The sequence below is a fragment of the Billgrantia sp. C5P2 genome (assembly GCF_051062895.2).
In genome coordinates, this window is the sequence record NZ_CM128542.1 from 2,839,601 (window position 1) to 2,953,629 (window position 114,029).

Genomic DNA, 114,029 nt, shown 5'->3' on the forward strand with positions numbered 1-114,029 from the left:
AGGAAAACGGAATGCGCGTCACGGCCGGCTCCGGCTGGCGGCGACCGCCACCTGCTCCACACCAGCCTCGCGGATGCGATCCATCACTTCGATCAGCAGGCCGGTGGTGGATTCGCGATCGGCCTGGATCACTACCGAGCCGTCATCGCTCACCAGCCCAGCCACCTCATTGCCGACGCGGTGCAGGTCCACCGCGCGACCGTCGACCCAGACCGCCCCTTCGGGCGTGATGGCGACCATCACCTGGGCATCGGGCCGCGGCGAGGCAGCGCTCGACTCGGGGCGCTCGATCTCCACCCCGCTCTCCTTGATGAAGCTGGTGGTGACGATGAAGAAAATCAGCATGATGAAGACGACATCCAGCATCGGTGTCAGATTGACTTCGCTGGCTTCGCCGTCGTCGGCGCCAAGGCGGCGTCTACGCATCGTTGTCCTCCACGGCGCGGGCCAGGCGGTCGTGCAACCGCTGGTCCTCGCGCCGAATGATGTGCTCCAGCCGGCTGGTGAACAGCAGCCCCACCACTGCCACCGCCATGCCGGTCAGCGTGGGCAAGGTGGCCCGTGCCACGCCATCGGCCATGGCGCGGGCCTGGCTGGTATCGGTCATGGCCAGGCTGTCGAAGACGGCGATCATGCCGGTCACGGTACCCAGCAGGCCCAGCAACGGACATAGCCCCACCAGCAGCCTGAGCCACGGCAGCGGACGACGCAGTCGTCCGATCAGCTCCCGCGCCCAGCTTTCGCGCAGCGTGAGTGCACTCCAGCTCAGATGATCCTGGCGCGCCGCCCAGCGTTCGATCAGGGCTCGCCTCGCCCGGCGATAGGTGATACGGAAGTACCACACTCGCTCCAGCGCCAGGCTGAACAACAGCATCGCCACCAGGGCGATCACTACCAGAACCGAGCCGCCCGCCTCGATCAGGCGCTCGAGCGGTTCAAGCCAGAGCGGGATCACGGCGCGCGCTCCCGGTAACGCTGTCGGGCCCATGCGGACGCCGCTCGAGCTGCTCGGCCAGTGCTGCGCTCGCCTGCCCTTCCATCAGGCCCGCCAGGTGCCGGCTGCGGCCCGTCAGTGCGGTATGGGCGAACAGCAGCGGCACGGCAGTGATCAGCCCCAGCACGGTGGTCACCAGCGCCTGACTGATACCGCCCGCCATCAGCTGCGGGTCGCCGGTACCGAAGACGGTGATGGCCTGGAAGGTCACGATCATCCCCGTCACGGTACCCAACAGCCCCAGCAGCGGCGCCACGGCAGCCAGCAGCTTGACGATCGGCTGGCCGCGTTCGAGGCGCGGCAGCTCGGCCAGCACCGCCTCGTCGAGGCGAGCTTCCAGCGCTTCCGGCACGGGGTCATCCTGCAGTGCTCGAAAGCGCAGCAGCACGCGGCCGAGCGGGTTGTCTTCACGCAATGTGCCGAGATCGCGCAGTTGTCGGCGCATGGCCAGGCTCACTTTCAGCAGGTAGGCATATTGCAGCAGCGCCACCAGCAGACCGATGGCACCGAGCCCAACCACGACGTAGCCCACGGCCCCACCCTGATGGAAGCGTTCGATCAGGCTGGGGCGCTGCGCCAGGGCCGACATCACCTCGCCCCGGGTCGGGTCCAGCGAAAGTTCGCGCGACTCACCGGCATGGAATGCCGCCAGGCTGCCAGCCACTTCGGGCGGCGTGCGCTCGACCACCGACAGGGCATCACCACCGGCGTCACGCCGCAGCAGGTGACTATCGGTGAAGGCGGCGAAGTCGCCCAGCCGCACGACCTCGCGAGGCGCGATTTCGCCACTGGCATCCGCTACCGGAGTCTGGAGGCGGACCACACGACCGGTATCGACGGTCAGCGCGATCAGGCTATCGGCAAACGCCTCGAGCCGTTCGAGTTCGAGCACTTCGGCGTCGTCGAGGCGCGGCGGCAACTCGGCGCCGCCCACGACCAGCCAGCTATCGGCCAGGCTGTCGCGCAGCTCGCCGCTGTGCCGTTTCAGCGACGCCAGGATCGCTTCGAGATCGTCGCCCTGTTCATTCTGCCGCGCATCGAGCGCTTCGCCTCGCTCGGCCAGCTCGCGTGCCTGCTCCTGCAGTTCTTCATGGCGCGCTTCGGTCTCCGCGTGGACGGCGCGCGCCTCCTCTAGAGCAGCTTCCAGGGCATCGCGATCCTCGATCAGCTCGGCCAGGCGCGCGCGGTCGCGGCTTTCGGCGGCCTGGCGCTCGGTACGCAGGCTTTCGAGCGGGTCCGACTGGGCCTGTGCCTCAGCCAGGCCAATGCCCAGCAGGAGCGTTGCCAGCAGACTCGCGGCGAAACGTGTCGCTTTCATGTATCGTCCTCCACCGACTCGAGCGGCTGCGATAGCGGCACGCTGAGCAGTTCAGGTGCGCGGCGGTCGCGCGCGATGCGTAGCCCGTTGCGGATTTCGCGGCGCTGCGCGTCGTCCAGCGCGGCCCAGCTACCCGCATCGGCCTGCCACACACGTCCGGCACGGCCGTCCGGAGTGAGGTAGTAGAGACCCACGCGCCCCAGGCGCAGGTAATCCACCTCGCGGCGCGACTCGCCATCGCCGAGGTAGCCGCGCCAGGCATCGACTTCGCGCCCATATTCCAGCTCTGCACGCCAAGCCTCGACGATCCGCTCCCAACGCTCGGCGGCGGTCAATTCGCCGGCCAGGGAGCGCAGGCTCGCAACCCGAGCCCGGCGCTCCTGCCGCAGGAAGGGCATGTCGTTCTCGACCCATCTCTCAAGCCGCTCGACCATTCGCTCCTGGAGCTCCGGCAAGGCGTCGCGCGTTTCCTCCAGCGTATCCAGCGCCACCTCGCGGCGGCTCAGCGACTCGGCCTGACGCTCGATTCGCGGAGCAAGCTCGGCGTTCTCGCGCGCCAGGCGTCGTTCGGCGCGCTCGAGTTCACGCAACTCCTCAAGCATGGCACGCATTTCGTCGTCGGCGGCCTCGATGCGCGACTGCAGCTCGGCCTGGCTGTACTGGGCCTGTCTGGCCTCCTCATGGATAGCCGGGTCGGCGGTGGCCGCGGTAGCAAGACCCAGCCAGAGCAGACTCATGAAGCAGGGGTGGCGAAACGATCTCACGTGCGAACTCCCGGCAAAAAAGACTTCAATGGAAATGCGGTCTCGCCCATTCAGGCAGAGCGCAAGACGATGCCATAAATGATAACCGTTATCAACGATCAGATGGGGCGTTCCGACTTGATAATTCTTATCATTTAGATTCAAATGACAAGCCAAGCGACATCCGTCGAACCTTCCGTCAGAGCAAAGATATCGTCATGCCGCTGATCGCTGCAGCCTCTTGCCAGCATACCTCCCGCGACCTCCTGGCCTACGGCGAGCGCTACGGCATCCACTACCGCTTCCCTACCCTGCCTACGAATGCCGCTGAGCAAGCTGTGCTTCGTGGACGCATCTTCGAACTCACTCCGGCAACCGGCATGCAACTAGTCGCCTCGGATATCGAAGTGCTGCAGCGTTACGATTCCCGCTCCCGTCGTGCCGCCCCACTTTCGATCATCGCCATGCTCGAAGGTCGTGCCGACGTTGCCCTGGGCCAGCAGCGGCTTGACTTCACCGCCGGCATGGCGCTGAGCGTAAGGCTGCATGAGCGCGAAGGACTGCGGGCCGTACAACCTCCCCACCAGCGCATACGTGCCCTGACCTTGGCCTTGGACACACCGCGCCTGACCGAGGCGCTGGGCGGAAAATTGCCTTCGACTGATTCGAACCTGCATGCCTGGTCGCTGCCATCCGGCTTGCAGCAACTGCTGGAGCAAGCCTTGAGCTCCCCTCTCGCCGGCGTGGCATCGCGGCTGCAGTGGGAGGGCCTGTCACTTCAACTTCTGGCCCATGGCCTACCGCCGGGGCTCGACGCACCAGCCGTCCGGTTCTCTCCGGGCGAATGGCAACGTCTGGAGCGGGTTCGTGAACAGTTGCAGGCTTGCCCTGACCAGCCGCATAGCCTGGCAGCACTGGCCGAGCTGGCCTCGATGAGTAGCGCCACCCTGCGTCGTAAGTTTCAGGCGGCATATGGCTGCTCAGTCTTTGATTACCTGCGCGAGCGGCGTCTCGAACTCGCACGCGAAATGCTGCTGCAGGGTCATGCGGTCGAGCGTGCGGCGCAGTCCGCCGGCTATCTCCATGCCAGCAATTTCACTACTGCCTTTCGCCAACGCTACGGCTACCCGCCGAGTTCCCTTCATCGTCCTGCTTGAGCCTCACTCAGAGAAAATTGAGCAATGCCCATAGGACAAGCCTCTCCGGATAAGGAATAATTCTCATTACCTAATGAGACATCTTCCGCTGAGGGAATTTCATGCCGACGCCCCACCCACTGGCACTGGCCATCTCGCTCGTGTCCGCCCTTGTCGTGGCCAACGCCCAAGCCCAGCAGCCTCAGGCCGGGCGCACCAATGCGCTGGAAACTCTGACCGTTACCGGTCAAGCCGCCACCAAGACCGAAACGCCGTTCAACGAAACGCCCCAGGCCACTTCCACCATCGAGCACGAAGAGTGGGAAGCGCGCGGCGCCAGCACCGTACAGCGGGCCTTGGACTATAGCCCCGGCGTGTTCACGAACCAGGTTGGCGCCTCCAACCGCTTCGACTACCTGGTACTGCGCGGCTTCTCCGACGGCAGCCTGAGCAATACCTTCCTCGACGGCCTCAAGCTGATGGGCGACACCAACTCGCACAGCTCGATGACCATCGATCCCTGGTTTCTCGACAGCATCGAGGTGGTACGCGGGCCGGCATCGGTACTCTATGGCCAGGCTTCGCCGGGTGGAGTCGTTGCCCTCACCAGCAAGCGCCCGCAGTTCCAGCACGGCGGCGAGCTACGCCTTTCTGCCGGCAACAACGCTCAGCGCAGTGCCGCCTTCGACGTGACGGGTCCGCTGGGCGAGCAGCAGCGCGTCGCCTACCGCATCGTAGGTCTGGCGAGAGCCGCCGATACCCAGTTCGGCCCCATCGAGGAGGAGCGCTACGCCATTGCACCATCGCTGACCTGGGACATGAGCGACACCACCAGCCTGACACTGAAGGCCTACCTGCAGCAGGATCCTGAAGGCGGCTATCACGCAGGCCTGCCCTATGAAGGCACGGTGGTGGATCGCAATGGGCGGCGCATCGCCAATGGCTTCTTCGAGGGCGAGGATGAGCACGACCGCTACCAGCGCACCCAACGCATGCTGGGCTACGAGCTGGAACATCGCTTCAGCGAAGCCTGGACCGGTCGGCAGCGCCTGAACTATCTCAATTCCGACGTGGTGCTCAATCAGGTCTACGCATACGGCTGGGCGCCCGGCAGCGACAGCGAGCTGATCCGCTACTACTCCGGTGCCGACGAGTCGCTGGAAGCCTGGACGCTGGACAACCAGCTCGAGGCCAATCTTTCCACCGGTTTCCTCGACCATACCGTACTGGTCGGGGCCGACTACCAGCGCCGCGACAACCAGGTAAGCTGGCCATCGGGCGCTTTCCCCAGTATCGATGCCTTCGACCCGCAGTACGGCGCCGAACCGATCGCCATGTATGCCCCTCTGCGGGAAAACCACGAACTCCGGCAGACCGGCCTCTACTTGCAGGATCAGCTGGCCTTCGGCAACTGGCGGCTGACCCTGGGTGGTCGCTATGACTGGGTCGACATTGCCAACACCAACCGGGATAGCGGTGACACCAGCACCCTCGACGATACCCAGTTCAGCGGTCGTGCCGGCTTGCTCTATCTGTTCGACAACGGCATCGCCCCCTACGTCAGCTACTCCACCGCCTTCACCCCGACCAGCTTCGTCGATACGGAAAACGACCTGCTCCCGCCAATGGAGGGCAGGCAACTCGAGACCGGCCTGAAGTATCAGCCGGCGGGCACACAGGATCGCTACAGCGTGGCGCTGTTTCGGATCAACCAGGAGAACGTGGCAACCAAGGAGCAGCCTACCGACCCCTACCGCGCCGTGGGCGAGATCGAATCCGAGGGCCTGGAACTGGAGGCCTACACCCACCTGACCGACAATCTGCGCCTGCAGGCGAGCTACAGCTATACCGACATCACCTACAAGCGCAGCGACGATGGCAACCAGGGCAACCGCGCCATCTACGCGCCGCGCCACCTAGCCAGCCTGTGGGGGCATTACACATTTCAGAGCGGTGCGTTGGCCGGGCTCGATGCGGGACTGGGGATACGCCACTACGCCGACATCCAGGCCGACCGGGCCAATACCGCCGAAGTGCCGGAATACACGCTGGTGGACGCCACCCTGGGCTACGACCTCGGCCGTGTCGGACTCGACGGTATGAGTGCACGCCTCAATGTCACCAACCTCACCGACGAAGAGTACGTCGCCTCCTGTAACTCACTCGAATTCTGCTACTTCGGTGCAGAGCGAGGAGTGCTTGGAACGCTGAGCTACGCCTTTTGATCCCCTCCACCTCCTGATAGCTGAAGCGACACTGCCGGCAGTAGGCCGGCAATGTCGCAGCCCCGCCAACGTCTGACCGAACCTCACCACGCTTCGTTGACTCATTCGAGCGAAGCTTCTAATATCGCGAACGATAAATATTATTATTAAGTTTAAAATTAACATCACAAGGGATACTAATGTCCATCTCACCCATTTTCTGGCGACGCTGCGGTTCGGCAGCCCTCGTATCGCTGGCCGGAACCAGCTTCGTCGCACTCGCTCAAACCGGCGCAAACGACGTCGTCGAGCTCGAGACCGTCGAAGTCGTCTCGGATGCCATCGTCGCTCCCGACTACCTCGAACTGGAGCGCGAACCCAACGTCGGCAAGATGGACGTTTCCGTGCAGGAACAGCCCTACTCGATCTCCGTCATCGACGAAGGTTTTATTCGCGATTCCGGCGCCAAGTCGATCCAGGACGCTCTGCTCTACACCTCAGGCGTTCATGCAGGCAACTTTGGCTTCGATACTCGCATCGATAGTGCAAAAGTTCGCGGCGTGGATGCAGGCCGCTACCTGGATGGACTGCGCCAGAATTATGGTTGGTACAACAGCGTGCGCACCAACGTGTACGCATTGGAGAGCATCGAGGTACTGAAGGGGCCTTCCTCCATGCTCTATGGTCAGGGCGATCTCGGCGGCATCATCAATGCCGTCTCCAAGCTGCCCCAGGAAGCACCCGGTGGCGAAATCTGGGCTCAATATGGCACCTTCAACCGCAAGCAGCTGGCCCTGGACCTCACGGGGCCCGTGGATGAACAAGGCGAGTTTCTCTACCGCCTCGTCGCCCTGGGGCGCGACAGCGATACCCAGGTGGACCACGTACAGGACGACGGCTACTTGCTGGCACCTTCCTTTACCTGGCGGCCTAGCGAAGATACGGACATTACGCTGCTCTTGAATCGTCAGGAAAACAAGGGCCAGGTTTCTGCCCAGTTTCTACCGCAAGCAGGCACGCTGGATCGGGGCTCTCGGGGCTATATCGGTTCCGAGAGATTCGTCGGCGAACCCGGCTGGGATCGATATGATCGCGAAAAGACAGAGGCAACCCTGTTCCTCGATCACCGCTTCACTGATGACTGGACGCTCTCGGCTACGGCTCGCTACACCCGCTCCAGCGCAGACACCCGCGAGCATTGGGCCACCATACCCAGCGTACCGGATGCCAACGGAGAAGTACCGAGAACCATCTACACAGTCGACAGGAGCACTCGCATCCTAAACCTCGACGCCCGCCTGAAGGGTGAAGTCGATCTGGGCGCCACCCGTCACCATCTACTGCTGGGTATTGATCGGCAAGACGCACGCTGGGAAGAAGACAACTATTTCTACGGCTATGGCCTGGGTGGAAACATCAACGTCTATGATCCGCAGTATGGCAATCTCAATGCGGACGTCATCACGCCTTCAGACAGGCCCGATAACGAAATAGAGCAGATCGGCGTTTATCTGGCCGACCACATCGAGATAGGACCCGTCGTGATTTCCGCCGGCCTGCGCCATGATTGGGCGGAAAATCGCACCCTGGCGGTTACCGGACCCGATACCGCAAGCCAAGATGAGGCCACGACAGGCAGGCTCGGCGTAATGTATCGCTTCGAGAACGGCTTCTCCCCCTACGTCAGCTACGCAGAATCCTTCAGCATGAACCTGGGCACCGATGGAACGGCAGCGGCGAATTCGCTCGAGCCGACGACCGGTGACCAACAGGAGGTCGGGTTCAAATACCTTTCACCCGATAGATCGCTGGGAATCACTGCCGCCTACTTCGATATCACCCAGCAAAACCGGATCAGCGACGGGCAAACTCCCGGTGGAGCGGAGCAAACCGGGGCAGTTATCGATGGCTGGGAGCTCCAGCTCAACAAGCGCTGGGACAGCTTTGAAACCCAGGTGGCCTATACCGACCTGAATGCACGCGACGACGCCACCGGCGACCGCCTGTCCAGCGTAGCGGAACGACAGGCCTCCTGGTGGAATCGGCTCTACATCGGCAATAACTGGCGTATCGGTGCGGGTGTCCGCTACGTCGGCGACAGCGTAGGCTCGGCGGGCGCCCCTCTGATTCCTTCCGTGACGCTCTATGACGCCATGGTGGGCTACACCTTGGGCAACTGGGACTTCTCGGTGGATGCCAAGAACCTTGCCGACGAGGAGTACGTTTCCTGGTGCCGCTCCGATGGCGCCGATTGCGGCTATGGCGATCGACGAAGCGTGACCGCGAACGTGAGATATCAGTTCTAAAAGCACCATTCTCAAAAGTGCAACACCCGGCCATAAGGCCGGGTGTTGCATTACCGCGCAGAATGACTTACCAGCGGTAGCTGAGGCTGCCGATCACGCTGCGCGACTCGCCGTAGTAGCACCAGAAGTTGGCTTCACAAGAGGCGACATAGGCTTCGTCGGTCAGGTTGTTGACGTTGAGTTGTGCCCGCCAATGGTCATCGAAGTCATAGGCGACCATCGCATCGAACAGGGTGTGGCCAGAAACGTCGAGATCACCTCCTACGCTGGAGCCCACGTGCCGAACACCGCCCCCCAGTTGCAGACCGCTGAGCGCACCCTGAGCGATAGCGTAATCCAGCCAAGTGGCGACCTGATGGCGTGCAACGAGATCCTTGCGGCGATCCTCTTCGGTTCGTGCATCGGTGTAGGTATAGGCTGCAGTAATACGTAGTTCGTCGCTCAGCTGGACCTGGCCTTCAAGCTCGAGACCTTGCGAACGCTGCTCCCCTTCCTGTACTTGGAAACCACCCGGCGAAGTCACCAGGCCATTGCTTTCCTTGAGATCGAAGAGTGCAGCCGTAATATAGCCGTCCCACTCCGGCGGCGAGATCTTCACGCCCAGTTCCCACTGCTCTCCTTCACGGGGCTCGTAGAGTTCGCCGGCATCATCCAGGCGCGCCAAGGGATCGAAAGACTCGGTATAACTCAGATAGGGATTGATCCCATGCTCCCCCAGATACATCAAACCACCGCTCCAGGAGACATGATTATCATCGGAGCGCTCTGTCAGTCCGGAAGTGCGGTTGGCATTCTCGGTTTCCGCCTGGTCATAGCGCACTCCGCCCAGTAGCACCCAGCGATCAGCCAGGCGCAGCTGGTTCTGAAGATAAACGCCGGTCTGCTGCTTATCGATATCACGCTCGATTCGCTGGCTGACATCGATCGGCGTGAAGTTGCCGTACACGGGATCGAATACATCGATGATCCCGAAGGCAAAGTCGTCGGCTTCACGCCCCTTCAGCTTGAGATCCTGGTAGTCGATGCCGAGCAACAGCGTATTCTCGAAGCCATCGCCGAACCAATTGCCGAGCATGCGGTTGTCGACGGTCCAGCTCTCGATGTTGCCATCACGATGTGTATGGCCCTGCCCCGCTTCACGCGGATTCATCATGCCCAGCGCGTAGCTGCTACGCAGCAGCAGGTCCAGTTCGCTGTAACGCAGGTTCTGCTCGAAGCGCCAAGTTTCGTTGAACCTGTGCTCCAATTCGTAGCCCAGCGCCCACTGAGTGCGCTCGTTGGTGTCGTAACCGGGCTGGCTGAGATTGGTGTGTCGATCGATCTTGCCGAAGGGCGTGTCCTGAACGGTACCATAGGGTGGCTTGAACGGATTGACGGGTGCCGCATCGTCCTTCTGCACGCTGGCAAGCACCGTCAACGTGGTGTCCTCACTGAAGTCCACCGCCAGGCTCGGGGCGAAGTAATAGCGCTCGTTACTGGTATGATCGAGGTCCCCATCACGCTCCTTCCAGGTACCGACCAGCCGATATCTCACATCACCCGACTCGGTGACCGGCCCGGAGCTGTCGACGCCGACCTGGCGATGGTCGCGGTTACCGAGCTGCAGATCGACGCGCCCCTGGGGCTCAGCGGTCGGCCGCTTGCTGACGGCGTTGATCAAGCCTCCTGAAGGCGCCTCGCCATAGAGAATCGACGAGGGTCCTTTGAAGACCTCTACCCTCTCCAAACCGTACGGCTCAGGCAACCACTGGTAGAAGCCCTCGCGATACAGGCGTAGCCCATCCTGATACGTCGAGTGATTGAAGCCACGCACCTGAAGCCAGTCGGTATCGTTGTCCGATCCGTAATGCCCGGAAAGCACGCCAGCTCGGTAGCGGAAGGCCTCGTCGAGCTGTTGCACATTGCGCGTCTCGAGCTCCTCCCGATCAACCAGGGAGACGGGGCGCGGCGTCTCGACCAGTGGCGAGGCCACCTTCAAGGCGGCGCCAACAACAACCAGAGTATCCGTTTCCAGGGTGTCCTCTTGGGCAAGCGCCTGCGGCGCCATGCCGATCAGGACGCCCCCTATCGTGAGGCCGAGTGCGAGTCGCCCCGCCTCAGCCAGTGCGGTCGGCTGGGAGCAAGGAAGAAGGTTGGACATGCGAGAGTGTCCTCTGAGTGCTTGTGGGAGGAAGACAGCGGAACAGCATCGCTTCACGCCGATGACAATCGATGACAAATAGCATCACAAATCATACATCCTGATTTGTTATTTGAAAAATTAAATGCAAACCATTATTGTTTCCGCGCCTGGACATAGCTCTGCGTGGTCGTCAAGGCGACGACTGGACAACCCAACAGCAAGCAAGGGAACGACATCCAATGACCCACAAGACGCATATCGCCTGGCTGGCGCCGGTGATGCTTGGCTCCACCCTGCCGGGATTGGCCTTTGCCCAGACCAGTAGCGACGAGCCCGGCGCCTCACGCGATCTCAACCCGCTGGTGATCACCGCCACCCGCAATCGTAGCCAAGCCGGCGAAACGCCTCAGAAGGTCACCGTCATCACCCGCGAGCAGATCGAACAGCAGCTTGCCGTTACCCGCGACCGCGGACAGATCCTGGGTAATCTCATTCCCGGTTATTCTCCCAGCCGGCAGAAGATGACCAATTCTGGCGAAACCTTCCGCGGCCGTGCCCCGCTCTACATGATCGATGGCGTGCCGCAATCCACGCCCATTCGAGACAGCGCCCGTGAGGGCTATACCATCGACCTCGACATGGTCGAGCGCATCGAGGTGATTCACGGTGCCAGCGCCGAGCACGGCCTGGGCGCCACCGGCGGCATAATCAACTTCGTCACCAAGCGCGCCGAAGGCGGCGGCATCGATCATCACGTCTCGAGCCAGATCACGTTTGACGACGAGCTCGACTCCGAGGGGCTTGGCCATCGGCTGGGCTATCGCCTCAGCGCCCAGCGTGGCGACTGGGATTTCCTCGGCGGAATTACTCGCCAGGAACAGGGTATCTTCAGAGATGGCAGCGGACGCAACGTCGGCATCGACCCGATTCAGGGTGAGATCCAGGATTCGACCAGCTATGACCTGTTCGCCAAGCTCGGCTACTGGATCGATGACGACCAGAGCCTGGAGTTTTCTCTCAACCGCTTTGAGCTGGAGGGAGACAACGACTATGAGCCCGTGGTGGGGAATCGAGCGGATGGCCTCCCGACCAGCGCCGAGCGCGGCACGCCGGATGGCGAAGCGTCTTACAATGAATCCACTACCGCCCAGCTCACCTACCGTCACGGCGACTGGTTCGGCAACGAACTGGATGCCAAGGTCTATCACCAGCGTTTCCGCGCCCAGTTCGGCCCACATCCCACGGCCTTTCCCTATCAGGATGCCCAGGGCAACACCCGGCTCGATCAGACTCGGAACGAGTCCGATAAGCTGGGCGCCAAGTTCACGCTGAGCCGCGACGGCCTGTTCAACGACCGCGTGTCGCTGGCGACCGGCGTCGACCTGCTACAGGATGATACCCAGCAGAGGCTGGTACAGACCGATCGCAGCTACGTACCCGAGACCCAGTTCAACAATGCCGCTGCCTTCCTGCAGGGTTCGCTGCAAGTATTCGAGCCGCTGACGCTGCACGCCGGCGTTCGCTACGAGCATGCCCAGCTCGATGTCGATACCTACCAGACCGTCGACAGAAACGATGTCCAACAGGACGCAGTCACCGTTGAAGGCGGCAAGCCGAGCTTCGACGAGACGCTGTTCAATTTCGGGTTGGTCTATCAGGTCACTGATTCGGCACAACTGTTCGCCAACTATTCCGAAGGCTTCGGCATGCCAGACGTCGGCCGGGTGCTCCGCGGCATCTCCAGCGAAGGACAGTCGGTCGATACTCTGCTGGAGTTGAGCCCCATCGTCACCGACAACCGAGAGGTCGGTACCCGCTTCGATTGGGGGCGTGCACGTCTGGAGCTGAGTTACTACGAGTCGGACTCCGACCTGGGTGAACGCCTCCTGCAGGACGACAGCGGCGTATTCGTCGGCAATCGGGAGAAGACCGAGATCCGTGGCGTGGAGCTTGCCGGTGAATTCGACGTGACCGATACCCATGGCCTGCGCCTTACCTATGCTCGTAATCGGGGCAAGTCGGACACCACCGGTGATGGTCGGGTCGATACCGAGCTTACCGGTCTCAATATCGCCCCGGAACGCCTCACCTTCGGTTGGAGTGCCGGTTGGAGCGATGACCTCTCGACCCACCTCCAGGCAAGTCACTTCTTCAATCGAGACTTCAACGACCAGGAAAATCCCGACCTGCGTCGCTTCAACGGCTACACCCTGCTGGATGCCTCGCTCGGCTATCGCCTGCCCGTGGGTCGGCTCTCCCTGGGTGTCGAAAACCTCACCGACAAGGAATACATCACCTACTATTCTCAAACCGCCCGCCCCGGTGACGATCAGTACTTCGCCGGCCGCGGCCGCACTTTCACACTCGGCTACCAGCTCGACTTCTGATTCCTCGTCCTGAAGCGGACCTGGCTTACTGTTTGGCGGCGCCTTGGCGCCGCCTTTTTCGTTGTTGACCTTACTTAGTCTCAGCGCCACCACTCGGGATGGGCAGCCATGACTTCCCGCCGACGCTCAGCTTCCCGCGCCTGCTTGTCGAGTACGGGCGCCAGCAGCGCCTCGGCGCGTGCCGGGGTGAGTGCGAAGAGGCCATCGTCGTCGCCGACGATCAGGTCGCCCGGCGCAATCGCCACGCCATCGATGGCCACCGGCACGTTGACTTCGCCCTCGAGCTCCACGGCGCGAGTGGTCAGCGGGCTTGATCCACGCGAATAAATGGGCAGCCCCAGCCGCACGAGTTCGGCCGTATCGGTCACTCGTCCCGAGGTCACCACGCCGGCCAGTCCCTTGCGCAGGGCCGCATAGGTACGCAGCTCGCCCCAGCAGGCGCGCCGCTCATCGCCGGCAACATCGATCACCAGCACGTCCCCGGGTTCGGCCATTTCCAGTGCCTGGCGGATCACGCTGCCATCGAGATGCGGGATGCGCACCGTCAGGGCACTGCCCAGCAGCCGTGTGGGATGGTGCAGAGGCATGAGGTCGGTGATGGCACCCAAGTCGGTAAAGTGACCCAGTGTGGAAGTCGCAACCTCGCGATAGCGGGCCAGCAACTCGGACGAAGCGCCCGACACCCGAGGGCGAATATCGAACATGCTCGAGACTCCTTGTCTCCGTCTGGCACCTAGCTTCGCCAGCGGTATAGCAGATAGATGAAGAACGGTGCGCCGATACCGGCGACGAAGATGCCCGCCGGCAGGTCCCGGGGCAGGAAGGCAATCCGACCGAGCAAGTCGGCATGCAGCACGATCATCGCACCGCTAAGGGCTGACACCGGCACCAGGCCGGTATGGCCACGCACCGACAATCGCCGCGCGATATGCGGGGCAAGTAGACCAACGAAGCTCAGCCCGCCGGCAAAGGCCACCGCTGCGCCGGCCAACGCCACGGATAGCAACAGCAGGGCCAGGCGACTACCCTGCAGCGTCGTGCCGAGACCGACGGCCAGATCGTCGCCCAGCGCCAGGACATCCAGGCGACGCGCCAGTACCAGCGCCAGGGGCAAGCCCACCAGCGCCCAGGGGGCCAGCCCTGTCACCTCCCGCCACTGAGCGGCATAGAGGCTTCCGGTCAGCCATACGTAAGCCTGCATCGCCGTGGTATCGGCGGCGAGCACCAGCACCAGCGTGGTGCCCGCACCGAGTGCAGCGGCCATGCCGATGCCGATCAATACCAGGCGTGCCGGGGTCACCCCACGCCCGGTCAGGGCGACGATGGCCAGCGCCACCAGCAGTGCGCCGCACAGTGCCGCCAGAGGCAGCCAGGCTTCCCCAAGTGCCGTGCCGCCCAGCGCCAGGAAGCCGACCGCCGCCAGCGAGGCGCCACCGGTGATGCCGATCACATCTGGCGAGGCCAAGGGGTTGCGCACCAGCCCCTGCAGCAGCAGCCCGGCCACCCCCAGGCAGGCACCGACGAGGATCGCCAGCACCACCCGGGGCAGGCGGATCTCATGGACGATCAGAGCGATGTCGCTGCGCTCGGGGACCAGCAGCGCTTCCAGCACCGCCCCAGGCGATGTCGCCTGACTCCCCAGGCTCAGCGAGGCCAGGGCACTAGCCGCGAGAATCAGGGTCAGCAGCAGCGTCACCACCAGGGTGCGGCGCTCCAGACGCAGGGAAATTCGCCCTCCGGCTGTGCGTGCGACAACGGGAGGACTCATGGCACCAGGCTCCGGCGGCGTGCGAGATAAAGAAAGAACGGCGTCCCGAGCAGCGCCGTCATCACCCCCACCGGTACCTCCTGGGGTGGCATGAGGAAGCGCGCCAGGGTGTCGGCACCCAACAGCAGGCCGGCACCGAGCAGGGCACAGCCGGGCAGCACCCAGCGATGGTCGCGGCCGAACAGGGCGCGCACCATGTGCGGAACGATCAGCCCGACGAAGCCGATCATGCCGGCCAGCGCCACCGAACTTCCCGCCAGCACGATGACCACGGCTCCCGCCAGAAGCCTGACCCGGCCGGTCCGCTGGCCCAATCCCTTGACCACCTCGTCATCCAGCACCAGCAGGTTGAGCTGGCGCACCAGCAGCAGGCAGACGCCGGCGGCGGCCAGGAAGAACGGCAGCAGCGGCAGCAACATGTCCAGGCTGCGCCCCGCCACCGAGCCCGCCAGCCACAGCAGCAGACTCTCGAAGCCCTCCTGGTCAACGATCAGGAGCCCCTGGGCCAGCGAGACGAACAGGGCCGTGACCGCCACGCCGCCCAGCACCACCCGCACCGGCGAGAAGCCACCATCGCGCCCACGTCCCAGCAGTGCGACAAGTAGCGCCGCTACCAGAGCGCCGAGAAAGGCCACCCAGGCCAGCGCCAAGGGTGAGCGCAAAGCGAAGGCGCTGCTCGCCACCACCACGAAACACATGGCGCCGGCATTGATGCCGAGAATGCTCGGCGCCGCCAGGGCGTTGCGCGTCAGCGTCTGCATCAGGGCGCCGGCTACCGCCAGGCTGGCACCCACCACGGCGGCGATCAGCGCGCGGGGCAGGCGCTCGGTACGCAGGATCAGGTGTTGCACCGATCCTGGGTCGGGCGCGAGGAAGGCTTCCATGAGGGTGCCCGGCACAATCGTAGTAGCGCCCAAGGCCAAGCTGGCCAGACCGGCAACAAGTGCCAACAGCACCCCTGCCATCAACCCGAGCAGCCTGGCCGAAGGGGTGGTCAGCATGTCCCGCTCTCTCCTTGGCGCGCGGCGTCGTGCAGTTCGTAGTGGTCGTAGAGTTCGTCAAGCAGCCGATGTGCGGCCAGGATGCCGGCACCCATGCTCCAGATCACCGGATCGACGTAGTAGACCTGCTCCCGCTCGACCGCATCGAGACTCTGCCACAATGGATGCGCCGTCCACTCGCGATGCAGCTCGGCCACCGCCGCATCGTCGCGCATGAAGACGAAGATCGCATCGGCATCCAAAGCCGGCAGGGTTTCACGGCTGACCAGCTTGATGCCCCAGCCGCTGCCCTGCTGCCCAGTCGGGCGCAGGAATCCCAACTCATCGAGGACGCTTCGGGCAAAGCCGTCGTAATAGAGGCGTACATGATCGCCGCGAAAACTGACCACCGAGACCCGCTGAGGCCAGGCGTCGCCCAGCCGGGCTTCGGCACGACATCGGAAGTCGGCGACGCGTTCCCGCCAGTCGGCAAGTAGCGCCTGGGCCTCGGCTTCGCGACCGGTTGCCTCGCCCATCAGCTCGAGCATGGCCTCGAAGTCATGGGCGCTGTCGGCAATCACCGTCGGTGCGATACGCGACAGCAGCGGATAGACCCCGGCATGGCGATAGCGAGCCCCCACGATCAGCTCGGGCGCAAGCCCCGCCACCGCTTCCAGGTCCGGCTGGGTCTCCAGCCCCAGGTAGCGCACGTCCGCAGGTAGCTCGTCGCGCAGGTAGCGATACATGGGGCGCTCGAGCCACGACTCGACCACCCCTATCGGCTCGATCCCCAGCGCCAGCGCGGTATCGGTGGCGCCCTGGTAGAGCGTTACGATACGTTGCGGTTGACCCGTGATGCGAGCCTCGCCCAGGGCGTGTTCGACGCTGCGTGCTGCCTCGGCGTGTGCCGCCAGGGTCAGGCAGTTCGACAACAGCATCAAGACGGTGAAGCGACGGCAGATGCGCAAGAAGAGCATGAGAATCATTCGTTACCGGAGTCGGCGACCTTTATACAGGTTCGGCATCGACAACGCACGTGACGTCCCGCTCCTGCCTGTGCAATTCCAAGATGTGGAACGGGTTGGGCAGGCTCGACTTGCCCGATGGCATGCTGCCTGGCACCCCCTGCTGTTCGAACAGCGGTCGCAGCACACACTTCAACGGCCAGCGCGGCGCTTCGAACAATACGGCGTGCAGGGTACGCCGCTGCTCGTCGTCGAACGGCAGCGCCGCTATCCGCGCTTCCAGGCGAGCGCGCATCTCCTGCCATAGCCGCGCCTCTGCCAAGCCAAGGTGTGCATGGTGCCGTGTCAGGCTCTCGACGATGGCCATCAGGTTGACCTGCACGCCCAGGGTCTGGAGATAGAACAGCAGGTCCTCCGACGTCTCGTTGTAGAGGCTGTTCGAGTAGCCCGGGCGAATGTGATATCGAGGGTCATCAATGCCATGGCGGTCGAGCCACGGACGATGCAGGCGCACCGAGTCGTGATCGCGCAGCAACAGCCCGTCGAAGCGACCATCGCGGCATACCAACACAGCGTTCTGGCCATGGATCTCGGGCATCAACCCCAGGCGATAGAGGCGCAGTGCGATATCGAAGAAGGTGTCGCACACATCGCCGAACAGTGCTATCGCTGCCGCCTCGGTGTCGCTCCAGCCACGCAGTTGCCGCAAGGGGTCGAAGGGGTGCTCGCCGGCACTCGCCATCTGGACGCTCGATACGCCCAGCGCCGCCATCGGCACCAGGCGCACCGAGGGGTCATCCAGTAGAGCCGCCGGATACTCCCGTGCCAGTGCCCCCAAGTGGCGGGGTGGGTCGTCGAACAGCCCGCTACCCTGCGGCAGGTAGGACCACCAACGGCGCTCGTCGCACAGGTACAGCCGTGCCTGGAGCTCCGGATCCCGTGCCTTGGCCTGCTCGAGCAGCGTCTGGCCTCGCTCGCCGTTGATCAGCTTGACCGCCGGCAGGTAGCGAGCGGCCCCCAGCGAGAAAACCGCCATCGGCAGCTTGAGGTGGAAGCGGCTCTCGTCCAGCGGCGACAGCGAGCGCAGCGAGGAAGTTGCCGTGTAGTCGCCGACGGCCGTCGTCAGTGCCACTCCCTCCCCTGCCTCCAGCATGGCAGCGAGATGACGTGGCAAGCCGTGCTCGAATTGCCAGGGATGCACCGGCAGCGCCATGTAACGGTGAGGGTCCAGGCCGCGCCTTTCCATCTCCTCTTCCAGCTTGCTGCGCTCAGCGACATTCAGCAGCATATCCGTCGGTTCCAGGGCCCCGGGCGCCGCCCCGCTTCCGGCTGTCAGGCAGTCTCGCCGCATGGCCAGCCAGCGCATGCGGATGGTCTGTGCAAACTCCGCCGCATAGTGGCGATGCCCTTCCTCATCCAGCCCCTCCTTGGCCTTGGCCAGCGGATGGAAGGGTCGATCGCGTAGAGCGGCACGACGCTCGAGGGTGCGCAGGCTCGCTGCCGCGGTGTGCCTCTGCGGCATGTCCAGCGGCGCCGCCTCGGCGATGGACTGGCGGGTCTGCCACAGGGTGGTGAGCAACAGCCGGCGAACGTTGGCCACCCCCGGCTGTTGGCGCTGAGCGTCGTTCAGGCAGTGCTTCACCACGAGCTCGAGCAGCTCGGCCGGCGCCAGGCGCCACCAGGTGGCGAGGGTGCCATCGTCACGGTAGCTCGCCGCGAACACACCGGCTGTCGCGACATGCCGGTGCGGCGGCAGTATCGCGCCACGCAGCGGAATCAGCACCGCCTCCCCCGTCTCGCGCGCCGTCCACCAGCGCAGACACTGTACCCCTCGCGGCCAGGCCAGGGCGTCAGGCAGCGTATCGGACGCCGGCCAATCGACGTCCTGGTCGTCAAGAAAGCCTTCGGCCAGCAGCGTGTCGACGAGATCGCCCAGCAGGCGCGCCTCGGCAAGGCGCCCTGCCTCGGCCAAATCCGCATCGGTCGGTGAAGAAAACGCAGTCATCGGACAAGCTCCTTGTCGTCGTGGCAATCGTCGAGGTAGAGATGCCGGGGATGGGGGTGGCCCAGGAAATCGTGATGGGAGATGGTCCAGCCGTAGGCGCCGGCACGGTGGAAGAGCACCAGATCGGCGACCCTCAGCCGTGGCACAGTCACTTCCCGGGCCAGCACGTCCTTCGGCGTGCACAGTTCGCCGGCCAGGGTCACGCGCTGGGCATTGAGCTCAGGACGTGGGAAGGGATAGGGCCACAGCTGGCGTGGCAGCACCTCGAAGGGATGGTCGTGCTGCCAGGAAGCGGGCAAGCGGAAGTGATGAGTGCCGCCACGCAGGATGGCGAAGTGGCGCCCATGGCTCTGCTTGAGATCGATGACTTCGGCAACGTAGTAGCCGCAGAAGGCAGCGATGTAGCGCCCCGGCTCGAACAGCAGTTCCGCCCCGGGCAGCGGGTCGGCGGCGAACAGTGGGCGCAGTGCGTCGACGAAGGCCGCCCAGTCGAAGTCCGGGCGCTCGTCGTAGGAGACGCCAAAGCCGCCGCCGGCATCGACGCAGCGTATCTTCAGGTCGAAGCGTTCGGCCCAGGCGCGCACTCGCGCCAGGTAGGTGGCTACCAGCCGCGCATGCAGGCGAGCATCGAGATTGTTGGAGATCGAATGCATATGGAAGCCGTCGAGCCGCAGCCCCGGGCTGCGCCGGGCCGCCTCGATCGCCTCCTCCACCTGCGGCTCATCGATGCCGAACTGGGTGGCCCGCCCGGCCATGGTGACGGTGGCCTCGGGCAGTGCGTCGTGCAGGTTCACCCGCAGCAGGATCGGCACCACCCTGCCGCGTCGCTCGGCAATAAGATTGAGCCGGCGCAGTTCGTGCAAACTCTCGACGTGAATGCGCTCCACGCCGAGGGTGAGTGCCTCCTCGAGCTCTGCATCCTTCTTGCCGGGGCCGCCGAAGATCACCGGCGCCGAGTCACTGACCTCGCGGATACGGCGAATCTCGCCGATCGAGGCGGCTTCGAACCCCGCCACCAGGGGCGCCAGGGTTTCGATCAGGCGCCGGTCGGGATTGGCCTTGACGGCGTAATAGAGCCGGCAGGGCTGCGGCAGGTCCGCCAGCATGGCGCTGACGTGCTCGCGCAGCGCCGCCAGGTCGTAGACAAAGGCACAGACAGGTTCGCGCGTACCGACGGGAGCCGGCTCGCCGAGTGCCGCCAGGCAACGCCTGACCGCCGACGAGGGCGGGCTCCAGGGCGCCCGGGGCAGGATCTTGGCCACGCTGGTCATGGGCTCGTCTCCTCACGATAGGGGGCCAGCTTTGCTTGCAGGGCACGAAAGGCCGTGCCGCGTTCGTCGCCCAACACAAAGGCGTGCACGCCCCGCTCGCGCCAGTAGTCGCGCCGCGCGGCACTGCGAGGGATCGCGCAGAACGGCACCTCGGCGCAGCGACAGGCCGCTTGGATAAGGTCCAGCGCCTCGCGTACCTCCGGCGCCTCGGTCTGCCAGGGCAGGCCCAGCGACTGCGACAGGTCTGCCGCACCCTCGAGTACCATGTCCACCCCGGGTACCTGCAGGATGGCCTCGAGGTTCTCCACCCCTTCCAGGCTCTCGATCATCGGCACCAGCATCAGCTCGTCATTGGCCCGTTGCAGGTAGTCGACCAGGTCGTCGGCACCGAAGCGCCCCGGGCGGCCACTGTTCATGCCGCGCCGCCCCAGTGGATGGAAGCGCAGGCATTCGTTCAGCGCCTGCAGGGGTTCGGGGCCGCGCACGTCGGCCAGCACGATCCCCCGGGCGCCGCCATCGAGCAGCGGCACCACGATGCCCGGATCGGGGCGCGACACCCGCACCAGCGCGGTGAGCCCGGCGAGTTCCGCGGCGCGCAGCATGTGCTCCAGGGTCTCGGGGTTCACCAGGGTGTGCTCGGTATCGAGGATGACGAAATCGAAGCCGGCCTGGCCGATCATCTCGACGGTCACCGCCGTGGGGATCGAGGCGAATAGGCCAAGCACCGTCTCGCCTCGCGCCAGCCGCCGCTTGAGTTCATTGGGCGTCAACATCGGCTCTCCTCAGGCGCCTGGCCGGTAGGGATACAGCGGGTTGTCACGGGTGGCGAAGCGCTTCTCGGCGTCGCCGAACAACCGACGCTTGGTCAATTCCTCGATGCTCACCGTGGGCGCGAAGAGATCGAACAAAGCGAAGCGCGGCTCCAGCGCGGGATGCGCGGTCTGGTAATCCCGGATGACTTCCGCGGTCATCTCCCAGAAGCTGGCCTCCGGCAGGTCGTAGTGCTGCTCCAGGCACAGGCAGAGCTCGGTGAGGGCTATGAAGACGAAGGCGTCGTAGGTGAAGTCGCGCACCTCGTCGGCACTTTCTGTCTGGATGTAGGAGTTGCGATTGACGGCAGCGTGGCTGGCCGGCTCCGGCACCAGGCAGGGCGCGCGTTCGGGCTCGGCCAGCAGCGCCGGGCTGTAGCGCACCCCGTCGTGGAAGTCCTTGAGCGCGATGCGCTCGGGCCAGCCGTCGCGATGGATCAGCAGAATGTTCTGGCCATGAGACTCCAGGCCGATACCGTGGGCGTAGAGCAGGTGAATCAGCGGCGTCACCGTGACCTCGAGCAGCCGCCGGGCCCAGGCCGCCACGCCATGGTGCCGTACCCAGCCGTCGAGCATCGGTGTCCCCGAGGCGGCGAGCTGGGTCAGGCCGTTGAAGGCCAGCGCGCGCTCGCCCGGATACAGGTAACGGTGCAGGCTCTCGCGCCACACGGCGCCCAGGGTACCGTAGGCCAGGCTGCGCTGAGGCTCGGCCAGGCGCGAGGCGTCATAGGCCACCCCCAACACCTCACGCAGAATGACGACGCCGCACTCGCGCGCCGCTTCGTCACGCGTCACCAGGTCATGCAACCAATCGCTGATGCGCGCGCTGTTCTCCACGGTATGGGCAGCCAGGATACGGCTGGTGGAGGTGTTGACGATGCTCAACGCGAGCTTGAGGTTGGCCCGCCGGGGCCGGCTGGTATTGGCCAGGGTGCGGATCGACTGCTGGGCCAGGTAGGCGTCGTCGCCCGTGCCCAGGTAGCAGAGCCGCCCAGCGGCCAGCTCGGCCTGGAAGGTGGGCAGGATGACGTGGCTCCACTGCCAGGGATGCACCGGCAGGAACACGTAGTCCTGCGGGCGCCGTGCCGACGCGACGAGCAGGCGCCGAAAGCGCGCCAGCGTCGCCTCGCCCAGCTCCTCTCGCAAGAAGGCACCGAGGTTCAGCGAAGCCGATAGCGAGACCCGGCAATGCTCACGGGCCACGGCCAGCCAGACCGGCCGGACGTCCTGGCGGAACTCGGGGCCATAGGCCGCGTTGTCGGCAAGCGTGAAACCGAGCCGGGACTTGTAGCTCGGATGATAGGGATGGCCCTCCTGCAGCCACCCTTCCCAGGCATCATGGTCCCACGCAAGGTCGGGGCTGGTCGGCATGCCGCTCAATATCCGCGACTGGGCATCCTTGAGCAGGGTCTGCTGCAGCTCTTCCAGCAGGTAGGGCAGGCGCTCTGCGGGAACCACCGTAGCCATCACCTCGGCCATGAAGCCGGCCAGGGTCGCCTCCTGCCGATGGTCGTCCGCATCGCGGCGCTGAACGGGCCGCAGCGCCAGGCGCACCCTACCGAAGCTGGCCTTGCGCGCGCCCCAGGCGGTATAGCTCACCTCACGCCCCTGGACGTCACGCCCCGTCAGCGAGAAGGCGCACTGCTCACCAGGCCCGGTTGCCTCCTCGACGGCTGGCAGGACCGCTTCGAACAGCAAGCCCTGGATGAACTGGCGCAGCACCCGCTGCTGCACGCGCACGTACTCCGGCGACGAGGGGAGTTGCCCGAGGTCGAAGCTCGTTTGCGGGGATCGTAGGGTCGCTTCCATGTGGTCATCCAACTCGCTTGATGGGGTTGACGATATCGACGAACAGCGGACTTGCACCCCGCTGCCGGAAGCAGCTGAGCAGATTGGCCTTGGCCGGCCAGTGGTCTGCCTGAAGCAGGTCTTCGGCGTAAGCCGCAAGGCGTGAGTCCCCCGCTTCGCGCAGTCGCTCCAGGCAGTCGCCCACCTGACGCCAGAAGCGCCCCTCGTCGACGCCAAGGTGAGTTGCCAAGGCGTTTACCACGCCTCCAAGATGATTGACGAAGAAGTAGTACTGCGTGCGCCGCCAGGCGACCTCCGGCGAGTAGAGCAGCGGGCTGTCCGTCGCGATGCCGAGCGAAGGCCACACCGGCAGGCGGGTGACCCGCTCGCGGTCCAGGCTCACACCCTCCAGGTCGCGTACGTAGAGCGTGGAGGGCCAGCCCCGCTCCAGCCGCAGCAGACTGTTCTGCAGATGAGCCTCGAAGCTGACGCCGGTGCGCGCCAGAATCTCGAGAATCGGTACCAGCGAGACCTCCAGATAGGCCGCGAACCAGCGCTTCAGGTCCACCTCGCCGCCTGCCCCCTGGCGAATCGCCGCTATCAGCTTGGGCTCCGCCTCGCCGGGGTAGGGTTCCAGCAGTGAGGCGAGCACGCAGGCATGCTGTGCCTCGACCGGCATGGGCCGATAGATCACCGTGAAGGCAGCAGCGCGATGGCTGTCCAGCGCCGGATGCCCCGGGTCCAGGGTGCGATAGCCGGTCTCCATCACCACCTGGAAGGCGTCGCTCTCCAGCTCATCGCGAAGACGATGAATGAGCCGCGCGGCGTCCAGCGTACGGCGCGACTGCTCCAATGTGTTCTCACGGATCAGATTGGTGATGCGTACCTGTAGTGGCAGCTTGTAGCCTTGGCCGGTCTCCGGCACCCACACCGAACGCACCGAGGAGGTGGGATAGGCCAGCGGCCCTTGAGCGCCGAGGTCGACGAGCAGCCCCTCCTCCAGCAGCAGGCGAACATCCGGCTGACCCAGCAGGTAACCCGCCTGCCAGGGATGCATGGGGAGCAGGACATAGTCGGCGTGGCGCTCACCGAGCCGTTGCCGGGCCGCTTCCAGCACCTCATCCGCCATTCCGTCGTCGGGCCCATCGAGCCATGCCTCCACCAGCAGGTCGCGGCGCACGGCCAGGTAGTGCAGCTGGAAGCGGGCACCGCGCTCCGGGCTGTAGTCGTCGAAGGCGCGTCGCTCCACGCCCTGGGAGCACTTGGGGAAGGGATGGAACGGGTGGCCTAGGTAGAGCGACTGTTCGGCGGCGATGAAATCCAATGCCTCCGCCGGCGCACTGCCCTGACGGTGATGGAAGTCGTCGAGATGCGCCGCCATCCGGGTAAAGCTGTTGTTGATCTTGTCGCGCATGTCCCACAGCCGCAGCTCGTGGGTATTGTCGACCGCCGGCTCACTCAGCGATTCCAGCAGCCGCTGAATGATGTCCTGCATGTCGAGAGGCACCACCCTCCCCTGATCGTCGTGCAGGTAGAAGGCCGCACCATAGCGATGCTGTCCCGACAGGGAGAAATCGCGCAGCGTGCCGATCAGCTCACCTGCGGGCAACCTCACGCGAAAGGGCTCACCGACGTCGAGCAGCGATGCCCCCAGGCCGGTCTCGTCATGACGCGGATCGTGGCATCCCGTCTCACGCAGGTAGCTGTTGAGCAGCGCACGCAGGGTGGTCTCCTTGGCCTGAAGATGGCTGCCATAAGAGGGACAGCTCGCGTGTGGAGTCGGCATCGTGGCCTGGCTGGCCTCCCGCTCACTTGCGGGAAATCTGGGTAGCTCTACATGGATCATGAGCTGGCGTTACCTCATGGCGGGTGGAGGGAAGCGACAACGCCAGGGGCGTCGCCACGAGAAGCAGGGCAGCCAGGACGAGAAAGGCCTCGCCCAACGCCACCAGGGCGGCCGCTTCGGCAGCGGCCCCCTCGGCGGCGAGTTGCAATGTACGCAGGTCGTGATGCAGGGCCAGGATGGCGACACCCAACGCCGAAGCGAGCCGCCGGGCCAGGTTGTTCATTGCCGAGGCCTGGGCAACACGAGCGTCCCCCACGGCGTTGAGCCCGATCGTGGTTGCCGGCAGGTAGCCGAAGCCAAGCCCGGCCCCGCGTGCCGCCATCAACACGCCGATCAGCCAGAGGGGCGCCTCATTGCCCAGCGCGGCGAGGCCTGCCAGCGCTACCGCCGACACCACCAGGCCGCCAGTTACCACCTGGCGCGCCCAACGGCCATCGACCAGGCGCCCGGCCCAGGGCGAGCAGATAGCCGCCATCAGCGCCGTGGGCAGGAACATCAGGCCGGTAGTCAGGGCGTCGTAGCCCTGGACACGCTGCATCCAGATCGGAATCAACAGCAGGCACCCGAAGGTAGAAACGGCCTGAGCGCAGGCGATGAGCACGCTGGCGCGGAAAGGAGAGATGGCAAACAGGCGGAGTTCGAGCAGCGGTTGCGAGGCACGTCGTTCGACCCTGACGAAGGCGACCAGCAACGCCACTCCGAGACCCAGCGGCCCCCAATGGGCGGCGTCGAGGAGATCGGCAGGCGACGCCATGCCGGCCAGGGCGACAAGCACCCCGCCCGCTCCCAGGGTCACCAGCACGAAGCCGGGCAGGTCGAAGCGACGCTCGCGGTCGCGTTCGCCCTCTTCGAGGCAAAAATGAGCGCCCGCCAAAGCCAGGACGGCGACGGGCAAGTTCATCAGGAACAGGGCCTGCCAGGAACTCACTTCCAGCAGCAGCCCACCGACGCTGGGCCCTATGGCCGGCGCGATCATCACGGCGAACCCCCAGACCCCTACCACCCGCCCCCGCCGTTCGGCAGGCCAGGCGGCAAAGATCAACGGCAGCGAGAGCGGTATCATCAGGCCGGCGGCCATGCCCTGCAGGGCTCGCGCCGCCAGCACCCAGGCCAGGCCCGTCGCCAGCGCCCCCTGCAGGGAAGCGAACAGGAACAGCCACAGCCCCAGCAGGTAGAAGCGCCGCGCGCCCCAGCGCTTGGCAAGAAATCCGGTCAGCGGCATGGTCATTCCCATCGCCACCAGGAACAGGGTCATGACCCAGCTCACCTGGATGGCGGCGGCGTCGAATACCCGCATCAACTCGGGAATCGCCAGATTCAAGGCGCTGTTGTTGAGACTGACGGTGAAGGTTCCCAGCAGCACGGTGACAAGCACTCGACGCGCGGCACTATCCCTGGATGGCATTCCTTTCTTCCCTACGCCCCATGAGTGGCATGGGGACGAACCTGGACGATGCCCCAAGGTTGTCACAGCCAATTCTTAAATACAAATAGTTATCAAAAGCATTTGGTAATTATATGTAATACGTCGCATCGGAAATGAGAAACGCTTATACTCGTCGCTGCATTCAAGCTGTGGTATCGCCGATGAACACTTCTCGTTCCCAAGCTTGCCGCCTGCTGGGCGAAGGCCTGACCGCCGGCTACGAGGATCGTCGCGTCCTCGAGAACGTTGACTTTCGCGTCGCCGAGGGCCGCCTCACGGTACTGCTGGGTCCCAACGGCAGCGGCAAGTCCACGCTGCTCAAGACCCTGGCCCGGACGCTGACGCCACAAAAAGGCCGAGTGTTGCTCGACGGCCAGGAGATACACCGCTACCGCACCCGTGAAGTCGCCCACCGCCTGGGCATCCTGCCCCAGAGCCCCACGGCACCCGAGGGCATGACGGTACGTGAGCTGGTCGGCATGGGGCGCTTCCCCCACCAGCGGCTATGGCGGCAGTGGTCGAGGCAGGACGAAGAGACGGTCACGGAGGCCATGGCCGTAGCGCGGGTCGCGGACTTTGCCGAGCGGCCGGTGGACGCCCTTTCCGGCGGCCAGCGCCAACGCTGCTGGATCGCCATGGTGCTGGCACAGGATACCGATCTCATCCTGCTCGATGAGCCAACCACCTTTCTCGATCTCAAGGTCCAGGTCGACCTGCTGGAACTGCTGGTACGGCTGGCCCACGAACGTGGCCGAACCCTGCTGGTGGTATTGCACGATCTCAACCTGGCCGCCGCCCACGCCGACGTGCTGGTGATGATGCGCGACGGCCGCATCGAGCATAGCGGCCCCCCGGAGGCGGTCTTCACCGCGGCGAACCTCAAGCAGGTATTCGATCTCGATGCCGAGGTGATCACTGCTCCGAGTACCGGCCGGCCGGTCTGCATTCCGGCCTTGGGCAGCCCCGCCGCCCCGGCCAGGCGCAAGGAGGAGCTGTCGGCATGAGTGCCACCCAGCGTTTCTGTACCCGGGAAAGCCTTGCGCAGGGCGACCCGCTGGCGGGCAGTGCCGCCCATGCCGAGCGCAACCTGCTGCTCAGCTGGCCGCGGCCGAAATGGCAGCGCAGCCTGCGCCAGGCCAGCGACATGTGTGATGAAGTGTCGACACGGCTCGAGGCCATTGCCGATGCGGGGCGACGGGTCAACCTGATTCATCGGCGCGACCAGCCCAGTGCACGCCACTGCCTCTACCTGATGCCGGAGAATCGCCGTTTCGAAGTGACACGCGACCAACTGTCGGCTTTTCTGGCCGCGCTGGAGCGGAACGAGCCGCTCGCGCACTGGGAGGCCTCCCCGCCCGACGGCCCGCTGCTGCTCTGCTGCACCCATGGCAAGAAGGACAAGTGCTGCGCCAAGTTCGGCTATGCCACCTACAAGGCCCTGGACGCAGCAGTAGCGGAGCGTGCCCTGCCCTTCGAGGTATGGGAGAGCACCCACTTGGGTGGCTGCCGCTTGGCAGCCAGTGCCGTGGTCTTTCCCGCCCTGCGCAAGTACGGCCGCATCGGCGACGAAGACGTACTGCCGCTGCTCGAAAGCGAGATGGCAGACCGCCCTTACCTGCCCTGCTACCGCGGCGACTCGCGCCTCAGCCCGGTGCAGCAGTGCGCCCAGGTCGCGGCACTGGAGTGGCTGGCGGCCAGAGGCATCCATGGCAACGTGTCAGTCGAACAATCGAGCGGCGAGGCGTCGAGCCATTGGCGGCTGGAGGTGAATTGGCGCAGCACGCACGCCTCGGGACGGCTCGCGGTGAGCTGCAGACCGAGGATGCTGCGCCGCTACGATACCTGTGCCGACCTGGCCGCAGGCCCACCCTCGGCGAGCCAAGTGTGGGTAGCGACACAGGTCGAGGCCATCGAGATGGCCAGGCCGCTTTCTTGAACTCCATTTCTCGAGTCTCACCATGTACGAATCGTTCTGTCTATTGCGCCGGCTGGCCGGGATACTCGGCTGGTTATGTCTGACAGCCACGCCATCCATGGCCACCAGTAACGGTCTGGCCACGCTCGACTGGACTCTTGCCGAAACGCTTGTGGCCCTGGGCGCCCCCCCCGATGCCGTCGCACAGGTAGAGGATTATCACAGCTGGGTCGGCGAACCCCGCCTACCTGCAAACGTCGCGGATATCGGGCTTCGCTCACAGCCCAATGTCGAGCTGCTCGCTCACCTCGATCCGGAGAGCATCTTAATTTCCCCCATGTTCGGGCATCTGGCACCTCGTCTTGAGCGTATTGGAGCTGTCGATACCCGGGAGATCTATACACCGCAGGGAGATACCTGGAGCCAGATCCTTATCCTGACTCGGGAGCTTGGCCTGGCGACCGATCGCCAGAGCGAAGCCGAGGCGCTAATCATGGCTACCGAGGCGCGCTTCGAATCACTGCACCAAGCGCTGCCGAAGGAAGCACTTCCCTTGCTGGTCGTGCAGTTCATGGACGAGCGGCATGTAAGGGTCTTCGGCGAAAATGGCCTGTTCCAGGCCGTCATGGATCGCCTGGGCCTGGAGAACGCCTGGCAGGGAGAAACCAACTATTGGGGATTCTCGTTGGTCGGTCTGGAAGAACTGCTCGAACTGGAGGCACGCTTGGTGGTGGTGGAACCCTACCCCGTCGGCGCCGAGGAGAAACTCGCCGACAGCGCACTCTGGCAGCACCACCCCAGCGTGCGCGATGGCAGCTTGATCACCCTGCCACCGGTTTGGAGCTTCGGCGCCCTGCCTTCGGCACAGCGCTTCGCCGAGCTTCTGGTGGCCGCACTGGTGCAGCCTTAGGGCTGACATTCTTGTCGCAACTCTCTTTTCACAATCGCCTCAGCCCCCACATGAAATAGGCACCGCCGATCAGCGAGGCAACCAGTCCCGCCGGTATCTCATAGGGAAAAATAATCTGACGCCCCACCCAATCGGCCAGCACCATCAGCAGCATGCCGACCAGTGCCGCTCCCATGAGGTGATGATGCGCCCGCGACAGGCCCAACAGCCTGGCCATGTGTGGCGCAAGCAACCCGACGAAGGAGAGCGGCCCTACCACCAGGGTGGCGCAGGCCGTCAGCAGGGCTACCAGTAACAGGATCACCAGACGAGCCCGGTTGAGTCCCACGCCCAGGGCTCGGGTAGTAGCAGCTCCCAGCGGCAGGATGTCGAGCCAGCGGGTGAGGGGCAGCGTACACAGCGCCAGCAGAGCCGCCAACGTTCCCACGATCAATGCACTGGTGAGATCGACGTAATAGGTCGAGCCCGCCAGCCAGGCGATCACCTGTTGCCCACGTGGGTCGCCCCCGGCCAGCATCACGCTGCGCACGGCGTCGAACAGCGCGCTGACCGCCACCCCGGTAAGCAGCAAACGCTCGGGCACGAAGCCGCTGCGCCGATTGAGCGCCACCAGAACCAGCAAGGTGGCAAAGGCTCCCAGTGTACCGATTCCGACCAGCATCCCACTTGTCGGCGCCGGCAGCAGGAAGATCCCCACGATCAAGGCGATGGCACAGCCACCGCTGATCCCCAATACCTCCGGGCTGGCCATGGGGTTGGCGGAGAGGCGCTGCAGCAGCGTGCCGGCCACCGCCAGCATCAAGCCGCTGGCCGCTGCCGCCATCACCCGGGGTATCCGCCACTGCATGACACTCCAGTTGTCCGGTGACAGCCAGTACCAGCCATTCGCCCCTTGCCCCAGCAGCAGGCCGAGTCCCAGTGCCAGCAGCAGTCCGATGGCCAGGCGAAAGGCCAGGCGAGCCGGTGCGGGATGACGGCTGACCAGCACGATAGCCGCCTGGGGAGCTCGGTTGCCTTGCAGCTTCAGGCGGGGTATCAGCCACATCAGCAGCGGCGCGCCCAAGGCACCGGTCACCGCACCGGTGGGAATCAGTGTCGGCAGCACGCCCGAGAAGTTCTGCAGTAACAGGTCGGTGGTGGCCAGCAGCACCGCACCCAGCAGCGTACCCCACAGTAGGCGCTGGCCGAGTCGCCGCGCCCCGGCCAGGCGCACGATATTGGGCGCCGCCAGGCCGATGAAGCCGATGATTCCCACTACGCTGACGATACTGGCAGTGGTGAAGACCGCCAGGCCCATGCCGGCGAAGCGCAGATACTTGAGCGATACGCCCAGGCTCTTGGCGCTGACATCGTCCAATTCAAGTATCGCCAGCGGACGCAGCAGGATCCAGGCTGCCACCGCAGCGATGGCTAGTCGCGGCCAGAGGGTTGCCACACCGTCCCAGCCGTTCTGGGCCAGCGAACCGGCCCCCCAGATCAGCAGGCCCGACAATGCCTCGTGATTGAACAGCAGCAAGGCCGTGGTCAATGCCCCTAGGTAAAGGTTGACCACCAGCCCAGCCAGCACCACCACGATGGGCGCAAGCCCACGCCGCCAGGCCAGCATGAACACCAACCCAACCGCCAGCCCGCCACCGGCCAGCGCGACCCACTCGCGCCCGACGACCAATAGACCCGGGGCCAGCAGAGTCGCTGCCATCAGCGCCAAGTTGGCACCCGATGCCACTCCCAGCGTCGTGGGTGAAGCCAGCGGATTACGCAGCACTTGCTGCATCAGCACCCCGGCCAGCGCCAGGCCAGCACCGGCCAACAGTGCAACCACGAGCCGCGGCCACCAGGCGTAATGAAGCAGCAGCACACTGACATCCTGTGACGATGGCACCGCTAGCGACTTGACTCCTAGTTCAATCCCCCCTTGCCCCTGCAGCCCTAGCCAGAACAGCGCCAGCAGGGGCAAGCTCAGCAGCAGACAGGCACGCGCCGGCGACATTGCACGCATCGTGTTACCTGTCATGCCACAGCCTCCGGTCGATCGGCACCCGGCTTCGGCCGCACCCTCTGCGGCACGCATTCGTCCCTCATGCTTTCGGCTCTTTACTCTTGAAGAGGTGTCGTTGGACGCGATCTTATCTGAAAACGATTATCAATAAAATTGCCAATCCTCGATTCTTCATTGACAGAACCACATCCACCAAACAAAATGCAAATCAATCTCATTGAGATTTTTTTGGTGCCCCATGAACGCAGAACGCTCCCAGCTGTATTACACCTGCATTTTCCTGCACGTCTCCTTCCAAGCCATCCAGAACTCGGTAGCGACCTCGCCCAAGCGAGACGACACGCCCTGCTGGCTGGATGCACAAATGCTGCGCATGCTTCTCAACGAACTGCAGCGTTGCCGATGGGAAGCCGCTCCGTTCAAGGAGGTCTACCAGCCGCTTGACACCGCGATCTACCACTGCGGCCTGCTGATGGCACAATGTCCCGCCGCCCTGGACCGCCAGCTCTGCCAGCACCATCTCGAAGCCATCACCGCACCGCTCAGGGAGGCCACGCTACAACTCTCGGGTAGTGCCAGTCGCGCCTCTGCCAACCGTGAAGCATCACCCACCCAGCGGCTGCGCAACTGGCTAGGGTGGTAATCGCAGCCGGGCGACCTGATCGGTAGAAAAGAGCAACGATTCTCGTTTAACCTGTGGAAATCGATATCCTGCAAGGAATCCCATATGTTCGAGGTCAAGGGCGCCACCTTCGAAGTCGATGGCAGACAGCTGCTGAAGCCCGTCGAACACCGCTTCGTGGAGGGCAAGGTCTACGGTTTGATCGGACATAACGGCTCTGGCAAATCGACACTGATCAAGCTGCTCGCTCAGCAGCAGTCGGTGAGCCAAGGCAAAATTCTGCTCGACGGCCGCCCCCTGAGCGACTGGGGGCAGCGCGAGTTCGCCCGTCGCGTCGCCTATCTGCCTCAGCACCTCCCCAGTGCCGAGAATCTGACCGGGCGCGAGCTGATCGGCTTCGGCCGCTACCCCTGGCACGGCCTGCTGGGTCGGCAAACAGCCGAAGACAAGGCAGCGATCGAGCGTGCCATCGAACTCAGTCATACCGAGGCCTTCGCCGACCGCTTGGTGGATACTCTCTCCGGTGGTGAGCGTCAACGCGTCTGGCTCGCCATGTTGCTGGCCCAGGAGAGCCGCTTCCTGCTGCTCGACGAACCGTTGGCGGCACTCGACATCGCTCATCAGATGGAAGTGCTGGCGCTGATCCGCAAGCTGTGCAACGAGCTCAAGCTGTGCGTGATCATCGTGCTTCACGATATCAACATGGCGTCACGCTACTGCGATGAGCTGCTCGCGCTCCACAGCGGCCGGGTGCTGACCCACGGCTCCCCTGAGGAGATGATGACCGATGCCACCCTGGAGGCTATCTACGGCCTGCCCATGCAGGTCATGACACACCCCAGCGGCCAGCACCGTATCGCCGTCGCCCATTGAGTCAAGCTCAACCTCTGACCACCCGCCTCACGGGCGAGCCATGTGGCCGAGGATCGCATGGGCCAAACGAAATCGCCGCAGCCCGAGGGCCGCGGCGATTGCTGAAGCGTGGTGACGCTGGAATCAGGCAGTCGCCTGCTGATAGCGGCGCTCCACTTCGTCCCAGTCGATCACGTTGAAGAATTCAGCGATGTAGTCAGGACGCTTGTTCTGGAACTTCAGGTAGTAGGCGTGCTCCCACACGTCCAGACCCAGCACCGGGGTGTTGCCGTTGGAGATGGGGCTGTCCTGGTTGAGGCTGTTCTCCACCACCAGCTTCTTCTCCGGGGTGACGCTGAGCCAGGCCCAGCCGCTGCCGAAGCGCCCCAGAGCCGCCTTGGTGAAGGCATCCTTGAAGGCATCGAAGCCGTCCAGCTCGCTGTCAATGGCCTCGGCCACCTTGCCCTTGGGCTGGCCACCGCCGTTGGGCGACATCATCTGCCAGAACATGGTGTGGTTGGAGTGGCCACCGCCGTTGTTGATCACTGCCTGACGCTTGTCCGCCGGCACGCGGTCGAGGTTGGCGAGCAGCTCGTCGACCGGCATGTCTTCCAGACCCGTTCCCTCCAGGGCGGCATTCAGGTTGTTGACGTAGGTCTGGTGGTGACGCGAGTGGTGGATCTCCATGGTCATGGCATCGATGTGCGGCTCGAGCGCATCGTAGGCGTACGGCAGGTCAGGGAGGGTATGTGCCATGTTGATCATCTCCTTTGGTGGCTTTGGTTGTGCTGCAATCCAATGAGGTGCGGTCGACGACCGGCAATTTCAACCGTCCCGAGACTCCTTTTTCTCAAGGCATGGACACACTACACCACACAGTAGGCCTCCGCCCAGAACGGAGCAGCCACTCAACAAGAAGCCGGCCCCTGGCGGAGCCGGCTTCGTTGAGCGTCACGAGATCGAGGTCAGAGCTTGCTCTCGAGCTCCGGCAGGATCTCGAACAGGTCGCCGACGAGACCATAGTCGGCGACCTGGAAGATCGGCGCCTCCTCGTCCTTGTTGATCGCCACGATCACCTTGGAGTCCTTCATGCCGGCCAGGTGCTGGATCGCCCCGCTGATGCCCACGGCGATGTAGAGCTCCGGGGCGACGATCTTGCCGGTCTGCCCCACCTGCATGTCGTTGGGCACGAAACCGGCGTCCACCGCGGCTCTTGAGGCGCCGATGGCCGCACCCAGCTTGTCGGCAATGCCGTCGAGCAGCTTGAAGTTCTCGCCGCTGCCCATGCCGCGGCCGCCGGAGATCACCACCTTGGCGGCGGCCAGCTCGGGGCGGTCGCTCTGGGCCAGTTCCTGCTTGATGAAGGTCGACTGGCTGTTCTCGACGACCGTATCGACGCTCTCGATGGCGGCACTGTTTCCTTCGCCCACCGCATCGAAGCCGGTGCTGCGCACGGTGATCACCTTGAGGCTGTCGGCGCTCTTGACCGTGGCGATGGCGTTGCCGGCGTAGATGGGGCGCTTGAAGGTGTCGGCGTCGACCACTTCGACGATCTCGGAGATCTGGCTGACGTCCTTCAGCGCGGCGAGGCGCGGCAGCACGTTCTTGCCGGTGGTGGAGGCAGCGGCGAGCACGTGGCTGTAGTCGCCGGCGAGCTCGACCAGCAGCGCGCCCAGGGGCTCGGCCAGCTGGTGGGCGTAGACGGCATGGTCGGCCACCCGGACCTTGCTCACGCCGTCGAGCTTGGCCGCGGCGTCGGCCACGGCGCCGACGTTCTCGCCCGCGACCAGGATGTCGATGTCACCACCGATGGTCTCTTTCACTTTCTGGGCCGCGGCGACCACGTGGGCGGTGGCGCCGGCGAGCTGGCCATCGTGATGTTCGGCTAAAACCAGGATGCTCATGAAATCGGCTCCCTTCAAAGCACTTTGGCTTCGTTCTTGAGTTTGTCCACGAGCTCGTCGACGGAGCCCACCTTGATGCCGCCCTTGCGCTCGGCCGGCGATTCGACCTTGAGCAGCGTGAGCTTGCTGGCGACGTCGACGCCGAGGTCGGCTGGCGACTTGACGTCGAGCGGCTTCTTCTTGGCCTTCATGATGTCGGGCAGCTTGGCGTAGCGCGGCTCGTTCAAGCGCAGGTCGGTGGTGACGATGGCCGGCAGGGTCAGTTCGACGGTCTGCAGGCCGCCGTCGATCTCGCGGGTGACCTGGACCTTGTCTCCGTCGACCACGACCTCGGAGGCGAAGGTGCCCTGGGGCAGGCCGGCGAGGGCCGCCAGCATCTGGCCGGTCTGGTTGTTGTCGGTGTCGATGGCCTGCTTGCCGAGGATCACCAGCCCGGGCTGCTCCTCTTCCACCACCTTGGCCAGCAGCTTGGCCGCGGCCAGCGACTCGACGCGCTCCTCGGTCTCGACATGAATCGCCCGGTCGGCGCCCAGCGCCAGCGCGGTGCGCAGCTGCTCCTGGGCGGCCTTGGGGCCGACGGTCACGGCGACGACCTCGGTGGCCACGCCGCGCTCCTTCAGCCGCACCGCCTCTTCCACGGCGATCTCGCAGAAGGGGTTCATGGCCATCTTGACGTTGGTGAGGTCGACGTCGGAGTGATCCGCCTTGACGCGGATCTTGACGTTGTAGTCGATGACGCGTTTGACCGCGACGAGTACTTTCATGGTGTCCTCGCTTGGTTCGATGGGTGAACCGTCTGGTTTTGGACTCGCTGACGCCCGGCACCTTCAAGGAAGGTCAACGATCCCTTAGAACCGATTGGTATTCCTTTATGCGTTTCATGCAAGCGTTTGATAGGCATCAAACCAAAAAACCTTGCCAATGTGCCACAGGCCGACTGGTGGCAACAATCCCCCGGCAGTGCGGTGTCATCCTACATTGCCATCGTAGGGGTGTCCTGAGTCGTTTATTATGCCTATCATGTAGAATATCGAGAAGCAAACGACCGTTTTATTTTTCTTCGACGTTGGTGCCACGGCTCCGACGCCGAAGCCGAGGGAGGAGCGACTGGCATGTCTGAGCAAGTAGAGCGCGATTCGATGGACTTCGACGTGGTGATCGTCGGCGCCGGCCCCTCGGGGCTATCGGCAGCCTGCCGCCTGATGCAGCAGGCCAACGAGGCGGGCCAGGAGCTGGCGGTGTGCGTGGTGGAGAAAGGCTCCGAGGTGGGCGCCCACATCCTCTCGGGGGCCGTTTTCGAGCCCCGCGCACTGGCCGAGTTGTTCCCCGATTGGGAAGAGCGTGGCGCCCCGCTGACCACCCCCGCGACCCGCGACGAAGTCTACCTGCTCAAGGACGCCCAGAAAGCCCAGAAGCTGCCCAACGCCCTGGTGCCGAAGAGCATGCACAATACCGGCGGCGACCTCACCCGCTACGTGATCAGCGCCGGCAACCTGTGCCGCTGGCTGGCCGAACAGGCCGAAGGGCTCGGCGTCGAGGTGTTCCCCGGCTTCGCCGCCCAGGACGTGATTCACGACGAGGACGGCACCGTGCGCGGCATCCTCATCGGCGACATGGGCGTGGCTGCCGACGGCACGCCGAAGGACGGCTACATGCCAGGCATGGAGCTGCGCGCCAAGTACACGCTGTTCGCCGAGGGCGCCCGCGGTCACTTGGGCAAGGGGCTGATCTCGCGCTTCAAGCTCGACGAGGGCAAGGATCCCCAGCACTACGGCATCGGCCTCAAGGAGCTGTGGGACATTCCCGCCGAGAAGCACGAGCCGGGGCTGGTACTGCATGGTTCGGGCTGGCCGCTGGCCAAGGACACCCATGGCGGCTGGTTCCTCTACCACGCCGAGAACCATCAGGTGGTGGTCGGCCTGATCATGGACCTCTCCTACAAGAACCCCTGGCTCTCGCCCTTCGACGAGTTCCAGCGCATGAAGCATCACCCGGTACTGGCCAAGCACCTCGAGGGCGGTAAGCGCGTGGCCTACGGGGCACGCGCCATCACCAAGGGCGGCCTCAACTGCCTGCCGAAGATGACCTTCCCTGGCGGGCTGTTGATCGGCTGCGATGCCGGCACGCTCAACTTCGCCAAGATCAAGGGCCTGCACACCGCCATGAAGTCGGGCCTGGTAGCCGCCGAAGCGGTATTCGAGGCACTTGCCGGCGGTGACGAAGGCGGCCAGGAGCTGACCGCCTTCAGCGCGAAGTGGGAATCGAGCTGGGCCTACGCCGAACTCAAGGAGACCGCCAGCTTCGGCCCGGCGTTGCACAAGTACGGCACCGTGGGCGGCGGCGCCTACAACTTCGTCAACCAGTTGCTCGGTGGCAAGCTGCCCAACCTGCACGACACCACGCCGGACCACGCCGCTCTCGAGCCGGCCGACAAGTTCGAGAAGATCGACTACCCCAAGCCCGACGGCAAGCTCTCCTTCGACAAGCTCTCCTCGGTGTTCCTGTCGAACACCAACCACGAGGAGGATCAGCCGAGCCATCTGAAACTGCTGGATCCGGACATTCCCATCCGCGAGAACCTGCCGAAGTACGCCGAGCCGGCACAGCGCTACTGCCCGGCCGGGGTCTACGAGGTGGTCGAGGACGACGACGGCAAGCCGCGCTTCCAGGTCAACTTCCAGAACTGCGTGCACTGCAAGACCTGCGACATCAAGGATCCAGCGCAGAACATCAGGTGGGTAGCTCCTGAGGGAGGCGGCGGTCCCAACTACCCGAACATGTAACGATGCCAAACAGACGAAGGGCGTGCCATTGGCACGCCCTTCGTCATTCAGCAGGAGAGACACAGGACTTTGCGGGAGAACTGACCCGCTGCCCTTCGCTCAGCTGCGACCGGCGGCAGCCTGGGAAGATATCGGCATCAACCGAGCCAGTTGAGAGTGCGCTTCATCCGCGCGCGGCACTTCGGGGGTTAGCAAGCCCAACTCATACACGGTATCGATGCAGTGTCGAACGGCCTCGATACCGAAGCCACGGCCGGCAAGGATCTCGCGATAACTGACGGTATGCAGGTCGGTAAAGCCGCTGGAGAATTCGAACTCCTCGCCGTCGCAGGTGATGCTGCGGTAGGTGGAGTGCTGGCCGCCCAAGTGCTCGGGCAGATCCTCGGCGTCGATGGAGAGAAACCAGCGCACCCGCGCCTTGTCGTACTCGAGGTAGCCGGCGGCCTTGTGCTCGTCATGGTAGTGCAGCACCTGCTTCTTCAGCTCGCCAAAGACCACATGCAGCATGTCGAAGAAATGAATGCCGATCTCGGCCATCACGCCGAACGACTTGCGCGGATCGCCCTTCCAACTGACCAGGTACCAAGGCCCGCGAACCGTAATGTAGGTCAACTCGACCTCGTATTGCCCGTCGCGCCGCTCGGCCAGCACCTTGTCGCGCAGTTCATGGATGGCAGGATGGTGGCGCAGTTGCATGATGCTGTAGACGTGATGTCCGGTCTCTTGCTCGACGCAGCACAGCTCATCGAGCTGAGCCGGGGTTGATACCAGCGGCTTCTCGCAGATCACCTCGCAGCCCAGGTACAGTCCGGCGGTGATATGGGCGCTGTGCAAATGGTTGGGCGAGCAGACTACCCAGTAGTCGACCCCCTTCCCTCGCTCACGCCTGAGCCGCCAGGCATGCTCCAGGAAACTCTCGAACTCTGTGAAGAAGGCACATTCGGTAGAAATGGAGTCGATGATGCCTACCGAATCGTTGATATCGTAGGCTGCCACCAGGGTGTGTCCCGACTCCTTGATGGCCTGCATGTGACGAGGCGCGATGTACCCGGCAGCACCGATGAGGGCAAAATTCATTGTGTCCTCCCCCGGTTCCCTTGTTCCTCATTCCATGAAGCCCGCCGGACAACGCCAAGGTCGCCTTCGGGTGCTTAAAGCCTAGCTCACTCAGCCACGCGCCACTGGTCTCGACGGGTCGCGAACCCATTCGCTCCATGACCCCGGATAGAGCCGAGGCTTGGGGCGACCGGCAATGGCGTAAGCCAGGATGTTATGACAGGCGGTCACGCCGGAGCCGCAGTAGGCCACGATGGCCTCACCATGCGGGAGCTCGGCGTCCAGCGTCTCGGGTGCCTTGAAACGCCCCGTTTCGGTCAGGTTGGCGGCACTGGGGCGACATACCGCTCCGGGAATGTGCCCAGCCACCGCATCGATGGGCTCGGCTTCACCGCGAAAGCGCTCCTCGCTGCGGGCATCGAGCTTGAGTTCCCGCCCCGAGAAGACGTCGTCCGCACTCATGCACGCCCTGCCATCGAAGGTCGGCTGCCAGCGGCTCGGCTCGGGCAGCGGCTCCAGCCCCAGCACCAGCTCACCGCCCTCCTCCTGCCAGGCGTGCAACCCGCCGTCGAGTACGCGGACGTCGGGATGTCCCGCCCAGACGGCCAGCATCCACCAGGCCCGGGCTGCGGCCAGCTGGCCGCCCATGTCGTCCAGTACCACCACGGGGACCGTAGGCGAGATTCCGAGCCGCTGCAGCGTGGCGGCAAAGTCACCAGACGACGGCAACGGGTGGCGGCCGCACTGACCGGGTTCGGTCGCCAGGTCTCGATCGAGATCGAGATGCAGGCTACCGGGCACGTGGCCGGCCTCCCACAGGCGAAGCCCGGCATCGCGATCGCCCAGTCGCGCACGGCAATCGAGCACTCTCGGGGGGAGTTGCCCTTGCAGCGACTCGGCCAGCTCGCTGGCCGTGATCAGTACTCGACTCATACGCGTTCTCCTTGGGCAGGCATTTTGACCGCCCCCTCGCAAGTGAGCAGCTCGATGGGGGCCCGACAGGCCAGTAGACGACGCCGTCCGGCCTGCTTGAAGTTAACTTCGATGACCGGATCCGCGGGGTCACCTTCGACCACCACGACCTCGCCCTCACCGAATACCGCATGACGCAGCCGCTGCCCGGGTTGATAGGGCTGCGTTGCATAGCTCGCTCCCGGCTCGGCAACCGCAGGCGCACGTCGCGTCAGCGCTACTCCAGCATGGCCTACTCCGGCGAGATAGCGCGAGACCAGCTCAGGCGCAGCCACCATCAGGGAAGCATTGCCCTCACTCGGGTCCGACAGTCGAGCCGCGACTTGGCGGCAATCCTCCCATGCCGTCTCGGCAAGGAAGCGGCTGGGGCGATGATCGCCGCTGTCGTGCAGCAACAACAGGTGCTCGCATGCGCGGGTCACGGCGACATAGAACAGCCGCCGCTCCTCTTCCAGGCGAGCGGGGGACAAGGGGTTGTCGCGGCTGTAGTGGGGAAAGTCCTCCTCGTTGACGCCTGAGACGATCACCAATGGCCACTCCAGTCCCTTGGCGCCATGCACGGTGGTGATTTGAAGTCCCTCGGCGTGGTTCTCGACGGGGCGTTCGAGCAGCTCGATGAAGGCGTCAATATCACGGGTCTCCCCCGCCTGCTCGACGAGCACGTCGAGCAGGCGCACGTCCTCTTCGCCTTTCTCGCGGCGTGCGGCGGCTCGCTTGAGCACCTTTTCGGCATCCAGAGACTCGACCACGTGCGCCAGTAGCCGCGCCGGTGCCCAGCCACCTAGCCGAGGGAGTTCGCACAGCAGGGCCCAGCGCCGCTTGAGGTTGCGACGCTGCATGGGCTTGAGGCCGGCCAGCAGGGGATCGTCCCGCTCGGGATAGCGTTGCGTTCCCGCCAGGCGCTGAACCAGGGCGACGAGACGCTCACGGGAGACGAACGGCGTTGGCTGCTCGAACAGGCGCAGGAGATGGGTCGGATCGTGCAGCAGGGCCGGGGTGCGCGCCAGGCGCAGGTAGCCGGCCAGAGCCTGCACCAGCGGCAAACGGAAGACGAAGCGATCCTCGCGGGTGAGGCGAAACGGGATGCCGGCTTGCAGCAGTTGCAGTTGAACGGGTACCGACAGCGCCCAACTGCGTACCAGCAGGCAGGCCTCGCTCAACGACCTGCCACTCTGCTGCCAGCGATCAAGTGTCGCCAGCAGTGCCGTCCGCCCCTGCTCGACAACCAGCTCGGTGTGTGGGTTTCCGGGGGCGGCCAGGCACAACTGGTCGGGCCGCCGCCGGTTGGCGGCAATGGCATGGTTGGCCAGCAATGCCAGCGAGTGGCCGTGGCGGAAGGTGGTGGAGAGCGGGTAATCGGTCGCCGCGCCGAAGGTCGCGGTGAAATGTTCGCGCATGGTGTCGGGATGGGCGCCGCGCCACTCGTAGATGCACTGGTTGGCATCCCCTACCGCCATCACGTCGGCGTCGTGCCCGGCGAGCAAGGCCAGCAGGCGTAGCTGGGCCTGGTTGATGTCCTGGTACTCATCGACGATCGCCTGGTCGAGATAGCCCTGGACCCGTCGTACCAAGCCGGTATTCGCCTCCAGCGCGCGCAGGGGCCGATAGAGCAGGTCGGAATAGGTCATGAGGCCATGCTCTGCGAGCAGCGCCTCGAGGCGCTCGAAGGCCTCGGCGAAGTGCTCGCTGCCCTCGTCGTAATCGAGCCGCTCCAGGAGCGTGGCCGCCGGTAGCATCTCGGCCTTCACCAGGCCACAGAAGTGTGCCAGCGCCTCCAGGGTGTCGGCCTCCAGTGCCAGCTCTCGCCGGTCGCCGTCTTCCAGCACCTCGAGGGTCGCCTGGCGTAGCAGCCGCTCCACCTGCCAGTCGGCGGCAATCAGCCGGCGCGGGGCCAACGCCCCCCAGCGGGTCAGGCTGGCGGTCAGGCGATGCCCCAGCGAGTGGAAGGTACGCACGTCCGGCAGGCGCTGGCCGGTGGGCGCCATCTCGACGAGCCGACGCTGGAAGTCCTCGCGCGCCGAGCGGTTGAACATCAGTACCAGGATCCGGTTCGTCGGTACGCCCCGCTCGAGCAGATGCAGCACGCGAGCAACGAGAGTGGTGGTCTTACCGGCCCCTGCCACGGCGGCTACCCGGGCATGGCCGGCACCGTGCTCGACGACGGCACGCTGTTCCTCGGTCAGCCTCACGAAGCCTCGGCCGGCAACTCGCCCAGCGGCTGCCATACGCCAGCGCTGGTCAGGCCGAGCTCGATCACTCCGCCACCCCCCTCGCGCTGTTCGGCACACTCCACCAGGCGGTAGAAGACGTTGCGCCCCAACCGGGCCGAGAGGCCGAAGCGCACCGGCACCTCGGGCACCTGGACGCCATCCGGTGTCGTGCTCAGCTGCAGCCGATGCTCGTCATCCAGCCGCAGGCGATCGCCGGCATGGGTGGTCAGCCACCAGTCGCCGGCAGCTTCGTCGTGCTCGGCGTCGACCACGACGAAGGGCCGGTCCACCACGCGGATGCGCTGCTTCTCTACCGGAGTGACCAGGTAGTAGTGTCCGTCATGCTCACGCCGCAGCAGCGTCGAGAGCAGCCTTACCAGGCGGGGACGCGTCATCTCGCTGCCTGCGTGGAACCAGCGGCCGTCAGCGACGATTTCCAGGTCCATCTCGCCGGCCTGGGTCGGCTGCCAGCGGTCGACAGGCGGGATGGTGCCATCGGCATCGACATGATTGAGCAGTGGGTCCAGGTTCATGCTTGCCCCTTCGACATGACTTTCTCTCCTGGCTACACCAAGCCGGCCCGGGCCAGGACCTCGCGGGTCTCGTCAGACACCTCCGGGGCGGCACCGCGAAACAACCGATAGAAGTTGGCCGTGGTCTGCATGGCGACCTCGTCGATGCTGATGCCGCGCTCCTGGGCGATGCACTGGGCCACTTCCACCACCCAGGCCGGCTCGTTGGGCTTGCCGCGATGCGGTACCGGCGCCAGATAGGGGCTGTCGGTCTCGATCAGCAGCCGGTCGAGCGGCACGCGGCGCGCCACCTCGCGCAGGCTTTCGGCATTACGAAAAGTGACGATGCCGGAAAGCGAAATGTAGAAACCGTGACGGACCGCTTCCCGCGCCATCTCCAGATCCTCGGTGAAGCAGTGCAGCACCCCGCCGATGGCCGGGTCGCTGTGCTCGCGAATCAGCGCCAGGGTGTCCTCGCGGGCATCGCGGGTATGCACGATCACCGGCAGTTCGAGCTCGGTGGCGACGACCAACTGACGACGGAAGCGCTCTCGCTGTACCTCCCGCGACGGCACGCGCTCGGGCGTCTTGTCGAGATAATGATAGTCCAGGCCGCACTCGCCGATGGCCACGGCACCGAAGCGCTCCGCCGTCTCCTTGATGGTTTCGATATCGGGCTCGCTCTCCAGCAGTTGCATCGGATGCACGCCGGCCGAGATCGCCACGTCGGCGTGATCTCGGGCGATCCCGGCCAGGCTCGGCACGTCCTCGAGCGTGACCGCAATGGCCAGGAACTGGCGTACGTCGCGGGCCCGAGCCGCCTCCAGGGTGACGGCGAGACTGCCGTCGTGGCTGGCAGGATCGAGGCGGTCGAGGTGGCAGTGCGAATCGACAAACATGCAGAGAGAAACTCGTCAGGTGAATGCGGTATGGCGCGGCTTTTCGCTCACAGGGTATAGGTCGGGGCGCCCTTGTCCAGTTGGCCGGCCAGCAGGGTTTCGATGCGATCCCGCACGGTATGGTCCTCGGGACTGAAATGGATGCCGATACCCGGCACCCGCCGCCCCGCCACGCCATCGGGCGAGACCCAGACGACCTGGCCGGTCACCGGCACCCGCTCGCTCTCGCCGGGCAGGGTCAGCAGCAGGTAGACTTCCTGGCCCAGCTCGTAGCGCTCGCGAGTGGGCACGAAGATGCCGCCCCGCTCCAGCAGCGGCATGTAGGCGGAGAGCAAAGTCTGCTCGTCCTGTATCGTCAGAGACAAGGCCTTTTGCGGTGCCATGGGTTCTTCTCCCTTGTTCGTGCCTCAGGAACGCAGCAGGGTCGACCAGCGAACCAACCAGGCCTCGAGGACAAGCTGGGGGTTGGGATTCCCGCCCGCGGACAGCAGGCGGCGCTGCTCCCGCGCGAAGTCCAGCAGCCGGAACCAATCCTGTACCCGGGCATTCTTGACCGCCTGGCGATAGAGCGGCAGCAGGTCGGGGTTGCGTACCTCGGCCGTCTCCCCCGACAAGCCCAGGCGTATGAGATCCTCGAGCCAGGCAATACCGTACCACAGGATCGCCTCCAGGGACTGGCGGTCGAGGCGGGCCGCCTCCGCTACCGGCTCGGCGCCACGCACCAGGGCATCGAAGGTGTCATGCAGCTGCTTGCGCAGCGCCCTCGACTCGGGGGTGGCCAATTCGGCCGCCAGCAGCGGCAGGCCACCCGAGACCTGGTACCAGAACGCGGCTTCGTCACGACCGTCCAGTTGCTTCGCCAGCCACTCCAGGCTCTGCTCAAGCTGCGGCAATGGCAGGCTCCAGTGCTGGCAACGCGAGCGAATGGTGGCCAGCATGCGCGAGGGCACGTCAGCCAGCAGCACGAACTGAGTGCGCTCCCCCGGCTCTTCCAGACTCTTGAGCAGCGCGTTGGCGGCGGCCACGTTCATCGCCTCGGCCGGCGACAGCACGATCACGCGATGGCCTCCCTGCTGGGCCGTCTGGGCGACGAAGGCGTTGACCTCGCGAATGGGGTCGATACGGATCTGCCGCTTGCCCTCTTCAGGAGACACACGCAGCAGGTCGGGATGATAGCCGGACGCCAGCATGCGGCAGCCGTGGCACTGGCCGCAGGCTACCTCGCCCGGCGAGGTGCACAGGAGATGGGCGACCAGGGCATCGGCGAAGCGCTGCTTGCCGACGCCATGCGGCCCCGAGAGCAACAGTGCATGAGGCAGCCGAGCGCCACGGTACAGCGCCAGGAACTGACGCCACAGCGGCTCCTGCCACGGCAGCGGAGTCGGCAGGGAGGGCTCGCTCACAGCCACTCCCTCACCCGCTCTTCCAGACATGCCGAAAGACGTGCCTGCACGGTTTCCAAAGGGGCGTCGGCATCGATGACCGCCACCCGCCGGGGTGCCGCGCTGGCCCGCGCCAGGTAGGCCCGCCGCACGGCCTCGAAGAAGGTCGCGTGCTCCTGCTCGAAGCGATCGAGGCTATGACCGCTGGCTGCCAGTCGGCCCTGCAGGCGTCGCTGGGCCGCGTCAACAGGCATATCGAGCAGCAGCGTCAGGTCGGGCTCGAGCCCCTGCTGCACGAATCGCTCAAGCTCGGTGATACGTTCCGGGTCGATGCCACGTCCACCGCCCTGGTAGGCGAAGGTGGCATCGGTGAAGCGGTCGCAGAGCACCCAGGCGCCGCGGGCGAGCGCCGGACGAATGCGCTGCGCCAGGTGCTGAGCGCGAGCGGCGAACACCAATAGCAGTTCGGCATCGGCGTCGAGCGGCTCGTCGGCTTGCGGTGAGAGCAGCAGTTCACGGATGGCTTCGGCCCGCGGCGTACCTCCCGGTTCTCGGGTGCGCACCACCTCGACGCCATGCGCCGTCAACCATTGAGCCACCCACGCCAGGTTGGTCGACTTGCCGACTCCCTCGCCGCCTTCCAGGGTGATGAATCGTCCACGCTGTTGCATCGGGGCTCCTGTGCGTCCGGCCGCTCAACGGTTGCGGATGTAGCGGTTCACGGCATTGTTGTGTTCGCGCAGCGTACGTGAGAAATGGTGCGTACCGTCGCCCCGCGAGACGAAGTAGAGGGTCTCACCGGGCAGCGGATCGACGGCGGCCTCGAGCGAGGCGCGCCCCGGCATGGCGATGGGCGTCGGCGGCATGCCATCGATGGTATAGGTATTGTACGGGGTCGATTCCTGCAGGTCGGCGCGAGTGATGCGTCCTTCGTAGCGCTCGCCCATCCCATAGATCACGGTAGGGTCGGTCTGCAGGCGCATACCGCGCTCCAGGCGGCGCTTGAAGACACCGGCGATTTCGCGACGCTCCTCGGGCGCGCCGGTCTCACGCTCGATCAGCGAGGCCATGATCAGCGCCTCGTAGGGCGTCTCGATGGGCAGGTCGTCGCTACGCGCCTCCCAGACCTCGTCCAGCACCTGCTCCATGCGCGCAAGCGCCTGGCGCAGGATATCAAGGTCGCTCATGCCCTTGTGGTAGCGATAGGTGTCGGGGAAGAACCAGCCCTCAGGATGGCGTCCCTCGCGCTCCAGCAGCGCCATGACCTCTTCGTCGCTGAGGTCCGCGGTACGGCTTTCGAGCTTGGGCGCGGCATCGAGACGGGCGCGCATCTGGCGGAAGCTCCAGCCTTCGGGGATGGTCAGCGGATAGGTGACGACCTTGTCGCTGCCGAGCAATTCGAGCATTTCGCGCCCGCTCATGCCCGGCTCGAGCATGTACTCGCCGGTGCGCAGCTGCGGAATCGCTTCGGGTTCGATCCGCGTCAACAGGCGAAACGCCCACTCTTCCTTGATCACGCCGCGTGCTGCCAGGTCGGCGACTACACGGTTGTAACCCGCACCCCGCGGCACTTCGTAGAGGGTGTCCTCCTCCACCGCGATGGGAGCCTCGAGCCGGCTCTCCCAGTAACGATAGCCGGCGAATGCCGCTACGCCTGCCACGATGACCAGCACCACAATAACCTTCACCAAACGCAGCATGCGCCTTCCTCGTTGCCCACTCTTATTCAGTGCCCACTCTCTGCCGTTCGCAGATCAATCGTCGAAGTCGGTCGGGTACCCCAACAGCTCATGGGCTTCCCGCTGCAGGCTACGGTGGACATCATCCATCGTCTGCCACCGCTGCAATACGCCATCGGCATCGTCGAGGCGAATGACGGGCCAGAGCCCCTGAACCGAGTTGCCTAACCACACGGCCTCGGCGTCGACCAGCACTTCCGGCCCCGTAGTGACTTCCGTGATCGGCAAGCGTTCCATCAGAACCCCCCGCAGCGTACCCGCCACGCCGCAGCCATCGAGGCGCGGTGTTTCCAGGCGCCCCCGGCGCTGCCAGAACACGTTCATGCAGGTGGCTTCGATCAAGCTCCCCTGGCTGTCGCAGAGCAACCCTTCGGCCACATCGGGATCATCCCACTCGCGGCGTGCCAGCACGTTCTCGAGCCGGTTGAGATGCTTGAGCCCGGCAAGCAGGGGCTGGATGCCCAGCCGCAAGTGGCAATGTCGCACCCGCACGCCCGCCTCCCATCGCTTCGCCTGGGGCGAAAAGTCGGACACCTGCCATCGCAAACGCGGCCTGGCCGAATGTGGAGGAAGGTAGCCACGACCGCCGCTGCCACGAGTCAGGATCAGCTTGAGCACCTTCAGCCCCGCCCCGGCCAGAACAGGTAGACCGTCGAGCTCGGCGCTGGCCGGCATGGGAATGCCCAGTGTCCGACAGCCCTTGGCCAGCCGGGCCATGTGCTGGGGCCAAAGCAGGGGTTCGCCATCGCGAACCAGTATGGTCTCGAACAGCCCGTCACCGTAGGCCAGGCCACGGTCGTCGACTGGAACCTGCGCTGGCGCCATCGGCCGAGTCATGCCTCTCGCTCGCGACGTCCCGGCTCAGCGCAACCGGGAGAAGACCAGGGTACCGTTGGTGCCACCGAAGCCGAATGAGTTGGACACCGCCACGTCGATCTTCATCTCGCGTGCGGTATGCGGCACGTAATCCAGGTCGCAGCCCTCCTGCGGATTGTCCAGGTTGATTGTGGGCGGCGCCACCTGATCGCGAATCGCCAGGACGCAGAACACCGCCTCTACGGCGCCGGCAGCGCCCAGCAGGTGGCCGATCATCGACTTGGTGGAACTCACGGCCACGCCGCTGGCCGCCTCGCCCAGCACCCGCTTCACCGCACGGCTCTCGGCCAGGTCACCCGCGGGGGTCGAGGTACCGTGAGCATTGATGTAGTGCACCTCGGTGGGGTCGAGCTTGGCATCGCGAATGGCGTTGCGCATGGAGAGCGCCGCCCCGCTGCCGTCTTCCGGCGGTGCGGTCATGTGGTAGGCATCGTCGCTCATGCCGAAACCGGTCAGTTCGGCGTAGATTCTCGCCCCACGCGCCTTGGCGTGTTCATATTCCTCGAGCACCAGGATGCCCGCGCCATCCGATAGCACGAAGCCGTCGCGGTCGCGATCCCAGGGTCGGCTGGCGGCCTGGGGGTCGTCGTTGCGGGTCGACAGTGCCCGGGCAGCGGAGAACCCACCCAGTCCCAGCGGCGTAGTGGCCATCTCGGCGCCGCCGCAGATCATCACGTCGGCATCGCCATAGGCAATGGTGCGAGCACTGTAGCCGATGTTGTGGGTACCGGTGGTACAGGCGGTGGTAATGGCGATGTTAGGTCCCCGGAAACCATGCTGGATGGCCAAGTTTCCGGAGATCATGTTGATGATCGAGCCGGGCACGAAGAAGGGCGAGATTCGACGCGCCCCCCCTTTCTGGAGCGCGATATGGTTCTGCTCGATCATCGGCAGTCCGCCGATGCCGGAACCGATGGCGACTCCAATACGCTCGGCGTTTTCCTCGTTGCATTCGAGACCGGCATCCTCGATGGCCTGGGCTCCCGCTGCCACGCCGTACTGAATGAACAGGTCCATCTTGCGCGCATCTTTCGGGTTCAAGTACGGACTGATGTCGAAGTTCTTGACCGAACCGCCGAAGCGAGTGTTGAAGCTGGTGGCATCGAAATGCTCGATAGGGGCGATGCCGCTCTTGCCGGCCAGGATATTCTCCCAGCTCCCCTCGACGGTGTTGCCCACTGGTGTGACCAGCCCCAGCCCGGTCACCACAACTCTACGAGCCATCAGAAATCCTCCAGACAACCTTGATGACACGGCCCTGCTCCCGGGCCGTCATTGCGCGCATTATACCGGACATGCTCCTCGCATGGGCAGCCACGGCCTCGATACAAAGCAAAAAGCCGCCCCGAGAGTCAGGACGGCTTTTCCAAGGCTCTCGCAGAGCCCTTCACCTCATCAGCAAGCGGCGACGACCGCGCCCTTACTGATGGGCGTTGACGTAATCGATGGCTTCCTGAACGGTGGTGATCTTCTCGGCTTCTTCATCGGGAATTTCGGTATCGAATTCCTCTTCGAGCGCCATGACCAGCTCGACGGTATCCAGGGAATCAGCGCCAAGGTCCTCGGTGAAGGAGGAGCTGTTCTGGATATCCTCTTCCTTGACGTTCAGGCGCTCGGCCACAACCTTCTTCACGCGCTCTTCGATGGTGCTCATTATACGTACTCCAGTCGTTCAAGTTAGCCGTTCGGATGACCAGCCGTTTGGTCCGCAAACTCAAGCTGCGGGGTAGTTTATAGACGCCCCCCCGTCGGCGCAACCGCCGACCTGCGGGGGCTTCAACGCATGTTCATGCCGCCATTGACCTGCAGCGTCTCACCGGTGATGTAGCCAGCGCCCTCGCTCGCCAGGAAACCGACGGCAGCCGCGATTTCCACGGGCTCGCCAAGGCGCGCCAATGGAATCTGTGTCAGTAGCGCCCGATGCTGCTCTTCGGGAAGCGCACGCGTCATGTCGGTAGCAATGAAGCCCGGCGCCACGGCATTGACGGTAATCGCCCGAGATGCCACCTCACGCGCCAGGGCGCGAGTGAAGCCTTCCATGCCCGCCTTGGCGGCAGCATAGTTGGTCTGGCCGAGATTGCCCATGGTCGCCACTACCGAACTGATACTGACGATACGACCGAAGCGGGCCTTGGTCATGCCGCGCAGGCACGCCTTGGTGACGCGATAGACCGACTTGAGATTGGTGTCGAGCACCGAGTCCCATTCGTCTTCCTTCATGCGCATCAGCAAGTTGTCGCGCGTGATGCCGGCATTGTTGACCAGGATGGTGGGCGCACCGAACTCCTCGGTGATGGCCTTGATCAGTGCATCGACACTGGCCTGATCGGTCACGTCGAGTGCCCTGCCGGCACCCTCGATGCCGTTGGCGCGCAGGTCCTCGTCGATCCTGGCTGCTCCGGATTCGGTCGTGGCGGTTCCGATCACCACGCGTCCCTGGCGGCCGAGTTCGTGGGCAATGGCCTGGCCAATACCACGGCTGGCGCCGGTTACCAGGGCGATTCTACGTTCGCTCGTCATAATTCCGTTTCCGCTGGTGTGCTGTTGAGTCCGAGACCTCTGAGCCTCGCATCGTATTATGGGTTGGCGGCCTCGCGCGCCAGCTCCAGAGCGGCCTCAAGGCTATCGGGATCGTTAACCGCCAGTCCCTTGCTGCCCTTGACGATGCGCTTGCCAAGACCGGTGAGCACCTTGCCCGGCCCGCATTCGATGAACACCTGGGCACCGCCCGAGGCCATCGCCTCCATGCAGGAAGTCCAGCGCACCGGCTGGTAGAGCTGCTCGACCAGGCGCGTGCGCAGGGTTTCGACATCGGCATGCGCCTGGGCATCGACGTTTTGGTAAACGGTATAGCGCGGCGGACGCATGTCGAGCTTCGCCATGGCCGCCTCGAGCCGCTCGGCGGCCGGCCGCATCAGAGCGCAGTGCGAAGGCACCGAAACCGGCAGCGGCATGGCGCGCTTGGCACCCGCCTCCTGGCACAGGGCAATGGCTCGCTCCACGGCGGCCTTGTCGCCGGCGATCACCACCTGCCCCGGAGCATTGTAGTTCACCGCCGCCACCACCTCATTTTGCGCCGCCTCGGCACAGGCCGTTTCAACGGTGACGTCCTCCAGCCCCAGGATGGCCGCCATGGCGCCCTGACCGACCGGCACCGCCTCCTGCATCGCCTCGCCACGCAGGCGCACCAGGCGAACGCCATCGGCGAAGCCCATGACGCCGGCGCATACCATGGCGCTGTATTCACCCAGGCTGTGTCCCGCCATGGCACCAGGGCGAGGCCCCTCCAGTTCCTGCCATACCCGCCAGATGGCAACGCTGGCCGTCAATAGCGCCGGCTGGGTACAGGCGGTAGCGTTGAGTGCCTCATCGGGCCCTTCCTGGACCACTTTCCACAGGTCGTAGCCCAAGGCATCGGCGGCTTCCTCGAAGGTCGTCCGCACGACGCTGTAGCGTTCCGCCAGCTCCCGCAACATGCCTACTTGCTGGGAGCCTTGCCCGGGAAAGACGAGGGCAAGGGGTTGAGTCATGTCGTTCACCATTGCTCTTGTTGAGTGCTGTCACACTGTGCGCCCAGCTCCACGGCGAGTCGCCCCGGCAAGCCGCGATTGACCTCCTGCACGGCCCGCGACACAGCATAGGAGAAGCCTGTAGCATCGGCACTACCATGGCTCTTGATCACGATGCCGTCGAGCCCCAGCAAGCTGGCGCCATTGTAGCGCACCGGATCGAGTTCGTTCTTCAACCGACGCAGCGCCGGCCTTGCCAGCATTCCGACAAAACGGCTGCCCCAATGCGACTCGAAGGTCGTCTGGACCCGCTCGATCAGCATGCGCGCCAATCCTTCGCTGGCCTTGAGCACCGCATTGCCAACGAAACCATCGCATACCACCACATCGGCGGAACCGGCAAAGATGCCGTCTCCCTCGATGAAACCGATATAGTTCAGCGACTCGAACGCCTCCAGCAGCGCATCCGCCTGGCGAACCGCCTCACTACCCTTGGTGCCCTCGCTGCCCACGTTGAGCAGCGCCACCCTGGGGGCGGCTAGGCCGTCCACGTGGCGCGCCATGACCTCACCCATACGGGCGAAGTCCACCAACCGCTCCGCGGTGACATCGACATTGGCACCGAGGTCCAGCAGGTAGCAGCGCCCATCGCCGCGGGTAGGGATGGCCGTACAGATAGCCGGGCGCGGGATGTCCGCCACGGTGCCAAGCGCACGCCGGGCCAGGGCCATCAAGGCACCGGTATTGCCGGCACTGACACCTGCCGCGGCATTGCGGCTGGCCACATGGGCGAGCATCAGCGCCATGCTCGTATCGCCGCCACGCCTGAGCGCGTCGGAGGGTCGCTGATCCTGACGAATCAGGCCCGCCGCATGATGAACGGACAAACGCGAACCCGCCGCGGCGAGGTGCCGCGGCAGATTCTCGAGCTCGACTGACAGCTGGTCGCCCGGGCCGAACAGGTCGATTGCCAGCCCCGGCCAAGCCTGGGCGGCGGCCGCCGCACCATGGACGGCAACGGCCGGACCGGCGTCTCCACCCATCGCATCGATGGCAATCCGCACGTTCAGGTGCCGATGGTCATCGACAGCGGGTCGACTCAGGCGTCGACCACCTTGCGACCACGGTAGAAGCCGTCCGGGGAGACGTGGTGGCGCAGGTGAGTGGTGCCGGTTTCCTTGTCCTGGGACAGGGTCGGCGCGCTCAGGGCGTCGTGGCTGCGACGCATGCCGCGCTTGGAACGGGTCTTACGGTTCTGTTGAACTGCCATGGGTGTCACTCCGAAGTGAGACGATAAACAATCAGGATTTGCCCTTGAGATGACGCAGCACCTCGAAAGGACTCGCGGGAGCCGGCTCGCTCGATTCGGCCTCCTCTCCGCTGCTCAGCTGGTCGCGCGAGACACGGCAATGTGCCTCGTCGTGGTAAACCACCTGGGGCAGGCTGAGGATCAATTCATCCTCGACCACCTCCAGAAGATTCAGCTGTTCGTTTTCCACCAGCACCGGCTCGTGGGTGCTTGGCAGCTCTGCCGCCAGCGCATCGCTCGAGACCATGCCCAGCAGGAACTCGCTCTCGACATGCTGCGCCATAGGCTCGAGGCAGCGCCGGCAAGGCAACTGCAGCTCGGCTTCGAGACGGCCGCGAATCTCGCGGCGGCCTTGGGCGTCGATGCCGAAATCGAGCCATACCTGGCAGTCCCCCGTCTGCGCACCCACCTGCTCGGCCAGGCGCTCGAACTGGTCGAGCGCCATCAGGCCGGAGAGGCTTTCGCCACGGGAGGCGAGCCGGTAAGGCTCGACCCTATTGGGAAGTCGTGAGGTCAACATAGGCGCGCAATGATAGGCACTCCCCCCGCCCCTGTCAAAGACGCCCACTCAACAAGTTACAATGTCCGCCTGTTCGAAAGCCGAATGCCCCTTTCCCCATCGCGCAGGAGTGCACCATGCCTCGACTCGTTCTCGCTTCCGGCTCCCGCTGGCGCCGCCAACTCCTCGACCGACTGGGGCTGCCCTACGCCTGGGCAAGCCCCGACATCGACGAGTCACCACGCCCCGGCGAGGCGCCTGTAGCGCTGGTTCACCGGCTGTCGCTGGCCAAGGCCAGTCGCGTGGCCGAGACACACCCGGAGCACCTGGTGATCGGCTCGGATCAGATCGCCGAGTTCGACGGCGACATCCTCGGCAAGCCCGGCGATGCAGCGACGGCCCGGGCTCAGCTGGCACGCTTCTCCGGTCGTCGCGTGACCTTCCTCACCGGCTTGGCGCTGATCGATACCCGCAACGCACGCCACTGGGTCTGCCACGAGCGCTACGACGTACTCTTTCGCCGTCTCAGCGACGCTGAGATCGCCCGCTACGTGGAGCGCGAACAGCCGCTGGACAGCGCCGGCAGTTTTCGCATGGAGGGGCTCGGCATCACCCTGTTCGAGAAGCTCGAGGGCGATGACCCCAATACGCTGATCGGCCTGCCGCTGATCCGGTTGTGCGCACTGCTGCGCGAAGCGGGCCTTGATCCACTAGGGGATCAAGGCAGTTGGTAGCGTACCGGGGCACCACTGGACGACATGCCCATCCACTCGGCGGCTACCCGGCCGAACTGACGAGACAGCCGCTCGAAGGGGTCCAGTCGCGGCGTATAGTCGTGCAGCCGTACCTCGCCGAACAGCTCACGGCTCAGGGCGTCGAGGCTGCTGATACCGTCGATCAACCCCAGCTCCAGGGCCTGCTGGCCGCTCCAGATCAGCCCCGTGAAGAGCCGCTCGTCATCGGCCAGGCGGTCGCCGCGCCCCTGGCGCACGGCCTCGATGAACTGACCATGAGTGGTATCCATCACCGTCTGCCAGAATTCCCGCTCTTCCGGCGCTATCGGCGAGAAAGGGTCGAGGAATCCCTTGTTCTCACCGCTGACATAGATGCGCCGCTCGATGCCGAGGCGATCGATCGCCTCTTCGAAACCGAAGCTGGCAAAGATGACGCCGATCGAGCCCACCAGGCTCGCCGGCGCGGCGACGATCTCGTCAGCTGCCGCCGCCATGTAGTAGGCGCCGCTGGCCCCCACATCCTCGATGACCGCGATGATGGGCTTGTCGCCCTCCTCGCGCAGTCGCAGGATCTCGCTGTAGACGCGCTGAGACTGCACCGGGCTGCCTCCAGGGCTGTCGATGTGCAGCACCACGGCGGCGGCACTGCCAGACTCCCAGGCCCGGTTCAGCCCCTCGATGATGCGCTCGGCACTGGCCGGCGACTCGCTGTCGATCACGCCCTGTACCTTGACCACCCCCAGATGCTGACGCTCCGGCTCCGAGCCTGGGTCGCCGAACAGGCTGTAGAAAGTGGCGGCCAGCGAAGCCAGAATGAGCGCGGCGAAGAAAAGGCGGAAGAACAACTTCCAGCGCCGCGAACGACGCTGCTCGACCAGCACCCCGTCGATCCAGCGGTCGAGCATCTCCTGCTGTGCCAGGCGCCGGCGCTCGCGCAGCACTTCGGCGCTCTCCGCTGACGAGGCCGGCTTCTCGCTCTTGGCCTGCCGCAGCTCGCTCGCCTGCTCGGGGGTCAGCTCCGGCCCCTCGGTCCAGCGGTCCTCGCGCTGGTCGCGACCTTCTCGCTTGTCATCGCTCATTAGCTCGTCTTCCTTTCACCTGCTATTGGTTCAGCCAGTCGAACAGCTCGGTTACCGCCTGGGCAGTATAGACAGGACGGCTCGCCGCCAACCGCTCGGGTGTATGCACGCCCCAGGTCACGGCGACACGATCCATGCCCAGAGCGCGCGCCATCTCCAGGTCGTACTCGGTATCGCCCACCATGACGGCCTCCTCGACCGGCACGGCCAGCTCGACCAACAACTCCTCGAGCATCTGCGGGTGCGGCTTGGAGCGGGTTTCGTCGGCGGTACGACTCGCATGGAACCAGCCGCCACTGCCGCTCTCGCGGAAGATTCGGTCGAGCCCGCGCCGGCTCTTGCCGGTGGCCACCGCCAGCCGTCGCTCTCTTTGCTCGCACAGCGTGGCAACACCGACCTCGACGCCGTCGAAGAAGGACATCGGCGTCTTGTCGCCCTCGACAAAGTGGTGGGCATAGCGGGCACGCAGCAGCTCGAAGCGCTCGGCGTCGATGCCCGGACACAGCCGGTCGATGGCTTCGGGAAGCCCCAGGCCGATGATGTCGCGCACCGCGGCATCTTCGAGATGCCCCCAGCCGGCATCGCGCGCCGCCGCCTGCATGCAGGAGACGATACGGGCGGCGGAATCCATCAAGGTGCCATCCCAGTCGAAAATCACCAGTCGATAGCGCATAGCGGCTCCGGTCGTGATTTGAGTGGCAAGTCGCGCCTCAGCGACTCTCCCGGGCGCGCGCCAGCACGGCCTCGAGCTCGTCGGGCAGAGGCGCTCGAATCTGTACCGGGCGCCCGCTGCTGGGTTCGGGAAAGGTCAGCGACTCGGCATGCAGGAACAGACGTGACAGGCCCAGGTGACGGGCCAGCGACGCCCCTTCCCGCGAGCCGTACTTGTCGTCGCCGAGCAGGGGGTAGCCGGCATGGGCGGCATGCACGCGGATCTGGTGGGTACGCCCGGTCACCGGTTCGGCCTCGATCAGGGTCGCCTTGGGGAACGCCTCGCGCACGGCGAAGCGCGTACGAGCCACCTTGCCGGCCGAATCCACGCGCACCCGGCGTTCGCCATTGCCGGCGTCGTAACGGTCGAGGCGGGCGCTGACGAACTCCCGTCGCGCGGGCCAACGCCCTGCCACCAGCGCCAGGTAGCGCTTGTCCATCTGGTGATGCTTGAGCGCCTCGTTGAGCGTGAGCAGCGCCGGGCGCGACTTGGCCAACAGCAAGCAGCCCGAGGTGTCACGGTCGAGGCGATGGACCAGCTCGAGAAAATCGAGGTCCTCGCGTACCTGGCGCAGCGCCTCGATCAAGCCGATCTTGACGCCGCTGCCGCCATGCACCGGAAGACCGGCCGGCTTGTTGAGCACCAGCCAGCCCGGCCCTTCCACCAGCACGCTACCAGCCAACAGGTTGCGCAGCCCCTCGCTGACCTGCTTGACCGCCTCGCGCGGGGCCATCTTGAGCGGCGGGATCCGTACCATGTCGCCCACCTGCAGGCGATAATCGGCCTTTACCCGCTTCTTGTTCACCCGCACCTCGCCTTTACGCACGATGCGGTAGACCAGCGTCCGCGGCACGCCTTTCAGGCGCGTTATCAGGAAGTTGTCGACCCGCTGGCCCGACTGGCCTTCGCCCACCTCCACCCACTGTACGTCGCGCCCCTCGGCCATGACACTCCCGCTGAAAATCCGTTGTGAGGCCGCATTCTAACGCACTCGACGACGCGCTGCGCCAATTGCTGCCGATTGCCAATACTGCTATATTGCGAGCTCGCTCGGATGGATCCCTTCGGTCCCATGGCGCCTGCACGACAGACACGCAGGCCGGAGCGACGAAATCGGGCAGCGACGACCCCTACAATGGGTCCCGACGCCAACGAGTGATAGACGCTAGAAAGTAGACAAGTAGTGACGCCACGCCCGGACCCGACTCGCGACAGTGACAGGCGAGCGGTGGCCACGGGAATCGTTCCACATCGTGCCGGTGGCCGGCGTTGGCGAATCGATGAATGCCAGGTGTCTGGCGGTGACAGCAGGGCCGGATGGGAGAAGCCCCACCGAGACATGTCCTGCCTCCGCCACGTACTCAACATGATCATGTCGTGCTGGTCCCGTTTTGGGCACCGGTACGATCGGGCGCCACTGCGCATCCGCGACATGCGCTGAGCACAAGCACGCAGCACCCAGAGGTTCGCCTTCTTCGAAGCCTACCGGCGCGTCCAGTTTGCGAGACAACATGAAACGGATGCTCATCAATGCGACCCAGCCGGAAGAGCTGCGCGTCGCGCTGGTAGATGGACAACGCCTGTATGACCTGGACATCGAGTCGGGTGCCAGGGAGCAAAAGAAAGCCAATATCTATCGCGGCAAGATCACCCGCGTCGAGCCCTCCCTCGAAGCCGCCTTCGTCGACTTCGGGGCAGATCGTCACGGCTTTCTCCCCCTCAAGGAGATCTCCCGCGAGTACTTCCTGAAGGACACCTCGGGGCGTCCCAGCATCAAGGAGGTGCTCAAGGAGGGCCAGGAAGTCATCGTGCAGGTCGACAAGGAGGAGCGCGGCAACAAGGGAGCCGCGCTGACCACCTTCATCAGTCTGGCCGGCCGCTTCCTCGTGCTGATGCCCAACAACCCGCGCGCCGGCGGTATCTCGCGGCGCATCGAGGGCGAAGAGCGCACCCAGCTCAAGGAGGCTATGGGCCAACTCACCGTTCCGGAGAAAATGGGTGTGATCGTGCGCACCGCCGGGATCGGCCGCAGCAGCGAGGAGCTGCAGTGGGACCTCAACTACCTGGTTCAGGTATGGGAGTCGATCACCGAGGAGGCCGGCAAGCGCCCGGCGCCCTTCCTGATCTACCGCGAGTCGGATGTCATCATTCGCGCCATGCGCGACTACCTGCGACAGGATATCGGCGAGGTCCTCATCGATGACCCGACGGTGCATCAGCGCGCCCTGGCTTTCATTCGCCAGGTCATGCCCTCGTACCAGCAGAAGATCAAGCTCTACGCCGACGAAGTCCCGCTGTTCTCACGCTTCCAGATCGAGTCCCAGATCGAGACTGCCTACGAGCGCGAAGTGAAGCTGCCTTCCGGTGGCTCCATCGTCATCGACCACACCGAGGCCCTGGTCTCCATCGACATCAACTCGGCGCGCGCCACCCGTGGCAGCGACATCGAGGAGACGGCGCTACAGACCAACCTCGAGGCGGCCGACGAGATCGCTCGCCAATTGCGCCTGCGCGACATCGGCGGCCTGGTGGTGATCGACTTCATCGACATGAGCCCGGCGCGCAACCAGCGCGAGGTCGAGAACCGCATGCGCGACGCGCTCAAGCTCGATCGTGCAAGGGTACAGATCGGCCGCATCTCGCGTTTCGGCCTGATGGAAATGTCGCGCCAGCGTTTGCGCCCGTCGCTGGGCGAGACCAGCGGTGTGGTCTGCCCGCGTTGCAACGGCCAGGGCACCATCCGTGATGTGCGCTCGCTGTCGCTCTCGATCATGCGCCTGATCGAGGAAGAGGCGATGAAGGAGCGCAGCGCCCAGATCCGCGCCATCCTGCCGGTACCGGTGGCGACCTACCTGCTCAACGAGAAGCGTGCGGTACTGGCCGACATCGAGAAGCGCCAGGACGTACGCGTGCTGGTGCTGCCCAACCCCGATATGGATACGCCGCACTACGACGTGCAGCGCCTGCGTGACGACCATATCGAAGAGGAAGGCGACCAGGACAAGTCCAGCTTCGAACTCTCGGTACATACCGAGATCGGCAAGGAACCGGACACCAGCATCGCCAAACCGGTTGCCCGCACGGAGGCGGCCGTGAAGACGGTGATCCATAACGAGCCGGCGCCAGCCTCCCTGCAACAGGAACCGGCCCCTCAAGCGCCTGCTCCTCGGGTCGCGACTCCTGCTCCTGCAGCTCCAGCAGCCCCCGCCGCCGGCGTGCTCGGTCGCCTGTTGAAAGGCGTCAGCAAATTGCTCGGCGGTACCGAGAGCGATACGGCCACGCCGGCGGAACCCCGCAAGCCGGCCACTCCCCCGCCGGCCCGCGGCGGCGAGGATGAGCGTGGCGAGCGCAACGGCCGACAGCGGCGTCGTTCGCGCGGCGACTCCCAGGACGACGGTCGCAGCCAGCGCGGCCAGGCACGCCAGCAGGAGAGTGCTCGCAGCGACTCACGCCAGGAGGCGCGCCAGGACAACGCAGCTGGTCGAAGCGAAGGACGAAGCGAAGGACGTACGGAAGGCCGCAATGAAGGACGCGGCGGCCGCGGTCGCAACCAGGCGCGTGCCGACAAGCCCCAAGCCACCGAAGAAGGTCGTCAGGCCAAGCCTCGCAGCCGTGACGAAGCTCCCCGTCGGCAGAAGGTCGAGTCCCAGGAAAAGCTTGTCGAGCAGTCGTCCGAACCCACCAAGGTCGACGATGGCAAGCCCAAGCGCACGCGCAACAATCCGCGCAACCGCACGCGCCAGCACGCCATCAATCCCCAGGCCGAAGCCGAGCAGCAGCGCCTGCAAGCGAGCGAACAGGCTGAGCCCGCAACCGAGCAGCCGAAAGCCGAGCAGTCCAAGGCCGACGCGCCCAAGCCTGCGGAGAAGCCCGCCGAGCCGGTGACACCCGAGCAGGCGAAAGCCGAGCAGCCCAAGGCCGACGCGCCCAAGCCGATGGAGAAGCCCGCCGCGCCGGTGACACCCGAGCAGCCGAAAGCCGAGCAGCCCAAGGCGGATGCGCCCAAGCCGACGGAGAAACCCGCCGAGCCGGTGACACCCGAGCAGGCGAAAGCCGAGCAGCCCAAGGCCGACGTGCCCAGGCCGACGGAGAAGCCCGCCGAGCCGGTGACGCCCGAGCAGGCGAAAGCCGAGCAGCCCAAGGCGGATGCGCCCAAGCCGACGGAGAAACCCGCCGAGCCGGTGACACCCGAGCAGGCGAAAGCCGAGCAGCCGAAAGCCGAGCAGCCCAAGGCCGACGCGCCCAAGCCGACGGAGAAGCCCGCCGAGCCGGTGACACCCGAGCAGCCGAAAGCCGAGCAGCCCAAGGCCGACGCACCCAAGCCGACGGAGAAGCCCGCCGAGCCGGTGACACCCGAGCAGCCGAAAGCCGAGCAGCCCAAGGCCGACACGCCCAAGCCGGCGGAGAAGCCCGCCGAGCCGGTGAAAGCCGAGCAGCCGAAGGCGGATGCGTCCAAGCCGGCGGAGAAACCTGCCGAGCCGGTGAAAGCCGAGCAGCCGAAAGCGGATGCGCCCAAGTCGGCGGAGAAACCTGCCGAGCCGGCGAAAGCCGAGCAGCCGGAATCGGCCAAGACCGAAGCACCCGAGGCCGAGGATAAACCTGCCATCGAGGAGTCGCCTGCTGCCGCACGTCGACGTCGACGCGCGCACAATGATCCGCGCGAGATCCGTCGGCGTGAGCAGGAAGCGCACAAAGGCAACCAGGGCTGACAAACCCTGTCGCAAACGAATGGCCCGCGCACTGCGCGGGCCATTTTCGTTGGCGGAACGGATGATTAACGTGCGACTTCGCTTGCGATGGACTCAAGCCAGTCTGGGTTCGCGTTCCAGCACTACACCGAAGCGTGCCTGAACCTGCTCGACCACGCGATCGGCAAAGGCCAATAACTCGGCGGCACTGCCTCCCCCAAAGTGAACCAGTACCAAAGCCTGGCGGTCGTGTACGCCGAAATGGCCCGAGCGCCACCCCTTGAGCCCACACTGATCGATCAGCCAACCGGCCGCGAGCTTGACACGCCCATCCGCCAGTTCGAAATGCGGCACCTCGGGCCATGACGACAAAATTTCCTCGGCCCGCTGCCGCTCGACGATGGGATTCTTGAAGAAACTGCCGGCATTGCCCAGCTCTGCCGGGTCGGGCAACTTTTCGCGGCGAATGGCGCATACCGCCTCGGCCACCTCGAGCGGGCCTGGATGCGTCCCGACCCGCTGGGCCAGGTCACCATACGACAGGCGCGGAGATGCCACTCGGGATAGGCGCAGGATCAAGCCGGTAATGACCACCCTGCCCTGCAGCTCGCCCTTGAAGATGCTGTCACGATAGCCGAAGGCACACTCCTGGGGCGTAAGCACCGCAGGCCGGCCATCGTCGACGAACAGCACCTGGACCGCCTCGAGCACCTCGCACAGCTCGACGCCATAGGCACCGATGTTCTGGATCGGTGCGGCACCACAGAAGCCCGGTATCAGCGCCAGGTTCTCCGTGCCCCACAGCCCGCGACCGGCCAGGGCCATGACCAGCGAATGCCATTCGACCCCTGCCCCGACGTGTACCAGAACGCTACTGCCCTGTCGCTCCAGCCACCAGTGGGGTAGCGCCGGCTTGATCACCAGACCCGGTAACCGCCCGGGCAGGATCAGATTGCTGCCTCCACCGAGTATGGTCAGGGGCCAATCCTGATCGGCCGCCTGGCGCAGCAGCAGGCGCAGCGGCCCGATGGCCGCCGGTGCGGCGAAACGTTCGGCACGGCAGGGTAATCCCAAGGTATTGGCCGCGCTCAGATCATGGTCGGCCAGAGGGCTATCGCTCAATGCCGCTGCCTCTCGAGCCGCCGGGCGATATTCTCGACCAGACCGCGGGAAGCGGCCTCGACCAGATCCAGCACTTCCTCGAAGCCCCGGTCGCCGCCGTAGTAGGGGTCGGGTACCGAGCGGTCGACATGGCCGGCAAAGTCGAGAAAAAGACCGATGTAAGCCTGGCATCCTTCAGGGCACTGTTGCCGCAACGCCGCCAGGTTATGGTGATCCATGGCCAGGAGGTAATCGAAGCGTTGGAAATCCTCGGCCAACAGCTGGCGTGCGCGCAGCTCGCTCAAGTCGATACCGCGCCGACGGGCAGCAGCCGCGGAACGCGGGTCGGGCGACTTGCCCACGTGCCAGTCGCCGATGCCGCACGAGTCGACCTCGACACGATGCGCCAGTCCTGCCAACTCGAGCTCCCGACGAAACACCCCTTCGGCGGTAGGTGAGCGACAGATATTGCCGAGGCAGACGAACAGAACGCGCATGGCGCCTTCTCCCTACTTACGGTTTGCGGTCAGCAAGGCCCTGACACGCTCCAGGTCCTCGAGCGTGTCGACGCCGGTCGGATTGGGCTCGGCAGCCAGGGCCACCTGGATGGCATGGCCGTGGTGCAGCGCCCGGAGCTGTTCCAACTGCTCCAGTTGCTCCAGCGCCGAGGGGCTCCAGTCGCGATACTCCGCCAGGAAGGCGGCGCGGTAGGCGTAGAGTCCGATATGGCGTAGCCAGGCATCGGTCTCGAGCCACTCGGGACGCGCAGCGAACGACTCGCGGTCCCAGGGAATGGGAGCGCGGGAGAAATAGAGAGCGCGACCGGAAAGCGCCCGCACCACCTTGACCACGTTGGGATTGAACAACGTCTCGACGTCGGCGATAGGCTCGGCAAGTGTAGCGATGGAGGCGCCCGGGTCATCATGCAGTCGCATGGCGACCTGATCGATCAAGCGCGGCGGGATCAAGGGTTCATCGCCTTGGACGTTGACCAGCACGGCATCGGCGGCGAGCCCCAGCTGGTCGGCGACCTCGGCCAGACGGTCGGTACCGGAGGGGTGGTCGGCGCGGGTCATAACCACCTCGGCGCCCAGCGCCAGCATGGCGTCGTGTATACGCGTATCGTCGGTGGCCACCACCACACGACTGGCGGAACTCTCGCTTGCACGGCGCCAGACATGCGCCACCATGGGCTCACCGGCAATGTCGAGCAAGGGTTTGCCCGGTAGGCGCGAGGAGCCGAAACGTGCCGGAATCACCGCGATGAAGGCATTGTCCTGCGCCATCACGCCTCTCCGGTGCGACCGGGGGAAGGCGGCAACTTCTCATCGACTTCCATCCGGCGCGCCTCCTCCGGCAGCATGACCGGAATGCCATCGCGCACCGGATAGGCCAGGCCGTCATAGTGGCACAGCAGCTCCTGGGCCTCGCGGTCGTACTTGAGTTTGCCCTTGCACAGCGGGCAGACCAGCATGGCCAGCAGTTCCTTGTCCATCGTTTCACCTCTATCGTTCACGGCTATCGTCCACGAGTTTAAGCCCTCATCCATTCGACCCTACGGTTATCGCAGCCCTTCCAGGCGACTGTCCAGCCAGGCCACGAATTCCACCGATGGCTCGGCCTCGACCTCGAGTACCCAGCCGTGATCGAGGGCCATAGTGTTGCACTTCTCGGCATCCTTGGCCGTCATCACCACCGGCAGGCCATCATCGAAGGCCAGATCCTGCGGCGTGAAGCGATGATGATCGGCAAAAGCATGCGGTTTCGCCTCCATCCCCAGCGCCGCCAGGGTGTCGAAGAAACGCCCGGGGTTGCCGATACCCGCCACGGCATGCACCGGGCCGTGAAATGGCAACGGCGACAGGGGATGCGTCTCCCCACTTGCCAGCGAACGCCAGCGAATCGGCGCCAGACGAATGGTCCAGGCGCCGGCGGGCGGCACGAAGGCCGGCTCGCCGTTGATCAACACCGCATCCACTTCGGCGAGACGTGCCAGCGGCTCGCGCAAGGGGCCTGCCGGCAGGCAATGCCCGTTGCCGAAGCCACGGCGGCCGTCCACGACCACCAGTTCGATATCGCGCCCCAATGCCAGATGCTGCAGGCCATCGTCGCTGAGCAGGATGTCGCAGCCCTGCTCGATCAGCGCTCGCGCCCCACGCGGCCGGTCGGGGTCGACCACCACGGGAAGGCCGGTCTGACGCGCCAGCATGCGTGGTTCGTCGCCACTCTGGGCAATGGGCGTCCGTGTCGTGACGTGTAACGGATAGCCCGTGTCCCCGTCCGTCTTGCCGCCATACCCTCGCGACACGATGCCAGGTCGCCAGCCACGCTCCGTCAGGTAGCGGGCCAGCCAAGCCACGAGAGGGGATTTGCCCGTCCCACCCAGGGTCACGTTGCCGACCACGATCACCGGCACTGTGGCCCGCCATACCTTGCGACGCCCAGTGCGGTAGGCCGCAGCGCGACGCGCCATCGCCCAGCGATACACCACCTCGAGTGGCCGTAGCGCCCTGAGCCAGGTGGCGTCGCCGTAGGCCGCCTGCAGCCAGCGCTCACCCAGACCTTGGCTCATGACACTGGAGCTTCCTGGAACTGCAGCCGGTGCAGCGCGGCATAGGCGCCGTCGCGCGCCAGCAGTTCGGCATGGTTGCCCTGCTCGACGATCTGGCCCTGCTCCATCACCAGGATGCGATCGGCACGCTCGATGGTGGAGAGGCGATGGGCGATGACCAGGGTGGTACGCCCACGGCAAACCACCTCGAGTGCCCGCTGGATATAGCGCTCCGACTCGGTATCCAGCGCCGAAGTCGCCTCGTCGAGGACCAGCAGGGGCGAATCCTTGAAAATTGCCCGGGCAATGGCGAGGCGCTGACGCTGCCCACCGGAGAGCATCACGCCATTGTCGCCGATGATGGAGTCGTAGCCGTGGGGCAGCCGCTCGATGAACTCATGGGCATAAGCCGCCTTCGCCGCTGCCACGATGCTGCTACGCTCGGCCTGCGGCATGCCATAGGCGATGTTGTCGGCCACGCTGGCATTGAACAGGGTCACCTGCTGCGACACCAAGGCAATCTGGCGACGCAACGGTGCCAGGCGGTACTCATCGATGGGAACGTCGTCGATCAGCACTTGGCCGGCGGTGGTGCGATAGAAGCGCGGCAGCAACCCGGCCAGGGTCGACTTGCCGCTGCCGGAGCGCCCCACGATAGCGATCATCTCGCCGGGCTCGATGACCACGTTGATGTCCTTGAGCACCTCGGGCTGATCCTCGCTATAGCGGAAGCGCACCCCGCGCAGCTCGACCCGGCCCTGGAGACGCTCGGGCTCGCGAGTTCCCTCGTCGAGTTCGGCAGGCACCTGCATCAGGCCGAACAATTCACCAGCGGCGGCGATCCCCTTCTGGATCTCGCTGTTGATCTCGGTGAGCTGTCGCACCGGCTTGGCCATCAGCGAGGCAGCGGTGATGAAGGCGACGAACTCGCCGGGCGTCATGTCAGCCAGCAGCGCCGGCGACATCGCCAGCCATACCAGGATGGCCAGTGACACCGCGATCATCAGTTGGATCACTGGCGTGCTGATCGCCTTGGTCAGGGCTTCCTTCATCTTCTGCTGACGGTTGTAGTCGCTGGCCCGGGCGAAGCGCGCCTTCTCATACGCCTCGGCGCCGTGAGTGCGCACCACGCGATAGCCGGTGAGAGCCTCGGAAGCCACATGGGTCACGTCGCCCATGGAGTCCTGGATACGCTGGGAGATGCGCCGAAAGCGCTTGCTGGCATAGCTCACCACGCCTCCGATCAAAGGCGTCACGGCTAGGAACAGCAGGGTCAGCATCCAGTTGGTCCACATCAGGTAGGACAGCAGGCCGATCACGAACAGGCCTTCACGCAGCAGGATGGTGATCGCATTGGTCGCCGCCCCGGTGACCTGCTCCACGTGGTAGGTAACCCGCGAGATCAAGTGGCCGCTGGAGTGAGAATCGAAGAATCTTCCTGGCAGGTGCAGCATGTGATTGAACACGTTGCAGCGCAGAGCATGCACCACGTTGCGTGCCACGTTGCTCATGAAATAGGTGCCGAGAAAGGTCCCCAGTCCCCTGATCGCGAACATGAATACCACGAACAGGGGCAGAAAGAGGCGAAAGGAGGCATCCGGGTCCTGGATGCCATCGATCAGGCGCTTCATCATCTCGGCCAGAGCCGTGCTGGAGGCCGCATAGAGAGCGTAGCCGACGATCGCCAGGGAAAAGGAGATCCAGTGGGGCTTCACGTAAGCCAGCAGCTGCTTGTAAAGGGCCCAGCCCGAATGTTGGGTCCGGTCTTGAATCACGGTGTCTCCGCTTGCGTAGATATTGCCTGTGTTTCGCGCGTGGCGATGCGAACTTGACGGATGCCGAGCATCCCCGCCTGGTCGAGTGCTCGCACCACATCGGCATGCATCGCCCGGGCATCGGCCTCGACCACCAGCCCATGCAATCTGGCCTGATCGGCCTCGACGGCAAGCGCATCGCCAAGCTCGGCGGCGGCGAGTTCCCGCTCACCCAGTCGGTAGCGTCCCTGCTCGGTTACCACCAGCGTGACCGGCGAGACCTCGAGGTCAACTCCCGCAGCGCTCTCGGGGAGCGTGAGCTCGAGCGCCTGACGAGTCTCGAAAGTGGTCGATACCATGAAGAAGATCAGCAGCAGGAAGACCACGTCGATGAGCGGCGTGAGGTTGACCTCCACCGGATCACGGCGACGACGCGCGAACTTCACGAGCCTCGGGTCTCCACCGTGGGACGCTCACCTTCACGCTGCTCGCTGAAGCCCAGCTCGCCACGATAGTGGGCGAGAAATTCCACTACCTGCCCAGCCTGTTCTTCCATGCGTACGGTGATCTCCTCGATACGGCGCAGGAAATAGCGATGGAACATCAGCGCCGGAATCGCCACGGTGAGGCCCGCCGCGGTGGTGACCAGGGCGCGCGAGATGCCGCCGGCCAGTTCGGCGGTACGCCCCGCGCCGTCAGCGGAAACGATCACCGCGAACACGTCGATCATCCCCACCACGGTACCCAGCAGACCGATCAGCGGCGTAATGGCGGCAATGGTACCCAAGGGAGTCAGGAAGCGCTCCATGTCGTGAATCACCGCTGTGGCGGCCTCCTGCAGCCGCGCCCTGACCTGCTCGTGGCCCAGGCGCGCATTGCGCAGCCCGGCAGCCAGCACGCCACCCAGCGGCGAATGGCCCTCCAGCCAGTAGAGGTTGACCTGGCCGCGCGCCACCAGCGAACAGACTTCCTGCCCCAGTCCGTAAGGCGCGATACGCTTGGCACGCAGGGTCCAGAGGCGCTCGATGATGATCACCGTCGCCAGCAGCGAACATCCCAGCAGCGGGATCATCAGCCAGCCGCCGGCGATGAGCGCATCCATCATGTCCATCGACTTCCCCTCTTCACGCAACGACCGTCGCGATCAATGGCGCGATTCTACCGCATGGCACCTGCCTTCGACACCGCCGCGACGCCAGGGCATGCCACGCGCAGCACGCGGCGAGACCTCCTCCTCGCGGCCGAGCCAGAAGGTCACGGCGCCATCCAGGGCGGTATTCCACTGACAGCTGCCGGCACGCCGAAAGCGTCGTACCACTTCGTCATGGGGGTGACCGAAGGCGCCATGGCGGGCAGCACTGTAGATCACGTGCCGCGGTGTTACCCACTGCACCAGCTGCGGCCCCGAGCTGGTGCGGCTGCCATGGTGCCCCGCCACCAGCAGGGTCACAGGAAGCGTGACGTCCAACAGGAATTGACGCTCGATCTCTCTCCCGACATCACCGGTGATCAGCAAGCGATCGCTGCCTGCCGTCACTTCCAGCACGCAGGAGCGATCGTTGCCGGCAAGAGGCTCCGTCTCCTCGGGCGGCCAGAGCACCCGATAGGACACACCGTCCCGCTGCCAGGCCTGGCCGCGCAGGCAGGCCTCGAAGGGTACGCCGACAGACTCGCCGGGAGGTGCCAGATACCCTCCCACCGCATGCTGCTCGGCCAGTACGGCCACACCCCCGGCATGGTCGAGATCACCGTGGCTGACTATCACCTCATCGAAGCGCTGCCCCTTCGGCCATAGCGAACTCAGCGGAGCGAATCCCGATGCGAAGCGGGGTCCGCTGTCGTAGAGCAGGCGATAGTTGGCGCTGCGCAGCTCGATCAGTTGCCCCTGGCCGACGTCCTGCACTCTGACCCGGAGAGCGCCCCCCTCCGGCAGCGGCGCCGTCAACCCCAGCATGGCCGGCACCAGCAACAGCGTAGCGCCAAGGCGCAGCGCCTTGGCCAGTCCGGGTAGTGCCCATAGCAGTGCCAGGAGACCGAGCATCAGCGCCAGCGGCAGGACCAGCTCCGGCGAGGGCCACCACAGTGGCAAGCGCTCCACGGCCAGCTCCAGCAGTTCCACCAATAGCCAGGCGGTACGTTCGAACAGCCACCAGCACAGGCTGCCGAGATAGGGCAAAGGCGCGAATAGCCAGCCCAGCAGGCCGAGTGGTACCAACAGGAGGCTCACCAGCGGCACCGCTATCAGGTTGACCAGCGGCGCCGCTGGTGCCAGCCGGGCAAATGCCAGCAGCACGGCGGCCGCCATCAGCGGAGCCAGAAGCAGCTGCGTGCGTACCAGCCCCCATCCCCAGCCGGTTACTCCCCGAGGTCGCGGTCGGCCCTGCCAGATCAGGATCAGCAGCGCCACGGCAAGAAATGACAGCCACAGCCCGGGTCGCCAGGCCGACAGAGGGTCGAGCACCATCACCAGCCCCAAGGCCAGCCACCACGCCTGCCAAGGGCCTGGGGCATGTCGCCCGCTGGCCACCCACAATCCCACCAGGGTCATGATCATGGCACGCATGGCTGGTGGCTGCAGCCCAGCCAGCCAGGCGTAGCCGACGGCCGCGGCAGCGGCCAGCCACCAAGGCCAAACCGCCATTCGCCAACGCCGCGGCATGACCAGCCGGGCCAGACCGCGCGCAACCAGCAGCGTGAAGGCCGCCACCAGCCCTACATGCAGGCCGGAAATCACCACCAGATGGGTGGTGCCGCTGGCGTTGAGCAGATCCCAGTCGTCACGCGCGAGCCGCTCACCCGCCCCCAGGGTCAGGGCAGCCAACCAGCGCTGGGTCTGCGAGGAGAACGGCTGTTCGTCGAGGTAGCCAAGCGCCTGCTGGCGCAACGACGTTGGCGCCGCCGTCAGCCGCTCGGCGGCGGGCTCGCTGCGCACGTAGCCGGTGGCCTGGATACCCTCGCGCCATAGCCAGGCACCGTAATCGAAGGTACCGGGGTTGGCGAACCCTGCCGGAGGCCTCAGCCGTACGGTCATAGCCCAGCGTTCGCCGGGCTCGATCTCAGGTGCCTCGAAGAAGCTCAGCCGCACCCGGCGCAGGGAATCGCATGGCAGCCTGGCCAGGTCCCTTGGCCGGCACGCGTCGACGCGCACCATCAAGCGGCTGAGCTTCCCCTCCTCCTCGACGGACTCGATGCGCCCTTCCAGGGCGAGATCGGCGCGCAGCAACCCGTCGGGTAACACGGCACCTTTGGCCAGCAACACCTGGGACGCCGAGAAGGCAATGACCGCTCCCAAGGCGACAGCCCGCCATTCGCCTCGCGCGAGCAAAAACAGCAGGCACAGCGACCAGAATTCGAACAGGCCTGACGGCGCCCAGCGCCCCAAACCCACGCCGACCAGCGCTGCCAGCGCCAGCGGCATTGCCATACCCCATCGCACTCCCTCGCCCCCTTGATTCCCAGCTCCAGCCCGATTCACTCCGTTGAGCCACTTTCCGCCCCCAGCATGGCGAGCCACCTTCCATACATGGATAATACCCGGGTCCCGAAGCAGCGAGCCAACCCGACATGCCGCGGCGATTCCTGCAGCGCTACATGCCCAATCCCGAAACGCTCAGGCGCCAGCGCTCGCTGCGCTTCATGAGCCGTATGATCGGCGATCCCGGGCTGTGGGTGCTCTCCCGGCGCACCGTGGCAAATGCCTTTTCCGTGGGTCTTTTCAGCGCCATGCTGCCGATCCCCTGCCAGATGGCGGTCGCAGCCTTCGGTGCCTGGCTCCTGCGCTGCAACCTGCCGCTCTCGGTGGGCCTGGTATGGATCACCAACCCCCTGACCATGCCGCTGGTCTTCTATGGCAACTACAGGATCGGTGCCTGGCTGATGGATACCCCGGCACGGGAGGCGCCCGCACGCATCTCGACTCGCTGGATCGCTGAACGCATGGCCGACATCCTGCCCGCCTTGGCGCTTGGCTCGGTGGCAACGGCCATCGTGCTGGCCATCCTGGTGAATCTGCTGGTGCGTCTGATCTGGCGCTGGCATATCTCGCGCAGCTGGAAACAGCGCACCACTAAGCGTCGGTTGCGGCGCCGCGAAATGAACGATTGAGCCCCATGGACATGGGGCTCGGAGAGGAACGCGAAGGCCTGGCAGAAGGACTCAGGACTGCTCGGTGAGACGCCCCCCATCCAAACGCATCACCCGATCCTGATGAGCGGCAAGCGAGGGGTCGTGGGTCACCACGACGAAGGCGCATTCTGTGGTGCGGGCCAGCTCGTCCATCAAAGCCAGGATGCTGGCCGCGGTACTCTGGTCGAGATTGCCGGTCGGCTCGTCCATGAGCACCAGGCTGGGGTCGGTGACCAGCGCCCGGGCAATAGCCACACGCTGGCGCTCGCCGCCCGAGAGTTCGCCTGGCTTATGGTCGGCCCGGTGCCCGATGCCCACCTTGTCCAGCAGATCGCGAGCCCGTACCTCGGCCACCTTCTTGCGCTGGCCACGAATGATCAGCGGCAGCGCAGCGTTCTCCAGTGCCGTGAATTCGGCGAGCAGGTGGTGGAACTGGTAGACGAAGCCGATATGGCGATTGCGGAACTTGCCCAGCGCCGCCTCGCCCAGGTCGAGCAAGGACTCGCCGGCGATCGCTACCTCGCCGCGCGTGGGACGGTCCAACCCTCCCAGCAGATTGAGCAGCGTGGTCTTGCCCGACCCTGAACTGCCTACCACGGCGACCCGCTCACCGGCACGCACCTCGAGGGAAAGCCCGTCGAGCACGGTAACGTCCTGGGGACCCTCGTGATAGATCCGAGCCAGATCGCGGCAGGCCAGCATCACCTTGCCACTGGCCGTGCGCTGCATGAGTTCTTCTTTTTTCGCGGTGGCTGAATCACTCATAGCGCAGTACCTCCGCGGGCTGCACACGCGAGGCGCGCCAGGCCGGATAGAGAGTGGACAGGAAGGTCAGGCCGAAAGCGGCGGCAACGATGTCACGCACGTCGTCCCAGTGCAGGCGTGACGGCAGGTCGCTGATGAAATAGACCCCGGCGTCGAGGAACTGGATGCCGAGTGTCGACTCCACCCAGCCGATAAGGTCGGACACGGTCAGCGCCAGCAGGATACCGAGTCCCACACCGATGGCGATACCGATCACACCGATCGCCATCCCCTGCACCACGAAGATGCCCATGATCGAGCGCGGGGTCGCGCCAATGGTACGCAGGATGGCGATGTCGGCATGCTTGTCGGTCACCACCATCACCAGGGTCGAGACAATGTTGAATGCGGCGACGGCGATGATCACGGTCAGCAGCAGCGCGATCATGCGCTTCTCCATCTGGATCGCCTGGAACAGGTTGCCGTGGGAGAAGGTCCAGTCGATGCCGCGGTAGCCGCTGCCCAACTGGTTGACGATGGCGCGGGTCTCGGCACCGGCGGCGAACAGGTCGTTCAGTTCCAGGCGCAGCCCACCCACGGCATCGCCCAGGCGCGCCAAGGTCTGCATGTCCTCGATGTTGGCGTAGGCCAGGTTGGCGTCGAGGTCGGCGCCGACGCTGAAGACGCCGCTCACCGTGAAGCGCTTGAGGCGCGGGAAGACTCCCGCCGGGGTGATCGACGCCTCGGGCACCAGCAGCGTCACCCGATCGCCGACTCCTACGCCTAGATGGCGCGCCAGCAACGAACCCAGCACGATGTTCCACTCGCCAGGCTGCAGGTCATCGAGGCTACCCTGCCGCATGTGGCGGCCGATGATCGAGACACGATCCTCCCACTCGGGATGTATTCCGTTGACCATGGCGCCCTCGTTGCGCCCGGCTACCGAAAACATGCCCTGCTGTTCGACATAGGGTGCGGCACCGATCACCCGCTCGCGCTGCATCAGCTGTTCGGCCAAGGCTTCCCACTCGACCAGCCCGCTGCGCGACTCGATCTTGGTGTGCGGCACCATGCCGAGAATGCGCGTGCGCAGCTCGTGGTCGAAGCCGTTCATCACCGAGAGCACCAGGATCAGTACCGCCACGCCCAGCATCAGGCCCAGCATGGAGGTTAAGGATATGAAAGAAATGAAGTGGTTGCGGCGCTTGGCGCGCACATAGCGCAACCCGATCAGCAGTGGCAGGCGGTCGAGCATCATCGCGTTCCTTGTCAGAGGTGGCCATGGTACGGTTTTTTGCGCCGCGCTGCATCGGGTGCGCAATCATTCCACGAAGCTTGCATCATCAGTTGCACCATCCTACATTGCGCCGACTCGGTACCCGGCACCGTCTTAAGACGCGACTCAAGAGGCTTCGTTCATGGCCAATCGCCTGCTTCCCGAATGGCACCCCCAGGATGCCGTTCAGCTCACCTGGCCCAGTCCGACCAGCGACTGGGCGCCAATGCTCGAACGTATCGAGGCCACCATGGAAGCGATGGTGGTGGCCATGGCACGCTACCAGCACGTGCTCATAGCGGTGCCCAATGCCGCCACCCGAAATCATCTCGCCCGCCGCTTCGTCAACCTCGGGGTCGACCCTGCACGCCTGCGGTTAGTGGTGGCCAACGCCGATGACACCTGGGCTCGCGACCACGGCCCCATCGCCATCGAGCGTGACGGTGAGCTCCTGCTGCTCGACTACGTGTTCACCGGCTGGGGCGGCAAGTTCGAGGCCGGGCGCGACAATCGCCTGACCCGTCACCTGGCCGAGGCCGGGGTCTACGCCTGCCCGGTCGAGAGCCGCAGCACCGTACTCGAAGGCGGCGCCATCGACACCGACGGCGAAGGCACCCTGCTCACTACCGAGGCCTGCCTGCTCAATCCCAATCGCAACCCCGAGCTGGACCGTGCCGCAGTGGAAGCGTTGCTGAAAGCCGATTTCGGTATCGAGCGGGTACTGTGGCTGGCCAATGGCCACCTGGAAGGCGACGACACCGACAGCCACATCGATACCCTGGCGCGCTTCTGCGATCCGGGCACCATCGCCTACGTGCGCTGCGACGACGAAGCCGACCCGCACTACCCTGCCCTTGCCGCAATGGAGGCCGAGCTTCAAGCATTTCGTCGCGCCGACGGCCGACCCTATCGCCTGGTGCCGCTGCCCTGGCCGCGCCCGTGCTTCGACCCGATGGACGGGCATCGGCTGCCGGCTACTTATGCCAACTTCCTGATCGTGAACTCCGCGGTGCTGGTGCCGGTCTATGGCGATGCTGCCGACAGTCGGGCGCTCGCCGCCCTGGCCGAGGCCTTTCCCGGCCGCGACATCGTTCCGATCGACTGCCTGAGCGTGATCCGCCAACACGGCAGCCTGCACTGTCTGACCATGCAGCTCCCCCGGGGCAGCCTGCACGCCGTTACACAGCAAGGAGAAACGTCATGACCCGCACCCTCAAGGTCGGCCTGGTCCAGCAACCCGCCTGGCCGGACAAGGAGCGCAGCCTGGCCGAGAGCGAAGCAGGCGTACGCGAGCTGGCCGCCGCCGGAGCCGAACTGGTACTGCTCCAGGAACTGCATGCCACCCACTATTTCTGTCAGTACGAAGCCACCGAGCTATTCGACCTGGCCGAGCCGCTGGACGGCCCCACCGGCCAGCGCCTCGCCGCCCTGGCCGCCGAGCTCGGCATCGTGCTGGTGGGCTCACTGTTCGAACGCCGCGCCCCAGGGCTCTACCACAATACCGCCGTGGTCTACGACCGCGACCACGGCCAGGTGGGCGTCTACCGCAAGATGCACATCCCCGACGACCCGGGCTTCTACGAGAAGTTCTACTTCGCACCGGGCGATCAGGACGACAGCCGCAAGCAGGGCTTCCAGCCCATCGACACCTCGGTGGGCCGACTGGGGCTGCTGGTGTGCTGGGACCAGTGGTACCCGGAAGCGGCGCGACTGATGGCACTGGCCGGTGCCGAAGTATTGCTCTACCCCACCGCCATCGGCTGGAGCCCCTCGGACGACGACGCCGAGAAGGCGCGCCAGAAGGAAGCCTGGACGCTGATCCAGCGCAGCCATGCGGTGGCCAACGGGCTGCCGGTGATCGTGGCCAACCGCGTCGGCCACGAGCCGGATCATTCCGGCGTCGGCGACGGCATCGACTTCTGGGGCGGCAGCTTCGTCGCCGGGCCCCAGGGTGAGCTGCTGGCCCATGGCGGCACCAAGGCCGAGCGTTTGCTGGTGACCCTCGACATGAGCCGCGGCGAGGACGTACGGCGCATCTGGCCCTACCTGCGCGACCGCCGCATCGACGCCTATGGCGACCTGACCCGGCGGTATAGAGACTGACGCATCGCGGGTAGTGGCCGGGGAGAGGCATGCGAGCGATTTAGCCAGAGCGCCGATGCAAACGAGCCGGGCAGCGGCGATCGACAGGGATGTCGATCGAGGGGAAGCAAGAGGGACCTTGTTCTTCCCCGACGCGTCGCCCGGCTCGTGAAGCATTGGGGTTTCGGTCTGGCGCAAGCGAGCCATGCCCGCACGGCCCACGGCTAGCCGGTTTCCGCGGCCGTTCCGGACTCATGTTCCGAGCAAGATAGCTAGAAGCTCAGGCCTCCGGCGCCTTCCAGAAGTCGCGAATCGAGGCGATGCCCTGGGCGCCCACGGCACGGGCGTGGTTGGCATCGAAGCGGGTCATTCCGCCCAATGCGAACACCGGCATGGCGGCGCGCTCCACCAGTTGCTGGAAATCGTGCCAGCCCATCGGTGCCACCTCGGGATGCGACGGTGTGGTGCGCAGCGGCGACAGGGTGACGAAGTCGCAGCCGATGCGGGCCGCCTGGTCGAGCTGCTTGAAGTCATGGGTCGATGCCGCCAGCCACTTGTCTTCGGCGATGGGTCGGCGCTCGAGGCTCATCAGTCGCTCACTGGTAAGATGAACGCCGTCGGCATCGACCTTCGCCAGCAGGGCCGGATCGGCATTGAGCAACAGCTGCGCGCCGTGCTGGCGGCAGAGCATCAGAGCCCGCTCGGCACGTGCCAGATAGGCCGCCTCGTCGAGGCTCTTCGCACGCAGTTGCACCAAACGGACGCCATCCTCGACCAGCGCTCGCTCCAGGCAGGCGTCGAAGATATCCTCGTCGGCCTCTTCCGCCGTGATCAGGTACTCGGTCGGCAGCATCACGGCCTGCAGGATCGGCAGGTTAGCCGCCGGGAAGGGGTAGTTGACCAGCTCTTCGAGCGGCACCCAGCGCACCGCCTGCCCCTCACGCCCGAACGGCTCGCCACTGAACTCATGCACCTGCCAGACGTCGAGCAGAATATGCTTGTCGGGATACTCATGGTGGATACGAATCAGCGGCTGAGCGCGTCTGATTTCCACTCCGAGCTCCTCATGAAGTTCGCGCTTGAGGCCTTCCAGCCCGGTCTCATAGGGCGCCAGCTTGCCACCCGGGAACTCCCACAGGCCGCCATGATCGACGTTGGAGGGACGGCGAGCAATCAGCGCCTTCTGGCCATCGCTACTGATGATGGCGGCAGCCGCCACGTGCACCCTTCTCTTCACCATTACGTTCATTGACTCCTACCCGCTTGTCCCGCGCCGTCACGAGCGGCGCAGGGGTGATGTACTTGCGACGCGGCCTTGTCTGCTGGAATGGCCTAGCTGCGATAATCGGCGTTGATACTGACGTAATCGTGGGACAGGTCCGACGTCCAGACCGTGGCGCTCTCCTCACCCCGACCCAGCGCGATACGGATGGTGATCTCCTCCTCACGCATCACCCGGCTGCCCTGTTCCTCGGTATAGCCAGGAGCCCGGCCGCCGTTCTCCACCAGTCGCACGTTCCCCAGGTCGATGGATACCCGCTGGACATCGAAATCACTCACCGGTGCGCGCCCCACCGCCGCCAGGATACGCCCCCAGTTGGCGTCGGAGGCGAACAGCGCCGTCTTGACCAACGGCGAGTGGGCCACGGTAAAGGCCACGTCCAGCGCCTCCTCGCGGCTCGCCGCGTCGGATACCTGCAACGTAACGAACTTGGTGGCGCCTTCACCATCGCGAATGATCGCCTGTGCCAGCTCGGTCATGACCCGCTGCAAGCCGTTACGAAACACCGCGACCTCGTCATCGCTCGCCACCTCGGCGCCACGCCCCGTGGCGATCAACATGCAGGCATCGTTGGTCGAGGTATCGCCATCCACGGTAATGCAGTTGAAAGAGCGATCCACCGTCTCGCGCAGCAGCGAATCGAGTAGCGACTGCTCGATGGCGGCATCGGTGGCAACGAAGGCCAGCATGGTGGCCATGTTGGGCTTGATCATGCCCGAGCCCTTGCTGATGCCATTGATGGTCACCGTGCGCTCGCCCAACTCCATGGTCACGCTGGCCCCCTTGGCCCGGGTATCGGTGGTCAGGATACCTTCCCCGGCCTGCTGCCACGCCTCGCTGCCTGAATCCCGCGACTCCCATGCCGCCGGCAAGCCGCCCAACAGCCGCTCCATGGGCATCGGCTCGCCGATCACGCCGGTGGAGAACGGCAGCACGCTGTCTTCCGTCACACCGGCGAGCCTGGCCAATTCCGCACAGGTTGTCCGGGCATCGCGCAAGCCAACCTCGCCGGTACCGGCGTTGGCATTGCCGGTGTTGATCACCAGCAGGCGAGCGCCTTCGCCGCGAGCCTGACAAGCGGCCAGGTTCGCCTTGGCCACCGCAACGGGCGCGGCGCAGAAGGCATTGCGGGTGAAGCTGCCCGCGACTCGGGCGCCCCGGGGGATCTCGATGACCACGAGGTCGCGCCGCCCCGGCTTCTTGATGCCGGCCATGGCGGTGCCCAGGCGCACCCCTTCGATGACCGGCATGGCCGGAAAATGCATCTCACCCACTGCCATGGAATGTTTACTCCTCTTCTGGTTGGAGCAATCGAATCGTCAAACGCCGCACTCCAGCAGGCATTGGGTTCAACTCAGCTGGCCACAGCACTGCTTGTACTTCTTCCCCGACCCACACGGGCAGGGGTCGTTGCGCCCAACCTTGGGCCCTTCGCGACGCACCGGTTTTCCATCGCTTGCCGGCGCCGTCGCGGCGCCGGCCATCTCCTCGCCTTCGGCGAGTTCCGGAGCCTCGTGACGGCTGGCGGCGGCGGCCTTCTCACGTTCAAGCGCCTCGCGCCGCTGACGTTCGAGCTCATCGACCTCCTCCGGCCGACGCACCTGCACATGGCTGGTGATACGAGTGATATCGGCCTTGATATTGGTCAGCAAGGCCTGGAACAGTTCGAAGGCTTCGCGCTTGTACTCCTGCTTGGGATTCTTCTGAGCGTAACCGCGCAGGTGGATACCGCGGCGCAAATGATCCATTGACTGGAGGTGCTCCTTCCAGCGCGTGTCGAGCACCTGCAGCATGATCTGTTTCTCGAAGCGGCGCATCAGCTCGGCGCCCGCAATGTCGATCTTCTCCTGGTAGATGCCACGATGCATCTCGTGCAAGCGCTCGCGAAGTTGCTCCTCGTGGAAGCGCTCATCGGATTTGGACCACTCGACAACCGGGGCTTCGAGGTTGAACTCGCTCTTCAGGTGTTCCTGCAGGCCCTCCAGGTCCCACTGTTCCGGCAGGCTCTGCGGCGGCACGAATTCACTGACGGCGAGGTCGAGTACCTCGTCGCGAATGCCCAGCACGTTCTCTGAGACGTCCTCGGCAGCCAGGATCTCGTTGCGCTGCTCGTAGATCACGCGGCGCTGGTCGTTGGCCACGTCATCGTATTCGAGCAGTTGCTTGCGGATATCAAAGTTACGGCTCTCGACCTTCTTCTGCGCGCGCTCCACGGCATTGGTGACCATCTTGTGCTCGATGGCCTCTCCGCGCTCCAGGCCCAGCGCTTTCATCATGCGCTGTACCCGATCGGAGCCGAACAGGCGCATCAGGCTATCTTCCATGGAAAGGAAGAAGCGCGTCGAACCCGGGTCACCCTGGCGACCGGCGCGACCGCGCAACTGGTTGTCGATACGACGGGATTCGTGACGCTCTGAGCCGACCACGTGCAGGCCGCCGGCTTCCAGCACCGCCTCGTGGCGTGCTCGCCACTCCTCGCGCAGCGTCTCGATCTGCTCGGGGGTGGGGTTCTCGAGCTTGGCTGCCTCGGCTTCCCAGTTGCCGCCCAGCACGATGTCGGTGCCGCGACCGGCCATGTTGGTGGCAATGGTGATGGCGCCGGGGCGCCCGGCCTGAGCGATGATCTCTGCCTCGCTCTGGTGTTGCTTGGCGTTGAGCACGTTGAAATTGAGCCCGGCCTGCTTCATCAACCCCGCCAGGTATTCGGAGGTCTCGATGGACGCGGTACCCACCAGCACCGGACGCCCGGCCTCGGTCTCGACCTTGACGTCGTTGATGATCGCCTCGTACTTCTCCTCGGCCGTGAGATAGACGAGGTCGTTGAGATCGCGACGGACCAGCGGCCGGTTGGTGGGGATGACGATCACGTCCAGGCCATAGATCTGGCGGAACTCGAAGGCCTCGGTGTCGGCAGTACCGGTCATGCCGGCCAGCTTGTCGTAGAGGCGGAAGTAGTTCTGGAAGGTGGTCGAGGCCAGCGTCTGGCTCTCGCGCTGTACCGGCACACCCTCCTTGGCCTCCACCGCCTGATGCAGGCCCTCGGACCAGCGCCGCCCCGGCATGGTGCGACCGGTGTGCTCGTCGACGATCACCACCTGGTTGTTGGCGACGATGTAATCGACGTCGCGGTGGTAGAGGTGGCGGGCACGCAGCGCCGAGTGCATGTGGTGCAGCAGGTTGAGGTTCTGAGCGGCATAGAGCGAGTCCTCCGCGCCCAGCAGCCCTTCGGCACGCATCAATTCCTCGACCTTGTGGTGGCCGGCCTCGGTGATCTCGACCTGCTTGTGCTTCTCTTCGAGCACGAAGTCGCCGCTGACGGGAGCGTCGGCGTCTTCGGAGACCTCTCCCTTCTCCAGTTGCACGGCCAGGCGGTCGACCACCTTGTAGAGCTCGGTATTCTCATCCACGGCACCGGAGATGATCAGCGGCGTACGCGCCTCGTCGATCAGGATCGAGTCCACCTCGTCAACGATGGCGAAGCTCAGGCCGCGCTGGACCTTGTCCTCCAGCGAGAAGGCCATGTTGTCGCGCAGGTAGTCGAAACCGTACTCGTTGTTGGTGCCGTAGGTGATGTCGCAGGCGTAGGCAGCACGCTTCTCCTCGGAGGTCTGTCCCGAGAAGATGACGCCCACGGTGAGCCCCAGTGATTCGTACAACGGGCGCATCCACTCGGCGTCACGGCGGGCCAGGTAGTCGTTGACGGTCACCACGTGCACGCCATTGCCCGGCAGCGCATTGAGGTAGACCGCCAGGGTGGCCACCAGGGTCTTGCCCTCGCCTGTCTTCATCTCGGCGATGCGCCCGCGGTGCAGCGTCATGCCACCGATCATCTGCACGTCGAAGTGGCGCATGCCCATCACGCGCTTGCTGGCCTCACGCACCGTGGCGAAGGCCTCGGGCAGCAGGTCATCGAGGCTCTCGCCCGCCTTCAGGCGTTCGCGGAACTCCTCGGTGCGCGCCAGCAGCGCGGCGTCGTCGAGCGCCTCGAACTGCGGTTCCAGCGCATTGATTTGCGCCACCTGGCGCTGCATGCGCTTGACTTCGCGGTCGTTTTTCGAGCCGACGACCTTGCGTAACAATGTATTGATCATGAAACGTCCATTCTGCGTGTCGCGGTCAGCCGGCACTGTGCAAGACTGGCGGGAAGCCAGCCATCACCGGCAGCATTCGTTGGCTTGTGGGCAACGCGGCTCGCGGGGAGGACCACGGCGGGAAAGGACGTCATGAGCGGCAGCCCAGCGACGCGGCGGGGCCGAGCGTTTTGGCACCGCGCGCTTCGCCATGCCCGCTGGGCGCCGCCGCGGCCAGCTTGGCAAGGCACGCCGGCGCGCCACGTAGCGACAGCGGGCGCGCATCAGCGTCGGGGCGAGAATGCAGGTCTGCACCACGCGCTCGGCGAGGCGCAGCGTTTCCGCCTGGCTCAAGCCAGCCGGTAACAGGCAACTTACCAGCAGCCCGGCCAGCCACCAGCGCGACCGCTGTCGACAGCGCGTCGTCGCAGCCGATGGGCTGGCAACGCTACGATCCTGTGGCTGGGCGGCGCTCATGCTGTCGCGGGTCTCCGAGCGTGCTAGGCTTGGCGTGTTGGTAAAGGACGAGAAACAAGCCCATGAGTATAAAGGTTAAGCGCTCACGAGCCCAGCCCATGTCTCGCCTGTTGGGCGGCAATGGCGAGCTGGCACCGCTGATGCGCACGGCGAGGCTGATCGGCCAGGCGCAGCAGCACCTGCGCGAGCATCTGCCGGAAGAGGTACGCGAGCACCTGTTCGTGGGTGGATATCGCGATGGCAAGCTGACGCTGCTCACCGACCGCGCCGTATGGCTGACCTGGCTGCGCTATGAGCAGTCGCGGTTGCTCGACCTGCTGCATCAGCTACCGGAATTTTCCGCCGTGACCGGATTCAGCCTCAAGGTACGCCCCGTACGGCCACTCAAGGTGCCTCCGCGGCAGGTGCGTACGCTGCCGGCGCCAGCCGCCGACGAGATTTCCGCCTGCGCCGCCGACGTCGACGACCCCCGGCTCAAGGGCGCCCTGGAGCGACTCGCCTCGCATGCGGAGCGCCGCGACTGACCCCATCCTCCAGCCGGCGATCAAGCCAGCCGGTAGGTAATGCCATCCACCTCGACCTCCTTGATATCTCCGTAGGAAACGGTAGCCCCGTTGATGTCGCCGGGCTCCCCCTCATGTTCCATCAGCATGGTTTCGGGTATCACCTTTACCCCCGTGGCCCCTACGTGTTGGATGCGTGCCGAGAAACGCTTGCCCTCGCGCTCTACTACCACTCGCTCGCCGAACATGCAGCGCTCTATCTGGGTCCACAGCTCTGCTTCGTCTACACGTTTGATGGTCATGATTCCTCCCTGAACTGGTGTCGACTCGTCACCGGCGAAGCATGAGCTTCCCGGTTTTCCTTCACTGTAGGAGAACACTGCCGGCTACGACATCTCCACCACAGCTGGAGAGTAGCCATCCACCAGCGCTATGCTAATGACCAATGCGGGCCCCTTCACCGACATGCGGAAAACACATGGCGCTCAGCAAGACCCAATCCAGCTTTTATCGACGGCTCTACCTGGCCCACCTGATCGAGAGCGGCATTGCCAGCGTGCCGGCAATCGTTGCCGCTACCGGCATGCCCCGGCGCACCGCGCAGGACACGCTCAAGGCGCTCGAGGAGTTGGATGTACGCTGCGAGTTCAGGCCTGCCCCGGGCGAGCGCCATAACAGTGGCCGCTACGAAATCACCGACTGGGGGCCTATCGATCGTGCGTGGGTGGCACAACATGCCGAACGTCTGCGTAACGCTTTGGACTATCCTGCGCTGGCATGAGGCTGCCTCGCTGGACAAGGCGACTCCTGGCAGTATCGGCGCTCTTGTTGGCCGGTTGCGCAGCCCCGGTACTGCAGACACCAGGGCCTGCCCCAAGCGAGCCCCGATTGACGCCCTATCAGGTCATTGCCGAGGATGGCTACCGTTTGCCACTGCGCCACTGGCCCGCCCAGGGTGATACCCAGGTGGTGGCGCTGGCCGTACATGGCTTCAACGACCATGCCGGCAGCTTCGAGATTTTGGCCAACGCCCTCACGCCGCATGGCATTGAGGTCTATGCCCACGATCAGCGCGGCTTCGGCACCACCGACCAGCGTCGCCTGTGGCCCGGCCACGGGCGGCTGCGTGAAGATGTCATACTACTCGCCGAACTCCTGCGCGAGCGCCATCCCGACACTCCACTCTATCTCATCGGTAAAAGCATGGGCGCCGCAGTGTCGCTGCTCGCCATGACGGCCGAGGAACCACCCCCGGTAGACGGCAGCGTGCTGATCTCCCCCGCCGTCTGGAGCAAGGACACCATGCCCTGGTACCAGCAGCTTGGATTGTGGCTGGGCGTACGGCTGATCCCCCAAGCCACCTTCTCAGTGCAGACCACCCATCGTCTCGGCATCGAGCCAACCGACGACGAGGAGATCAAGCGACGCTTGGCCACCGACCCATTGATCCTGCGCAGCGCCCGGGTCGACACCCTCTACGGTCTGACGTGGACCATGGGGCTGGCTCTCGAAGCTGCTGCCGAGCTCCCTTCTCCCTCGCTGCTGATGTATGGCGGCGAAGACCAGATCATTCCCCTGGAAGCTTACTGTGCCCTGCTAGAACGCCTCCCCGATGACGACGCCGTACGCCTGGCGTTCTACCCAGGCGGCTATCACATGCTCACGCGCTACACCCGTCGCGAACGTACCGAGCAGGACCTGGCAGCCTGGCTGCACGACCCCTCCGACGAACTGCCCTCGGGCTTCGAATTGCCCAGGAAGCAGTTACTTTCCATGCACTGCGACGAAGGCAACGGGTAAAAACGGCAGTCCTGCTGGCCACCACGGTACTGGCGGCCCCTTCGAAACCAAAAAAAGCGGCGGAGCAATGCCCGCCGCAAGACACCGATCAGTCGCACTGACCGAGAGAGATGCCTGGGTTGAAAATCAGATCTCGAAGCCGAGCCCGAACGCCTCCGGCGAGAGTGCCATCAGCGGCTCGGCGCCAGCCTGGATCATGCGCGCGTGGGCGAGGGTACGCGGCAACAACCGCTGGAAATAGAAGCGTGCGGTCTTGATCTTCGCCTCGTAGAAAGCCGCATCGTCGCTGCCCGCCGCAAGCGCCTCACGAGCCTGCTTGGCGGCCCTGGCAAAGAGATAGGCAAGCGTCACGTAGCCGGAGTACATCAAGTAGTCGACGCTGGCCGCCCCCACTTCCTCACGGTCGTTCATCGCCTTCATGCCGATGCCCATGGTCAGCTCGCCCCACTCTGCATTGAGCTTGGCCAACGGCGCGACGAATTCGGCAAGCTCGGCGTTACCCTCTTCGGCCTTGCAGAACTTGTGGATCTCCTTGGTGAAGACCTTGAGACTCTCGCCCTGGCTCATCAGAACCTTGCGGCCCAGCAGGTCGAGGGCCTGGATGCCGGTAGTCCCCTCGTAGAGACGGGTGATACGTGAATCGCGTACCAGCTGCTCCATGCCCCACTCCTGGATAAAGCCGTGGCCGCCAAAGACCTGTACGCCCTCGTTGGTGGCCTCGAAGCCCACCTCGGTGAGGAACGCCTTGACGATCGGCGTCAGCAGGCTCAGCAGAGTCTCGGCATGCTCACGCTCCGCCGCATCCCGGCCGTGCTCGACGATATCCAGCATCTGGGCGGTATACAGCACCAGCATCCGGCCGCCTTCGGCGAAGGCCTTCTGGGTCAGCAACATGCGCCGCACGTCAGGGTGCACGATGATCGGGTCGGCGGGCTTCTCGGGTGCCTGGGGACCGGAGAGCGAACGCATCTGCAGGCGGTCGCGGGCATAGGCCAGCGCATTCTGGAAGCTCGCCTCGGTCAGGCCCAGGCCCTGGATACCCACACCCAGGCGCGCGGCGTTCATCATGGTGAACATGCAGGCCAACCCCTTATTGGGCGGACCGACGAGGAAGCCTCGGGCGGCGTCGAAGTTCATCACGCAGGTGGCGTTGCCGTGGATGCCCATCTTGTGCTCGAGCGAGCCACAGCTGACGCCGTTACGCTCGCCGGGGTTGCCCTCGGCGTCGGGCAGAAACTTGGGTACCACGAACAGCGAGATACCCTTGGAGCCCTCGGGCGCGTCCGGCAGCTTGGCCAGCACCAGGTGCACGATATTCTCGGCCAGATCATGCTCGCCGGCGGAAATGAAGATCTTGGTGCCGGTAATCTCGTAGGCACCGTCGGCGGTAGGCACCGCGCGGGTCTTGATCAGGCCCAGGTCGGTGCCGCAGTGCGGCTCGGTGAGACACATGGTGCCGGTCCACACGCCTTCGACCAGCTTGGTGAGGTAAGTGGCCTGCTGCTGCTCGGTGCCGTGGTGGCGTAGGGCATCGGCAGCACCGTGGGACAAGCCGGGATACATGCCCCAGGCCAGGTTGGTGGAGCAGATCATCTCATTGAGCGCCATGGCCAATGAATGGGGCAGCCCCTGCCCACCGTGGACGGGATCGGCCGCAAGGCTCGGCCAGCCGCCTTCGACGAACTGCTGGTAGGCCTCCCTGAACCCCTTGGGCGCCTTGACCTCGCCACCCTCCAGCAGGCAGCCCTCCTGATCGCCACTCTGGTTCAGCGGCAGCAGAACCTCGCGCGCGAAGCGAGCGCCCTCCTCGAGGATGGCAGCCACCACGTCGGGCGTGGCTTCTTCACCGCCCGGCAGGCGGGCGTAATGAGAGGGATAGTCCAGCATCTCGTCCATCACGAAACGAAGATCGCGCAAGGGGGCCTGATAGTCGGGCATCTCTACTCTCCAAAAGGTCGCCTGGTCACAGGGTCGCCTGAGTGGGTCGCGTGAAAGCGGCGCAGCCTCTTTCAAACATGTGTTTGAAACTAGCCTGCATGCAACGCTTAGTCAAGCGCTCGTTTTATTCTTGCATCCACCAGCCTCCCCTGGGCGCGCCAAGCCACACCCGTGGTAGGCCTCCTCACCGGAGCTCAAGGTGCGACGAATGTCCTATGTCAGCTCCGGAAAGATGTCACAAGGGTGAAAACAAGCGAATGCAACAGGTTACGGTATTATAAATACCGCACGCTTATTTGGTGCGCATATCAAAGGTGCAACGAATGATTGCGCACCAACCAATACAACGAACCATGCCGAGGGAGCGTGCTGGGCTAAAGGCGGGGATCGATCATGGCATGGCTTCCTCGAGCCTCTCGCGCAGCGTCTCCAGCCGCGCCTTGAGTTCGGCCAGTTCGTCCGGCGACTGGCCACTGGCCATTATCACGCAATCGGGTATCTCCTCGGCCTGCGATTGCATGGCCCTGCCCCGCTCGGTGAGAAAGAGTTCGACGACCCGTTCGTCACGGCGGCTACGCACCCGCCTGAGCAGACCGTCGGCCTCCAGGCGCTTGAATACGGGAGTCAGCGAGCCGGTATCGGTCATCAGGCGCCGACTGATGGCGCCGGCGCTCTGGCCATCCTCCTGCCACAGGGTAAGCAGCACCAGGTATTGGGGATAGGTGAGGCCAAGCCCCTTGAGCAGGGGCTTGTAGAACTTGGTCATCAGCAGCGAGGTCGTGTAGAGCGTAAAGCAGAGCTGGTTGTCGAGCTGAAGGTCGGAGCCGGTCTCCTGGCTGGCCATGCGGGTGCTCCCCTGATCTTGTCGTGCGTCTTGTTGAGCGCCCTACGCTAGCGTGCCAGCCAGTACCTGCCAAGTGCGGCCACCAACGCTCACTGCATGCGAATGCCGCCGTCCAGGCGCACCACTTCGCCGTTTAGCATGGCATTGGTGATGATCTGCTCGGCCAGGCGGGCAAACTCGTCGGGATGGCCCAACCGCTTGGGGAACGGCACTGATGCCGCCAGGGCCTTGGCCGCCTCGTCGGGAATCTCGCTCATCATCGGCGTCTGGAACACGCCGGGCGCTATCGCCATCACGCGAATACCGTGCCGCGACAGCTCACGTGCCGCCGGCAGGCTCATGCCCACCACGCCGGCCTTCGAGGCGCTGTAGGCACACTGCCCCACTTGGCCGTCAAAAGCAGCAACGGAAGCGGTATTGACGATCACCCCGCGCTCGCCGTCCTCGCCGGGCGCATTCTTGGCCATGGCGGCGGCAGCCAGCCGCATCACGTTGAAGGTGCCCACCAGGTTGATCTGCACGGTGCGCGCATATGCATCGAGATCGGCGGGATTGCCTTCGCGGTCGACCAGCTTGGCCACGCTGACCACCCCGGCGCAGTGCACCACGCCGGCGAGGCCGCTTTCACCGCCCAGCGCCACGGCAGCATCCACCGCCGCCTGCATGTCAGTGGCCGAAGTCACGTCGCCACGCACCGCACTGGCAGCCTCGCCGAGCTTTTCTGCATGGATCTCGACGGCATCGCTGAGGTCGCATAGCACGACCCGGCCACCGCCGGAGACCAGACGTTCGGCCGTCGCCGCCCCCAGTCCGGAGGCGGCGCCGGTGATCAGAAAGGTACGGTCCTTCACTTGCATTCAGAATACTCCCGGTTCATTTCGCTTCCGCCTTCTCGGCGGCGTCGGCACGCAACTTGAAGCGTTGGATCTTGCCGCTGGGTGTCTTGGGCAGGGTGTCGACGAACTCGATGACCCGCGGGAAGGCATGGGTAGAGAGACGCTCGCGCACCCGTTGACGAATCTCGTCGGCCAGTTCGTCGCTCGCCTCGAAGCCTTCGCGCAGCACGATGTAGGACTTGATGATCTCGCCGCGGATTTCGTCGGGTTGGCCCACCGCGGCGGACTCGGCCACCGCCGGATGGGTCATGACGGTATTTTCGACGTCGGTGGGCCCCACCCGATAGCCGGCGGTGGTGATGATGTCGTCGTCGCGGCCGGCAAACTGAAAGGTGCCGTCCTCGTTGCGGACCACCACGTCGCCGGTCAGGTAGTAGCCGCCCGCGAAGGGATGCTTCTCCTGCCAAGTGTAGCCAGCAAAGAAGTGGGCCGGCGAGCGCTCGATGTCCACCGCCAGCACGCCTGGCTCCCCCGGCGGCAGCTCCTTGTATTCGGCGTCGAGGATGGCCAGCCGGTAGCCCGGCATCGGCACGCCCATGGCGCCGACGTGCTTGGGATGCTCCAGGGCATGATGGTTGCAGCAGGTCATGCCGGTTTCGGTTTGGCCATAGTGGTCCATCACCGGGCAGCCCAGCGCGCGCTCGACCCAGGTCACCACCTCGGTGTTGAGCGGCTCGCCGGCGGAACTGGCCACGCGTAGCTCGAGACGCTGGCGGGCATCGTCGAACAACCCCGAAGCCTTCATCAGTCGATAGGCGGTGGGGGCGGCGGCGAAATTGGTGATGCGGTGGCGCTGCATGAACGCCAGCGCCCCTTCCGCGCTGAAGCCCGCCTCGCAGAAGTGCGTGGTCACACCCAGCAGCAGCGGCCCGGCGATGGCGTAATAGAGGCCATAGGCCCAGCCCGGGTCGGCCATGTTCCAGAAGCGGTCGCTCTCGCGCAGGTCGATGGCCAGCTCCATGTAAAGCGCGAAGGCCGGCATGCCGGAGAGCGGCACCGCCACGCCCTTGGGCTTGCCCACGGTACCGGAGGTAAACATCTGCAGGAAAGGCGCCTCCGGCGAGAGCCGCGGGGGATTGGCCCCGATGGGTGAATGCGCCAGTGCCTCGCTCCAGTCGAGATCGGCATCGTGCCCCTCGCTCGGCCCGCCCACGGCCAGCACCGCAGGGCATTGCGAGAGGCCATCGAACTTGAAGCGGTTGGCGTGATCGGTGATCACCAGCTTGGTGTCGGCACGGCCCAACCGGTAGTCGACGGCGTCGGGGCCGAAGGCGGTGAAGAGCGGCTGGTAGACCGCCCCGATGCGCCAGGTGGCCAACACCGCCACCAGCAGCTCGGGCGAGCGCGGCAGCATGCAGGCGATGCGATCGCCCACGCCGAGCCCGCGCTCGGCGAACCAGCCGGCGAGCCTGGCGCTCCGGACTTCAAGCTCGGCGTAGGTGAGCCGATTCACGTTGCCCTGCGTGTCCTCGTGAATCAGTGCCAGCACCTCGCCACGACCGGCGCGCAGGTGACGGCCACAGCAGGACTCGAAGGCGTTGAACTTGCCATCGCCGTGGTCATCGAGGCGGGCGATGACTTCATCGATGGAGAAACGCCCGTAATAGGAGGAGTACTCAGGAAGCTGTTGGGTGCTCATGGACTGCCCTCTTGTACCGGTTGTGCTTGTTGTTGGAACTCGGCCCGGTCCGATATAGGCAGGTCTGCCGGGCTGGCTCTCGGTCATTCCTTTCTGCTTTAGATGCCGTTGACGTAAGCGTCAACCTAGCAAGCGCTCGGTACAAGCTAGAAGCAAAGCGTGGGCAGGGCAACCCCCGAAAGCGGGGACCCGGGCTAGACCTTGGTCGACTGCCCAGGCGGGAAGTGGGTCGCAGGGGCAATCATGGCGACCAATTCGTGAGCCAGGTCCTCCGGCTTGCGCGGCCCCTCGGGGTCGTACCAGCGCACCGTCCAGTTCAGCGCCCCCATGACGAAGCGTGACACCAGGAAACGATCGCCATGAACGAGCCCGGCTTCCAGGGCTTCGTCGATGACCCGCTCCCATAGCTCTTCGTAGGCGTCGCGCAAATGGCTCAGGTGGTCCCGTGCCGCCGCGTCCAGCCGCCGCCACTCATAGAGCGCGACGACATGGGCGTTACGATCGGTCAGCAGCGTTTCCAGATGCGCGCGGGCCATGGCATGCAGGCGCTCGCTGGCCGAATCGCCGCATTCTTCCAGGGCCTGCCGGGCCAGTGTCAGGGCATTCTGGGTGCCCTCCTCGATGACTGCCGCCAGGATTTCCTGCTTGTCGCGAAAATGGTGGAACAGGCTGCCGGACTTGATACCCATCTCCTGGGCAAGCATACGCACCGTCGTGCGGTCGAAGCCCTCCTGAACGAACAACTGGGCGGCCAGACGGGTCAATTCCTTACGGCGAGGGGACTCGTTAACGACATTCATCGGGTTTACACTAGCGCTTGCTTGGTTGATCTTGAGAAAAACACAGCGTCGCTGACAGGTCAACGCAACATATTGCAGAGAACGCCCGATGAGATACCCGAAAGCCCCGTCACGACCGGCTCTCGAGGACGACAATCACAACGGATGATTCGACAGGAGACCGCCACCATGAGCAGCCCCAACGATATCGTTTTCCTTTCCGCTGCCCGCACGCCGATGGGCGGCATGCTGGGCAGTCTCTCGAGCCTCACGGCCCCTGAGCTTGCCGCCACTGCCATCCGTGCCGCCATCGAACGTGCCGGTATCGAAGCCAGCGCCATCGATGAAGGCATCATGGGCTGTGTGTTGCCAGGCGGCGTCAAGCAGGGCCCTGCCCGCCAGGCCATGCGCCAGGCCGGCATACCCGATGGCATCGGCGCCACCACCATCAACAAGCTGTGCGGCTCGGGCATGAAGGCCGCCATGCTGGCACATGACCTGATCCGTGCCGGCAGCGGCGAGGTGGTCCTGGCCGGCGGCATGGAATCGATGTCCAACGCCCCGCACGTGCTGACCAAGGCGCGTACCGGTTACCGCCTGGGCCACGGCGAACTGAAGGATCACATGTTCCTCGACGGCCTGGAAGACGCCGAGACCGGCAAGCTGATGGGCGTATTCGCCCAGGACGTCGCCAGCGAGCGCGGCTATTCGCGCGAACGCCTGGATGACTTCGCCATCGCCTCGCTGGAGCGCGCCATGGAGGCCACCAACGCCGGTCACCTGACGGCCGAGATGGCCCCGGTCACCGTCACCAGCCGCCAGGGCGAGAGCGTGGTCGAGCATGACGAGCAGCCGTTCCAGGCCAAGCTCGACAAGATCCGCCAGTTGCGCCCCGCCTTCGCCAAGGACGGGACCATCACCGCCGCCAACTCCAGCTCCATCTCGGATGGCGCCTCGGCGCTGATCCTGGCCACTCAGGCGGCTGCCGACAGGCTGGGCAGCAAGCCGCTGGCACGCATGCTCGGCCACAGCACCCACTCCCAGCATCCCAGCGAGTTCACCATCGCCCCGGTGGGCGCCATCGACAAGCTGTTGAAGAAGCTGGACTGGAGCGTCGCTGACGTCGACCTGTTCGAGATCAACGAGGCCTTCGCCGTGGTTACCCTGCTGGCCATGGATGGGCTCGACATCCCCCACAACAAGGTCAACGTCTTCGGCGGCGCCTGCGCCCAGGGCCACCCCATCGGCTCCACCGGTTCGCGCATCATCGCCACCCTGATCCACGCCCTACGCACCAAGGGCGGCAAGCGCGGCATCGCCAGCCTGTGCATCGGTGGTGGCGAAGCCACCGCAGTGGCCATCGAGCTGATCGACTGACCGGGCTTTAAAGCCAATGGACGCCCGCTTCGACACCGAAGCGGGCGTTTTCATGAGCGGGGTATGGAGAGCCGATCGAGGCGCAGCCGCTCGCGGGAGTCGAACAGCCGGCGGCTGCCCGCGGCTACTGCAGCCAGAGTGCCGAAGCCGGTTCCCAGCGTGATCGCGAACATGATCAGGATCTGGTACTTCACCGCCAGGCCCGGCGCGGTGCCGGCGAGTATCTGGCCTGTCATCATCCCCGGCAGGCTGACCACCCCCGCGGCAGCCATGGCATTGATCATTGGCATCAGGCCGCTGCGCATCGCCTCGCGACGAATATCGCCTATCGCCACCTGCCACGGCTCGCCGAGCATCAGGCGGCTCTCGATCACGCCACGCTGGCGCCAGGCGGTATCGGTCAAGCGATCCAGCGCCAGGGCCACGCCGGTCATGGTGTTGCCCAGCAGCATGCCCAGTAGCGGAATGGCATACTGGGGGCGATACCATGGCTCGGGACCAATGATCACCGTCAGGGTCAGCACGGCGACGGTGAACGACGAGAGAAACATCGACAGCGTGCCAATGCCGAAAGCCCATCCGCCCAACAGCCGACGCTTCTGCCGAGCCATCACCTCGCGCCCGGCGACCAGCAACATGGCCAATGCCATCAGCACGACCCACATCAGCCGCTCGGCGGCGAACAGCGCCTCCAGTACCAGGCCGACCAGCGCCAACTGAATGACGGTACGCAGCGCGGCAACCAGCAGGCTGCGACTCATGCCCAGCCGCATCGCGAAGGTACAGGCCGCAAGCATCACCACCATCATTGCTGCCAGCGCCAGTTGCCACCAAGAGAGCTCGATCACGTCCATGCGACCTCCACCTCCTCCAGCCGCCCGCTCGCGATCCGCCAGTGGCGGCTGGCCACGCGGGCTATCTGCCCTCGGTCATGGGCCACCCACAGCGTCGGCCAGCCACGCTCGTGAATGCGCGCCGTCAGCCAGGCTTCCACACGCTCGCTGGTCGCGTCATCCAGGTTGGCAGTGGGCTCGTCGAGCAGCAACACGCGGGGGTCGCGGCTTACCGCCCGCAACACCCCCAGGCGCTGCTTCTCACCCGTGGAGAGTCGCCCTATCTGCCAGGTCAAGGCCTCGGGTTCCAGCCCCAAGGCTTCCAGTTCCGCCACTTCCGGCTCTTGGGCAAAGTGCTCGCCCACCGTCTCCGCCCACCAGTGGCTTTCGGCCGGCACCAGCATCACCTGGCGACGCCAGGCGTGGCCCGGCGTCTGCGTCTGGGCCTGGGCGCCCAGCCAGACCTCGCCTTCATGGGGCTCTAGATCGGCCACCGCGCGCAGCAGCCGGCTCTTGCCTGAGCCACTGGCGCCGGACAAACAGACAACCTCGCCGGTCCCGACCTCAAGGTCGACAGCTTTCAGATCGCCGATGGTCAGTGCATCCAGGCGCAGCACATCGTCATAAACCACAGCGGTACTTTCTCCCTTTGCGGCGCTATTGGTGGGTGGAGGTCCGCTTGCCATATATGGATACCCATATACAATGCAGGCAGTTCACTTCTCAAGGTCGCTCCCTCACAAGGACCCAAGTCATGACGGCAGGGCAAGGCACCCAGCTCCCCTCTACTACCGAGGGAATGGGGCGGTTCGAACGCTACCTCTCCATATGGGTGGCGCTGGCCATTGTCGCCGGTGTGCTGCTAGGCCAGTTTGCCCCAGCGGTACCCGAAACCCTATCGCGTTTCGAAATTGCCCAAGTATCGATTCCGGTGGCACTCCTCATATGGGCAATGATCTTCCCGATGATGGCGCAGATCGACTTCGCCGCCGTACTCGGCGTGCACCGCCAGCCCAAGGGGCTCGTCATCACGACCACGGTGAACTGGCTGATCAAGCCATTCACCATGTTCGCCATCGCCTGGTTCTTCCTGATGGTGGTGTTCCGACCGCTGATTCCGGAGCACCTTGCGAGCCAGTACCTGGCCGGCGCCATCCTGCTCGGCGCCGCACCCTGCACCGCCATGGTCTTCGTGTGGAGCTACCTGACCCGCGGGGATGCCGCCTACACCCTGGTGCAGGTGGCACTCAACGACCTGATCATGCTGTTCGCCTTCGCGCCCATCGTGGTCTTCCTGCTCGGCGTGTCCAACATTCAGGTACCCTGGGATACCGTGGCGCTGTCGGTGGTGCTCTACATCGTCATACCGCTCGCCGCCGGCTACCTGACCCGGCGCACCCTGATCGCCCGCCGCGGCATCGAGTGGTACGACAACGTCTTCATGAAGCGAATAGGCCCGATCACACCCATCGGGCTTATCATCACCCTGGTTCTGCTGTTCGCCTTCCAGGGCGACGTGATCATCGCCAACCCGCTGCATATCGTGCTGATCGCCATCCCACTGGTCTTCCAGACCTTCCTGATCTTCTTCATCGCCTACGGCTGGGCCAAGGCGTGGAAGGTACCGCATAGCGTGGCCGCCCCAGGCGCCATGATCGGCGCCAGCAACTTCTTCGAGCTGGCGGTGGCCGCCGCCATTGCGCTGTTCGGCCTGCAGTCGGGCGCGGCGTTGGCTACGGTGGTGGGCGTGCTGGTGGAAGTACCACTGATGCTGGCATTGGTGCGCATTGCCAACAATACTCGGGAACATTTCCCGACGGCTGGCGCCGAGATCAGGCGCTGAGAAGGGCCACCGGCATTCAGCACATTTCGCGGCGACGCTCGGGGCGATTCCCCATCTGCCGAAGCCGCGCCAAAAGAGCAGCTAGACGTTCGTTCTGCCCCACCGCAGCCGCCTCCAGAATTGTCTGGACCCACTCGGGAAGGTCAGGCGCCAGGCCGTAGTAGACCCACTGCCCTTCGCGACGATCCTCGAGAAGAACGCACTGGCGCAACTGAGCGAGATGCCGGGAGACCTTGGGCTGGGACTCCTGCAAGGCATGGGTCATCTCACAGACGCATAACTCACCTTCGCGCAGGATCAGCAGCACCAGCATCAGCCGGGTCTCGTCACCCAGGCACTTGAAAACGCGAACGGCATCCAGAGATATCAAGTGGTTCCCCCTACTCCATGTCAATCGAGTGGCATTCTAGCTCTATTCTCCCCAGCGGCCGGCCTGAGCCTGCCCTTTACGGGCTTTGCCGAGGCAGAGCCAGTGCCATCAGCGCACTGGCAGCCACCAGCGCCGCCGAGATCCACAGGCAGGCGGCCAGCCCATGAACCTGATAGACCCACCCCGACAGCAATGTTCCCAGCAGCCTGCCCATGGCGTTGGCCATGTAGTAGAAGCCGACATCCATGGAAACCCCGTCGGCCCGCGCGTAGTGAACGATCAGGTAGCTATGCCAGCTGGAGTTGATGGCGAACAGCACGCCGAACATCAGCAGTCCCGCCACTAGCCAGCCCGCCTCCGCCAAAGGCAGTAGCGCCAGCAGCGCCGGCAGGCCGGCCAGTGCCAACGCCCAGAACGCCGTCACGCCCCGTGCGCCACCGTGGATCAGGCCGGTCAAGCGGGGAGCCTGGGTCTGCACGCCGCCGTAGCCGATCACCCAGATCGCCAGCAGGCCGCCCACCGTCCAGTGGCTCCAGCCGTGCTGGTCATACAGGAACACCGGCAGGGCCACCACGAACCAGACATCGCGCGAAGCGAACAGGCACAGCCGCGCCGCCGAGAGTACGTTGACCGCTCGCGATGACGAAAACACTTCGCTGAATTTGGGTTTGCGCTTCTGCCGCCCCAGGTCGGCCTTGAGTCGAACCAGGGATAGCACCAGCACCGCGACGAGCATCACGGCCATGGTAGCGACCGCCCCGCGGAATCCGATCAGGGTCAGCAACAGGCCTCCGAGGAAGAAACCGGCCCCCTTCAAAGCGTTCTTCGAACCGGTGAGGATCGCCACCCAGCGATAGAGCGCACTCTGGGCGCTGGCACTCTCCTTGGGCACCAGCACCTTGACCGCACTCTTGGCGCTCATCTTGTTGAGGTCCTTGGCGATGCCTGAGAGTGCCTGGGCGGCCATCACCCAGGGCACGGTAAGCGCTGCGGCGGGCACCATCAACATGGCCAGGGCAACGATCTGCAGGCCAAGGCCCATGTTCATCGTGCGGTTGAGGCCGAGCCGTGCCCCGAGCCAGCCACCCACCAGATTGGTGACCACGCCGAAGGCCTCGTAGAACAGGAACAGCAGCGCCACTTCCAGCGGCGAATAACCGAGCTGATGGAAATGCAGCACCACCAGCATGCGCAGGGCACCGTCGGTGAGAGTGAAGGCCCAGTAGTTGCCGGTAATGAGCAGATACTGACGCACCTCGAAGGGCAGCCCCCGCAAGCGGGCGGCGAACGATTCAGCCACGGCCCACCTGCTCACTCCCCACTATGAGGGCCAGCTCCGCGGTGCGGTTGGCATAGCCCCACTCGTTGTCGTACCACGCGTAGAGCTTCAGTTGCGTGCCGTTGACGACCATGGTCGACAGCGCATCGATGATCGAGCTGCGCGGGTCCGTGCGGTAGTCCACCGAGACCAGCGGACGCTCCTCATAGCCCAGGATACCGGCCAGTTCGCCCTCGGCGGCTGCCTTTAGTACTGCGTTGACCTCCTCCACGGTGACACTGCGCTCGAGCTCGAAGACCATGTCGGTCAGCGAGGCGTTGAGCAGCGGCACGCGGATAGCATGGCCGTTGAGCTTGCCCTCGAGCTCAGGGAAGATGGCAGTGATCGCCTTGGCCGAGCCGGTCGTCGTGGGAATCAGGCTCTGGCTGTTGGCCCGCGCCCGACGCAAATCCTTGTGCGGCGTATCGAGGATCGACTGGGTGTTGGTGATGTCGTGCACGGTAGTCATCGAGCCATGACGAATGCCGAAACTAGCGAGGAGGACCTTGACCACCGGTGCCAGGCAGTTGGTGGTGCAGCTCGCGGCGGTGACGATGCGATGCGTGTCCGGATCGTAGCGATCGTCGTTCACTCCCATCACTACGTTGAGAACCCCTTCTTCCTTGACGGGAGCCGTGACGACCACACGAGAGACGCCTTGGTCGAGATAGGCCTGCAGCTTGTCCCGGCCCTTTATCTTGCCCGAGGCCTCGATGACGACATCGCAGCCGGACCAGTCACTGTCGGCCAGTTCGCGATTATCGGTAAACGAGATGCGCTTGCCGTCGATCACCAGCGCCTCCTCTTCGGTCTGGAACCCTTGCCCCGGTGTCCAGCGACCGTGCACGGAGTCGAACTCGAACAGGTGGGCGAAAGTTGCCGCATCAGCACCCGGATCGTTGAGGTGAGCAATTTCGACTTCGCCACGCGCTACATGGGGCCACAGGCAGCGCAGGGAAAGTCGCCCCATGCGGCCAAGGCCGTTGATGCCGATACGAATCGTCATGGCGTTCTCTCGGTTGGAAAAGATTTACCGGCTCGTGGAAACGAGCCCCTAAATATATGGAATTACATATATACAAAACTGCCGTGTCAAATCGATGACAGCGGTCCCGCCACCTTCCAACCGCCTGTCCCTGAAAACCGAGTGGACGCGACGAATGGCGTCTTGTCTCACCCCATCGGGGCGGTAACGATAGAAGAATGAAGACGCTCTTTTGGCAACGTCATCCGCTGGCCGTCATCGTCCTCGCCCAGCTCTGCGGCACGTCACTCTGGTTCAGCGTCAACGGCGTTGGCCTGTCGCTCTCGCGCGACCTGGGGCTCTCCGAAGTCGACCTGGGCCGCTTGACCCTGACCGTGCAGGCGGGCTTCATTGCCGGCACCCTGGCCATCGCCGTGACCGGTCTCGCCGACCGCTTCCGCGCCAGCCGCATCTTTGCCGTCTCCTGCCTGCTGGGCGCGATCGTCAACGCCGGCTTCGTCCTGGTCGCCGATCAACCGACGCTGGCGCTCATGCTACGCTTCGCGACTGGCCTGTGCCTGGCCGGCATTTATCCGCTGGGCATGAAGCTGGTGATCGGCTGGACGCCGCGACACACAGGGGCGGCGCTGGCCTGGCTGGTGGGCATGCTGACGCTGGGCACCGCCCTGCCGCACCTGCTGCGAGGGAGCACTCTGGGTATGCCCTGGGAGTGGCCGCTGCTGGGCGCCTCGCTGCTGGCCCTGCTGGGAGGCGCCATGGTCCATGCTCTGGGTGACGGTCCCCACCTGCCGCCACCGGCCGGCAGGGTGCGCCTGCGCGAAGGCCTGGCAGCCCTGGGTGAGGGGCGTTTTCGTGCCGTAGCAGGTGGCTATTTCGGCCACTGCTGGGAACTCTACGCCTTCTGGATGCTGACGCCCTTTCTCGTGCTTCGTGAAATCGAACGACTCACGGCTTCCCCGGATTGGGTGGCCTGGCTGTCGTTCGGCATCATCGCGCTGGGGCTGATGGGCTGCGTCGGCGGCGGTCTGTTGAGCCGGCGTCTGGGTAGCTTGTGGGTGGCTCGCTGGGCGCTGACGGCTTCCGGCGCGATCTGCCTGGCCTATCCCCTGCTGGCCTGGGCACCGCCCGGCCCATTGCTGGTACTGCTGTTTCTGTGGGGCCTCACGGTGATCGCCGACTCCCCCCAGTTCTCTGCCCTGGCCGCCACCACGGCGCCGCGCGAGCGCATCGGCTCGACGCTCGCCGTGATGAATGCAGTGGGCTTCGCCCTGACCATTCCTGCCATTTCGTTGACTACCTCGCTGTGGTCGTTACAAGGCACCTGGGTACTGTGGTGGCTACTGCCGGGGCCGATCCTCGGTCTCTGGGCGCTGCGCGGGCTGGCCGACCCGGCCGTTTCACCGCCGGCACCAGCGCACCAGAAGTGAGCCGCTAGGCCGGCTCGAGCTCCCGTTCGTCCTGGCACTGCCTCGCGGCGTCAGGCGCTTCAGCCACCCCCCACTCCTCGACACCGAGCCATGGCGCACTCAACGGCTGCGCCCCAGCCTGAGTGGCCAGCGTAGCGGGCAACACGAAGCGCTTGGCTTGCTCCTGCATGTACAACGCTTGGGCTTCGAGTTCCCTGGCACCGTCGGCGGCCTGATTCACCCTCAGGCTGCACTCACGGGTTGCACCCTCCATCTGGCTCATGGCCCGGTTCACCTCCTCGAGACCTAGGCGCTGCTCGCCGGAGGCCTGTACGACCTGCTCCATGAGCCTATCCACCCTTTCGATGGCTTCGATGATGCCATGGGTGTGTTCGGCAGCCCGAACCGACAGGGAATTGCCCTCCGCAACGCTCGCCTGGGAAGCCTGGATGCGTTGCCGGATATCCCTCGCCGCATCGGCGCTGCGCAATGCCAGGGCGCGCACTTCGTTGGCCACCACGGCGAAACCCCTGCCCTGCTCGCCGGCACGCGCCGCCTCCACGGAGGCATTCAGGGCCAGGATATTGGTCTGGAAGGCGATCGACTCAATGACACCCACGATGCTGGCAATCTCATCGGAGCGGCCGTGGATCTCGTCCATGGTGGCAACGAAGCGGGTGATCACCTCCTCGCCTTCACGGGCACGCTGCGTGGCGGCATCGGCTGATTCCCCCACCCGCCGCGCATTGTCGGCGTTATTCGCCACCGCTGCCGTGAGCTGATCCAGGCTGGCGGCGGTCTGCTCCAGCGCCACCGCCTGCTGGCGGGTCTGCGCTGCCAGCGCCTGGTTGTGGCCTGCCATCTCGCGACTGCTCGAGTGGACACAGTCGCTGCCGCTACGCAGAAAGCCCACGGTCTCGATGAGCGAGTGCTGCATGGTGGCAAGCTCGGCATACAGTTGGCCGATCTCGTTGTGTCCCCGCGCTTCTATGGGAGCGGCGAGGTCGCCCCTGGCGATACGCTGGAAATGCTCGACGATGCGACGCAACGGCCGAATGACGTTGACCGTCACACCCCAGATGACTCCCGCCATCATCGCCCCTGCAGCGAGCAGGGCTGCCAGGATGGCCCAGGCCATCCAGTCTGCCAGACGCTCGAAGCGAAGCGTCAGCGCTTCGCCCTGCGCGGTCGACTCAACCAGGAAGGCATCGGCCGCCTCGACGAAGGCCGCGCTACTGTCCGTGATGCGGGACTGCCCGGAGCGGTATCCGGCATGATCGCCGTCTTCGAGCAGCAGCATCTGCAGCTTCAGGTTGTTGTTGACCAACGATTGGTAGCGATCCGCAAGCGCCTCGACATCCGACTCGCGCGGTTCGGCCACGGGAGTGGCGAGAAATGCCTGGAAAGCGAGCTCGGCCTCGGCCAGTTTTTCTCTGGCACGCTCCAGGATCGGCTCCGGCTGCTCGAAGGCCGGCGCGCGCATCAGTTCGGCGGCACGGTCCATGTCGAGTCGCGCCAGAAGCACATCGGTATAGGTGCGGTTCAGTGCGCCGGCCTGCTCCACGTTGAGCCGATTGAGCGTATCGAAGGCATCGCGACTCATGTGATTGGAGGCCAGCCCCAGCCCTCCGGCTCCCAGAATCAGCACGCTGAAAGCCACCAGAACCAGCGTCCAGCTGCTCCGCACCGTCATGTCTTGGAATCGTTTCATAGGCTCCCCGCGCGTTGGTTGTCATCGGGCACGGCCACGAGGCTGCCCTGCGGGGTAAATTAGTAACAGGTGAAGATGACAGTTCGGGGAAGGCGAACAACATTCAAAGGCAACGGATGACAGGGGCAGAACAGGCGACAGGCGGCCTGTTCTGCCTTCTCATCGATCGTTCAACCGTAACGTCCGGTGATGTAGTCTTCGGCTTTCTTGGTGGCCGGGTTGGAAAACATCGTCTTGGTGTCGTTGTACTCGATGATCTCACCGAGGTGGAAGAATGCGGTGTAATCGGCCACCCGGGCCGCCTGCTGCATGTTGTGCGTCACCGTGACGATGGTGAACTGTCTTTTCAGCTTGTCCATCAGGTCCTCTATGGTGGCGGTGGAGATGGGATCCAGCGCCGAGGTCGGTTCGTCCATCAGGATCACGTCGGGCTGCACGGCAATGGCGCGGGCGATGCACAGGCGCTGCTGCTGCCCCCCGGAAAGCGACGTACCCGGCTGATGCAGCTTGTCCTTGACCTCTTCCCATAGACCGGCGTCACGCAGGGCCCGCTCCACCAGTTCGTCCTGCTCGGCCTTGCGCCCGACCAGGTCGTGCATGCGCGGCGCATAGGCGATGTTCTCGTAGATCGACTTGGGAAAAGGGTTGGGTTTCTGGAACACCATGCCCACGCGACGACGCAGCGCCACCTCGTCCATCTTCCGGGCGTTGACGTCGCGACCGTCCATTTCCACCAGCCCCTCGACCCGTACGCCGGGAATCAGATCGTTCATGCGGTTGAGGCAACGCAGGAAGGTCGACTTGCCACAGCCCGATGGGCCGATCAATGCCGTGACATTCTTCTGATAGAGGTCGATATTGAGGCTTTTCAGCGCCTGGGTGTCGCCATACCAGAGGCTTAGATCACGCACGCGGATGCTCAAGTCATGGTTGGCATCCCGGTTGCGCGTCACCGGCTGGCCGGTCTGGGGTCGAGACATGGGGGTAGTACTCCGCTCGGAAACTTTGATGTTCATCGATTCGGGACCTCGGTTAGCCTACCAGCGGCGTTCGAATTTCTTGCGCAGGATGACCGCACTGGCATTGAGGAAAATCAGGATGGTCAACAGCACCAGGATGCCGCCCGCGGTCTTCTCGACGAAGGCGCGCTCCGGTTCGCCGGCCCAGGTGAAAATCTGCGCCGGCAGCACGGTCGCCGCCTGGGTGAACGAAGCCGATACGTCGGGAATGAAGGCGACCATGCCGACGATGATCAACGGCGCCGTTTCGCCCATGGCCTGAGCCAGGCCGATGATCGAGCCGGTCATGATGCCCGGCATGGCCAGCGGCAGCACGTGGTCGCGCACCACCTGCCAGCGCGAGCAACCGACGCCGAAGGCGGCATGGCGAATCGAGTCGGGTACGCTGCGCAGCGCCGTACGGGTGGCGATGATGATTACCGGCAGCGTCATCAGCGCCAACGTCATGCCACCCACCAGCGGCGAGGAGCGCGGCACACCGAAGAAGTTGATGAAGATCGCCAGGCCCAGCAAGCCGAACAGGATCGAGGGGATCGCCGCCAGGTTGTTGATATTGATTTCGATGAACTGGGTCAGGCGGTTGTCAGGTGCGAATTCCTCGAGATAGACCGCGGTCATGACGCCGATAGGAAACGCGATGGCGAGTGTCACCAGCATCGTCATCACCGTACCCACCGCGGCGGCGAGTATGCCCGCGCTCTCGGCCATCTTGGAGTCGCCGCGTGAGAAGAAGGTCGTATTGAAGCGCAGCTCCAGACGACCGGCCTCGGCCAGTTCGTCGACAACGGCCCGTTCGTTGTCGCGCAGTTTGCTGGCATGCCCCTTCAGATACTGATCCACCTGGCCGTTGGCCAGCACCCAGCGGGTCTCGCTGGTCCCCAGCAGTTCCGGCTCCTCGCGGATCATGCGCGGGATGAGGCGCTCGAAGGTGCGACTGACCAGCTTGGCCACCTCCGGGTCCATGGCGGCGCGTCCCATGCGGCTCGCCTCCTCGGTGTACTCCAGTTCGACCTGAATGTAGGCCTGCTGGAATGCCGGCAGCCCCTTGTTCAGCATGTCGGCGAAGAACAGCACCAGGAACAGGCCTGCCAAGCCCAGCGCGCCCATGGAAATCCACTTCAGCCGCGCCGACCTGCGGTGACGCTTCTTCAGCTGAGAGCTGATGACGTCGAATGATTGGCTCATCAGATCGTTTCCTCGGCGTTACAGGTTATTGACACGATACTTGGCGCGGAAGCGGCGGATCATGATCACCGAAACCAGGTTCAGGCTCAGGGTGACGGCGAACAGCACCAGCCCCAGGGCGAAGGCCGAGAGCGTCTCGGCGCTCTCGAACTCCAGATCGCCGGTCAGGGCGGCCACGATGCGCACCGTCACGGTGGTCATGTCCTCGAGCGGGTTGGCCGTGAGATTGGGTCGCATGCCGGCCGCCATCACTACGATCATGGTCTCGCCCAGCGCTCGCGACACCGCCAGCAGAGAGGCGGAAATGATTCCCGGTAGAGCGGCGGGTATGACCACGTCGCGAATCGTTTCACCCTTGGTCATACCCAGCGCCAGCGATCCCTGCCGCATGCTGTCGGGCACCGAATTGATCACGTCGTCGGAGAGCGACGAGATGAAGGGAATGATCATGATGCCCATCACTACGCCCGGCGCCACGGCGTTGTTGTAGGAAGCGTCCAGACCGAAGAAACCGGCTATGTTGACGATGATCGGCGCCACGGTAATGGCGGCGAAGAAGCCATAGACCACGGTGGGAATGCCCGCCAACACCTCCAGGGTCGGTTTGGCCAGGGTGCGCACTCGCGGCGGGGCGAATTCCGACATGTAGATCGCCGAAAGCAGACCGACAGGGATGGCCACCAACATGGCGATGGCGGTGATCATGAAAGTACCGGCAAACAGCGGTACCGAACCGAACTGGGCGGCGCTGCCACCCTCCCCTGCACGGCCGGCCGCGGCCAGGAAACTGGCGCCCGGGTTCCATACGGTGCCGGTGATGAATTCCCAGAAACTGTGCATCTGGAAGAAACGCAGCGCCTCGAAGACGATGGAGAACAGGATACCGAAGGTGGTGAAAATCGAGATCAGCGCGGCACCCACCAGCAGCCAGCGGATCACTTGCTCGATTGCCTGGCGCGCATGGAAATCGGGTCTGATACAGGCCATGCCCACGATGGCGCCAACGGCGGCCACCGCCAGACTACCGGCCAATAGCAGCAAGGTGGGAATCTCGGCACCCAGCAGCAGCATGACGAAAGCACCGACGGCGCTGACCAGCAGGGCCGGGCCGGCGGTAGCGACCACCGTGAACCAGGCATACTGGTCGGGCTGGGCATACATGGCCTGGCCCGAGGCCCGAACCCGCGCGGCCTTGGCCCGGCCCAGCATGAAGGCGATCAGGCCAAGCAGTAGCAGGCCGCCAATGAAGAGGGTCAGAAGTTGGTTGGTCTGCATGTCTCTCTCTCGGGTGATACGACGGCAGGTCAGTTGCCGGAACGCGCGACGGCCGACAGCCTGAGGCTGCCGGCCGACAAGGCCTCCCTGCCCGCTTCCGTGCTCAATTCAGGTCGGAAACCTGCAGGCCGGTACGCTCCTCCACCTTCTGGCGGGTCGCCTCACGCTCACTCTCGGGCAGCGGGATCAGACCGATGTCCGCCAAGTAGCCACCCTCGCCGATCATCTCTTCCGACACGAACATCTCGACGTAGTCGTACAGTGGCGGCACTTCTTCGGCATGCTGATTCTTGACGTAGAAGAACAGTGAGCGAGCGATCGGGTAGTCACCGGCGCTGATGGCTTCGGATTCCGCCTCTACGCCATCGATGCTGGCAGCGATCAAGGCGTCCGGGTTCTCGACCAGGAAGGAGTAACCGAAGATACCGAAGGCCTTAGTGTCCTCGGTGAGCCGCTGAACGATTAGATTGTCGTTCTCACCGGCATCAATGTAGGCGCCATCGGCGCGAATCTCGGTATAGGCCTCGTCACCATATTCCTCGAACTCCTCTGAGGCGGCCTCCATGACCAGCTCTTCGAAGGCGTCACGGGTTCCCGAGGTGCTGGGCGGACCGTAGATGGAGATCTCGCGATCCGGTAGCGAGGCGTCGATGTCGCTCCACTTCTCGTAGGGGTTGTCGACCAGTTCGCCGTCGACCGGCACCTTGGCGGCAACGGCAAGGAACAGCTGCTCGAGGCTCAGATCCAGCGCTTCGTTCGAACTGGACTGAGCGAAGACGATGCCATCAGAGCCGATCTTCACCTCGGTTACGTCGGTCACGCCGTTCTCTTCGCACCGCTCGAGTTCGGAAGACTTGATGCGGCGCGAGGCGTTGGAAATGTCCGGAGTGCCCTCGCCCACACCGTTGCAGAACAGGCGAATACCACCACCGGAACCGGTCGACTCGATCACCGGCGTCGGGTAGTCGGTGACGGCACCGAACTCTTCCGTCACGTAGCTGGCAAACGGGTAGACGGTGCTGGAGCCGACGATGCGGATCTGATCGCGAGCCTGTGCGACGCCCACCACGCCCATTACTGCAGCGGCGACGATAGTTGTCTTGAAGGCACGGCTCTTGAGGGTGCGGTTCATGCGAGTCACTCCTGTCGATGAGAAAGGTTTCTAGCCTTTGCACGGCATACGATGCCGCAGCTCCATGACAGCTTCGTGACAATGTGACCGTTCTTTATCGCTGCGTCAGATCAGCAGGCCCAGCGCGGCCAGCGTACACAGCGCCAATGACGCACCTTGCAGCCGCCGGCGGTCGAGGCGATGCGCCACGCGATTGGCAAGAGCGCTGCCGAGCAGCACGGACGGCAGCAAGGTCAGCGCCAGCCCCAGGTGCCACAGGCGCACCTGCCCGGCCAGCGCCAGGGTGCCAAGGGTCAGGCTCGAGGTGATCAGGAAGAATGCCGCCAGGTTCCCGCGCAGCCGATCCGGCGTCAGCCCGTGCATCAGCAGGACCATGGGCGGGCCACCAATGGCGGCCACGGTCCCGAAGATGCCCGACAGCACACCGGCGCCGAACAGGCTGATACGGTTGACCGGCAGGCGCAATCGGAACAGCGTCACCGCCACGGCGAACAGCACGCTGGCGGCGATCAGCTTCTCCAGCACCGCCAAGGGTGCCGCGAGCAGCAGCCACAGCCCCAGGCCGTTACCGGGCAACCGTCCTGCCAGCGCCATTCCGAGCTCGGCGATGCGCACCTCATGGCGATAATGCCGCATCATCAACAGCGATACGGTGAAGCCGAACAGCACCAGAACCACCGGAACCAGTCGTGGCTCGATCAGCAGCAACAGGGGTGCGCCCACTACCGCCAGACCGAACCCGGTGGCACGCTGCACGAAGGCTCCCAGCGCGAGTACCAGGGCACAGCCCAGCCAGGCGCCGAGCGACATGTCGACCCACTGCAGCCAAGCCTCAGGCATGCTCAGCCCGGGCAGACAGCAGGCGCAACCCCAGGTTGCCTGCCAGCGACGCTCCCAGCATGGTGGCCACCATGGGCCAGGCACTGTCGATCTGGAAGGCACCCACCAGCACACCGGCCAGCGCCCCGCAGGAGAACTGGATGCTGCCTTGCAGGGCCGCTGCCGTGGCGCTCATGTGATGAAAGTGGTCCAGTAGCGAGGAGATGGCGTTGGGGGCTACCAGGCCGATGGTGCCGGCAAACAACATGATCAGCGGCACCATCGTCCACAGCGATTCCAGTCCTGTGGCGACCAGCAGGGCGAGACCGGCCGCCGCCGCCAGTTGGATGGCCAATCCCAGGCGCAGATTCTGCTGCGGACTGCGCCGACGCAGCAGGCGGATATTGAGGCGATTGGAGGCCGCCATGGTCACCACGTTGACGCCGAACAGCACCGGATAGAGCCCCGGACTCAGCCCGTAGTGTTCCAGGTAGAGGAAAGGCGAGGCGGTGATGAAGGCGAACAAACCGGCAAAGGACATGGAAGCCGCACACACATAGCCCATGGCCTCGCGGTGTCGCAACACGCTGGCGTAATTACCCAGCATCTGTCGCGGCGAGGCGGCAGCTGCCCCTGGCGCCCGTGTCTCAGGCAGTTGCGTGCCCATCAGCCACATCAGGAAGGCAGCATAAACGGCCAGGAAGACGAAAATCAGCCACCAGTCGCCCATGTAGAGCAGACCGCTGCCCACTACTGGAGCCACCAGCGGCGCCAGCAGCATGATGATTGCCATGGTCGACATCACCTTGGCGGCTTCCCTACCGCTGAAGCAGTCCCGCACGATGGCCGCCGAATTGACCACCGTGGCCCCTCCGCCCAGCGCCTGCACGAAACGCCAGGCCAGCAATTCCGGCAATGAGTCGACGGTCGTGATCACCAGGCTAGCCAGGAGGAAAGCCACCAGGCCACCCAATAGTACCGGCTTGCGCCCCACCCGGTCTGAAAGCGGCCCGAACAGCAGCTGGCCTAGGGCGAAACCGGCCAGGAAAGTGCTCAAGGAGAGTTCGGTATGGTGGATGCTGGCGCCGATGCTATCGGCCAGTGCCGACATGGCGGGGAGGTAGGCATCGATGGCGAAAGGCGCCAGTGCCGTGTTGGTGGCCACCAACACGGCAACGCGTCGGGGAGTGAGAGCCAAGTTAACTCCGTTGCGACCTCGGTAAGAAAAAGCTAGGAGGCTAATCATAGCGCAACTCATGTCCTGCTGCTTGGTCCCCGCGTCTGTTCGCCTTCACGTCCAGTTGATAAAGTGGCCCGATACCGACCCTCAGGAGAGACTGCAATGGCAGAGGACCTGCTTAGCCAACTCAAGACGATGAGCACCGTGGTAGCCGACACCGGTGACATCGATGCCATCCGTCGTTTTCAGCCCACCGACGCCACCACCAACCCCTCGCTGATCCTGCAGGCCGCACAGCATGAGGGCCGTCGCGAGCGGCTGGCGGAAATCGCCCGTCAGGCCACCGATATCGACGATGCCCTGGATGCCGTCGCCGTCGAGATCGGCAGCGAGATCAGCAGCCTCGTGCCCGGCTTCGTCTCCACCGAAGTCAGCGCCCGGCTATCCTTCGATACCGAGGCGACCCTGGCCCGGGCACGCTCGTTGATCGAGCGTTACGATCAGCGCGGCATCGGTCCCGAGCGCATCCTGATCAAGATCGCCTCGACCTGGGAAGGTATCCGCGCCGCTCGCCAGCTGGAGCGCGAGGGCATCCACTGCAACCTGACCCTGCTGTTCAGCTTCGCCCAGGCACAGGCCTGTGCCGATGCCGGCGTCACGCTGGTCTCGCCCTTCGTCGGGCGCATTCTCGACTGGCACCGGGCGGAGTGGCCGGATGCCGATTTCAGCGGCGACAACGATCCCGGGGTCAAGTCGGTCCGACGCATCTACGAGCACTACAAGGGCCACGGCTACAAGACCATCGTGATGGGGGCCAGCTTCCGCAATGTCGGGGAGATCCTGTCGCTGGCCGGCTGCGATCGCCTGACCATTTCCCCGACCCTGCTGGGCGAACTGGCCGAAAGCCATGAGCGGCTCGAACGCCGGCTGAGCCCGGCCGACGCCGAAACCTCGCCGCCGGAGCCCCAGGACGAGGCGGAATTCCGCTGGGAAATGAACGAGGATGCCATGGCCACGGAGAAGCTGGCCGAAGGCATACGCAAGTTCGCCGCCGATCAGCGCAAGCTGGAAAAGCTGCTGGGCGAATTACGCCAATAACGATAAGCGGCAATCACTCAGGCAGCAGGTGTGGCACCACGCCTGCTGAAGCAGGTAACCAGGCAAGCTAGTGCTTGTCGGTGTGGGGGCTCTCCTGCGCCTCCAGCATCTCGACCAGCGGCTGGAACTCTTCCCGGTTGTGCTCGCTCATGCGCATCAGGATGCGATGCGCCTCGAGGATGCGCTTGCGCATCTCTTCCATGTCGGCCGGGATCTCGGGCAGGTCGCTGAGTTCGCTGGTCTCGGTGAGCGGTGCCTCCACCATGGAGAAATACTGGGCAAAACCCATGACCTCGAGCATGCGTTGCACGTCGGGGTTGTTCACCACGATGGTCGGCTTGTAGAGGATCCTGTCCTTGACCGCCATGGCGACCTTGGCCAGGAAGCCCAGAGCGGTGGAGTCCACGTTGGTGGCCTCGCGCAGATCGATGATCAGGGATTGCAGGCCCGGTGTACGGGCGAGTTGCTGGGCCTGGGTATCCAGCGTCGCGCACAGCGTCAAGCGTACGTCGCCGCACAGCTTGAGCACGAACACACCAGAGTCGAACGCCGCCTGGACGCGGCCTTCATTCGTGATCATTGCCAAATCCGCTCAACACCATGATCGTCAGGTCATCGGGCAGTTCCTGTCCGCCGTCATCCCCTTCGGCATCGATGTCCTGGGGGGTGTCCAGCATCAGGCTGTCGCGAAGCCGCTCCAACGTCGTACAGGTCAGCACTCGTTGCTCGAGTTCCCTGAGCCGCGCGTCGAGCGTCTCGCCCGGCAGGCACTCCAATATTCCATCCGAACAGAACCATAACCGGAAATTCGGCGGCAACCTATACCTCAAACGTGGATACTCCACACCGGGAAACAGGCCCACCGGCATACCCTCTCCGGGCAACTCCAGCACTTCTCCATCGGCCACCAGCAGCGGCTTCGGCAATTGCGCGCCAAGCGAATAGTGAAGCTCATGGGTCTGCTGGTCAATGACACCAACGAACAGCGTGGCATGCTTGCCTATCCCGGCGTCCAGCAGTTCACGGTTGAGCGACGCCAGCCAGCGCGCCGGCAGTTCCTCCGGCTGGCTGGCATCCCAGTCGCCCAGCCAGCCATTGAACAGGTACTTGAGCAGGACAGTGACGAACGCGGACGAGGCCCCGTGGCCCGACACATCGGCAAAATAGAACAGCGTATAACGCTCGTCAAAGCGCTGGAAATCGAGGAAATCCCCCGACAGGTAGAGCGACGGGATCAGCCAGTAGTCGCAGGTCACCCCACCAATGGTCTGCGGATGGGGCGGCAGCAGCTTGCGCTGGATCTGGCCGCCCGCCTGCTGGTCGAGTCGCAGCAGCGCCAAATGCGTTTCCAGGCTCTCGTTGAGCTCCTCGAGATGCGCATTGAGCTGGGCGAGGCGCTCGCGGTCATGCTTGCGCTCATCCTCCAGTTGCCGCAATTCGATCGCCTTGCGGATCATTCGCCGCAGCAATGGCCCATGACGCATGGGCTCGACGACATAGTCCACCAGCCCCACGTCTACCGCCGTAAGCAGGTCGGCGTCGAGGCGTGAATCGCTGACCACGACGGTCGGCAAACGCTCCGTCAGGCTCGACCACGCCAGGCTGGGAATGGCCTGGGCATGGGCCACGACCAGAACCGTCTCCGCCGGCAGGTCCTCGAGGCGCTCTGCCGCGAACACGGCCAGACCGTCGCGGGCGATGGTATCGGCCAAGGCGTCGCGATAGGCGCCGGGCTCGTCGAGTAAGCCGATCAACGGCTTGGGTGCATCCATCGGCTCAGGCCTCAATCGGCGAAGTCGGCATCGTCGAAGTCGGCATCGTCGAAATCGAATTCGAATTCGTCGCTGGCAAAGGGGTCTTCTCCCAGTTCGCCGTCCGTGACCTCGAAGCGACGGCGCTGCAGATACGCATCGCGAATGAAGACATAGCGGTCTCCGCGGATCAACTCCTCCTGGTCGAGAAAACCGGCGCGGACGTCGACGATCCGCAGCGCGGTCAGGCCATAGCGCACCTTGTCATCCTCGACGTAAGTCAAAGGATAGGTGTACATGTCCAGCGGCAAGCCGGAGGTGTCCCGCACCGTGCTGGGCCCCAGCAGAGGCAACACCAGGTAGGGCCCCTCGCCCACGCCCCACGCACCCAGGGTCTGGCCGAAATCCTCCTCCTCGGCGGTAATGCCCATGTGGGTGGCGAAATCCCATAGGCCGGCGATGCCCACCGTCGAATTGATCAGGAAGCGCGAGGTGGAAAGCCCGGCATTGGCGGGCTTGCCCTGCAGCAGGCTGTTGAGTGCGGTACGGATCTCGCCAAGGTTGGAAAAGAAATTGCCGACACCGGTCTGCACCGGTTGCGGAGTCACGGCACGATAGCCACGTGCAACCGGCTTGAGCACGGTCCGATCGATTGCCTCGTTGAAGGAGAACACCCGGCGATTGAAGCCCTCCCAAGGGTCATCGGGGTGGCGATCCTCCACCGCCACTTGCCCGGCACAACCCGCCAGCATGGCCATTGCCGCCAGGGCGACCAGGACGCGGGTGAGAAAGCCGGTCTGCTTCACAGCCATCGGATATGTCTCCTCATGGTGTTGGCGTGAGCTGATGCATCATGATCGACGCACCACAACGCAGCCGGCACTGTACCCGGCACCGAACGAGCAGACCACCCCAACGTTACCTGGCACCAGGTCGGCATGGTGCAGATGGAAAGCAATGATCGAGCCCGCCGAGCTGGTATTGGCATAGCGGTCGAGGATGATCGGCGCCTGTCCGGACTCGGGATCATGACCCAGCACTCGCCGAGCGATCAGGTCGTTCATGTGATGGTTGGCCTGGTGCAGCCACAGCCGCGAGAGGTCGCTGCCGGAAAGCTCGAGGCTGGCCAGGTGGTCGTTTATCAATGCCGCCACCATGGGGCAGACTTCCTTGAAGACGCGGCGCCCTTCCTGCACGAACAGCTTGTCGCTGGCCAGGGGGTCGCTGTCGGTGACCCGATTGAGGAAGCCGGCATTGTTGCGGATGGCATTGGAGAAGCGTGTGGCCAGGCGCGTGCCGAGGATCTCGAAGCGAATCTCGGCCGTGGCCAGCTCGGCATCTTCCAGCACGAGGGCGGTACAGGCGTCACCGAAGATGAAGTGGCTATCGCGATCGCGGAAGTTGAGGTGGGCCGAGCAGATCTCTGGGTTCACCACCAGGGCGCGCCGGATGTTGCCGCCACGGATGGCGCTGGCCGCCAGGTCGATGGCGAAGGTCGCCGAACTGCAGGCCACGTTCATGTCGAAAGCATGCCCTTTGGTTCCCAGCAGCGCCTGCAACTCTACCGCCACCGCCGGGTAGGCCCGCTCCAGGTTGGAGCAGGCAACGATCACCATATCGATGTCACCGGCCTCGACGCCTGCCGCATCCATGGCCTGCCGTGCGGCGGCAAGGCCCATTTCGCACTGGATCGAGGGCTCGTCGTTGCTGCGTTGCGGCAGACGCGGGCGCATGCGCGTGGGGTCCAGGATGCCTTCGGCATCCAGCACGTAGCGACTGTGGATACCGGACGCCTTGACGATGAACTCGCTGCTCGAGTGCTGGAGCGGTTCGCGCCCTCCGGCCTCGATAGCGGCGGCATGGCGGGCATTCTCGGCATCCACCCAGGCATTGAACGAGGCTACCAGGGCATCGTTATCGATGGCGTGTTCCGGCGTGAAGAGTCCCGTACCGGTAATCACGACGTCTGTCATCATCATCTCCCTCGTGCGGCCTCAGGCCGCTGACTGTACGTCGGCGAACCGACGCCTCATATCTCTTATCGGCGCGGCGCGGTCACGCTTGACCGTGTCCCACCAGCTCCGCCCAGCGGCGTTCGAGGCGCTTGACCGAGACCGGCATGCGGGTGCCGAGCTGCTGGGCGAACAGCGACACCCGCAGCTCCTCGATCCACCAGCCGAATTCCACCAGCTCGGGGTCCTCGTGCCCGCCCCGACGCTGGTTCTCGCGCCGCGCCGCCAGGCGCGCCTCGAAGTCCTGGACTTCCTGCATGTGCATCTGGTCGCGCATGCGCTCGCGCGGTGCCTTCTCCAGCCGAATCGCAGCCGCTTCCATGTAGCGTGGATATTCCTCGAGCCACTCACCCGCCTCGAGCACGAAGCCGGGGTGCACAAGCCGCTGCATCTGGGCCTTGATATCGCTGTAAACCAGCGCCAACGCCAGGTTCAGGTTGCCCTTCAGCGCCTTGGTTACCGCCAGGTGCCCCTCCAGGGCCTTCTTGAGCGTTGCCACCAGCATCTCGGCACTGGGTACCAGTTCAGCGCGCGTCGCCTCGAGCCGTGCCGACAGCTCCGCGGCGGAACGCGGCAGTGGCGCCTGCGCCACGGTGCGAGCGAAGGCCGCCTCGACCACATCTTCGACCAGCGCCTGCTTGCTGCCCACCTTGGTGAACAGCAGGGCGCAGGCATCGAGCCCCTTGGTCTGCCGGATCGCGCGCACCTGGTCGGGAAGGCGCGCCATGGCCAAGCGCACCACGCCCCGGCGGTGGGCCTGCTCGGCCTTGCCGGGATGATCGAACAGCTCGACACGAAACTCCTCGCCTTCGGGCACCAATGCCGGATAGGCTTCGACGCGGATGCCGGCCTGGGTCGTCACCCGCGACTCCGGCAGCGCCGTCTCTGGCAGGTCGGTCACGCTGGGGGCATCGCTGACCTCGACGGCCAGCGCCCGGGCCCCTGCGCCCGCCGCCGCCTCGAAGCGCCGCTCGAGCTCGCGCACGTCGCGCCCCTGCCCCAGTTCGTGCCCCTCGTGATCGATGACGCGTACGTTCATGACCAGGTGCGGCTCGAGCTGGTCGCTGCGCCAGTCGTCCGCATGCAAGCGGACCCCGGTGCGTCGACGCAGGAACTCGGCCAGCGCCTCGGTGAGAGGCACGTCATCGGGCGTGACCGTCTCCAGCGCCGCATCGACCCAATCGGGGATAGGTACTACCTGGCGGCGAATCGACTTGGGTAGCGACTTGAGCAGTGCGATACACTTGTCGCGCAACAGCCCCGGCACCAGCCACTCGAGCCGCGCCCGGGGCAACTGGGGCAGCATGGCCGCAGGCACCGTCAGCGTCACGCCATCGTCGGGGGCACCGGGCTCGAAACGATAGCTGAGCGGATAGCGCACCCCACCCAGCACCAACTCGTCGGGATACTGCTCCTGCGTGACTTCCTCGGCCTCGCGGGCCAGCAACGCGGCCCGATCGAACTTGAGGATGCCGGGAACCTCGGCTTCGGCTTTCCGTCGCCAGGCCTCGAAACCCTTGCCGTTGACGATATCCTCGGGAATGCGCTCGTCGTAGAAGGCGAACAGCGTCTCCTCGTCGACCAGGATGTCGCGCTTGCGGGCACGATCCTCGAGCTCCTCCACCTCGGCTATCAGAGCGCGATTGTAGTCGAAGAATTCGCCCTTGGTACGAAATTCCCCTTCGACCAGGGCGCGACGGATAAACAGTTCGCGTGCCTCGCGCGGGGCGATCGGCCCGTAATGCACGCTGCGCCCCGAGACGATAGGCAGGCCGAACAGGGTGACCTGTTCCTTGGCCACCACTTGGGCACGCTTCATCTCCCAGTGCGGCTCGCTATAGCTGCGCTTGGCCAAGTGCCCTGCCACAGGTTCGATCCACTGCGGCTCGATCTTGGCCACCGTGCGCGCGAACAAGCGGGTGGTCTCCACCAGCTCGAATGCCATCATCCACTTCGGCGACTTCTTGGCCAGGCCCGAGCCAGGGTGGATGACGAATTTGCGATTGCGCGCGCCCAGGTATTCACGGTTCTCGGTAAGCATCCCCAAGTGCGAGAGCAGCCCCGGCAGCAGCGCCTTGTGCAGTTGCACGGCATTCTGTCGACGCGCCTGTTCTCGAATCTGGTCTTGCCCTTCTCCCGCCGGAGGCAGGGCCATCGGGGCCGGCACCTCGATCTCCATCTCGCGCAGCAACTGGCGCAGCTGACGGAAGGTATCGTGCCATTCGCGCAAGCGCAGGTAGTTGAGGTAGTGCTCCTTGCACCAGCGCCGCAGGCGGTTACCCGAGAGTTCGTCGCGCGCCGCTTCGAAGCCGCGCCACAGGTTGAGCAGCGCGACGAAATCGGAATCGGGATCCTGCCAACGCCGATGGGCCTGATCGGCGGCCTCGCGCTTATCCGACGGGCGGTCGCGGGGGTCCTGCACCGCCAGCGCCGAGACCACGATCAGCACCTCGCGCAGCCCACCCTGCTCGGCGCCTGCCAGCACCATGCGAGCCAGGCGCGGGTCGATGGGCAGCCGGGCCAACTTGCGTCCGACCGGGGTCAGACGGTCGGTCGCATCCACCGCGCCGAGCTCGAACAACAGGCGGAAGCCATCCTTGATGAAACGTGAATCGGGTGGGTCGACGAAGGGGAAACGCTCGATATCGCCGAGCCCCAGCGACAGCATCGACAGGATCACCGACGCCAGGTTGGTACGGCGGATCTCGGGGTCGGTGAACTCGGGCCGGGAGAGGAAATCCTCCTCGTCGTAGAGGCGAATGCAGACCCCTTCCGCCACCCGCCCACAGCGGCCCTTGCGCTGGTCGGCGCTGGCCCGGCTGACCGGCTCCACCGGCAGGCGCTGGATCTTGGACCGGTAGCTGTAGCGGCTGATGCGCACCAGTCCGGGGTCGATCACGTAGCGGATACCGGGCACCGTGAGCGAGGTCTCGGCGACATTGGTGGCCAGCACGATGCGCCGCCCTGTGTGCGGTGCGAAAACGCGGTTCTGCTCGGCGTTGGAGAGCCGCGCATAGAGTGGCAGGATCTCGGTGCCCTTGAGATCGGCGCGGCGCAGGATATCGGCGGCTTCACGGATCTCGCGCTCGCCGGGCAGGAAAACGAGAACGTCTCGCGGCCCGTGGAACCAGCGCTTGTCGCGCTCGATCCGCTCGATCTCCTCCACCGCGTGGAGTATTCCTTCCTGCAGGGTACGGTCGGCTTCGTCGTCGGCCTCTCGCGCCAGCGGCCGGTAGCGCACTTCCACTGGATAGGTGCGCCCCGACACCGCTACAACCGGAGCGGGCATCGGCTCGCCGTCCGCCCCGGGCAGGGAGAAATGACGCGCGAAACGCTCCACGTCGATGGTTGCCGAGGTGATGATCAGCTTGAGGTCGGGGCGTCGCGACAGCAGTCGCTTGAGATAGCCGAGCAGGAAGTCGATATTGAGACTGCGCTCGTGCGCCTCGTCGATGATGATCGCCTCGTAGCGCGACAGCTCGGGGTCGTGGCGGGTCTCGGCCAGCAGGATGCCGTCGGTCATCAGCTTGACCAGCGTATCGTCGCCGGTTTGATCAGTGAAGCGCACCTGGTAGCCCACCTGCTCGCCCAGCGGCACCTCGAGCTCCTCGGCCAGGCGCGTGGCAACCGAGCGCGCCGCGAGGCGACGTGGCTGGGTATGGCCGATCAGGCCGCGGCGCCCCAGGCCTAGCTCCAGGCACAGCTTGGGCAATTGGGTGGTCTTGCCGGAGCCGGTCTCGCCGGCCACCACCACCACCTGGTGTTCGCGCAGCGCGGCGAGGATGTCCTCGCGGCGCTCGGCCACCGGCAGCTCGGGGGGATAGTTCAAGGTCACCGGCTGGGCGCCGCGCCTTGCCGCCAGCGCTGCGGAACTCGCGACGCTGCGTGCCACCTCGGCCAGCCCGCGATCCACCGGCTTGCCCTCGTGGGCACGACGGCGCAGCCCGTTCAGCCTACGCGCCAGCACATCTCGATCGCGCAGCATGACCTCGCCCAAGGCGCCCTCCAAGCGCTCCAGCTCTGTCCTGTCGGCGACATTGGCGAAACCAGTTCGGGTTGCTGTGCTCACGACACTCCTCTTACCAAGAAAGACCTGCCCGCTCCGGAAAGCCGGAACGGGCAGGTCATTGTAGCGCCGCGGGTCTAAGATCGGCCAATTAGCGAGGCCTACTTTTCGCCCTGCTCGTCGCGCAGCTGGCGCCGCAGCACCTTGCCGACGTTGGTCTTCGGCAATTCGTCGCGGAATTCGACAAACCTGGGCACCTTGTAACCGGCCAACTGCGTCTTGCACCAATCACGCAGGCCCTGCTCGTCCAGGCTTTCATCCCGCTTGACCACGAACAGCTTGACCGCTTCGCCGCTATCCTCGTCGGGCACTCCCACCGCGGCCGATTCGACCACGCCCGGGTGCGCCGCGACGACATCCTCGATCTCGTTGGGATAGACGTTGAAGCCCGACACCAGGATCATGTCCTTCTTGCGGTCGACGATCCTGATGTAGCCGTCCTCCTGAAGGACGGCAATGTCGCCGGTATAAAACCAGCCATCTTCGGTCAGTACCTTGGCGGTCTCTTCGTCGAGGTTCCAGTACCCCTTCATTACCTGGGGGCCCCTCACGCAGAGTTCGCCCGGCTCGCCCAGCGGCTGGATGTTGCCCTCGTGATCCACGACCTTGACCGCCGTACCCGCCACCGGCTTGCCGATGGTACCGAGCTGGATGGCATCGACCGGGTTGAAGCTGACGATCGGCGAAGTCTCGGTCAGGCCGTAGCCCTCGGCGATGGGACAACCGGTGATTTCCTGCCAGCGACTGGCAGCCGCCTTGGTCAGCGCCATGCCCCCGGAGATGGTCAGATGCAGGCGGGAGAAGTCGAGTTTGCGGAAATCCTCGCGATTGCACAGCGCATTGAACAGAGTGTTGAGACCGATGAAGGCGGTGAACTTGACCTTCTGCAGCTCCTTGACGAAGTTGTCCAGGTCGCGCGGGTTGGTGATCAGGATCGAGTGGTTGCCGGTCTCCATCAGGAACAGACAGTTCACGGTGAAGGTATAGATGTGGTAGACCGGCAGCGGCGCGATCACCACCTCCTTGCCCTCGTCAAGCCCCGGGCCAATGGCCTCACGCGCCTGCAGCATGTTGGCTACCAGGTTGCAATGGGTGAGCATGGTGCCCTTGGGCATGCCGGTGGTCCCGCCGGTGTATTGCAACGCGGCGATGTCGTCGAGCCCGCGCTCCACCTCGCGGTGCTGGCGCGAGGCACCGTCCTTCAACGCCTTGCGGAAAGGCACCGCCATTGGCAGCGAGAAGGCCGGCACCATTTTCTTGACGTGCTTGACGACGGCATTGATCAGGAAGCGCTTGGGAAAACCGTGCAAGTCGCCGAGCTCGGTGACCAGAACGTGCTCGATGTCGGTGCGGTCGAGCACTTTCTCGAGCTTGCTTGCCATGTTGGCCAGGATCAGGATCGCCCGCGCGCCCGAATCCTTGAACTGGTGGGCCATTTCCCGCTCGGTGTAGAGAGGGTTGGTGTTGACCACTACCAGCCCGGCACGCAGCGCACCGAATACCGCCACCGGGAATTGCAGCACGTTGGGCAGCTGTATTGCTATGCGATCGCCTGGCTG

Annotated in this window: 101 protein-coding genes (2 of these 101 running past the window's edge); 22 read left to right on the plus strand and 79 right to left on the minus strand. The window is 64.8% G+C overall.

Annotation, left to right across the window (positions count from 1 at the left end; translation table 11 throughout):
* The 5 genes in view from ACRWQA_RS13140 to ACRWQA_RS13160 are tightly spaced (each overlapping or abutting the next) and all read right to left on the minus strand, a layout consistent with a single transcriptional unit that may run on beyond the window.
* Positions 1-22: the 5' end (the start) of an energy transducer TonB gene (locus tag ACRWQA_RS13140; RefSeq protein ID WP_434232222.1), read on the minus strand. It extends 734 nt beyond the left edge of the window; 22 of the gene's 756 nt are visible here — the first part of the coding sequence; the start codon lies at positions 20-22; the stop codon falls past the left edge of the window.
* Positions 19-426: an ExbD/TolR family protein gene (locus tag ACRWQA_RS13145; RefSeq protein WP_263583455.1), complete on the minus strand. Its 408-nt coding sequence runs from the start codon at positions 424-426 to the stop codon at positions 19-21. The genes ACRWQA_RS13140 and ACRWQA_RS13145 overlap by 4 nt, the downstream gene beginning before the upstream one ends.
* The gene (locus tag ACRWQA_RS13150) at positions 419-988 is read right to left on the minus strand and encodes a MotA/TolQ/ExbB proton channel family protein (protein ID WP_412031200.1); all 570 of its coding nucleotides are present in this window, start codon (positions 986-988) and stop codon (positions 419-421) included. The genes ACRWQA_RS13145 and ACRWQA_RS13150 overlap by 8 nt, the downstream gene beginning before the upstream one ends.
* A complete protein-coding gene (locus tag ACRWQA_RS13155) occupies positions 936-2,312 on the minus strand; it encodes a MotA/TolQ/ExbB proton channel family protein (protein ID WP_263583454.1) in 1,377 nt (458 codons plus the stop codon). The genes ACRWQA_RS13150 and ACRWQA_RS13155 overlap by 53 nt, the downstream gene beginning before the upstream one ends.
* Complete coding sequence (locus ACRWQA_RS13160; RefSeq protein WP_434232225.1) at positions 2,309-3,076, minus strand: DUF3450 domain-containing protein; 768 nt, start codon at positions 3,074-3,076, stop codon at positions 2,309-2,311. The genes ACRWQA_RS13155 and ACRWQA_RS13160 overlap by 4 nt, the downstream gene beginning before the upstream one ends.
* A gap of 197 nt (positions 3,077-3,273) precedes the next feature.
* Between ACRWQA_RS13160 and ACRWQA_RS13165 the strand changes: the two genes are divergently transcribed.
* The 3 genes from ACRWQA_RS13165 to ACRWQA_RS13175 all read left to right on the plus strand — a co-directional run bounded on the left by ACRWQA_RS13165 (position 3,274) and on the right by ACRWQA_RS13175 (position 8,701).
* Entirely contained in the window at positions 3,274-4,212 is a 939-nt protein-coding gene (locus tag ACRWQA_RS13165; protein WP_434232227.1) for a helix-turn-helix transcriptional regulator, read from the plus strand.
* Between the two features lie 101 nt (positions 4,213-4,313).
* Positions 4,314-6,416, plus strand: a complete 2,103-nt coding sequence (locus ACRWQA_RS13170) for a TonB-dependent siderophore receptor (protein ID WP_263583451.1) — start codon at positions 4,314-4,316, stop codon at positions 6,414-6,416.
* 179 nt (positions 6,417-6,595) lie between these two features.
* The gene (locus ACRWQA_RS13175) at positions 6,596-8,701 is read left to right on the plus strand and encodes a TonB-dependent siderophore receptor (protein WP_434232231.1); all 2,106 of its coding nucleotides are present in this window, start codon (positions 6,596-6,598) and stop codon (positions 8,699-8,701) included.
* Between the two features lie 67 nt (positions 8,702-8,768).
* On the opposite strand, the gene ACRWQA_RS13180 is transcribed toward ACRWQA_RS13175, so the two are convergent.
* Positions 8,769-10,748, minus strand: a complete 1,980-nt coding sequence (locus ACRWQA_RS13180) for a TonB-dependent siderophore receptor (protein ID WP_263583944.1) — start codon at positions 10,746-10,748, stop codon at positions 8,769-8,771.
* 314 nt (positions 10,749-11,062) lie between these two features.
* On the opposite strand from ACRWQA_RS13180, the gene ACRWQA_RS13185 reads away from it, so the two are divergent.
* A complete protein-coding gene (locus tag ACRWQA_RS13185) occupies positions 11,063-13,210 on the plus strand; it encodes a TonB-dependent receptor (RefSeq protein ID WP_263583448.1) in 2,148 nt (715 codons plus the stop codon).
* 80 nt (positions 13,211-13,290) lie between these two features.
* Here the strand turns inward: ACRWQA_RS13185 and ACRWQA_RS13190 are convergent, their stop codons facing one another.
* Genes ACRWQA_RS13190 through ACRWQA_RS13235 form a run of 10 tightly spaced genes read right to left on the minus strand, consistent with a single transcriptional unit; the run spans position 13,291 to position 26,047 of the window.
* The gene (locus ACRWQA_RS13190; protein WP_263583447.1) at positions 13,291-13,914 is read right to left on the minus strand and encodes an RraA family protein; all 624 of its coding nucleotides are present in this window, start codon (positions 13,912-13,914) and stop codon (positions 13,291-13,293) included.
* Between the two features lie 29 nt (positions 13,915-13,943).
* Positions 13,944-14,978, minus strand: coding sequence for a FecCD family ABC transporter permease (locus ACRWQA_RS13195; RefSeq protein WP_434231949.1), 1,035 nt, complete (start codon positions 14,976-14,978; stop codon positions 13,944-13,946).
* Positions 14,975-15,979 carry a FecCD family ABC transporter permease gene (locus ACRWQA_RS13200; protein ID WP_434231951.1) on the minus strand — a complete coding sequence of 335 codons (1,005 nt, stop codon included), beginning with the start codon at positions 15,977-15,979 and terminating at the stop codon, positions 14,975-14,977. The genes ACRWQA_RS13195 and ACRWQA_RS13200 overlap by 4 nt, the downstream gene beginning before the upstream one ends.
* The gene (locus ACRWQA_RS13205; protein ID WP_263583444.1) at positions 15,973-16,935 is read right to left on the minus strand and encodes an ABC transporter substrate-binding protein; all 963 of its coding nucleotides are present in this window, start codon (positions 16,933-16,935) and stop codon (positions 15,973-15,975) included. The genes ACRWQA_RS13200 and ACRWQA_RS13205 overlap by 7 nt, the downstream gene beginning before the upstream one ends.
* Before the next feature lie 31 nt (positions 16,936-16,966).
* Positions 16,967-18,928 carry an IucA/IucC family protein gene (locus tag ACRWQA_RS13210; RefSeq protein WP_434231955.1) on the minus strand — a complete coding sequence of 654 codons (1,962 nt, stop codon included), beginning with the start codon at positions 18,926-18,928 and terminating at the stop codon, positions 16,967-16,969.
* A complete protein-coding gene (locus ACRWQA_RS13215; RefSeq protein ID WP_263583442.1) occupies positions 18,925-20,199 on the minus strand; it encodes a type III PLP-dependent enzyme in 1,275 nt (424 codons plus the stop codon). The genes ACRWQA_RS13210 and ACRWQA_RS13215 overlap by 4 nt, the downstream gene beginning before the upstream one ends.
* Positions 20,196-20,972, minus strand: coding sequence for an HpcH/HpaI aldolase family protein (locus ACRWQA_RS13220; RefSeq protein ID WP_263583441.1), 777 nt, complete (start codon positions 20,970-20,972; stop codon positions 20,196-20,198). Before ACRWQA_RS13220 ends, ACRWQA_RS13215 begins: the two co-directional genes overlap by 4 nt.
* A gap of 9 nt (positions 20,973-20,981) precedes the next feature.
* A complete protein-coding gene (locus ACRWQA_RS13225) occupies positions 20,982-22,817 on the minus strand; it encodes an IucA/IucC family protein (protein ID WP_263583440.1) in 1,836 nt (611 codons plus the stop codon).
* Positions 22,818-22,821: 4 nt separating this feature from the next.
* Positions 22,822-24,582, minus strand: coding sequence for an IucA/IucC family protein (locus ACRWQA_RS13230; RefSeq protein WP_263583439.1), 1,761 nt, complete (start codon positions 24,580-24,582; stop codon positions 22,822-22,824).
* Positions 24,583-24,604: 22 nt separating this feature from the next.
* Positions 24,605-26,047 (minus strand): DHA2 family efflux MFS transporter permease subunit, encoded by a 1,443-nt coding sequence (locus ACRWQA_RS13235; RefSeq protein WP_263583438.1) that lies wholly within the window; start codon positions 26,045-26,047, stop codon positions 24,605-24,607.
* Positions 26,048-26,229: 182 nt separating this feature from the next.
* Between ACRWQA_RS13235 and ACRWQA_RS13240 the strand changes: the two genes are divergently transcribed.
* From ACRWQA_RS13240 to ACRWQA_RS13250, 3 genes are read left to right on the plus strand one after another with little or no spacing between them, the layout of a single operon-like run.
* On the plus strand, positions 26,230-27,072 hold the full coding sequence (locus tag ACRWQA_RS13240) for an ABC transporter ATP-binding protein (protein ID WP_263583437.1): 843 nt from the start codon (positions 26,230-26,232) through the stop codon (positions 27,070-27,072).
* Positions 27,069-28,004 (plus strand): ferredoxin family protein, encoded by a 936-nt coding sequence (locus ACRWQA_RS13245; protein WP_263583436.1) that lies wholly within the window; start codon positions 27,069-27,071, stop codon positions 28,002-28,004. Before ACRWQA_RS13240 ends, ACRWQA_RS13245 begins: the two co-directional genes overlap by 4 nt.
* Positions 28,005-28,026: 22 nt before the next feature.
* The gene (locus ACRWQA_RS13250; protein WP_263583435.1) at positions 28,027-28,893 is read left to right on the plus strand and encodes an ABC transporter substrate-binding protein; all 867 of its coding nucleotides are present in this window, start codon (positions 28,027-28,029) and stop codon (positions 28,891-28,893) included.
* Positions 28,894-28,921: 28 nt separating this feature from the next.
* Here the strand turns inward: ACRWQA_RS13250 and fhuB are convergent, their stop codons facing one another.
* Positions 28,922-30,907 (minus strand): Fe(3+)-hydroxamate ABC transporter permease FhuB, encoded by a 1,986-nt coding sequence (gene fhuB, locus ACRWQA_RS13255; RefSeq protein ID WP_434231962.1) that lies wholly within the window; start codon positions 30,905-30,907, stop codon positions 28,922-28,924.
* Between the two features lie 223 nt (positions 30,908-31,130).
* Between fhuB and ACRWQA_RS13260 the strand changes: the two genes are divergently transcribed.
* Complete coding sequence (locus ACRWQA_RS13260; RefSeq protein WP_263583433.1) at positions 31,131-31,535, plus strand: hypothetical protein; 405 nt, start codon at positions 31,131-31,133, stop codon at positions 31,533-31,535.
* An 84-nt stretch (positions 31,536-31,619) separates the two neighbouring features.
* Positions 31,620-32,387, plus strand: coding sequence for an ABC transporter ATP-binding protein (locus tag ACRWQA_RS13265; protein WP_263583432.1), 768 nt, complete (start codon positions 31,620-31,622; stop codon positions 32,385-32,387).
* Positions 32,388-32,510: 123 nt separating this feature from the next.
* On the opposite strand, the gene ACRWQA_RS13270 is transcribed toward ACRWQA_RS13265, so the two are convergent.
* The 3 genes from ACRWQA_RS13270 to ACRWQA_RS13280 all read right to left on the minus strand — a co-directional run bounded on the left by ACRWQA_RS13270 (position 32,511) and on the right by ACRWQA_RS13280 (position 35,034).
* Positions 32,511-33,122 (minus strand): superoxide dismutase, encoded by a 612-nt coding sequence (locus tag ACRWQA_RS13270; RefSeq protein WP_263583431.1) that lies wholly within the window; start codon positions 33,120-33,122, stop codon positions 32,511-32,513.
* Between the two features lie 209 nt (positions 33,123-33,331).
* Entirely contained in the window at positions 33,332-34,270 is a 939-nt protein-coding gene (locus ACRWQA_RS13275) for an electron transfer flavoprotein subunit alpha/FixB family protein (protein ID WP_446326185.1), read from the minus strand.
* Between the two features lie 14 nt (positions 34,271-34,284).
* Positions 34,285-35,034 (minus strand): electron transfer flavoprotein subunit beta/FixA family protein, encoded by a 750-nt coding sequence (locus ACRWQA_RS13280; RefSeq protein WP_263583429.1) that lies wholly within the window; start codon positions 35,032-35,034, stop codon positions 34,285-34,287.
* Between the two features lie 348 nt (positions 35,035-35,382).
* Between ACRWQA_RS13280 and ACRWQA_RS13285 the strand changes: the two genes are divergently transcribed.
* Positions 35,383-37,053 carry an electron transfer flavoprotein-ubiquinone oxidoreductase gene (locus tag ACRWQA_RS13285; protein ID WP_263583428.1) on the plus strand — a complete coding sequence of 557 codons (1,671 nt, stop codon included), beginning with the start codon at positions 35,383-35,385 and terminating at the stop codon, positions 37,051-37,053.
* A 99-nt stretch (positions 37,054-37,152) separates the two neighbouring features.
* Here the strand turns inward: ACRWQA_RS13285 and ACRWQA_RS13290 are convergent, their stop codons facing one another.
* The 17 genes from ACRWQA_RS13290 to ACRWQA_RS13370 form a co-directional block, all read right to left on the minus strand.
* Entirely contained in the window at positions 37,153-38,130 is a 978-nt protein-coding gene (locus ACRWQA_RS13290; RefSeq protein ID WP_263583427.1) for a Gfo/Idh/MocA family oxidoreductase, read from the minus strand.
* A 90-nt stretch (positions 38,131-38,220) separates the two neighbouring features.
* Positions 38,221-39,042: a sulfurtransferase gene (locus tag ACRWQA_RS13295; RefSeq protein ID WP_434229029.1), complete on the minus strand. Its 822-nt coding sequence runs from the start codon at positions 39,040-39,042 to the stop codon at positions 38,221-38,223.
* The gene (locus tag ACRWQA_RS13300; RefSeq protein WP_263583425.1) at positions 39,039-41,270 is read right to left on the minus strand and encodes an ATP-dependent helicase; all 2,232 of its coding nucleotides are present in this window, start codon (positions 41,268-41,270) and stop codon (positions 39,039-39,041) included. The genes ACRWQA_RS13295 and ACRWQA_RS13300 overlap by 4 nt, the downstream gene beginning before the upstream one ends.
* Entirely contained in the window at positions 41,267-41,824 is a 558-nt protein-coding gene (locus ACRWQA_RS13305) for a DUF1285 domain-containing protein (protein WP_263583424.1), read from the minus strand. Before ACRWQA_RS13305 ends, ACRWQA_RS13300 begins: the two co-directional genes overlap by 4 nt.
* Positions 41,825-41,856: 32 nt before the next feature.
* Positions 41,857-42,702: a TatD family hydrolase gene (locus tag ACRWQA_RS13310; RefSeq protein WP_263583423.1), complete on the minus strand. Its 846-nt coding sequence runs from the start codon at positions 42,700-42,702 to the stop codon at positions 41,857-41,859.
* A 47-nt stretch (positions 42,703-42,749) separates the two neighbouring features.
* Positions 42,750-43,085 carry a PilZ domain-containing protein gene (locus ACRWQA_RS13315; RefSeq protein WP_263583422.1) on the minus strand — a complete coding sequence of 112 codons (336 nt, stop codon included), beginning with the start codon at positions 43,083-43,085 and terminating at the stop codon, positions 42,750-42,752.
* Between the two features lie 24 nt (positions 43,086-43,109).
* Positions 43,110-44,078 (minus strand): DNA polymerase III subunit delta', encoded by a 969-nt coding sequence (locus ACRWQA_RS13320; RefSeq protein WP_434229115.1) that lies wholly within the window; start codon positions 44,076-44,078, stop codon positions 43,110-43,112.
* Positions 44,079-44,101: 23 nt separating this feature from the next.
* On the minus strand, positions 44,102-44,755 hold the full coding sequence (gene tmk, locus ACRWQA_RS13325; RefSeq protein ID WP_263583420.1) for a dTMP kinase: 654 nt from the start codon (positions 44,753-44,755) through the stop codon (positions 44,102-44,104).
* 24 nt (positions 44,756-44,779) lie between these two features.
* Positions 44,780-45,784, minus strand: a complete 1,005-nt coding sequence (gene mltG, locus ACRWQA_RS13330) for an endolytic transglycosylase MltG (RefSeq protein ID WP_263583419.1) — start codon at positions 45,782-45,784, stop codon at positions 44,780-44,782.
* A gap of 54 nt (positions 45,785-45,838) precedes the next feature.
* Positions 45,839-46,660, minus strand: coding sequence for an aminodeoxychorismate lyase (gene pabC / locus ACRWQA_RS13335; protein WP_263583418.1), 822 nt, complete (start codon positions 46,658-46,660; stop codon positions 45,839-45,841).
* Positions 46,661-46,684: 24 nt separating this feature from the next.
* On the minus strand, positions 46,685-47,926 hold the full coding sequence (fabF, locus tag ACRWQA_RS13340; RefSeq protein WP_412031220.1) for a beta-ketoacyl-ACP synthase II: 1,242 nt from the start codon (positions 47,924-47,926) through the stop codon (positions 46,685-46,687).
* Positions 47,927-48,119: 193 nt separating this feature from the next.
* Positions 48,120-48,353 (minus strand): acyl carrier protein, encoded by a 234-nt coding sequence (gene acpP / locus ACRWQA_RS13345; RefSeq protein WP_008956801.1) that lies wholly within the window; start codon positions 48,351-48,353, stop codon positions 48,120-48,122.
* A gap of 122 nt (positions 48,354-48,475) precedes the next feature.
* Complete coding sequence (fabG, locus tag ACRWQA_RS13350; RefSeq protein ID WP_263583416.1) at positions 48,476-49,219, minus strand: 3-oxoacyl-ACP reductase FabG; 744 nt, start codon at positions 49,217-49,219, stop codon at positions 48,476-48,478.
* 56 nt (positions 49,220-49,275) lie between these two features.
* Positions 49,276-50,229, minus strand: coding sequence for an ACP S-malonyltransferase (gene fabD, locus ACRWQA_RS13355; protein WP_263583415.1), 954 nt, complete (start codon positions 50,227-50,229; stop codon positions 49,276-49,278).
* A 5-nt stretch (positions 50,230-50,234) separates the two neighbouring features.
* Complete coding sequence (gene plsX / locus ACRWQA_RS13360) at positions 50,235-51,272, minus strand: phosphate acyltransferase PlsX (protein WP_263583414.1); 1,038 nt, start codon at positions 51,270-51,272, stop codon at positions 50,235-50,237.
* 35 nt (positions 51,273-51,307) lie between these two features.
* Complete coding sequence (rpmF, locus tag ACRWQA_RS13365; RefSeq protein ID WP_021820795.1) at positions 51,308-51,478, minus strand: 50S ribosomal protein L32; 171 nt, start codon at positions 51,476-51,478, stop codon at positions 51,308-51,310.
* Positions 51,479-51,509: 31 nt separating this feature from the next.
* Complete coding sequence (locus ACRWQA_RS13370; RefSeq protein WP_263583413.1) at positions 51,510-52,037, minus strand: YceD family protein; 528 nt, start codon at positions 52,035-52,037, stop codon at positions 51,510-51,512.
* Between the two features lie 116 nt (positions 52,038-52,153).
* Here ACRWQA_RS13370 and ACRWQA_RS13375 point away from each other — a divergent pair, with 116 nt between their 5' ends.
* Positions 52,154-52,750, plus strand: coding sequence for a Maf family protein (locus ACRWQA_RS13375; protein ID WP_434229034.1), 597 nt, complete (start codon positions 52,154-52,156; stop codon positions 52,748-52,750).
* Here the strand turns inward: ACRWQA_RS13375 and sppA are convergent.
* From sppA to ACRWQA_RS13390, 3 genes are read right to left on the minus strand one after another with little or no spacing between them, the layout of a single operon-like run.
* A complete protein-coding gene (sppA, locus tag ACRWQA_RS13380) occupies positions 52,735-53,829 on the minus strand; it encodes a signal peptide peptidase SppA (protein ID WP_263583411.1) in 1,095 nt (364 codons plus the stop codon). The genes ACRWQA_RS13375 and sppA overlap by 16 nt on opposite strands.
* Before the next feature lie 22 nt (positions 53,830-53,851).
* Entirely contained in the window at positions 53,852-54,502 is a 651-nt protein-coding gene (locus ACRWQA_RS13385) for an HAD family hydrolase (RefSeq protein ID WP_263583410.1), read from the minus strand.
* Between the two features lie 37 nt (positions 54,503-54,539).
* Positions 54,540-55,487, minus strand: a complete 948-nt coding sequence (locus ACRWQA_RS13390; protein WP_263583409.1) for an RluA family pseudouridine synthase — start codon at positions 55,485-55,487, stop codon at positions 54,540-54,542.
* A gap of 565 nt (positions 55,488-56,052) precedes the next feature.
* On the opposite strand from ACRWQA_RS13390, the gene rne reads away from it, so the two are divergent.
* Entirely contained in the window at positions 56,053-59,250 is a 3,198-nt protein-coding gene (gene rne / locus ACRWQA_RS13395; protein WP_446326186.1) for a ribonuclease E, read from the plus strand.
* Positions 59,251-59,343: 93 nt separating this feature from the next.
* Here rne and murB read toward each other — a convergent pair whose 3' ends face one another.
* From murB to ACRWQA_RS13440, 9 genes are all read right to left on the minus strand, one after another.
* A complete protein-coding gene (murB, locus tag ACRWQA_RS13400) occupies positions 59,344-60,351 on the minus strand; it encodes a UDP-N-acetylmuramate dehydrogenase (RefSeq protein WP_434229038.1) in 1,008 nt (335 codons plus the stop codon).
* A complete protein-coding gene (locus tag ACRWQA_RS13405) occupies positions 60,348-60,827 on the minus strand; it encodes a low molecular weight protein-tyrosine-phosphatase (RefSeq protein WP_434229039.1) in 480 nt (159 codons plus the stop codon). Before ACRWQA_RS13405 ends, murB begins: the two co-directional genes overlap by 4 nt.
* A 12-nt stretch (positions 60,828-60,839) precedes the next feature.
* Positions 60,840-61,616, minus strand: coding sequence for a 3-deoxy-manno-octulosonate cytidylyltransferase (gene kdsB / locus ACRWQA_RS13410; RefSeq protein ID WP_434229041.1), 777 nt, complete (start codon positions 61,614-61,616; stop codon positions 60,840-60,842).
* A complete protein-coding gene (locus ACRWQA_RS13415) occupies positions 61,616-61,825 on the minus strand; it encodes a Trm112 family protein (RefSeq protein ID WP_263583404.1) in 210 nt (69 codons plus the stop codon). Before ACRWQA_RS13415 ends, kdsB begins: the two co-directional genes overlap by 1 nt.
* A 66-nt stretch (positions 61,826-61,891) precedes the next feature.
* On the minus strand, positions 61,892-62,902 hold the full coding sequence (gene lpxK / locus ACRWQA_RS13420; RefSeq protein WP_434229042.1) for a tetraacyldisaccharide 4'-kinase: 1,011 nt from the start codon (positions 62,900-62,902) through the stop codon (positions 61,892-61,894).
* The gene (gene msbA / locus ACRWQA_RS13425) at positions 62,899-64,656 is read right to left on the minus strand and encodes a lipid A export permease/ATP-binding protein MsbA (RefSeq protein WP_263583402.1); all 1,758 of its coding nucleotides are present in this window, start codon (positions 64,654-64,656) and stop codon (positions 62,899-62,901) included. The genes lpxK and msbA overlap by 4 nt, the downstream gene beginning before the upstream one ends.
* Entirely contained in the window at positions 64,653-65,081 is a 429-nt protein-coding gene (locus tag ACRWQA_RS13430) for an ExbD/TolR family protein (protein WP_263583401.1), read from the minus strand. Before ACRWQA_RS13430 ends, msbA begins: the two co-directional genes overlap by 4 nt.
* On the minus strand, positions 65,078-65,746 hold the full coding sequence (locus tag ACRWQA_RS13435; RefSeq protein ID WP_263583400.1) for a MotA/TolQ/ExbB proton channel family protein: 669 nt from the start codon (positions 65,744-65,746) through the stop codon (positions 65,078-65,080). The genes ACRWQA_RS13430 and ACRWQA_RS13435 overlap by 4 nt, the downstream gene beginning before the upstream one ends.
* 33 nt (positions 65,747-65,779) lie before the next feature.
* Complete coding sequence (locus tag ACRWQA_RS13440; RefSeq protein ID WP_434229043.1) at positions 65,780-68,059, minus strand: DNA internalization-related competence protein ComEC/Rec2; 2,280 nt, start codon at positions 68,057-68,059, stop codon at positions 65,780-65,782.
* A 140-nt stretch (positions 68,060-68,199) separates the two neighbouring features.
* Here ACRWQA_RS13440 and ACRWQA_RS13445 point away from each other — a divergent pair, with 140 nt between their 5' ends.
* Entirely contained in the window at positions 68,200-68,739 is a 540-nt protein-coding gene (locus ACRWQA_RS13445) for a DUF2062 domain-containing protein (RefSeq protein WP_263583398.1), read from the plus strand.
* Between the two features lie 51 nt (positions 68,740-68,790).
* Here ACRWQA_RS13445 and ACRWQA_RS13450 read toward each other — a convergent pair whose 3' ends face one another.
* Positions 68,791-69,525, minus strand: a complete 735-nt coding sequence (locus ACRWQA_RS13450) for an ABC transporter ATP-binding protein (protein ID WP_263583397.1) — start codon at positions 69,523-69,525, stop codon at positions 68,791-68,793.
* The gene (locus ACRWQA_RS13455) at positions 69,518-70,759 is read right to left on the minus strand and encodes a lipoprotein-releasing ABC transporter permease subunit (protein ID WP_263583396.1); all 1,242 of its coding nucleotides are present in this window, start codon (positions 70,757-70,759) and stop codon (positions 69,518-69,520) included. Before ACRWQA_RS13455 ends, ACRWQA_RS13450 begins: the two co-directional genes overlap by 8 nt.
* A gap of 163 nt (positions 70,760-70,922) precedes the next feature.
* Here ACRWQA_RS13455 and ACRWQA_RS13460 point away from each other — a divergent pair, with 163 nt between their 5' ends.
* Both ACRWQA_RS13460 and ACRWQA_RS13465 read left to right on the plus strand, forming a co-directional pair.
* Positions 70,923-71,984, plus strand: a complete 1,062-nt coding sequence (locus ACRWQA_RS13460; RefSeq protein WP_434229045.1) for an agmatine deiminase family protein — start codon at positions 70,923-70,925, stop codon at positions 71,982-71,984.
* Positions 71,981-72,883, plus strand: coding sequence for a carbon-nitrogen hydrolase (locus tag ACRWQA_RS13465; protein ID WP_263583394.1), 903 nt, complete (start codon positions 71,981-71,983; stop codon positions 72,881-72,883). The genes ACRWQA_RS13460 and ACRWQA_RS13465 overlap by 4 nt, the downstream gene beginning before the upstream one ends.
* Before the next feature lie 259 nt (positions 72,884-73,142).
* On the opposite strand, the gene ACRWQA_RS13470 is transcribed toward ACRWQA_RS13465, so the two are convergent.
* The 4 genes from ACRWQA_RS13470 to ACRWQA_RS13485 form a co-directional block, all read right to left on the minus strand.
* Entirely contained in the window at positions 73,143-74,102 is a 960-nt protein-coding gene (locus tag ACRWQA_RS13470; RefSeq protein WP_263583393.1) for a Nudix family hydrolase, read from the minus strand.
* 92 nt (positions 74,103-74,194) lie between these two features.
* Entirely contained in the window at positions 74,195-75,424 is a 1,230-nt protein-coding gene (gene argJ, locus ACRWQA_RS13475) for a bifunctional glutamate N-acetyltransferase/amino-acid acetyltransferase ArgJ (protein WP_263583392.1), read from the minus strand.
* A 69-nt stretch (positions 75,425-75,493) separates the two neighbouring features.
* The gene (gene secA, locus ACRWQA_RS13480) at positions 75,494-78,235 is read right to left on the minus strand and encodes a preprotein translocase subunit SecA (RefSeq protein ID WP_434229047.1); all 2,742 of its coding nucleotides are present in this window, start codon (positions 78,233-78,235) and stop codon (positions 75,494-75,496) included.
* 63 nt (positions 78,236-78,298) lie between these two features.
* Positions 78,299-78,691 (minus strand): hypothetical protein, encoded by a 393-nt coding sequence (locus tag ACRWQA_RS13485; protein WP_263583390.1) that lies wholly within the window; start codon positions 78,689-78,691, stop codon positions 78,299-78,301.
* A 98-nt stretch (positions 78,692-78,789) separates the two neighbouring features.
* Here ACRWQA_RS13485 and ACRWQA_RS13490 point away from each other — a divergent pair, with 98 nt between their 5' ends.
* The gene (locus ACRWQA_RS13490) at positions 78,790-79,215 is read left to right on the plus strand and encodes a DUF721 domain-containing protein (protein ID WP_263583389.1); all 426 of its coding nucleotides are present in this window, start codon (positions 78,790-78,792) and stop codon (positions 79,213-79,215) included.
* A 20-nt stretch (positions 79,216-79,235) separates the two neighbouring features.
* Here ACRWQA_RS13490 and ACRWQA_RS13495 read toward each other — a convergent pair whose 3' ends face one another.
* Entirely contained in the window at positions 79,236-79,496 is a 261-nt protein-coding gene (locus ACRWQA_RS13495; protein ID WP_263583388.1) for a hypothetical protein, read from the minus strand.
* A gap of 176 nt (positions 79,497-79,672) precedes the next feature.
* Here ACRWQA_RS13495 and ACRWQA_RS13500 point away from each other — a divergent pair, with 176 nt between their 5' ends.
* Entirely contained in the window at positions 79,673-79,975 is a 303-nt protein-coding gene (locus tag ACRWQA_RS13500) for a winged helix-turn-helix domain-containing protein (protein ID WP_434229050.1), read from the plus strand.
* Between the two features lie 107 nt (positions 79,976-80,082).
* Entirely contained in the window at positions 80,083-80,994 is a 912-nt protein-coding gene (locus tag ACRWQA_RS13505; protein ID WP_263583386.1) for a lysophospholipase, read from the plus strand.
* Positions 80,995-81,120: 126 nt separating this feature from the next.
* On the opposite strand, the gene ACRWQA_RS13510 is transcribed toward ACRWQA_RS13505, so the two are convergent.
* From ACRWQA_RS13510 to ACRWQA_RS13530, 5 genes are all read right to left on the minus strand, one after another.
* Positions 81,121-82,932, minus strand: coding sequence for an acyl-CoA dehydrogenase C-terminal domain-containing protein (locus tag ACRWQA_RS13510; RefSeq protein ID WP_434229052.1), 1,812 nt, complete (start codon positions 82,930-82,932; stop codon positions 81,121-81,123).
* A 391-nt stretch (positions 82,933-83,323) separates the two neighbouring features.
* The gene (locus ACRWQA_RS13515; RefSeq protein WP_263583384.1) at positions 83,324-83,776 is read right to left on the minus strand and encodes a MarR family winged helix-turn-helix transcriptional regulator; all 453 of its coding nucleotides are present in this window, start codon (positions 83,774-83,776) and stop codon (positions 83,324-83,326) included.
* An 89-nt stretch (positions 83,777-83,865) separates the two neighbouring features.
* On the minus strand, positions 83,866-84,633 hold the full coding sequence (locus ACRWQA_RS13520) for an SDR family NAD(P)-dependent oxidoreductase (RefSeq protein ID WP_434229055.1): 768 nt from the start codon (positions 84,631-84,633) through the stop codon (positions 83,866-83,868).
* A 16-nt stretch (positions 84,634-84,649) separates the two neighbouring features.
* The gene (locus ACRWQA_RS13525) at positions 84,650-86,311 is read right to left on the minus strand and encodes an AMP-binding protein (RefSeq protein ID WP_434229057.1); all 1,662 of its coding nucleotides are present in this window, start codon (positions 86,309-86,311) and stop codon (positions 84,650-84,652) included.
* 194 nt (positions 86,312-86,505) lie between these two features.
* Positions 86,506-87,111, minus strand: a complete 606-nt coding sequence (locus tag ACRWQA_RS13530; protein WP_434229059.1) for a TetR/AcrR family transcriptional regulator — start codon at positions 87,109-87,111, stop codon at positions 86,506-86,508.
* Positions 87,112-87,279: 168 nt separating this feature from the next.
* On the opposite strand from ACRWQA_RS13530, the gene ACRWQA_RS13535 reads away from it, so the two are divergent.
* Positions 87,280-88,467, plus strand: a complete 1,188-nt coding sequence (locus ACRWQA_RS13535; RefSeq protein ID WP_263583380.1) for an acetyl-CoA C-acyltransferase — start codon at positions 87,280-87,282, stop codon at positions 88,465-88,467.
* A gap of 50 nt (positions 88,468-88,517) precedes the next feature.
* Here ACRWQA_RS13535 and ACRWQA_RS13540 read toward each other — a convergent pair whose 3' ends face one another.
* Both ACRWQA_RS13540 and ACRWQA_RS13545 read right to left on the minus strand, forming a co-directional pair.
* Positions 88,518-89,321: an ABC transporter permease gene (locus ACRWQA_RS13540; protein WP_434229061.1), complete on the minus strand. Its 804-nt coding sequence runs from the start codon at positions 89,319-89,321 to the stop codon at positions 88,518-88,520.
* Positions 89,312-89,932, minus strand: a complete 621-nt coding sequence (locus ACRWQA_RS13545) for an ABC transporter ATP-binding protein (protein ID WP_434229063.1) — start codon at positions 89,930-89,932, stop codon at positions 89,312-89,314. Before ACRWQA_RS13545 ends, ACRWQA_RS13540 begins: the two co-directional genes overlap by 10 nt.
* Positions 89,933-90,054: 122 nt before the next feature.
* On the opposite strand from ACRWQA_RS13545, the gene arsB reads away from it, so the two are divergent.
* On the plus strand, positions 90,055-91,143 hold the full coding sequence (arsB, locus tag ACRWQA_RS13550; protein ID WP_434229065.1) for an ACR3 family arsenite efflux transporter: 1,089 nt from the start codon (positions 90,055-90,057) through the stop codon (positions 91,141-91,143).
* Between the two features lie 16 nt (positions 91,144-91,159).
* Here arsB and ACRWQA_RS13555 read toward each other — a convergent pair whose 3' ends face one another.
* The 3 genes from ACRWQA_RS13555 to ACRWQA_RS13565 form a co-directional block, all read right to left on the minus strand.
* Positions 91,160-91,513 carry a metalloregulator ArsR/SmtB family transcription factor gene (locus ACRWQA_RS13555; RefSeq protein ID WP_412031199.1) on the minus strand — a complete coding sequence of 118 codons (354 nt, stop codon included), beginning with the start codon at positions 91,511-91,513 and terminating at the stop codon, positions 91,160-91,162.
* Positions 91,514-91,589: 76 nt separating this feature from the next.
* On the minus strand, positions 91,590-92,813 hold the full coding sequence (arsJ, locus tag ACRWQA_RS13560; RefSeq protein WP_263583376.1) for an organoarsenical effux MFS transporter ArsJ: 1,224 nt from the start codon (positions 92,811-92,813) through the stop codon (positions 91,590-91,592).
* Positions 92,806-93,837 (minus strand): ArsJ-associated glyceraldehyde-3-phosphate dehydrogenase, encoded by a 1,032-nt coding sequence (locus ACRWQA_RS13565; RefSeq protein WP_434229068.1) that lies wholly within the window; start codon positions 93,835-93,837, stop codon positions 92,806-92,808. The genes arsJ and ACRWQA_RS13565 overlap by 8 nt, the downstream gene beginning before the upstream one ends.
* Before the next feature lie 197 nt (positions 93,838-94,034).
* Between ACRWQA_RS13565 and ACRWQA_RS13570 the strand changes: the two genes are divergently transcribed.
* The gene (locus tag ACRWQA_RS13570; RefSeq protein WP_434229069.1) at positions 94,035-95,243 is read left to right on the plus strand and encodes an MFS transporter; all 1,209 of its coding nucleotides are present in this window, start codon (positions 94,035-94,037) and stop codon (positions 95,241-95,243) included.
* Between the two features lie 4 nt (positions 95,244-95,247).
* Here the strand turns inward: ACRWQA_RS13570 and ACRWQA_RS13575 are convergent, their stop codons facing one another.
* From ACRWQA_RS13575 to ACRWQA_RS13605, 7 genes are all read right to left on the minus strand, one after another.
* Positions 95,248-96,933 carry a methyl-accepting chemotaxis protein gene (locus ACRWQA_RS13575; protein WP_446326187.1) on the minus strand — a complete coding sequence of 562 codons (1,686 nt, stop codon included), beginning with the start codon at positions 96,931-96,933 and terminating at the stop codon, positions 95,248-95,250.
* A 170-nt stretch (positions 96,934-97,103) separates the two neighbouring features.
* Positions 97,104-97,913 (minus strand): phosphate ABC transporter ATP-binding protein PstB, encoded by an 810-nt coding sequence (pstB, locus tag ACRWQA_RS13580; protein WP_412031198.1) that lies wholly within the window; start codon positions 97,911-97,913, stop codon positions 97,104-97,106.
* A 57-nt stretch (positions 97,914-97,970) separates the two neighbouring features.
* Positions 97,971-99,137, minus strand: a complete 1,167-nt coding sequence (gene pstA / locus ACRWQA_RS13585; protein WP_263583372.1) for a phosphate ABC transporter permease PstA — start codon at positions 99,135-99,137, stop codon at positions 97,971-97,973.
* An 18-nt stretch (positions 99,138-99,155) separates the two neighbouring features.
* On the minus strand, positions 99,156-100,412 hold the full coding sequence (gene pstC, locus ACRWQA_RS13590; protein ID WP_263583371.1) for a phosphate ABC transporter permease subunit PstC: 1,257 nt from the start codon (positions 100,410-100,412) through the stop codon (positions 99,156-99,158).
* A 103-nt stretch (positions 100,413-100,515) separates the two neighbouring features.
* Positions 100,516-101,544: a substrate-binding domain-containing protein gene (locus tag ACRWQA_RS13595; protein WP_434229073.1), complete on the minus strand. Its 1,029-nt coding sequence runs from the start codon at positions 101,542-101,544 to the stop codon at positions 100,516-100,518.
* A gap of 105 nt (positions 101,545-101,649) precedes the next feature.
* On the minus strand, positions 101,650-102,384 hold the full coding sequence (locus ACRWQA_RS13600) for a sulfite exporter TauE/SafE family protein (protein WP_263583369.1): 735 nt from the start codon (positions 102,382-102,384) through the stop codon (positions 101,650-101,652).
* Positions 102,377-103,561, minus strand: coding sequence for a Bcr/CflA family multidrug efflux MFS transporter (locus ACRWQA_RS13605; RefSeq protein WP_263583368.1), 1,185 nt, complete (start codon positions 103,559-103,561; stop codon positions 102,377-102,379). Before ACRWQA_RS13605 ends, ACRWQA_RS13600 begins: the two co-directional genes overlap by 8 nt.
* Before the next feature lie 144 nt (positions 103,562-103,705).
* On the opposite strand from ACRWQA_RS13605, the gene tal reads away from it, so the two are divergent.
* Positions 103,706-104,641, plus strand: a complete 936-nt coding sequence (tal, locus tag ACRWQA_RS13610; RefSeq protein ID WP_263583367.1) for a transaldolase — start codon at positions 103,706-103,708, stop codon at positions 104,639-104,641.
* A gap of 67 nt (positions 104,642-104,708) precedes the next feature.
* On the opposite strand, the gene ACRWQA_RS13615 is transcribed toward tal, so the two are convergent.
* The 6 genes from ACRWQA_RS13615 to ACRWQA_RS13640 all read right to left on the minus strand — a co-directional run.
* The gene (locus tag ACRWQA_RS13615; protein WP_263583366.1) at positions 104,709-105,221 is read right to left on the minus strand and encodes an STAS domain-containing protein; all 513 of its coding nucleotides are present in this window, start codon (positions 105,219-105,221) and stop codon (positions 104,709-104,711) included.
* Entirely contained in the window at positions 105,208-106,413 is a 1,206-nt protein-coding gene (locus ACRWQA_RS13620) for a PP2C family protein-serine/threonine phosphatase (RefSeq protein ID WP_434229076.1), read from the minus strand. The genes ACRWQA_RS13615 and ACRWQA_RS13620 overlap by 14 nt, the downstream gene beginning before the upstream one ends.
* 11 nt (positions 106,414-106,424) lie before the next feature.
* Positions 106,425-107,204 carry an MlaA family lipoprotein gene (locus tag ACRWQA_RS13625; RefSeq protein ID WP_434229078.1) on the minus strand — a complete coding sequence of 260 codons (780 nt, stop codon included), beginning with the start codon at positions 107,202-107,204 and terminating at the stop codon, positions 106,425-106,427.
* Positions 107,205-107,243: 39 nt separating this feature from the next.
* Positions 107,244-108,365, minus strand: a complete 1,122-nt coding sequence (locus tag ACRWQA_RS13630; RefSeq protein WP_434229080.1) for a beta-ketoacyl-ACP synthase III — start codon at positions 108,363-108,365, stop codon at positions 107,244-107,246.
* An 82-nt stretch (positions 108,366-108,447) separates the two neighbouring features.
* Complete coding sequence (gene hrpA, locus ACRWQA_RS13635; RefSeq protein ID WP_434229082.1) at positions 108,448-112,473, minus strand: ATP-dependent RNA helicase HrpA; 4,026 nt, start codon at positions 112,471-112,473, stop codon at positions 108,448-108,450.
* A 98-nt stretch (positions 112,474-112,571) separates the two neighbouring features.
* Positions 112,572-114,029, minus strand: the 3' portion of a protein-coding gene (locus ACRWQA_RS13640) for an AMP-binding protein (protein WP_263583361.1). The gene runs 210 nt beyond the window's last position; 1,458 of the gene's 1,668 nt are visible here — the last part of the coding sequence; its start codon lies beyond the right edge, outside the window — the gene reads right to left on this strand; its stop codon occupies positions 112,572-112,574.

What these genes read in the sequence shown, in the direction of transcription:
- ACRWQA_RS13270 (WP_263583431.1), bottom strand. Translation starts at nt 33,122, where the DNA reads ATGGCACATACCCTCCCTGACCTGCCGTACGCCTACGATGCGCTCGAG.
- ACRWQA_RS13230 (WP_263583439.1), bottom strand. Translation starts at nt 24,582, where the DNA reads ATGCCGACTCCACACGCGAGCTGTCCCTCTTATGGCAGCCATCTTCAG.
- ACRWQA_RS13630 (WP_434229080.1), bottom strand. Translation starts at nt 108,365, where the DNA reads ATGACAGACGTCGTGATTACCGGTACGGGACTCTTCACGCCGGAACAC.
- ACRWQA_RS13440 (WP_434229043.1), bottom strand. Translation starts at nt 68,059, where the DNA reads ATGGCAATGCCGCTGGCGCTGGCAGCGCTGGTCGGCGTGGGTTTGGGG.
- ACRWQA_RS13600 (WP_263583369.1), bottom strand. Translation starts at nt 102,384, where the DNA reads ATGCCTGAGGCTTGGCTGCAGTGGGTCGACATGTCGCTCGGCGCCTGG.
- ACRWQA_RS13525 (WP_434229057.1), bottom strand. Translation starts at nt 86,311, where the DNA reads ATGAGCACCCAACAGCTTCCTGAGTACTCCTCCTATTACGGGCGTTTC.
- ACRWQA_RS13570 (WP_434229069.1), top strand. Translation starts at nt 94,035, where the DNA reads ATGAAGACGCTCTTTTGGCAACGTCATCCGCTGGCCGTCATCGTCCTC.
- ACRWQA_RS13245 (WP_263583436.1), top strand. Translation starts at nt 27,069, where the DNA reads ATGAGTGCCACCCAGCGTTTCTGTACCCGGGAAAGCCTTGCGCAGGGC.
- ACRWQA_RS13530 (WP_434229059.1), bottom strand. Translation starts at nt 87,111, where the DNA reads ATGAATGTCGTTAACGAGTCCCCTCGCCGTAAGGAATTGACCCGTCTG.
- ACRWQA_RS13260 (WP_263583433.1), top strand. Translation starts at nt 31,131, where the DNA reads ATGAACGCAGAACGCTCCCAGCTGTATTACACCTGCATTTTCCTGCAC.
- ACRWQA_RS13185 (WP_263583448.1), top strand. Translation starts at nt 11,063, where the DNA reads ATGACCCACAAGACGCATATCGCCTGGCTGGCGCCGGTGATGCTTGGC.
- ACRWQA_RS13250 (WP_263583435.1), top strand. Translation starts at nt 28,027, where the DNA reads ATGTACGAATCGTTCTGTCTATTGCGCCGGCTGGCCGGGATACTCGGC.
- ACRWQA_RS13625 (WP_434229078.1), bottom strand. Translation starts at nt 107,204, where the DNA reads ATGGCTGTGAAGCAGACCGGCTTTCTCACCCGCGTCCTGGTCGCCCTG.
- ACRWQA_RS13310 (WP_263583423.1), bottom strand. Translation starts at nt 42,702, where the DNA reads ATGTTTGTCGATTCGCACTGCCACCTCGACCGCCTCGATCCTGCCAGC.
- ACRWQA_RS13275 (WP_446326185.1), bottom strand. Translation starts at nt 34,270, where the DNA reads ATGAGCATCCTGGTTTTAGCCGAACATCACGATGGCCAGCTCGCCGGC.
- ACRWQA_RS13315 (WP_263583422.1), bottom strand. Translation starts at nt 43,085, where the DNA reads ATGGCACCGCAAAAGGCCTTGTCTCTGACGATACAGGACGAGCAGACT.
- ACRWQA_RS13460 (WP_434229045.1), top strand. Translation starts at nt 70,923, where the DNA reads ATGGCCAATCGCCTGCTTCCCGAATGGCACCCCCAGGATGCCGTTCAG.
- pstC (WP_263583371.1), bottom strand. Translation starts at nt 100,412, where the DNA reads ATGCAGACCAACCAACTTCTGACCCTCTTCATTGGCGGCCTGCTACTG.
- ACRWQA_RS13435 (WP_263583400.1), bottom strand. Translation starts at nt 65,746, where the DNA reads ATGGACATGATGGATGCGCTCATCGCCGGCGGCTGGCTGATGATCCCG.
- ACRWQA_RS13385 (WP_263583410.1), bottom strand. Translation starts at nt 54,502, where the DNA reads ATGCGCTATCGACTGGTGATTTTCGACTGGGATGGCACCTTGATGGAT.
- ACRWQA_RS13490 (WP_263583389.1), top strand. Translation starts at nt 78,790, where the DNA reads ATGTCTCGCCTGTTGGGCGGCAATGGCGAGCTGGCACCGCTGATGCGC.
- ACRWQA_RS13280 (WP_263583429.1), bottom strand. Translation starts at nt 35,034, where the DNA reads ATGAAAGTACTCGTCGCGGTCAAACGCGTCATCGACTACAACGTCAAG.
- ACRWQA_RS13450 (WP_263583397.1), bottom strand. Translation starts at nt 69,525, where the DNA reads ATGAGTGATTCAGCCACCGCGAAAAAAGAAGAACTCATGCAGCGCACG.
- ACRWQA_RS13595 (WP_434229073.1), bottom strand. Translation starts at nt 101,544, where the DNA reads ATGAACCGCACCCTCAAGAGCCGTGCCTTCAAGACAACTATCGTCGCC.
- lpxK (WP_434229042.1), bottom strand. Translation starts at nt 62,902, where the DNA reads ATGAGCCAAGGTCTGGGTGAGCGCTGGCTGCAGGCGGCCTACGGCGAC.
- pabC (WP_263583418.1), bottom strand. Translation starts at nt 46,660, where the DNA reads ATGACTCGGCCGATGGCGCCAGCGCAGGTTCCAGTCGACGACCGTGGC.
- rne (WP_446326186.1), top strand. Translation starts at nt 56,053, where the DNA reads ATGAAACGGATGCTCATCAATGCGACCCAGCCGGAAGAGCTGCGCGTC.
- ACRWQA_RS13520 (WP_434229055.1), bottom strand. Translation starts at nt 84,633, where the DNA reads ATGCAAGTGAAGGACCGTACCTTTCTGATCACCGGCGCCGCCTCCGGA.
- ACRWQA_RS13235 (WP_263583438.1), bottom strand. Translation starts at nt 26,047, where the DNA reads ATGCCATCCAGGGATAGTGCCGCGCGTCGAGTGCTTGTCACCGTGCTG.
- arsB (WP_434229065.1), top strand. Translation starts at nt 90,055, where the DNA reads ATGACGGCAGGGCAAGGCACCCAGCTCCCCTCTACTACCGAGGGAATG.
- sppA (WP_263583411.1), bottom strand. Translation starts at nt 53,829, where the DNA reads ATGAGCGATGACAAGCGAGAAGGTCGCGACCAGCGCGAGGACCGCTGG.
- kdsB (WP_434229041.1), bottom strand. Translation starts at nt 61,616, where the DNA reads ATGGCGCAGGACAATGCCTTCATCGCGGTGATTCCGGCACGTTTCGGC.
- ACRWQA_RS13540 (WP_434229061.1), bottom strand. Translation starts at nt 89,321, where the DNA reads ATGGACGTGATCGAGCTCTCTTGGTGGCAACTGGCGCTGGCAGCAATG.
- ACRWQA_RS13615 (WP_263583366.1), bottom strand. Translation starts at nt 105,221, where the DNA reads ATGATCACGAATGAAGGCCGCGTCCAGGCGGCGTTCGACTCTGGTGTG.
- ACRWQA_RS13200 (WP_434231951.1), bottom strand. Translation starts at nt 15,979, where the DNA reads ATGCTGACCACCCCTTCGGCCAGGCTGCTCGGGTTGATGGCAGGGGTG.
- tal (WP_263583367.1), top strand. Translation starts at nt 103,706, where the DNA reads ATGGCAGAGGACCTGCTTAGCCAACTCAAGACGATGAGCACCGTGGTA.
- ACRWQA_RS13215 (WP_263583442.1), bottom strand. Translation starts at nt 20,199, where the DNA reads ATGACCAGCGTGGCCAAGATCCTGCCCCGGGCGCCCTGGAGCCCGCCC.
- ACRWQA_RS13565 (WP_434229068.1), bottom strand. Translation starts at nt 93,837, where the DNA reads ATGACGATTCGTATCGGCATCAACGGCCTTGGCCGCATGGGGCGACTT.
- ACRWQA_RS13165 (WP_434232227.1), top strand. Translation starts at nt 3,274, where the DNA reads ATGCCGCTGATCGCTGCAGCCTCTTGCCAGCATACCTCCCGCGACCTC.
- mltG (WP_263583419.1), bottom strand. Translation starts at nt 45,784, where the DNA reads ATGCTGCGTTTGGTGAAGGTTATTGTGGTGCTGGTCATCGTGGCAGGC.
- ACRWQA_RS13500 (WP_434229050.1), top strand. Translation starts at nt 79,673, where the DNA reads ATGGCGCTCAGCAAGACCCAATCCAGCTTTTATCGACGGCTCTACCTG.
- fhuB (WP_434231962.1), bottom strand. Translation starts at nt 30,907, where the DNA reads ATGACAGGTAACACGATGCGTGCAATGTCGCCGGCGCGTGCCTGTCTG.
- ACRWQA_RS13150 (WP_412031200.1), bottom strand. Translation starts at nt 988, where the DNA reads ATGGGCCCGACAGCGTTACCGGGAGCGCGCGCCGTGATCCCGCTCTGG.
- ACRWQA_RS13240 (WP_263583437.1), top strand. Translation starts at nt 26,230, where the DNA reads ATGAACACTTCTCGTTCCCAAGCTTGCCGCCTGCTGGGCGAAGGCCTG.
- ACRWQA_RS13305 (WP_263583424.1), bottom strand. Translation starts at nt 41,824, where the DNA reads ATGAACCTGGACCCACTGCTCAATCATGTCGATGCCGATGGCACCATC.
- pstA (WP_263583372.1), bottom strand. Translation starts at nt 99,137, where the DNA reads ATGAGCCAATCATTCGACGTCATCAGCTCTCAGCTGAAGAAGCGTCAC.
- ACRWQA_RS13375 (WP_434229034.1), top strand. Translation starts at nt 52,154, where the DNA reads ATGCCTCGACTCGTTCTCGCTTCCGGCTCCCGCTGGCGCCGCCAACTC.
- ACRWQA_RS13495 (WP_263583388.1), bottom strand. Translation starts at nt 79,496, where the DNA reads ATGACCATCAAACGTGTAGACGAAGCAGAGCTGTGGACCCAGATAGAG.
- ACRWQA_RS13405 (WP_434229039.1), bottom strand. Translation starts at nt 60,827, where the DNA reads ATGCGCGTTCTGTTCGTCTGCCTCGGCAATATCTGTCGCTCACCTACC.
- tmk (WP_263583420.1), bottom strand. Translation starts at nt 44,755, where the DNA reads ATGCAACAGCGTGGACGATTCATCACCCTGGAAGGCGGCGAGGGAGTC.
- ACRWQA_RS13535 (WP_263583380.1), top strand. Translation starts at nt 87,280, where the DNA reads ATGAGCAGCCCCAACGATATCGTTTTCCTTTCCGCTGCCCGCACGCCG.
- ACRWQA_RS13390 (WP_263583409.1), bottom strand. Translation starts at nt 55,487, where the DNA reads ATGGCCGAGGGGCGCGACGTACAGTGGGTGGAGGTGGGCGAAGGCCAG.
- ACRWQA_RS13220 (WP_263583441.1), bottom strand. Translation starts at nt 20,972, where the DNA reads ATGTTGACGCCCAATGAACTCAAGCGGCGGCTGGCGCGAGGCGAGACG.
- ACRWQA_RS13290 (WP_263583427.1), bottom strand. Translation starts at nt 38,130, where the DNA reads ATGAATTTTGCCCTCATCGGTGCTGCCGGGTACATCGCGCCTCGTCAC.
- ACRWQA_RS13210 (WP_434231955.1), bottom strand. Translation starts at nt 18,928, where the DNA reads ATGACTGCGTTTTCTTCACCGACCGATGCGGATTTGGCCGAGGCAGGG.
- fabD (WP_263583415.1), bottom strand. Translation starts at nt 50,229, where the DNA reads ATGACTCAACCCCTTGCCCTCGTCTTTCCCGGGCAAGGCTCCCAGCAA.
- ACRWQA_RS13620 (WP_434229076.1), bottom strand. Translation starts at nt 106,413, where the DNA reads ATGGATGCACCCAAGCCGTTGATCGGCTTACTCGACGAGCCCGGCGCC.
- ACRWQA_RS13370 (WP_263583413.1), bottom strand. Translation starts at nt 52,037, where the DNA reads ATGTTGACCTCACGACTTCCCAATAGGGTCGAGCCTTACCGGCTCGCC.
- ACRWQA_RS13415 (WP_263583404.1), bottom strand. Translation starts at nt 61,825, where the DNA reads ATGGACAAGGAACTGCTGGCCATGCTGGTCTGCCCGCTGTGCAAGGGC.
- secA (WP_434229047.1), bottom strand. Translation starts at nt 78,235, where the DNA reads ATGATCAATACATTGTTACGCAAGGTCGTCGGCTCGAAAAACGACCGC.
- ACRWQA_RS13180 (WP_263583944.1), bottom strand. Translation starts at nt 10,748, where the DNA reads ATGGCGCCGCAGGCGCTTGCCCAAGAGGACACCCTGGAAACGGATACT.
- rpmF (WP_021820795.1), bottom strand. Translation starts at nt 51,478, where the DNA reads ATGGCAGTTCAACAGAACCGTAAGACCCGTTCCAAGCGCGGCATGCGT.
- acpP (WP_008956801.1), bottom strand. Translation starts at nt 48,353, where the DNA reads ATGAGCACCATCGAAGAGCGCGTGAAGAAGGTTGTGGCCGAGCGCCTG.
- ACRWQA_RS13225 (WP_263583440.1), bottom strand. Translation starts at nt 22,817, where the DNA reads ATGGAAGCGACCCTACGATCCCCGCAAACGAGCTTCGACCTCGGGCAA.
- ACRWQA_RS13190 (WP_263583447.1), bottom strand. Translation starts at nt 13,914, where the DNA reads ATGTTCGATATTCGCCCTCGGGTGTCGGGCGCTTCGTCCGAGTTGCTG.
- ACRWQA_RS13265 (WP_263583432.1), top strand. Translation starts at nt 31,620, where the DNA reads ATGTTCGAGGTCAAGGGCGCCACCTTCGAAGTCGATGGCAGACAGCTG.
- ACRWQA_RS13515 (WP_263583384.1), bottom strand. Translation starts at nt 83,776, where the DNA reads ATGGCCAGCCAGGAGACCGGCTCCGACCTTCAGCTCGACAACCAGCTC.
- ACRWQA_RS13170 (WP_263583451.1), top strand. Translation starts at nt 4,314, where the DNA reads ATGCCGACGCCCCACCCACTGGCACTGGCCATCTCGCTCGTGTCCGCC.
- pstB (WP_412031198.1), bottom strand. Translation starts at nt 97,913, where the DNA reads ATGTCTCGACCCCAGACCGGCCAGCCGGTGACGCGCAACCGGGATGCC.
- ACRWQA_RS13285 (WP_263583428.1), top strand. Translation starts at nt 35,383, where the DNA reads ATGTCTGAGCAAGTAGAGCGCGATTCGATGGACTTCGACGTGGTGATC.
- ACRWQA_RS13485 (WP_263583390.1), bottom strand. Translation starts at nt 78,691, where the DNA reads ATGAGCGCCGCCCAGCCACAGGATCGTAGCGTTGCCAGCCCATCGGCT.
- ACRWQA_RS13470 (WP_263583393.1), bottom strand. Translation starts at nt 74,102, where the DNA reads ATGGTGAAGAGAAGGGTGCACGTGGCGGCTGCCGCCATCATCAGTAGC.
- ACRWQA_RS13175 (WP_434232231.1), top strand. Translation starts at nt 6,596, where the DNA reads ATGTCCATCTCACCCATTTTCTGGCGACGCTGCGGTTCGGCAGCCCTC.
- ACRWQA_RS13455 (WP_263583396.1), bottom strand. Translation starts at nt 70,759, where the DNA reads ATGCTCGACCGCCTGCCACTGCTGATCGGGTTGCGCTATGTGCGCGCC.
- ACRWQA_RS13510 (WP_434229052.1), bottom strand. Translation starts at nt 82,932, where the DNA reads ATGCCCGACTATCAGGCCCCCTTGCGCGATCTTCGTTTCGTGATGGAC.
- argJ (WP_263583392.1), bottom strand. Translation starts at nt 75,424, where the DNA reads ATGGCAGTGGGTGAGATGCATTTTCCGGCCATGCCGGTCATCGAAGGG.
- ACRWQA_RS13195 (WP_434231949.1), bottom strand. Translation starts at nt 14,978, where the DNA reads ATGAGTCCTCCCGTTGTCGCACGCACAGCCGGAGGGCGAATTTCCCTG.
- fabG (WP_263583416.1), bottom strand. Translation starts at nt 49,219, where the DNA reads ATGACGAGCGAACGTAGAATCGCCCTGGTAACCGGCGCCAGCCGTGGT.
- ACRWQA_RS13575 (WP_446326187.1), bottom strand. Translation starts at nt 96,933, where the DNA reads ATGAAACGATTCCAAGACATGACGGTGCGGAGCAGCTGGACGCTGGTT.
- ACRWQA_RS13205 (WP_263583444.1), bottom strand. Translation starts at nt 16,935, where the DNA reads ATGCTCTTCTTGCGCATCTGCCGTCGCTTCACCGTCTTGATGCTGTTG.
- ACRWQA_RS13465 (WP_263583394.1), top strand. Translation starts at nt 71,981, where the DNA reads ATGACCCGCACCCTCAAGGTCGGCCTGGTCCAGCAACCCGCCTGGCCG.
- ACRWQA_RS13295 (WP_434229029.1), bottom strand. Translation starts at nt 39,042, where the DNA reads ATGAGTCGAGTACTGATCACGGCCAGCGAGCTGGCCGAGTCGCTGCAA.
- ACRWQA_RS13445 (WP_263583398.1), top strand. Translation starts at nt 68,200, where the DNA reads ATGCCGCGGCGATTCCTGCAGCGCTACATGCCCAATCCCGAAACGCTC.
- ACRWQA_RS13155 (WP_263583454.1), bottom strand. Translation starts at nt 2,312, where the DNA reads ATGAAAGCGACACGTTTCGCCGCGAGTCTGCTGGCAACGCTCCTGCTG.
- ACRWQA_RS13145 (WP_263583455.1), bottom strand. Translation starts at nt 426, where the DNA reads ATGCGTAGACGCCGCCTTGGCGCCGACGACGGCGAAGCCAGCGAAGTC.